This is a genomic window from Paenibacillus sp. FSL R10-2771 (assembly GCF_038000205.1).
Taxonomy (GTDB): domain Bacteria; phylum Bacillota; class Bacilli; order Paenibacillales; family Paenibacillaceae; genus Paenibacillus_AQ; species Paenibacillus_AQ phytohabitans.
On record NZ_JBBOBM010000001.1, the window covers coordinates 1,326,445 to 1,441,787 of the forward strand.

General features: G+C 45.5%; 88 protein-coding genes and 1 pseudogene (2 of these 89 only partly in view). 47 read left to right on the top strand and 42 right to left on the bottom strand.

The annotated features are described in order from the left end of the window. From NSU14_RS05730 to NSU14_RS05825, 20 genes are all read right to left on the bottom strand, one after another. A protein-coding gene (locus NSU14_RS05730; RefSeq protein ID WP_336101952.1) for a secretion protein F crosses the window boundary here: on the bottom strand, nucleotides 1-850 show its 5' portion. 23 nt of this gene lie to the left of the window's left edge; only the first 850 of its 873 coding nucleotides appear in the window; its start codon is at nucleotides 848-850; the stop codon falls past the left edge of the window. A gap of 19 nt (nucleotides 851-869) precedes the next feature. Beyond that, nucleotides 870-1,616 carry a JAB domain-containing protein gene (locus tag NSU14_RS05735; RefSeq protein WP_336101953.1) on the bottom strand — a complete coding sequence of 249 codons (747 nt, stop codon included), beginning with the start codon at nucleotides 1,614-1,616 and terminating at the stop codon, nucleotides 870-872. Continuing rightward, nucleotides 1,616-1,825, bottom strand: a complete 210-nt coding sequence (locus NSU14_RS05740; protein WP_336101954.1) for a hypothetical protein — start codon at nucleotides 1,823-1,825, stop codon at nucleotides 1,616-1,618. Before NSU14_RS05740 ends, NSU14_RS05735 begins: the two co-directional genes overlap by 1 nt. Then, nucleotides 1,822-2,757, bottom strand: coding sequence for a type II secretion system F family protein (locus tag NSU14_RS05745; RefSeq protein ID WP_336101955.1), 936 nt, complete (start codon nucleotides 2,755-2,757; stop codon nucleotides 1,822-1,824). Before NSU14_RS05745 ends, NSU14_RS05740 begins: the two co-directional genes overlap by 4 nt. After that, nucleotides 2,754-4,094 (bottom strand): CpaF/VirB11 family protein, encoded by a 1,341-nt coding sequence (locus tag NSU14_RS05750; protein ID WP_094901587.1) that lies wholly within the window; start codon nucleotides 4,092-4,094, stop codon nucleotides 2,754-2,756. Before NSU14_RS05750 ends, NSU14_RS05745 begins: the two co-directional genes overlap by 4 nt. After that, the gene (locus NSU14_RS05755; protein ID WP_336101956.1) at nucleotides 4,091-4,942 is read right to left on the bottom strand and encodes a MinD/ParA family ATP-binding protein; all 852 of its coding nucleotides are present in this window, start codon (nucleotides 4,940-4,942) and stop codon (nucleotides 4,091-4,093) included. The genes NSU14_RS05750 and NSU14_RS05755 overlap by 4 nt, the downstream gene beginning before the upstream one ends. Continuing rightward, on the bottom strand, nucleotides 4,935-5,696 hold the full coding sequence (gene cpaB, locus NSU14_RS05760) for a Flp pilus assembly protein CpaB (RefSeq protein ID WP_336101957.1): 762 nt from the start codon (nucleotides 5,694-5,696) through the stop codon (nucleotides 4,935-4,937). Before cpaB ends, NSU14_RS05755 begins: the two co-directional genes overlap by 8 nt. Nucleotides 5,697-5,722: 26 nt before the next feature. Then, complete coding sequence (locus NSU14_RS05765; protein WP_336101958.1) at nucleotides 5,723-6,157, bottom strand: prepilin peptidase; 435 nt, start codon at nucleotides 6,155-6,157, stop codon at nucleotides 5,723-5,725. Further along, nucleotides 6,154-6,486, bottom strand: a complete 333-nt coding sequence (locus tag NSU14_RS05770) for a hypothetical protein (RefSeq protein ID WP_336101959.1) — start codon at nucleotides 6,484-6,486, stop codon at nucleotides 6,154-6,156. Before NSU14_RS05770 ends, NSU14_RS05765 begins: the two co-directional genes overlap by 4 nt. Nucleotides 6,487-6,532: 46 nt before the next feature. Continuing rightward, nucleotides 6,533-6,742, bottom strand: a complete 210-nt coding sequence (locus NSU14_RS05775) for a mercury transporter (RefSeq protein WP_336101960.1) — start codon at nucleotides 6,740-6,742, stop codon at nucleotides 6,533-6,535. Between the two features lie 3 nt (nucleotides 6,743-6,745). After that, nucleotides 6,746-7,582, bottom strand: coding sequence for a conjugal transfer protein TrbL family protein (locus NSU14_RS05780; RefSeq protein ID WP_336101961.1), 837 nt, complete (start codon nucleotides 7,580-7,582; stop codon nucleotides 6,746-6,748). Between the two features lie 61 nt (nucleotides 7,583-7,643). Next, nucleotides 7,644-7,874, bottom strand: a complete 231-nt coding sequence (locus tag NSU14_RS05785; RefSeq protein ID WP_094901599.1) for a DUF6133 family protein — start codon at nucleotides 7,872-7,874, stop codon at nucleotides 7,644-7,646. Nucleotides 7,875-7,944: 70 nt separating this feature from the next. Further along, nucleotides 7,945-8,250, bottom strand: a complete 306-nt coding sequence (locus tag NSU14_RS05790) for an Mbov_0395 family pilin-like conjugal transfer protein (RefSeq protein WP_340943414.1) — start codon at nucleotides 8,248-8,250, stop codon at nucleotides 7,945-7,947. Nucleotides 8,251-8,288: 38 nt separating this feature from the next. Further along, a complete protein-coding gene (locus NSU14_RS05795; protein WP_336101963.1) occupies nucleotides 8,289-9,881 on the bottom strand; it encodes a VirD4-like conjugal transfer protein, CD1115 family in 1,593 nt (530 codons plus the stop codon). Further along, entirely contained in the window at nucleotides 9,862-10,323 is a 462-nt protein-coding gene (locus NSU14_RS05800; protein ID WP_340943417.1) for a hypothetical protein, read from the bottom strand. Before NSU14_RS05800 ends, NSU14_RS05795 begins: the two co-directional genes overlap by 20 nt. 20 nt (nucleotides 10,324-10,343) lie before the next feature. Continuing rightward, entirely contained in the window at nucleotides 10,344-11,201 is an 858-nt protein-coding gene (locus NSU14_RS05805) for a hypothetical protein (protein WP_336101965.1), read from the bottom strand. A 24-nt stretch (nucleotides 11,202-11,225) separates the two neighbouring features. Continuing rightward, complete coding sequence (locus tag NSU14_RS05810) at nucleotides 11,226-11,933, bottom strand: hypothetical protein (RefSeq protein ID WP_336101966.1); 708 nt, start codon at nucleotides 11,931-11,933, stop codon at nucleotides 11,226-11,228. Nucleotides 11,934-11,964: 31 nt separating this feature from the next. Beyond that, nucleotides 11,965-12,615: a hypothetical protein gene (locus tag NSU14_RS05815; RefSeq protein ID WP_336101967.1), complete on the bottom strand. Its 651-nt coding sequence runs from the start codon at nucleotides 12,613-12,615 to the stop codon at nucleotides 11,965-11,967. Between the two features lie 245 nt (nucleotides 12,616-12,860). Continuing rightward, nucleotides 12,861-14,147 (bottom strand): MobP3 family relaxase, encoded by a 1,287-nt coding sequence (gene mobP3, locus NSU14_RS05820; protein ID WP_340943419.1) that lies wholly within the window; start codon nucleotides 14,145-14,147, stop codon nucleotides 12,861-12,863. Next, on the bottom strand, nucleotides 14,089-14,682 hold the full coding sequence (locus tag NSU14_RS05825; RefSeq protein WP_336101969.1) for a hypothetical protein: 594 nt from the start codon (nucleotides 14,680-14,682) through the stop codon (nucleotides 14,089-14,091). Before NSU14_RS05825 ends, mobP3 begins: the two co-directional genes overlap by 59 nt. Nucleotides 14,683-14,943: 261 nt before the next feature. On the opposite strand from NSU14_RS05825, the gene NSU14_RS05830 reads away from it, so the two are divergent. The 4 genes from NSU14_RS05830 (at nucleotide 14,944) to NSU14_RS05845 (ending at nucleotide 20,495) form a co-directional block, all read left to right on the top strand. After that, the gene (locus tag NSU14_RS05830) at nucleotides 14,944-16,410 is read left to right on the top strand and encodes a Shedu anti-phage system protein SduA domain-containing protein (RefSeq protein ID WP_336101970.1); all 1,467 of its coding nucleotides are present in this window, start codon (nucleotides 14,944-14,946) and stop codon (nucleotides 16,408-16,410) included. Nucleotides 16,411-16,642: 232 nt separating this feature from the next. Beyond that, nucleotides 16,643-17,689, top strand: coding sequence for a hypothetical protein (locus NSU14_RS05835; RefSeq protein WP_340943423.1), 1,047 nt, complete (start codon nucleotides 16,643-16,645; stop codon nucleotides 17,687-17,689). Between the two features lie 464 nt (nucleotides 17,690-18,153). Continuing rightward, entirely contained in the window at nucleotides 18,154-19,347 is a 1,194-nt protein-coding gene (locus tag NSU14_RS05840) for a hypothetical protein (protein ID WP_340943425.1), read from the top strand. 65 nt (nucleotides 19,348-19,412) lie between these two features. Further along, nucleotides 19,413-20,495, top strand: a complete 1,083-nt coding sequence (locus tag NSU14_RS05845) for a DUF5677 domain-containing protein (protein ID WP_336101973.1) — start codon at nucleotides 19,413-19,415, stop codon at nucleotides 20,493-20,495. A 65-nt stretch (nucleotides 20,496-20,560) separates the two neighbouring features. Here the strand turns inward: NSU14_RS05845 and NSU14_RS05850 are convergent, their stop codons facing one another. From NSU14_RS05850 to NSU14_RS05875, 5 genes are all read right to left on the bottom strand, one after another. Then, complete coding sequence (locus NSU14_RS05850; RefSeq protein ID WP_438825784.1) at nucleotides 20,561-26,779, bottom strand: SNF2-related protein; 6,219 nt, start codon at nucleotides 26,777-26,779, stop codon at nucleotides 20,561-20,563. 44 nt (nucleotides 26,780-26,823) lie between these two features. Beyond that, nucleotides 26,824-27,279, bottom strand: a complete 456-nt coding sequence (locus tag NSU14_RS05860; RefSeq protein WP_336101975.1) for a DUF6075 family protein — start codon at nucleotides 27,277-27,279, stop codon at nucleotides 26,824-26,826. Beyond that, nucleotides 27,263-28,330 (bottom strand): ParB N-terminal domain-containing protein, encoded by a 1,068-nt coding sequence (locus NSU14_RS05865; RefSeq protein ID WP_336101998.1) that lies wholly within the window; start codon nucleotides 28,328-28,330, stop codon nucleotides 27,263-27,265. Before NSU14_RS05865 ends, NSU14_RS05860 begins: the two co-directional genes overlap by 17 nt. Beyond that, nucleotides 28,323-29,117, bottom strand: coding sequence for a ParA family protein (locus NSU14_RS05870; protein WP_336101976.1), 795 nt, complete (start codon nucleotides 29,115-29,117; stop codon nucleotides 28,323-28,325). Before NSU14_RS05870 ends, NSU14_RS05865 begins: the two co-directional genes overlap by 8 nt. Before the next feature lie 555 nt (nucleotides 29,118-29,672). After that, nucleotides 29,673-30,710 carry a LacI family DNA-binding transcriptional regulator gene (locus tag NSU14_RS05875; RefSeq protein ID WP_042139124.1) on the bottom strand — a complete coding sequence of 346 codons (1,038 nt, stop codon included), beginning with the start codon at nucleotides 30,708-30,710 and terminating at the stop codon, nucleotides 29,673-29,675. A 633-nt stretch (nucleotides 30,711-31,343) separates the two neighbouring features. On the opposite strand from NSU14_RS05875, the gene NSU14_RS05880 reads away from it, so the two are divergent. Next, complete coding sequence (locus tag NSU14_RS05880) at nucleotides 31,344-32,894, top strand: glycoside hydrolase family 32 protein (RefSeq protein ID WP_231575198.1); 1,551 nt, start codon at nucleotides 31,344-31,346, stop codon at nucleotides 32,892-32,894. Further along, a complete protein-coding gene (locus NSU14_RS05885; protein ID WP_042139122.1) occupies nucleotides 32,875-33,768 on the top strand; it encodes an ROK family protein in 894 nt (297 codons plus the stop codon). Before NSU14_RS05880 ends, NSU14_RS05885 begins: the two co-directional genes overlap by 20 nt. Before the next feature lie 818 nt (nucleotides 33,769-34,586). Here NSU14_RS05885 and NSU14_RS05890 read toward each other — a convergent pair. Both NSU14_RS05890 and NSU14_RS05895 read right to left on the bottom strand, forming a co-directional pair. Beyond that, nucleotides 34,587-35,018, bottom strand: coding sequence for a hypothetical protein (locus NSU14_RS05890; RefSeq protein ID WP_340943435.1), 432 nt, complete (start codon nucleotides 35,016-35,018; stop codon nucleotides 34,587-34,589). Next, complete coding sequence (locus NSU14_RS05895; RefSeq protein ID WP_042139120.1) at nucleotides 35,019-35,849, bottom strand: helix-turn-helix transcriptional regulator; 831 nt, start codon at nucleotides 35,847-35,849, stop codon at nucleotides 35,019-35,021. Nucleotides 35,850-35,986: 137 nt separating this feature from the next. Between NSU14_RS05895 and NSU14_RS05900 the strand changes: the two genes are divergently transcribed. After that, nucleotides 35,987-37,579 (top strand): GH35 family beta-galactosidase, encoded by a 1,593-nt coding sequence (locus tag NSU14_RS05900; RefSeq protein WP_340943437.1) that lies wholly within the window; start codon nucleotides 35,987-35,989, stop codon nucleotides 37,577-37,579. A 59-nt stretch (nucleotides 37,580-37,638) separates the two neighbouring features. After that, nucleotides 37,639-39,477: a beta-glucoside-specific PTS transporter subunit IIABC gene (locus NSU14_RS05905; RefSeq protein WP_336101984.1), complete on the top strand. Its 1,839-nt coding sequence runs from the start codon at nucleotides 37,639-37,641 to the stop codon at nucleotides 39,475-39,477. Between the two features lie 268 nt (nucleotides 39,478-39,745). Here the strand turns inward: NSU14_RS05905 and NSU14_RS05910 are convergent, their stop codons facing one another. Next, nucleotides 39,746-39,931 (bottom strand): tyrosine-type recombinase/integrase, encoded by a 186-nt coding sequence (locus NSU14_RS05910; RefSeq protein WP_081970124.1) that lies wholly within the window; start codon nucleotides 39,929-39,931, stop codon nucleotides 39,746-39,748. Between the two features lie 454 nt (nucleotides 39,932-40,385). Between NSU14_RS05910 and NSU14_RS05915 the strand changes: the two genes are divergently transcribed. The 20 genes from NSU14_RS05915 to NSU14_RS06010 all read left to right on the top strand — a co-directional run bounded on the left by NSU14_RS05915 (nucleotide 40,386) and on the right by NSU14_RS06010 (nucleotide 77,091). Continuing rightward, entirely contained in the window at nucleotides 40,386-41,963 is a 1,578-nt protein-coding gene (locus tag NSU14_RS05915) for a hypothetical protein (RefSeq protein WP_340943439.1), read from the top strand. A 23-nt stretch (nucleotides 41,964-41,986) separates the two neighbouring features. Further along, the gene (locus tag NSU14_RS05920; RefSeq protein ID WP_340943441.1) at nucleotides 41,987-43,096 is read left to right on the top strand and encodes a hypothetical protein; all 1,110 of its coding nucleotides are present in this window, start codon (nucleotides 41,987-41,989) and stop codon (nucleotides 43,094-43,096) included. Beyond that, nucleotides 43,086-44,351 carry a diaminopimelate decarboxylase gene (gene lysA / locus NSU14_RS05925; RefSeq protein ID WP_340943443.1) on the top strand — a complete coding sequence of 422 codons (1,266 nt, stop codon included), beginning with the start codon at nucleotides 43,086-43,088 and terminating at the stop codon, nucleotides 44,349-44,351. The genes NSU14_RS05920 and lysA overlap by 11 nt, the downstream gene beginning before the upstream one ends. Before the next feature lie 20 nt (nucleotides 44,352-44,371). Further along, nucleotides 44,372-44,614 carry an acyl carrier protein gene (locus tag NSU14_RS05930; RefSeq protein ID WP_340943446.1) on the top strand — a complete coding sequence of 81 codons (243 nt, stop codon included), beginning with the start codon at nucleotides 44,372-44,374 and terminating at the stop codon, nucleotides 44,612-44,614. Further along, nucleotides 44,611-45,858 (top strand): ATP-grasp domain-containing protein, encoded by a 1,248-nt coding sequence (locus tag NSU14_RS05935; protein ID WP_340943448.1) that lies wholly within the window; start codon nucleotides 44,611-44,613, stop codon nucleotides 45,856-45,858. The genes NSU14_RS05930 and NSU14_RS05935 overlap by 4 nt, the downstream gene beginning before the upstream one ends. A gap of 28 nt (nucleotides 45,859-45,886) precedes the next feature. Next, nucleotides 45,887-47,671, top strand: coding sequence for a non-ribosomal peptide synthetase (locus NSU14_RS05940; protein WP_340943450.1), 1,785 nt, complete (start codon nucleotides 45,887-45,889; stop codon nucleotides 47,669-47,671). Further along, nucleotides 47,668-48,900 (top strand): MFS transporter, encoded by a 1,233-nt coding sequence (locus NSU14_RS05945; RefSeq protein WP_445669998.1) that lies wholly within the window; start codon nucleotides 47,668-47,670, stop codon nucleotides 48,898-48,900. Before NSU14_RS05940 ends, NSU14_RS05945 begins: the two co-directional genes overlap by 4 nt. Nucleotides 48,901-48,939: 39 nt before the next feature. After that, on the top strand, nucleotides 48,940-51,195 hold the full coding sequence (locus NSU14_RS05950; RefSeq protein ID WP_340943455.1) for a GH32 C-terminal domain-containing protein: 2,256 nt from the start codon (nucleotides 48,940-48,942) through the stop codon (nucleotides 51,193-51,195). Nucleotides 51,196-51,494: 299 nt separating this feature from the next. Next, on the top strand, nucleotides 51,495-52,499 hold the full coding sequence (locus NSU14_RS05955; RefSeq protein ID WP_042141479.1) for a LacI family DNA-binding transcriptional regulator: 1,005 nt from the start codon (nucleotides 51,495-51,497) through the stop codon (nucleotides 52,497-52,499). Between the two features lie 273 nt (nucleotides 52,500-52,772). Further along, nucleotides 52,773-57,299 carry a GH32 C-terminal domain-containing protein gene (locus NSU14_RS05960; RefSeq protein WP_340948896.1) on the top strand — a complete coding sequence of 1,509 codons (4,527 nt, stop codon included), beginning with the start codon at nucleotides 52,773-52,775 and terminating at the stop codon, nucleotides 57,297-57,299. A 231-nt stretch (nucleotides 57,300-57,530) separates the two neighbouring features. Beyond that, a complete protein-coding gene (locus NSU14_RS05965) occupies nucleotides 57,531-58,499 on the top strand; it encodes a LacI family DNA-binding transcriptional regulator (RefSeq protein WP_042139107.1) in 969 nt (322 codons plus the stop codon). A gap of 229 nt (nucleotides 58,500-58,728) precedes the next feature. Beyond that, nucleotides 58,729-59,682 (top strand): ABC transporter permease, encoded by a 954-nt coding sequence (locus tag NSU14_RS05970; protein WP_371916269.1) that lies wholly within the window; start codon nucleotides 58,729-58,731, stop codon nucleotides 59,680-59,682. A gap of 13 nt (nucleotides 59,683-59,695) precedes the next feature. Continuing rightward, nucleotides 59,696-60,592, top strand: coding sequence for a carbohydrate ABC transporter permease (locus tag NSU14_RS05975; protein ID WP_042139105.1), 897 nt, complete (start codon nucleotides 59,696-59,698; stop codon nucleotides 60,590-60,592). Between the two features lie 106 nt (nucleotides 60,593-60,698). Beyond that, on the top strand, nucleotides 60,699-62,327 hold the full coding sequence (locus NSU14_RS05980; RefSeq protein ID WP_042139104.1) for an ABC transporter substrate-binding protein: 1,629 nt from the start codon (nucleotides 60,699-60,701) through the stop codon (nucleotides 62,325-62,327). A 28-nt stretch (nucleotides 62,328-62,355) separates the two neighbouring features. After that, complete coding sequence (locus NSU14_RS05985) at nucleotides 62,356-64,824, top strand: PfkB family carbohydrate kinase (RefSeq protein ID WP_340943460.1); 2,469 nt, start codon at nucleotides 62,356-62,358, stop codon at nucleotides 64,822-64,824. Continuing rightward, a complete protein-coding gene (locus tag NSU14_RS05990; RefSeq protein WP_042139102.1) occupies nucleotides 64,821-67,097 on the top strand; it encodes a GH32 C-terminal domain-containing protein in 2,277 nt (758 codons plus the stop codon). The genes NSU14_RS05985 and NSU14_RS05990 overlap by 4 nt, the downstream gene beginning before the upstream one ends. 197 nt (nucleotides 67,098-67,294) lie before the next feature. Then, entirely contained in the window at nucleotides 67,295-73,618 is a 6,324-nt protein-coding gene (locus NSU14_RS05995) for a GH32 C-terminal domain-containing protein (protein ID WP_340943463.1), read from the top strand. A 112-nt stretch (nucleotides 73,619-73,730) separates the two neighbouring features. Continuing rightward, a complete protein-coding gene (locus NSU14_RS06000) occupies nucleotides 73,731-75,152 on the top strand; it encodes a glycoside hydrolase family 32 protein (RefSeq protein ID WP_340943466.1) in 1,422 nt (473 codons plus the stop codon). Between the two features lie 332 nt (nucleotides 75,153-75,484). Beyond that, the gene (gene nfsA, locus NSU14_RS06005; protein WP_336101992.1) at nucleotides 75,485-76,225 is read left to right on the top strand and encodes an oxygen-insensitive NADPH nitroreductase; all 741 of its coding nucleotides are present in this window, start codon (nucleotides 75,485-75,487) and stop codon (nucleotides 76,223-76,225) included. Nucleotides 76,226-76,362: 137 nt separating this feature from the next. After that, the gene (locus NSU14_RS06010) at nucleotides 76,363-77,091 is read left to right on the top strand and encodes an NADPH-dependent F420 reductase (RefSeq protein ID WP_340943471.1); all 729 of its coding nucleotides are present in this window, start codon (nucleotides 76,363-76,365) and stop codon (nucleotides 77,089-77,091) included. A gap of 126 nt (nucleotides 77,092-77,217) precedes the next feature. On the opposite strand, the gene NSU14_RS06015 is transcribed toward NSU14_RS06010, so the two are convergent. Further along, entirely contained in the window at nucleotides 77,218-78,201 is a 984-nt protein-coding gene (locus NSU14_RS06015) for an NADP-dependent oxidoreductase (RefSeq protein WP_340943474.1), read from the bottom strand. Nucleotides 78,202-78,342: 141 nt separating this feature from the next. On the opposite strand from NSU14_RS06015, the gene NSU14_RS06020 reads away from it, so the two are divergent. After that, nucleotides 78,343-78,951 (top strand): TetR/AcrR family transcriptional regulator, encoded by a 609-nt coding sequence (locus tag NSU14_RS06020; protein ID WP_340943476.1) that lies wholly within the window; start codon nucleotides 78,343-78,345, stop codon nucleotides 78,949-78,951. Between the two features lie 211 nt (nucleotides 78,952-79,162). Here the strand turns inward: NSU14_RS06020 and NSU14_RS06025 are convergent, their stop codons facing one another. From NSU14_RS06025 to NSU14_RS06060, 8 genes and pseudogenes are all read right to left on the bottom strand, one after another. Next, nucleotides 79,163-80,539, bottom strand: coding sequence for an LLM class flavin-dependent oxidoreductase (locus NSU14_RS06025; protein ID WP_340943478.1), 1,377 nt, complete (start codon nucleotides 80,537-80,539; stop codon nucleotides 79,163-79,165). 42 nt (nucleotides 80,540-80,581) lie between these two features. Next, the gene (locus NSU14_RS06030) at nucleotides 80,582-81,577 is read right to left on the bottom strand and encodes an ABC transporter ATP-binding protein (RefSeq protein WP_340943480.1); all 996 of its coding nucleotides are present in this window, start codon (nucleotides 81,575-81,577) and stop codon (nucleotides 80,582-80,584) included. A 3-nt stretch (nucleotides 81,578-81,580) separates the two neighbouring features. Next, entirely contained in the window at nucleotides 81,581-82,618 is a 1,038-nt protein-coding gene (locus NSU14_RS06035) for an ABC transporter ATP-binding protein (protein ID WP_256703861.1), read from the bottom strand. Nucleotides 82,619-82,660: 42 nt separating this feature from the next. Next, nucleotides 82,661-83,536 (bottom strand): annotated as a pseudogene (locus tag NSU14_RS06040) (ABC transporter permease); the annotation flags it as partial. A 25-nt stretch (nucleotides 83,537-83,561) separates the two neighbouring features. Next, nucleotides 83,562-84,506 (bottom strand): ABC transporter permease, encoded by a 945-nt coding sequence (locus NSU14_RS06045; protein ID WP_156118690.1) that lies wholly within the window; start codon nucleotides 84,504-84,506, stop codon nucleotides 83,562-83,564. Nucleotides 84,507-84,588: 82 nt separating this feature from the next. After that, nucleotides 84,589-86,193 carry an ABC transporter substrate-binding protein gene (locus NSU14_RS06050; RefSeq protein ID WP_042139094.1) on the bottom strand — a complete coding sequence of 535 codons (1,605 nt, stop codon included), beginning with the start codon at nucleotides 86,191-86,193 and terminating at the stop codon, nucleotides 84,589-84,591. A gap of 159 nt (nucleotides 86,194-86,352) precedes the next feature. Continuing rightward, complete coding sequence (locus NSU14_RS06055; protein ID WP_076243826.1) at nucleotides 86,353-87,543, bottom strand: amidohydrolase; 1,191 nt, start codon at nucleotides 87,541-87,543, stop codon at nucleotides 86,353-86,355. A gap of 36 nt (nucleotides 87,544-87,579) precedes the next feature. Next, on the bottom strand, nucleotides 87,580-88,266 hold the full coding sequence (locus NSU14_RS06060) for a carboxymuconolactone decarboxylase family protein (RefSeq protein WP_340943487.1): 687 nt from the start codon (nucleotides 88,264-88,266) through the stop codon (nucleotides 87,580-87,582). A gap of 167 nt (nucleotides 88,267-88,433) precedes the next feature. Between NSU14_RS06060 and NSU14_RS06065 the strand changes: the two genes are divergently transcribed. The 5 genes from NSU14_RS06065 to NSU14_RS06085 all read left to right on the top strand — a co-directional run bounded on the left by NSU14_RS06065 (nucleotide 88,434) and on the right by NSU14_RS06085 (nucleotide 92,447). Next, a complete protein-coding gene (locus NSU14_RS06065; RefSeq protein WP_042139092.1) occupies nucleotides 88,434-89,315 on the top strand; it encodes a LysR family transcriptional regulator in 882 nt (293 codons plus the stop codon). Between the two features lie 201 nt (nucleotides 89,316-89,516). Next, nucleotides 89,517-90,878, top strand: coding sequence for an LLM class flavin-dependent oxidoreductase (locus NSU14_RS06070; RefSeq protein ID WP_256703847.1), 1,362 nt, complete (start codon nucleotides 89,517-89,519; stop codon nucleotides 90,876-90,878). 288 nt (nucleotides 90,879-91,166) lie between these two features. Then, nucleotides 91,167-91,547, top strand: a complete 381-nt coding sequence (locus NSU14_RS06075; protein WP_081970112.1) for a carbohydrate kinase family protein — start codon at nucleotides 91,167-91,169, stop codon at nucleotides 91,545-91,547. A 299-nt stretch (nucleotides 91,548-91,846) separates the two neighbouring features. Next, nucleotides 91,847-92,251: an SDR family NAD(P)-dependent oxidoreductase gene (locus NSU14_RS06080; RefSeq protein WP_256703860.1), complete on the top strand. Its 405-nt coding sequence runs from the start codon at nucleotides 91,847-91,849 to the stop codon at nucleotides 92,249-92,251. Further along, complete coding sequence (locus NSU14_RS06085; protein WP_052422002.1) at nucleotides 92,235-92,447, top strand: hypothetical protein; 213 nt, start codon at nucleotides 92,235-92,237, stop codon at nucleotides 92,445-92,447. Before NSU14_RS06080 ends, NSU14_RS06085 begins: the two co-directional genes overlap by 17 nt. Before the next feature lie 63 nt (nucleotides 92,448-92,510). On the opposite strand, the gene NSU14_RS06090 is transcribed toward NSU14_RS06085, so the two are convergent. Beyond that, the gene (locus NSU14_RS06090; RefSeq protein ID WP_042139089.1) at nucleotides 92,511-93,680 is read right to left on the bottom strand and encodes an MFS transporter; all 1,170 of its coding nucleotides are present in this window, start codon (nucleotides 93,678-93,680) and stop codon (nucleotides 92,511-92,513) included. Between the two features lie 416 nt (nucleotides 93,681-94,096). Here NSU14_RS06090 and NSU14_RS06095 point away from each other — a divergent pair, with 416 nt between their 5' ends. Continuing rightward, entirely contained in the window at nucleotides 94,097-94,189 is a 93-nt protein-coding gene (locus NSU14_RS06095) for a hypothetical protein (RefSeq protein ID WP_340948900.1), read from the top strand. On the opposite strand, the gene NSU14_RS06100 is transcribed toward NSU14_RS06095, so the two are convergent. Continuing rightward, entirely contained in the window at nucleotides 94,182-95,243 is a 1,062-nt protein-coding gene (locus tag NSU14_RS06100) for a sugar phosphate isomerase/epimerase family protein (protein WP_197074272.1), read from the bottom strand. The genes NSU14_RS06095 and NSU14_RS06100 overlap by 8 nt on opposite strands. Before the next feature lie 114 nt (nucleotides 95,244-95,357). Between NSU14_RS06100 and NSU14_RS06105 the strand changes: the two genes are divergently transcribed. Beyond that, the gene (locus tag NSU14_RS06105; RefSeq protein ID WP_052422001.1) at nucleotides 95,358-95,924 is read left to right on the top strand and encodes a TetR/AcrR family transcriptional regulator; all 567 of its coding nucleotides are present in this window, start codon (nucleotides 95,358-95,360) and stop codon (nucleotides 95,922-95,924) included. A gap of 390 nt (nucleotides 95,925-96,314) precedes the next feature. On the opposite strand, the gene NSU14_RS06110 is transcribed toward NSU14_RS06105, so the two are convergent. Together NSU14_RS06110 and NSU14_RS06115 are read right to left on the bottom strand one after the other, a co-directional pair. Beyond that, on the bottom strand, nucleotides 96,315-96,842 hold the full coding sequence (locus NSU14_RS06110; RefSeq protein WP_042139088.1) for a PadR family transcriptional regulator: 528 nt from the start codon (nucleotides 96,840-96,842) through the stop codon (nucleotides 96,315-96,317). A gap of 66 nt (nucleotides 96,843-96,908) precedes the next feature. After that, entirely contained in the window at nucleotides 96,909-98,060 is a 1,152-nt protein-coding gene (locus tag NSU14_RS06115) for a YhgE/Pip domain-containing protein (RefSeq protein WP_042139283.1), read from the bottom strand. A 254-nt stretch (nucleotides 98,061-98,314) separates the two neighbouring features. On the opposite strand from NSU14_RS06115, the gene NSU14_RS06120 reads away from it, so the two are divergent. Together NSU14_RS06120 and NSU14_RS06125 are read left to right on the top strand one after the other, a co-directional pair. Next, the gene (locus NSU14_RS06120) at nucleotides 98,315-98,776 is read left to right on the top strand and encodes a MarR family winged helix-turn-helix transcriptional regulator (protein ID WP_042139086.1); all 462 of its coding nucleotides are present in this window, start codon (nucleotides 98,315-98,317) and stop codon (nucleotides 98,774-98,776) included. Nucleotides 98,777-98,837: 61 nt separating this feature from the next. Further along, complete coding sequence (locus NSU14_RS06125) at nucleotides 98,838-99,785, top strand: oxidoreductase (RefSeq protein WP_042139085.1); 948 nt, start codon at nucleotides 98,838-98,840, stop codon at nucleotides 99,783-99,785. A gap of 124 nt (nucleotides 99,786-99,909) precedes the next feature. Here the strand turns inward: NSU14_RS06125 and NSU14_RS06130 are convergent, their stop codons facing one another. Further along, complete coding sequence (locus tag NSU14_RS06130) at nucleotides 99,910-101,559, bottom strand: S-layer homology domain-containing protein (RefSeq protein WP_042139084.1); 1,650 nt, start codon at nucleotides 101,557-101,559, stop codon at nucleotides 99,910-99,912. A gap of 414 nt (nucleotides 101,560-101,973) precedes the next feature. Here NSU14_RS06130 and licT point away from each other — a divergent pair, with 414 nt between their 5' ends. The 9 genes from licT to NSU14_RS06175 all read left to right on the top strand — a co-directional run. Then, the gene (licT, locus tag NSU14_RS06135) at nucleotides 101,974-102,810 is read left to right on the top strand and encodes a BglG family transcription antiterminator LicT (protein ID WP_039298791.1); all 837 of its coding nucleotides are present in this window, start codon (nucleotides 101,974-101,976) and stop codon (nucleotides 102,808-102,810) included. Between the two features lie 151 nt (nucleotides 102,811-102,961). Further along, nucleotides 102,962-104,848 (top strand): beta-glucoside-specific PTS transporter subunit IIABC, encoded by a 1,887-nt coding sequence (locus NSU14_RS06140; RefSeq protein ID WP_042139081.1) that lies wholly within the window; start codon nucleotides 102,962-102,964, stop codon nucleotides 104,846-104,848. 28 nt (nucleotides 104,849-104,876) lie between these two features. Beyond that, nucleotides 104,877-106,289: a 6-phospho-beta-glucosidase gene (gene ascB / locus NSU14_RS06145; RefSeq protein WP_039298797.1), complete on the top strand. Its 1,413-nt coding sequence runs from the start codon at nucleotides 104,877-104,879 to the stop codon at nucleotides 106,287-106,289. A gap of 215 nt (nucleotides 106,290-106,504) precedes the next feature. Continuing rightward, nucleotides 106,505-108,355, top strand: a complete 1,851-nt coding sequence (locus tag NSU14_RS06150) for a sensor histidine kinase (protein ID WP_231575196.1) — start codon at nucleotides 106,505-106,507, stop codon at nucleotides 108,353-108,355. After that, nucleotides 108,352-109,935 (top strand): helix-turn-helix domain-containing protein, encoded by a 1,584-nt coding sequence (locus NSU14_RS06155; protein WP_042139079.1) that lies wholly within the window; start codon nucleotides 108,352-108,354, stop codon nucleotides 109,933-109,935. The genes NSU14_RS06150 and NSU14_RS06155 overlap by 4 nt, the downstream gene beginning before the upstream one ends. Nucleotides 109,936-110,236: 301 nt before the next feature. Further along, nucleotides 110,237-111,829, top strand: coding sequence for an ABC transporter substrate-binding protein (locus tag NSU14_RS06160; RefSeq protein ID WP_042139078.1), 1,593 nt, complete (start codon nucleotides 110,237-110,239; stop codon nucleotides 111,827-111,829). 126 nt (nucleotides 111,830-111,955) lie between these two features. Continuing rightward, nucleotides 111,956-113,704 carry a family 43 glycosylhydrolase gene (locus NSU14_RS06165; RefSeq protein WP_256703846.1) on the top strand — a complete coding sequence of 583 codons (1,749 nt, stop codon included), beginning with the start codon at nucleotides 111,956-111,958 and terminating at the stop codon, nucleotides 113,702-113,704. 155 nt (nucleotides 113,705-113,859) lie between these two features. Next, nucleotides 113,860-114,765 (top strand): ABC transporter permease, encoded by a 906-nt coding sequence (locus NSU14_RS06170; RefSeq protein ID WP_042139076.1) that lies wholly within the window; start codon nucleotides 113,860-113,862, stop codon nucleotides 114,763-114,765. 2 nt (nucleotides 114,766-114,767) lie between these two features. Continuing rightward, nucleotides 114,768-115,343 carry the 5' portion of a carbohydrate ABC transporter permease gene (locus NSU14_RS06175; protein WP_042139075.1) on the top strand. Its footprint extends 294 nt past the window's final position, so the window shows 576 of its 870 coding nt (coding positions 1-576); it begins with the start codon at nucleotides 114,768-114,770; its stop codon lies beyond the right edge, outside the window.

Below are 115,343 nucleotides of genomic sequence, written 5' to 3' on the forward strand. Positions count from 1 at the left end.
TCATAATTTCCATGCCCAGAATGACTACATACATCAACATGAAGCAGACCAGCATCCAAAGAGAATATTTTCGGATTTTCCCAGGTCGTTTCATGGCTGTGAGTTTAAGGCGTTGGATTTCCATGAGTTTGAAATCATGGGCAAGCATATCGAAGTAAACTGAACCTTGATCACCGCGCATAACGGCAAGTAACCCGCGCACTACATCAGACAGCATGGAGCTTCCCAATCGTGCCTCCAGCCGTAAAAGAGCTGTTTCCTGATTGCCACTCTTCATGTCTGCTACGGTCATATTCAGTTCGTGTTCTAAGCTGCCGCCAGCATGTCTACTGTAAACCTCCAGTAAGCGGAGTACATCGCGGGATGCCTTAAGTTCCTGGGCAATGGTGGCAACAAAACGGGGAAGCTCCACTTCGATTTGCTCCCGTTTCTTGCGCACGACTTCGTCTGCCTGCCGTGATTCCTTGAAAAAAACAGCAATTGCGAGAAACATAAATACCGGAAACAATAGGGGTAGTAGTGGAAGAATGAAGAATCCTGCACAAAAGATTAATCCAGCCTTTACAATTGCCCCGGCTAAATAAGCCTCAGGGGTGAGTGATATCCCCGCTGAACGCAAGGTCGCCGCCGTTTTTCGCTTGTAGTAATCGCCGAGTTTTAACTTGCCGGCTAGCCAAGTAGATAAACGAAAAATGACGCTTTGCAAAATGGAGCCTTTAGCCTTCCCAATTCTGGCAACCAGAAGAGTTGCGCGAGTAGAAGCTAAAGTGTGGAGTTTTATCCATTCTGCGACAATAAAATAAGACCCAACTGCCATAAGGAATTGGAAGCCAATTAGTATGCCGGTCATAAGTGAGAGGTAACCTCCTTTATCTTTCCCATTCGTCATTAGCTTGCTTCTCGAGCGCAGAACAAGGAAGGAGCTCGACAGAATAGGGAGTATTTAATTCCCGAGCCTGATGCCTTTGACTACTATAACTCGGTGTACTTTCTGCAACACGCGGCATTTGTCCAAGATTGGCAAGCGAGGCGAAGGTTGTTCCTGCAATGATAATATGATCAAGAACCTGGATATGAAGGGGAGAGAAAATCGAGACTAGATTCTTGGTGAGCATGATATCTTCGGGTGAAGGTGTAGAAATTCCACTTGGATGATTATGGGCCAGAATGATCGAAGAACAGTCAGCATTCAAAGCGGCCTTCAGGATGTTCCGGGGATAGACTTGTGCTTCGCTTACACTTCCTTCGGAAATCACCTTTGTTTCTATGATTTGATTTTTGCGGTCCAAAAAAGCCACCATAAAACGCTCCCGATCTTTTAAGCCGGCCAGATGGATGGAGAAATAGCGATTTGCTATTTCAGGTGACGAGATCACTTGTTTGGCGTTTTCTTCTTCCCACTGCAAAAAACGATGAGAACGAAGGAACGCATTCAGTAGCTCAACCTTACGAATTTGCGCGCTTGTTAATTCCAAGGAGTACGGGTGCTCCAAAGCGTTCAGCAAGTTATTTGCAGATCCATATTGCTGTAATTTATCAAGCGGAATGCCGGTCAACCGTGAGAGCGATTGGATATAATCCGTAATCAATTGATCATCCAATGGATTTAAGGCCATCAGGTAGGCTCCTTTAGGTTCTTCAATACCTCGCTGACAAAATGCAATTTGGTATAAAGTTCATCAGAGAATTCCCACTCTTTCAGCCGCATCCAGAATTCGCTCGTCCCATGCTGATCGAGTAGGTGAGCAATCTCCTCCTGCTCCTGAGGAGTTGTCTCTAGCAATTCACTCAACCAATAGGCAGTTTCGATAGCTCCGTCCTTCATCGCTTATACTCCAAAGGCCGTGTTAACCGGATGACTGCCGCAAACCCAATAAAGAGTGTCACGCCACAAAGAGCCAGCACCATTTGTCCCGGCAAGCTATCCGTTAGGCTGTGGAACCAATCCCGATTGAGAAAGTAGAGCAAAGGAATGTTTCCCAGCATGAGCAGCGCCATCGTTAAAAATTCTTTCAATGGCTCGTACAGTTGATAATCCAGCTCAGTAGAGACCACACGCATATCCGAAAGCTTGGCGACAATTGGCATTAGCGTGGACTTGAGTGTGCGATCCTCCTGGCAAGCGATCAGCGCAGCGCACCACTCCTGAAAGACGCTGTCATTAATTCGGTCCTGCAGCTGAAGAAGCGCTAAGCGCAAATTGGAGTGAATCAGTTTGGATTCGGCTAGAAATGCCTGAAAGACATCGGTTACCGGCGGATTAAGGTACGGCAGATTCTCTTCGACCGCTACCAGTATGTTCTCACTACGCAGATATGAGGTAGTGATAATAGAGAGGGAGGTTTCTAACTCGGCATGAAGCCGTTTCTTATAGAAGGTGGAGGTGAAAATGACCATCCATACCGGACAGAGGGCGAGCCCTCCAGCTAGTACCGGTGCCAGCCAGCCGTTGTGAAGCATCATTCCCAAGATAGCCCCTAGAATAGCCAAGGCTAGAGAGCTTACGGCCATGATACCAATTTTATTTGCTTGCCCGGTTTGCTGAAGAATAGCCTTCGCTTCTTGGATAGCAGCGCGCCACCCTTTGAGCTTTTTTGGGTGTTGAGCCAATCGGACGCGTTTACCGAGGGAAAGCTGTCGCGAGGATAAATGTGTGAGGGTGTGCGATAATTCCTCTCGTAGCACCCGCGGAGATAGATCCAGTAGCAATAGGCAGCCAGCAGATAAAACGACGAAAGAAACTAAAAACAAAATCATGCTGCTCCTCCTTCCAGAAGTGTAGTAAGCCGAGACAATGGCATTCCGTTTTCTAAAAGCCTCTTTTGCAGTTCAGGAGAAATATCACGGACCTTTTCATATCCGCCCTCCACCACAATTTTTCCGCTAATTTCCCTGATGGAATGAACGGCATAGCGAAATAGGGGAGCGATTTCCCGTTGTCCATTTGGCAGGATGCGGCATTCCGTAATCTCCATGATCCGCCGAGAATTATCTTCCAGCTTCTTGACGAATAACACCAGCGGAAACGCCTCTGTCACCAAGTTGTACAGCGTAGCGTCGTTCATTTCGTACTTCTGGGTGCAAAGTGTGACCATACGGTAATAGGTGGATAAACAAGAATTAGCATGGGTAGTCGTAATGACGGTATGCCCAGTTCGGGCTGCTTCCTGAGCAGCGAACGCCTCTGCTGATTTCATTTCACCCACACAAATCACATCCGGATTGGCAGTTAAGGCAAACTCCAGTAGTCTTTCCTGGTCAATATGCTGCCGTGGATCTTCGCTGGAGCGGGTAACGGTGTGTACAACATTATTGAGGACCAGTCCGTGTTCATCCTGGACGACCAAATCAAATTCACGAGTCTCATTTTCAATCGTGAATATCCGCTTCTCAAAGGGGATGGTGGAGAGAAGCCAGCTCATCAAGGTGGTTTTGCCGCTGCCTGTAGCGCCCGTCACACACATAGACAAGCCGTAACGCAAGCAAAGACTCAGAAAATCGAGCATTTCGGCAGTCGCCGTGCCATTGACGACGAAATCTTCCCGGGCTAGTTTCTGTGGATTAATGATCCGAATCGAGGCGGCAATGCCTTTTTCTTTATCCGTAATCGGTGGTCCGAATACCGTGATACGGATGTTATTGGCAAGATGTCCGCGTACTATCGGTTGTGAATAATCTAAAATCATTCCAGATTGATGCAGCAGCCGCCGGACGATATCAATGGCATGTTCTGGCGATGAGAACTGTTCCTCAGCCGGAATGATTCGGCCATCCGTGTAGCTGATTTTGACATCGTTATAGCCATTGATGTTGATCTCTTCAACGTCTTTGGAGTACAGGTAGCGGGTGAGGAAGGAATACTCAACCATTTCGGCATACAGACGGTTGACCAGTTCATCAAAGGATAGTCCTGGCACGTGTAGGCGATGGTCGGTTAGATATTGACTCATATAGGCGATAAGCTGCTGTTTCTGCTCTTCAGGTTTTCGGCTAATCAACGTTGCGTATTTTCCGGAAAGATAGCTCTGAACCTCTTGCAGCACATCGGTAAACGATTTGGACTCGGTAGAGAAAAAATGAGCAGCATGATTCAAGAACGGTCACCTCGTTTCATTCGTGAGAAACGATTCAACGCGTTTTTGAAATAGGAAAGGGGGTGGCCGGAAGAATCTGTTCGTTTAGGCGGAGTGGCTGCTGATTTGGCTGGCAATAGGTGGTCGATTAATGAATGAATGCCTTGGAGGTAGGCAGCAGCCTCTTTGCCAGAACAATCCTCCAATAATTGAGCCGCAGCTACTTGCTGTTCAATCTGCAGAAGGTAGGGCAGCGTTATGTCGATACCACCAAAGATCTGAGTATATTCGTTGCTGTCCTGCTCGGGTTTTACCTTGGATAACACTGAAACAACACTGGAACGGCGAAAGCGGTGGTCGGTCAGAAGAGGCATATAGGAAGCGAAAAACATCAGGCTCTTCAGATCACAACTGTGGATGCGTACCACATGATCGGCTAACTCCAGCGCAATAACGGATAAAAGATCGGCTGAAAGATAACTCGAGCAATCTACAATGACCACATCTGCCAAATGACGAGCAAGGGTCAGCAAGTCTAAGGCACGCTCACGGCTGTAGGTTGCATAGCTGAAGGAGGTATCTCCTTTTTTGTATCCCAGAAGTGCAATATGCGGAGAGACATCCAGCGGCAAAGCATAGTGTAAAATATCGTCCTGGCTTAAAGCTGGCAAGCTAAGTAGTTCTCCCAAAGAAGCATGATTGGCGCTTCCCTTTGGTGCAATCGTGGCCGCAGAGGGGCAAAGCGCATCACTGCAAAGCAAAAGCACGTTCTGTTTTCGATTGGCAAAGGCTTGAGCCAGCTTTACTGCTGTCACCGTCTTTCCGCTGCTTGGGCTGCCCCATACGGCAATCAACTTTTTTTCATTCATGACCGCTCTCCTCCTTCGGAGCAGAACTTGCTGCGAAATAATTATCCTGTTTATCAGTGAACGTTTTGGCAGTAGCTGCATCTCCGCGATAGACCAAAGCCACATGAATTTTGCTCTTGTTTTCCAGGTCGGCCAAGAGGGATGCTTGCTGCGGAAGAACTAACAACGTTAAGGTTGACGGCAGTGCTTGTTCTTCTCCATCCGAATTCGTTGATGCATTCTCCAGTGATTGGGCCTCAGCACCGCTGCTCGTTGTAACTCCCAGCACCTCTACATATTGCAATTCCGGCGGGGCAGTCGTGGTACGCAGTTCACCATAGTCGGAAGCAATCAGAGTTACAATGTCACCGGATTGCAGTTTTCCGGATAAACCGGCAGCTAAGCTTTTGATCGAAATCGAAATGGCTTGTTTGGTTCCATTCAAGCGGCTTACATAGGCGTCCAGCGGCACCGCAGACAATTTCCCGGGAAGGAGATAATCCCCTTTGAGCATATCGACAGTTGCGTAATGGCCGATTACATTGTCCGGTGACGACAGTACATCGGCCGGTAAATGATATGCCCCAACTTGTACCGTCTCTATATCTTCCCGGGCAATTGCGGTTCCTTTGGTCACATTTTTAACCAAACGAACAATACTGGTTTGTTCACTGCTTTTTTGGTTTAACAGAGGAGCAATCCCCAAAGTCAAAATGAGCGAGAGGATAATACAAAGAAAGCCTACAGTCGAACGTTTTGGAAAAAGGTTTTTCAATTGAGTGACCTCCTAGAAATGAACAGTTACTGAGCGAGATGAGCCAGTATAACGACCACCACACCGCCAGCAGATAAAAAGGGAGCAAGCGGTAAGGCCGTATATTTGGCGATGTGGAATCCATGACGAAGGGCAATAGCAGTCGCAAAAATTAGCACGAATCCCAAGCCGAATAGGCTTTGTAGCGTCCCATATAGAGGGCCGAATACAAAGCCGCAAGCTGCCATCAGTTTGATATCGCCGCCGCCAATCTTACCTTTTGAACCTATGGCACCAATCCAATAGGGAAGTCCGGTACACAGTAGTCCAAGGATGGAGAAGAACGGGGAGAAGTGGAGTAAACCTACGAGGAAGATTGCAAGGGGGATAGCATTCGGGATTTGTTTCGTTTTCAGGTCGCAAATACTTGCCCAGAGCAAAAGAGGAAAGAGCAGCCATGTATGAAGGGAAATACTGCTCATATCGAAGTGGTATCCCATTCTGGCAGAGCACGGTAAGGGTAATACTTCTGGCTTTTCTTGTAGGCAACCATAAAGCGAAGTTGATCCAGTACAGAGAGGTTATGCCGATCTTTGGTTGTCATCATCACAGAGGCAGCAACACCACTGAGGAAGGTGACGACGGCAAAGGGGACACTGCCTTTCAGGAGCCAGATCATAAGGGCAAGAAAAAAGGCTCCGAAGGAGCCAATAAAGGTTTGAATCAGTTGTGATTTACCGAAGCCTGGAAACCATTCGCTTTGCGGTTTGACACCCATAGGGATATATAATGTTTGAGATTCCTCATTCAAGGTGGATGCCCCTTTCTTTGTGCGTATAAGCGCCTCAAGTGTCAAGCTACTGATAGTAATGCAGCATGATCTCCTTGATCTGCCAAATACTTTCCGCGAGTACATAGAAGATGACGACATTGCGAGCACGCTTCTTATATTTGCTTGCTTCCTCATCTGCTCCGGAAAGCCGGACCATGGTATAGATGAAGCGAAATACACAGCCCACTCGGATGAGCAAGATGCAGGCTTGGGCTAATTCCTCCAGGGTTACCATCGGCTAACCTGCCTTGCCCAGTTTGCGCGCCATGCCTACGAGCTTGATACTGTGATAGACATTGTTAACCACGCCTCCATTGCCTCCGGTTGTAATCAAGAAGTCGGAGAGGAAGCGAGGGGTCCGGATCGCCAGCATCATGCAGGCCATACCCCAAAACACATGATTCTGTAACATTAATCCGACGCCCAGTTTTGCTAAAGAAATCTGAATGACGACTGCCAGCATAGATTGTATAAATTTTTGAGCATACGCGCGGAATACGCCTTTGTCGTTGTCCAGTAGACCGACGCAGGCCAGCGGGATGCCAACACGTAAGATAAACATTTCGAGTCCTCGCATCAAGAACTGGAAGTATAGAATAAAGAAGCACACCACGAAGATAAGGCCAAAGACAGCAGTAACCAATCCGGCAGATTCCAGAGCATTGACCCACATCTGCCAATCGTAATTAGTGGATTGACCGATTGCTCCCAGCAGTTGATTGGATAAGTCTTCGACAATTTGACCGAGCCAGGTGTAGATAGTGGGGAAGCAGATCGCAACAGCCATGGAGCGAAAAAAGTTGGTGAGCAGAAAAAGAGGTTCTTCATCAGGATCGCCATCAGTCCATAACACGTATATTTCGAAGCCTTTTTTCAGGAATTTGAGGATCATTAAGGCTACACCGAACGAGAACACAATGTCGTAAAGATTTTCAAGCAGATTCGCACCGGTGGTTAACGTCATGTATTTCTCGGCGTAAAGTGAAATTGGGATGATGTCTTTCAGCAGAGAGTCGATATAGACCAAGGAACCATTCAAAAGCGCAATGACTAGCAGCAAAATGATTTTATCCAAGCTTCATGCCTCCTTCCTGCAGGAGACGGCGCTAAGGCCGCTCCCGCAAAAGGTAGTGGGATTAGCCTTTGTAGTTGAACATATCCTTGATGCGTTGTGTCAGGGTTGGAAGAATCGTGCCATTAAATAGCACATACAGGCCGGCCAGCAGCAAGGCTCCGATGACAACGGCAATCAGAATTTTGATCCCGGTATCTACGTAACCTTCTCCGCGACGATTGCGCAGGGTTTGTTTTGCCAGCGCTGCAGTATCTATGCTTTTTTCCTTTGCTGCCTTCAACCATTTTTTCATTATTCATAACCTCCAGAAATATAGTGTGGTATGGAAAACAAAAAGAGCCTGTCCAGGGGACACGCCCGAATTACTTGTAATAGCCGATAATGACATTGAGAGTGGCTGAACCAAGCACGGCTCCAATACAAGAAACGATGGCCACGATAATCCGATTGTTCCACTTCTTCGTGTCCATCTCGTCCGCAGCAGAGCGACGAATACAGAAGTAAATGATAAGTAAGCCAGCGACTACGGGGGCAAGGATCATCAACCAAGTCGTGACATCTCCGATCAACTTCTCCGTACCGGTTACTAGCTTACTGCCTTTGATATCTCCAGAAGCATAAGCAGGTTGGGAGTTTATGATCAGTACCCAACTGAAAAGAATAGGCATACTAAGCATAAGACGATAAGTGGTTCTCTTGATCATTTCTACTCGTCGAAGGGCGGAGGCATGAATCCGCCGGAAGAGGTTGTTGTTTGCTGACGTTGCTCGGCGAGTTGTCTTGCGATGTCTTTTTGATAATAAATCCAGATGTTCCAAAGCTTCACCTCATCTCTCGTGTTGGTCAGAATGGGGCGGCGCTGCTCTCGTTCTTCGCGGACTCGTCGGTTATGTTCCTTGTCACCTAGTCCCATCATGGCGTTGAATGCCCATTGACTGAGATCCGGAGAATACATCATGGCGGGATGGGACCGAGAAAGGACGATTTGATAAGGCCGCGACACCCGGCGCACTTCGTCAACGGTTAGGAGCTTGCGCTCTAGTAAATTCAGGCTGTGCGAAGTGCTGGGAGTGGAATACTTACCGTGTGATGCCGAAAGCTGGTAGCTGGAAGTGGTGTATGTCCCCAGCTTTTCACTAATTTCGCGCAAGGTCTCCAGGTCGTCGGCCTGGAGATAAATCCAGGTTTGGCAGTTGCTCTTGATCGTGCCGGCGACATGATCGTCGTATTTTTCCTTGAGCTGCTCAAAGCTCTGAACAAACAAGTTAAAACGCATTCCGCGACCACCGCCGACCGTGAGCTTGTTGGTAAAGTCGGCTATCGGTGTAAAGTTCCCAAATTCATCTAAAATGAAGTTGACTCGTCGCTCCAATCTCCCGCCGCGAATATCTGCCTGCGTAGTGAGGAGTTCATAGAGCTGAGAAACCATCAGGGTAGCGACGGGATAGAAGGTGGTCTTTTCATCCGGAAGAATAATAAAAAGCGCCTGTTTCTTCCGGCCAAGATCAGTCAGAGAAAAGTCGCTTTTGTGAGTAATCGCATAAATAGACTTGGATGTGAAAAGCCTTAGGGTCGTAAGTGCTGAAGTATAAAAGCTACCCTTGGTGCGAGAAGGCGCAATGTCGGAAATACTGAGCAGGGCACGGGCCGGATGATTCTGCGGCAGGCGTTTAAGGTATTCCTGCATCGGAGTCTTGTTGCCGATCTGCCGGTTCATCTCTGCCAAAAACCAGTACACATTGGTAAGGTTCTGATATTCCGGGCGCTTGATGTTGTCCCAAACTACACTGAGTATAGAAGAAGCAATAACCGACATTTCTCCGTTCGTCCAGATTTTTTCTCCTTGAGATTTGCCCACCAACACCTGGGTCATATCCCAAGCTAGCATTTCCGCCTGTTCCTGGTCATCGGCCAGTGCAGCATCGATGATAGGTTGTAGTAGATTATAGTGATGGCTTTTTTCGGGATGCCGGAAATCCAGTGTCCAGACGGTGTATCCCAGCTTCTCCAGCAGCACATGGCTAAAATGAAATAATTCCGCTTTCGGATCGCTGATGACCATGGATTCTCCAGCTAGTCCTAAGAGGCCGATGGACTGCAATACAACGGTACGCGATTTCCCGCTGCGGGTAGCTCCTACGCATAGGGAATGCACATCATCCCCGATATAGAAGAGACGCTCTCGGTTACCTTCACGCTGCATGCCCAGTACAATGCCACCAGAAGATATAGGTGGAGAAGTAGGGGGATCATTCCTTCTCGTTATTCTGGGAATTCCTTTAGGATGAAGGAGGCTCATTTGCGTCTCCTTCCTTCTTCAGTTGATCTAGAAAGGTCAGATCCTCATACCCAGTCGCGATTAACTTCTCCAGGAAAGGATGCTGCAAATCCAGCGTCTCATTGTCGAACAGACGCAGGAGTTCCTCGTCCCGCATCCAGCGTGCGGAACCATGTTGATGTTGTCCAGTAGGCAAGGGCGTTTTAATTCCAGGAGCCACTTGCTTCAGCTCACTTTGATAGGGCTGGTTGTTGAAGACAAAAAACAAGGTAGCCAGTACAATAACCAGGCCTTGAAAGCAGAAGAATAAGAGTAGGTGAGGTTTGCTACTTAGTAGGCTGTCGAGACTGTGGCTCAGAGAAGGGAAGGCTAGCGAGGAAGTATAGCCCGATAGAAGGTTATGCAAGGCGGTGCTGAAAAACAGACTACAGATTGTTCCGAGTAGGACAATTAGTAGTGCCAATCCAAGCCTAGGCTTTGTTTTCACCACTCCATCCCATCGCTTGGCTCGTAGAAGGCATCTGTAGATTCATGAGTCTGCATGGTGTGGAACTCTTGACCTTGCGCCGGATAGCTGGAAGGTGATAGAGGAAGGTCTTCGTTGCTTTGTTCAGCTGCTTCATCCAACTGAGCCTGCAGGAAAAGGGAGCTTGGCGCAGGGCGATCATGGATATGACCCCATTCTTCAGTGTGCAGGTTATGCACGCCGACATAGGCTGGGTGATCGTCGCAGAGGGTGTGGAGTAAGCTGTCCTCGTTTATGACTTTGGCTAAGACACCGGGGTGAGAGGCGGACAATTCGTAAATGGGGATAGCGCAGTCGTTTAAGGGGAAAAAACAATAGGCTCCGTGACCGGCAGCATGCATCAGGGCCATATCGGACAATACCTGTTCTGCGATCATCTGATGGACGGCAAGCTGCATCCCTTGTGGCCGTTCAACCAGAAAAACACCGTTATCCCAGGTTTGTTGTTGAGGGTATGCTTGACCCTGATCGTCTTGTGGCGGAGGAAAATCACCAAAATATTCGGGAGCAAAGTAATGGCCGTCTGGGACGAGCTGTTCTGGATCTTCGGCTACTGATTGTAATTCCGGATGCGTTATCGCACCTTGCTTAGCTAGCTCATACGTAGGAACAATGCTTTTCACATCATCAAAATATACATGGCCATCGCGTTCTTTTCCCAATTGTAACGCGTTTTCGCTGAGCGCTTTTTTTGCATACTCAGCATCAAGGACAATCCCTTGGTCGCGCTCGGCTTGCAGCGCGTAGATATGCAGGCCGATCTCCATGCAAGTTAGAATTGTTCCCCATATAGAGGTTTGTGGTTGGGGCATCAAGAGCCATCTCCTTTTTGTAAATGATTAACGGGATAGTTCGGCGACATCCAGAGATCCTGGATCACCGTCCAGATCATGGGCAAATTCAGCATCGTAATCGAGGTGAATATCCCGTTCTTTAAGAGCGGGAATCAGGTCTTCGAGCCGGTCAATCAGAATCTGCACTTGCTCAAACTGTTCCATGTTCTTGTCATTTGGCGTAATCAAAAATTTGACCATTTCATCGTGAATGAGTGTTAATTCAGTTTCACTGAATAGTTTGCGAGCATCTACCAGACCACTGCGTGTAGCGAAGCTTTCCGTGGCTTCATCGCGATTATAAAAATACTGCCGCTGAACGGGTGTTTGATTGTCCGGTGATAAGCGATAGGTAGAAAATACATAATCAAACAAAGGATGATGCTTGCAGGCCAGCACGACATCGCCATGCTCGCAGAGTTTATAGACGCAGTTAACGATCTTCTCACTTTTGTCGGTATAAGGCTTTTCCGTACAAATGCCAAGCTGGAGGGCGGTTTTTCGGGCCAAGTCGTGAATGCTACTCATCAGGCGATCCGGTACGGTAACGAAGGGGTTACGTTCAATTTGGTCGGCGCGAGTATAAAACGCTATGAGCTGGTCCTTTTGGTGAAAATCAGCAAGATAGTCTGCAGAAGTGGACCGGCGGACTTCGATTCCTTGTTCCATAAGGGCAGCGAAGTACGCCTTATAGAACTCGTTCTTGCTTTTCAATGAGTCTCACTCCTTAAAGAGATAGGTATCATTAGTATTCCTGCTCCATTTCAATCTCAGCTACCAACGATGGCTCATTACTTGGTGTTAGCATAGAATCCACTCGATGCAGTAGATTGTCTAAACCCTCCTGCTCTTTTAATTGGAGTGCAGAGTCTTGCATCCCTCGAAACAAAAGAGTATCTCGAATTACTGCTAGTTCGTCCAACTGAAAGAGAATAGAACGGTCGGCGAGCCCGCTGCGGTATAAGAAGTCGGCTTTGGCGGCAGCGTAATGATTTTCATGAAAATAATGTCCGAATGAAACAGCGTTATTGTTGTACGTGTACTGCCAGCTAGCAAAAGTGAATTGACCATCTCCATCATAGCGGGCCGCGAGAACGATGCCGTTGTACTCAATCAATTTCCGGTATTTGCTAACAGAATCAATATGCATAACAGGAGCTTCTTGATAAGCTCGCTCCATTTCCCAGACTTGGTTAACAATCGTTGAAACTGGTAGGGAGTCTTCCTTATCGCAAAGAGTGGAGTAGATAATAAACCCATCTTCTTGAACATACGCGACGGGGGTATCGTCTTTAACGACGAGCAAAACTTCATCGAGAACAGGAGGGGTTGTATGAAGTCCTACTTTTTCTAGCTCATAACGCAGGACATCAAGTAAGCGATCATTGATTTCCATGAGGCTTTTCTTTCTGTGGAGGATCTTTAGGTTCAGTCAATGATTTCATCGGTTCTGAACTCTTCATGGGCCTTGCTGGGCAATGGGGTGTTTTTTTCATTAGTTTCTCAAAGGATTGCAGTCGTCCATTAGTAAATAACATAAAAGGCTCCTTTCAATACATAAGTTATCCGCAGATTATTCACAGGCTGAGCACTGATTGGGCACAAAAAATACGCTCTTGGAGCGTATCTGTACGAAGATGTTTAACGATCCATTCCTTTGTCCTTTTGTCGCAGGATCCATTCCTTTTTTGCCTGTTTGGACCATTCTCCGCCGAAGACAACCTTGACCTTATCTTCGAAATCGAGTTGCGCCTGCATGGAGATTTGCTCCATGGCCGACAGCAACTCCAAGATCAACTGCTCCGTCCAAGTTCGATAGCGTTCGAGCTGGTGAATACCTACATCTGAAGCTTGTTCAAGCTTAATGATTGTTCGAACCGTAGAGAGAATACTATTGGCAATACGCTTCTCTGCTTCTGCTTGATACTTGCTGCTTTGTTTGGTGAGATGAGCAGGGTCAGAGGAATAGAGCTTAGCAACCTCCATCTTAGCTTTGACATACGTCTCCACCATTTTCGTTAAATACGGGTTTTGCTGCAGCAGATCCTGGACGAATTCATCTATGTGAGATTTTGCTTCAGGGGTCAGCAGCTGGTAAGCTAAGCGGCCATGGTTGGGTAATGCTTGGCGGAGTTCAAACAGGCGAGGCGCAAGTTGATCCACAGCTTGGGTGTTGGTCAGATTATGTTTGGGGAGACGAAGCAATGAACGCAATGAATCTTCATCTTCATGCTCAAACCGTTGTTGAAGTGCTCGAAAAGATTGTGGATTTAAGGATTTCATGTGAGCTTCAAATTGCTCTAGAATGGCATCAGTGATGTTTGTGATTCCTGTTTTAGCCAAGTCTCGTTCGGCGCAAAACTCCTTGATCTTGAAAGCGAAGGTATCCTTAATAAGCTGTTTGCGGATACGATTGGGGATTTCAGGGTGAGTGAAGTTCTTCATGATCGCCTGCTCTTTATCCCAGAACACGATATGAAGATGGGGATGATCCTTTTCGTTATGGAAGGCGGCGGCCCAACACAGGTTTTCTGTTTTGATTCGGTTGTGCGCGGCGAGTGTAGCAATGTGTTGCTCAATATATTGTTGCCAAGCTTCAAAATCATTAAGTCCCAGCACCATTGCCGTTTCTGTACGAAGTGAAATGACACTACGGTACATGTTCTTGCCTTGCTTGGAAATATCTCTGGCGATGCGGGCGACTTCTTGCCAAGACTGGAAAATGTCTATACTTCCAGGTTTCATTTTGCCAAAGAGTCCGTGAGGCAAGTACTCATGACGAACGGCTCCGGGGCGGGTGGCAATATAGCCGATGTGTACATAATTACTTACTGCCGTTTTAGGGCGATTAGGGTGGAAAAAGCGTTGTTTATAGATCAGGGCTGAAATCTTCTGCACCTCCGTGTAGTTTGGCAAGATTCTGCTCAAACGCGTCGCCAGAAAGGAAGAGCTGTTCGGCATCCGTCAGTTTCATTTTCGTATATTCTACAGCTAACTGACGAGCCTTCTTCTCAATCTCTCGGAAGGTTGTATAACGATTCGTATCAATGAGGTCAGCAATGATGGCAATAGTGGAATAGTACGCAGCGGCAGACATAATGAGGTCTTTACTGGCAAGGCCGGCTAAGCGGTTACTGAGCCCACCAATAGCAATGTTGATTTCTTGCCGGATAATTGTCGTGATAAAATCAATCTCCTGCGTGTAGGACTCAATAGACATGCCTTTCTGAATGAATGCCCGCACAATATCTGCCATGCTAAGATGTTTGGAGGCTGCATATTTTTTCAGAGTGTCATACTGCTTTTGGGGAAGCTTGACGGTAATCTGTACCGTTTTTTCAGATTGAGCCAATAGGGGCACCTCGCTTTGAGCTTCCTTGGACGACATTCGATAGCCGGGAGAAAACAACAAGAAATGTCGGTGGAAGCTCTGCTTCCACGCGGTTTCTTCGCCAAATGACATTTGGCTATTCCTGCCTTTAGATCACTTCCAAGAGGCCAAGGGAGGGCCTCTTGGAGCGTGAAAAAACCAAAAGTATTTCCAAAGAGAAGAAGAATAGTAATTATACAAGATCAATCCTCCATTCTTTTAATGAAAACAGCCATCACATTTTTAATTAAATGTGATGGCTGTTTACTGATAGCAGGGATAATTAAAATAGTGTAGAAAATATCTTAATGACTATTCAAAACTTTACTTAATTCAAAGGTAGTGAAATAAAGTATGAGAAATCTTAATCTTGATAAAGTAATCTCTAAAGAGATACCGGTAAATTACTATTCGGAAACGAAATTATTACTACCTCATCAATCAGATGCTGTGAAAGATGTGCAAAAGTCAATTGGTGTGGGAAAAAAGAAAATTTTATTATCTATGCCCCCCGGATCAGGAAAGACTATTATTTCCTTAGTGTTGGCAAAATTATTTATGCTCGAGAGTGATGCGAAAATTTTATTTTTAAACTATTTCAGGGTTTTACAAGAGCAACTTGAGCATGAACTGTCTATTCCTTATTACAATCAATATTCTGTTGCAGGTAAAGATGAGAATTGGCAAAATAAGCGAATTGTTTTAGCCACGTATCATCAAGTTTTACATAGACCTCTGATAAGAAAAACAGACTTTGATATCATAATTTGTCTTGATTCAGAAAAATTTTCTATTGAGAAAACTATGAGAGACCACAATGGATATGTTATCGGATTTACCGATGGATCCCAAAGGGTAGATACTAATCCTAAAAATCAACTTATTGCAGATGTAGCTTTTTCCTATTCAATAAAGGATATAACATTAGCTTGGGATTTTATAAGGCCAGATAATTCATTTTCCTTTTTTGAAGAAATCCATTCAAAGTTAGGCATTATTAATGAAACCTTATCTATTAAGTCAACTGATGTATCAGATATTAAAGGTATCCTAGACTCATTAAATTCTATTAATGATGTTCTTAAGAATCATCAGGAATTGTTTAGTGAATTTATTAAGAAGAATATTAAGGTTTCAGATATTACAACCCTTGCATATAAGAAAGCGCAATTAAATTTTTTTTCGAAATTATTATATGACGAAGTTTTCTTTAATGAGCAAAAGGTAGTTCATAGCAATTCTTCTGAAAGAGTTTGGCAGAATTATTTTGAGAATAATACATGGATTTTTGGTTATGGATTGAATTTTTTCTTTGGTTCACCATTAGAAAATAAAAAATTTGAGCAAGTAATTTCAGGTCATACATTTTCTAGTTCTGGAAAACGAATTGATGCTTTGATGAAGACAATGGGAAGTATCAATTCGATGTGCTTTGTCGAAATTAAGACTCATGTAACTCCACTTCTTGAAAATGAACCATATAGAAATGAGGCATGGGCCATTTCAAGAGAGTTATCTGGTGCAATTGCACAAATTCAAAATTATAAGTATAATGCCATCAAAAATATATCAAGTAAGATAGAGATTAAGACCAAGGAGGGTATTCCTACTGGGGAAATTATATACAATTATAACCCTAAAGCAATCCTTCTAATCGGAAATTTGGCCCAGTTTACTTCTTTATATGGGGTAAATGAATCGCAGCTTGCATCTTTTGAATTATTTAGAAGAAATATCGAAGGGATAGAAATCATTACATTTGATGAATTATATGAAAGAGCTAAGTTTATTTTGGAGGATGTTTCCTTTGATGGCAATTGATAACCGCTGATCAAGCAAATATGAATGTTTGAGCTATAAAGAGAGCATTCATTGTATTCCTCCTGCTATTCTTTAAGCTTATTATTGAAAGATTAACTCTGCACTTTTGACACTTTATATTGTCCAAAATAAATAAAGTTCTAGACTGACGAGGCTGCATTAAGCTAAGGAACAGGTTACTATCAATTCCTGAAGAAATAATAGAATGATTATAGAAACTTGTTTCGAAATTATGTGGAAAGTAGTAACATTTGAGAGAAAGGGTGTTTACATGCGATTAAGGTGGTCTATTCCAATCGAATTATATATATTAAGTAATGACGAAGTTCAAACATGCTATAAAATAAAATTTGAATATAAAGGTATGGAAAGTGTTGTGGAATTTATAAGTGAATTTTCGGGTCAAAAGATCCAAAATGACAAAACAAGTTTTAACTATTACAAAACAAAATATATACAATTCACGATTGAAGATAAACCTGATTCGGATAATGTCTCTCAACTAATCGAGGACAGGAAAAAATTAACAAAAACGATGTTCAAATTGACGAATAGGGTCATTAAAAATCTGAGGGTTCATGGACTAATTCCGTACCTTCATGAACTTGTTCTTATGGATGAGAATTACTATGATTTTTTATTTGACTCGTTAAACCCTACATTCTCATCTGACAATATAAATTGGAAAAACGTCAGTGACTTCCGAATATCTATTCTAAACAATTTAAGCAGATATCCCAATGATTTAGTGAAAAGAGAAAGTAATTATTCATTCAGCATGGATTATGGACGTTGGGAAAAAGTGCGAGAGCAAATAATTGCTGATAATCCAATACCAACAGAACTAGACCTTTACTTAAATTCAATTGAACACTTAAGAAGTAAGAATTATCGACTCTCTGTTCTTGAATCAGTTATTGGATTAGAAGTTGCATTAACAGGATTTCTTAGAGAATACCTAAAAAATCGAAAGAAATTTACCAAGAAAAAAATTGAAGAATTTTTAAAACCAGAGTTTGGCCTCTCTGCTCGATTATCCGGATTGCTTGACTTAACAATTAACCCGAAAAGTCTTGAGCAAGTTAATTTGGAAACTGTGAAAAATGTAGTCAATTGGAGAAATAAAATTGTACATTCCATTGGACAAATTCCAGAAGGGGTCTCTGAGCAACAAATTGAAGATGGTATTGAACAAGTCCTAATGTTATTAATAATCCTTCACAATAAGAAAAATATAGTTCATGATTTCCCGGATACGACAATTTCACCGTTAGTTTAACTACAAAGAGAGGGCAGGCCAACTATGTCTAGAGGACTCTTTTCCTTTAACATTCTCCAGTGAAAATTTTTTGGTTTATAGACTAATACAGTTTATGGAATAGTGTCCTGCTCCAGATCAGGGAGTTTGTCTCACGGATTGAGCTAACGGGAAGTTTTACTTGAATAACTGCGGCGATCGAAGACTTTATTTAGCAGGTCTTGTTCTGCCGCTGTTTTTTTGTTGGACCAATATAGAACTTATTTCTAAGAAGTTGGAGATTTTTTAATTCGAAAACGTTGTTAAATCCCCGAAGTTAGACTAATTTTTTAAAAAAAGAACACTGATAGTGAATTAATTAATATGGTATGGAAATTGAAAGAAGTTACTCAGATTCATGATTTTTTTATGCTATAATTTGGGTGATGATGTAAAGATGCGGATATGGAGTGGTTAGATTGCTGAGATACCCACTAAAGAAGGATATGGATGACCATTACATAAATAAGTTTGAAGAAGTCATGACAAGGGAATGGATTCGAGATCAAACGCGTCAAATGTACTATAGAAACTTATTTAAAGAGGCAGGTGCATTTTTTGATATTCTACACCCTATCATGCAGCATTATGTGAGTATATGGACGTCAGTAAGAAAAGCGGAAGCTCTTGGTGAGTCTATAATAAGAATGGGTTCCGGAAATCATGAATTGATGAATCTAGGAAGAAACTTACTAGAATTAGATGGGTTATACGATTTGAAGCTATATCGCTCTAGATTACAAGAAAAACAATTATACAATGATGCATGCTGGGAATTAGAAGTTGCACAGGCATTAAAATATAACGGATTTCAAGTCCAATTTAATGATGAGTCAAAAATACGATATGATTTTACTGCTGAATGTTTGGGGACAACATTTGCTGTGGAATGTAAGAATAAACAAATCCAAGATAAAACTTTCGTAGCTAATTCAGCATTTGCCTATCTACTTGGTTCAAGAACTATTGATAAGTTAACGAAACACGGCTATGCAGTAGATCTAAAAGTGACAGTAAAAGAGACCGCAGTATTTGAAGACTATAAACGCGTAATGTTGGCTATTAACAACATGCTTCGAGAAGGAAATTCACAAACTCGAGTAGGCCATCAGTATACTATTGAAGTAATTAAAGACTTCCGTCATCTCCCGACTCCAAAGGCTTTAGAGGCCATTCCAAATATACACTGTTGTATAACGGGTGAAGAACGCTTAAAGTCAGAACTTAACAAAGTGTACACCGAAAGAGAACGCGGAACATCTTTTCAGAATAGAATGTTTTTTAGTATTCCTGAAGAAAGAGCGGAAGTAAAAAACTTGCAGGATTTAATTAAGAAAGCGAATAGGCAAGTTGGTGAAAATCCTGGTTGCTTATTTTTACAAGTGCCTTACAGTGATTTTTCAATGTGTAAAGAAGAGATAAGCAAATTTGTTTATCGGAATGGTTACAGTAATATTCACCTCGTAAAAATAGTTGCATTAAAAAGCTCAAATCACGGGATGGGTGTAAAAATTGATCGTCTAGAAGATTTTGTAATCAATTCAAAAGCTCGTAATCCAATACCCTCTATACTATTAGAGCGTTTAACCGACCATTTATTTTTTTCTAAGTTTTTGAATGATATTATCTGGCCCACGTAATCCAAAGATTTAGTCTTAGATTTTAGGTTTATTGTAGAAACCTTAAAAAAACGAGAGGTGAAAATATGAAATTAGATAGCCCGATTAATGATTTTTACAACGAGATTCTTAACCTTATCCCCCCAGAAGTTGATAAAGAAAATTTAACGATCGATGTCCAAGATATAGTTGAAAAAACGCTTAATGAAACTACCCCGATACTACTTAATTCATTAAGGAAACAACAAGGTGAAATGTTAGAAGAGCACAGATTGATAAGGGCAGAATTTGAAGCTCGATTAAGTCGAAGATGGTTAAAACCACTTGCTCTTTTTGAATCTTTGATAGTAGTTTCACTAGAAAGTTGTGAAGAATTGTACCAAGAGCTTTCTGAAGAGATGGAAACAAATATGAAATTCAAGGTGTTAGTCAGATTACATGCACGCGCTTGTCAAATCTCATATGAGGTATTGGCTCTTGTAAGAAGTGGTTTTGCTGATGGAGCGATGGCAAGGTGGCGAACTTTGCATGAACTTTCAGTACTGGCTTTTTTCATTTCACAAAATGATACTGAAACTGCTCAAATGTATTTGGATTATGAAATTATTGAACAATACTATGAGATGCAGGAGTACATTAAATATGCCCCAAAACTTGGTTACAGTGAACTAACTGAGGAAGACGCCTTAGAGATCATCAATAAGAGAGAGGGGGTAATTAGGAAATACGGAGCGGATTTTGATAAACCATTTGGATGGACAATGAAAGTGCTCAATAAGAAAGATAGAAATTTTAAGGGTTTAGAAGAAAATATTGAGTTAGATCATCTGAGACCTTATTACAAATTAGCGTGCAATTATATCCATCTAGGTCCTAAAGCTAGTTCATTTTCATTAGGGATAATTGAAGGAAGTAAAGTAATATCAGCTGGTGCAACAAATTATGGACTAGCTAACCCTGCGCAGAATGCTTGTTTATCATTGACTCAGATAACTACATGTTTCTTAACCCTGTATCCAACTTATGAAAGGCTAATGACATGTAAGGTTATGGAGACATTTATGGAGGAAGCTTGTCAATTCTTTGTAGAAATACAAGAAGAAATTGAATTCGAAGAGGATCATTATCTTGATGAATTAGAATTTGTGAGGGATGAGAACAACTATTAATGATTAGGTAGTTCGATCATTTGCATAGGGCGGTGTCATAAAGGGGTTGCCGTCTTCTTGAACTGTTAAATTTCCCTTTCAGTAAATGTTTCCCTGACCTTATTATTCGGTTCACACATTTCAGAATCTTTATTTTCAAAGAGTTGTTCTTGTCCCTGTAATTCCTTAAATTCCAATGTCGAATTAATCTCCGATTGACGCGCCACAAGCTGTTGTAGCTGGTTTTCAGATTCAAAGGGCTTACCGATTTCTTTCTTCGCTGATTCAAGCTGTCGAAGGGCATTCTCTTGTTGTTCTTCAGTAATACTAATTTTTATGGGGATCTTTTCAACAAGGTTCTCTAGTCTTGAAATATTTCCTATGGAGGATTCCCCCATTTCGGCCGAATAGCTTGCTGCGCTTTGAAGATGAATATTAACATGGTCGAAAGACGATCGTGAAAGAAGAAGGTCAAACCCGCGGAACTCACCTACCTTTGCAGCCTGATGTTCCAGTTCCATCACTTTGGACAACAACATCAAAACTTCTCCTGCTTGTGAACGTTCGGTGTACTCCTTGCCATCCAATACAATGGAGAACTCCGCTTGCACATGTTGTTCAGCTAACTTCCAGTCTGCTCTGTAGTGCTCTACCTTTTCAGAGCAAGAAGCAATGACTTGCGGAAAGTGGTGCTGAATTTGGCATTCTAAAGTTGCTTGCTCGTTCTGCCAATTATTTTTAAGCAGCTTAAGCCGAATCACCTCATTGTCCACTTCCATTTTTTCCGCCAACATAGGATTACCGACAGCAACGGCTTTTACCTCAGCTGCTGAAAGAACTGTTTCATCAGCATCCTGACATGACCGGGATATGCTCTTGCCAGTCATAACCTGAGAAATGTATCGAAGCTTCTGCTCCTGTATTTGCCACAAATAAGAGTCAAAAGTCCCTTTGGTTACATAGCGGAAGATCCGTACCACTTCATTATTATTACCCTGCCGTAAGATGCGGCCGTCTCGTTGAGTGATGTCAGAAGGACGCCATGGACAATCTAGATGGTGAGCGGCGATGAGGCGGGTTTGCACATTGGTCCCCGTTCCCATTTTTTGCGTAGAGCCTAACAGCATACGTACTTCGCCGCGGCGCACTTGCTCAAACAGGGCTTCACGCGCCGCATCTGTATTTACATCATGAATAAAAGCAATCTCCTTCTCAGGAACACCTCGTAAAATTAACTGAGCCTTGATTTCATCATAGACATTGAATTGCCCTGACTTCGGTGTACCACTATCACTGAATATGACTTGGGTTGATTGCTCATTCTGGGTTTCTTTCCAAATCTCAAATACCTGTTCTATACAACGGTTAAGCTTGGATTCTGAATCCACTGGTGCATCCGCATGAACCAATCGGGGATCAATAGACATTAACTTTGCTTCATGGGTCAGCTTGAGCATATTATCCTCGCTAGCATCCACATCATTATTTCGAATTTTTTCTGCACGTTCTACGAATTCTTCCATCATCTGTTGCTGAAATGAGGAGCATTCACTAATCACAATGGTTGCTTTGTCGCCCTCTAGTTTCGGAGTAGGTAGCTGCAGCATGTCAGCAGTTTGAATGTCGGCTACCAGTCGAAACATGCTCATCAGTTCAGGTAAATTATGAAACTTGGCAAAACGTGATTTCATCCGATAGCCGCTACCTTCTGGTGTGATCTCAAGGGAGGAGACGACCTCGCCAAAGGTGGCTGCCCAGTTGTCAAAGAAATCCAAACCTAGTTTCTGAAGTAAGCGTGGCTGAAGATATCGTTGCATCACATACATCTCAGACATACTGTTGCTGATGGGAGTACCCGTGGCGAACACAACACCGCGACCTTGATTCATCTCCTGGAGGTACTGGCATTTGAGTAGCATATCTGTTGCTCGCTGGCTGCTGGATTTTCCGATTCCGGCTACATTGCGCATCTTAGTAAAGGTAAAGCAGTTCTTATAGGCATGAGCTTCATCGACAAAGAGCATATCTACACCGAGTTGTTCAAAGGTGAGGAGATCATCTTTTTTGCTTTCATTAACTAACCGTTCCAGCCTTGATTTTAAATTGTTCTCGAAAATAACCATTTGCTTAATGCTCCAGTTATCACCTTTCTCCATTTTCATTTGATTAATCATCTGGGATACATTGCGAATTTCATTTTCCAGGAGCTGCTCTTGCCGTTCCCGCGAGATGGGGATTTTCTCAAATTGACTGTGACCAATGATGATTGCATCATAATCGCCCATAGCAATTCGAGAAACGAAGCGCTGGCGGTTGGCGGTTGCAAAGTCTGTCTTGGTGGTCACCAGAATATTGGCAGCGGGGAAAAAGCGTAGTAACTCATTAGCCCATTGCTCGGTCAAGTGATTCGGGACACAGTATAGAGGCTTATGAATGGCCCCGATGCGTTTTAGATACATTCCTGCAGCAATCATTGCAGCGGTTTTCCCGGCTCCAACTTCATGGGCCATCAAGGCTGTACCAGAGTAAATAATACGAGCCGCCACATCCTTTTGATGTTTGCGTAGACTCATATCCTCATTCATACCTTGAAATATCAAATGATCACCGTCAAACGTGCGAGGACGAATGGTATTGAATTTATCATTATAGATTGCAAGCACGACTTCTGCGCGTTCGGTATCGCGGAATAGCCAGGAAGAGAATGCTTCCCGCATCTGTTGTTGCTTAGCCCTGGCGATCATCGTTTCTTTGGCGTTAATGACATATTTGACCTGTTCGATGCCGTTTGCGTCCAAATAAGTGAGGGGATCGCGTATCGTAATGCTTTGCAGATTCAGGCTGCTTTCGTAAATTTCGTAGGCATTGGCACGTCGGGTTCCGAATGTCTGATTTACTTTAATGGAGTCACGTTCCAAGGATTTGCCAAATATACGCCAAGTATTGGTGAACTCTAAGTACTCCACATTAACAGTCTGCATGGTCTGCAGATACTGTGCCGTTCCAAATGTTTCATACATAAAGTCTCGATAGTAGCGCACGGGAATCCACGGACTTCCGATCCGAAAATCAATGTCACCTGGCAACAAGGGAGGGGGTTGCACTCGTGTGAGTGCAACAACGTTACGACGAAACAAATCCGGATAATCCCGAGCCTTGAGCACAGCATACGCGAGTTTGTCCTTTACGTTCCCCGAGAGGTATTCTTCGTCCAATTCCCAGCCTTCCTCGGCGTCGCCGGTATACTTCTGCGGGTTTAAATATATACGCTCTCCTAATGCTTCTTTAATTTCTAAAGTTGTTTTATTACAAAGATGAGCGATATAAGGAAGGTCTACTCGGAGACGATGATTTAAGCAAATCTGAAGAGCCTCCAATGGATCTTCAGTTTGTTCGGGTAGAGCATTGACTCGAATCGTGGGACGGGAAAAAATTGCTGCCTTTGTCCAGGATTTCTCTGAGGTCAAATCTTCAATGGAGCGCAGTAGCGGTAGTTGATCATCATCGGCAAAAGCGGAAGTATTTGCTCGTTCATTAATAAAGCCATGCTGTTTAACAAAATGATCATAGACCCGATTCAATTGTTCCTGGGCATTTTCCAATTCGAAGGGGGAATAACCTTGATCGCGACATTGAATTTCAATGACCTCGAGCAACGCCTCTCGAATGTTACATAGTCCCTGAATTCGCTCTGCCTTTTTGCCTTTAATGTCTTGCGCTAGTAGGACGCCGTTCTCACAGTAATAAATTCGCCCATTCTCTGCGACAAAAGTGAAATTTTTAGTGCCTGGTTGAGCTTGCTGAATGGAGTATACTTCTTCTTCGAAAAATTGAGAGGCTTCGAAGTTGACCCTCTGTGCCTTTCGCTCAGGTAGAGCGGGGAAGTTCGCATGTAGAAATCCTAGTGCTTCTTCTAGAGCAGGAATCAAGTCTTGATCTTCATGGGGAATACAGGCACTGATGCGCTCTGCACCATACATGCCCCTGTCCCACGTCATCTCTCCAAGCACCATATGTGGATGCGAGAGGTAGTAGCGATTAAGTGGTATCCCGTCAACGGTTTCACCAACCTCAGTCCACTCTGGCATCTCTTCTTTGGAAAGATACAGCGGCTGTTCTCGCTTTTGAAGAAATACAATATCCGTGGTTACTGAAGTTCCAGCTAAAGACTGAAAAGTAGTGTTAGGCAGGCGTACCATGCCGATTAATTCCGCTTGTGCCGCCATGACCTGCCGCACGGATGAATCTTGTTTGTCCATTGTTCCCTTGCTGACGAAGTAAGCTATTATACCTCCGGGTTTAAGTAAATCCAGAGAGCGGATAAAAAAGTAATCGTGGATATAGTAGCTACTGGTATATCGCCGATCATGGATACGAACGTTGTGAAATGGAACATTGGATATAGCAGCATCAAATTGCATGTCACGCCAATCAACGGTCTCAAATCCTTGAAGAGAAATCGTTGCTTGCGGATAGAGCTGCCGGGCTATACGTCCGGTAAGAGAATCGAGTTCTACGCCATGAAGCCCGGCCTGATCCCATTCTGCAGGTAATATTGAGAAAAAATTTCCGGTTCCCATAGAGGGATCAAGTAATCTGCGTCCTGTTCCGTTGTTGAGGCCGAAGCGTTTTAAGGTATCGTAGATGGGGGCGATAACAGCCTGCTCCGTATAAAAGGCTGTAATCGTGGAATTTCGCGCCGCCGCATATTCAGATTCGTCTAGAAGCTGCTTGAGTTCTTGATATTCATTCTCCCAGCCTGAGACACTCGGATGAAATACATTGGCTAATCCTCCCCAGCCCACGTAGCTGGCTAAGGTCTGTTGTTGTTCAGGGGTTGCCTGCTGTTGGGTCTTTTCTAAGTGTTTAAGCAGCCGGATGGCTTCCACATTCCGCTTATATTTGCTTTTTGGGCCTGATACATAGGGAGAGTGATCGGGTTGAAACCGATAATTAACGGTGGGCGAAGGGAGAGAGGTGGACTTCGATTCTTTTTGGATTGCTTCAACTAGCCGCGTGTTTTCTTGCTTGGATTCTTGAGGTAGTGTTATCTGCTGATCTTCAGGAGCGATGGCTACAGTAGGGTCTAGTGCAACAAAATCAAATAATGTCCATTCTGATTCTGCAGGAGGAAAAGGAGCACCGCCGGGAATAAAAAAAGAACCGCTACTTTGCGGTTCGGAAGGTTGGGGAGGAGTCGTACGAGCTTGCGTTATCTCGGTTTCAGAACGATGTCGTTCAGGACCAATTCTTCTGCCGTCGATTTGAGCTGGTTCAGGTGTTGTGTCCGTTTCAGAGTATCGTCGGTCTGTGGCATCGGGCGAACGCGGAGCAACCGGTCGGTTAGTTGTTCCATTCGTTCCAGCGCTTCGTGCTCCACGTTCTGTATCGTCGCCATCAGTGTGCCTTGCATCAATAGGATCTGGAACCTTTGCGGGTGATGATCCCGAAGATAATTCATTGTCATCCGGCCGTATTTTCCCAGGGGTTGAGTTTCGGTCGTTAAATTCAAGTTGGGATACTGTAGACCATCGATTTCGCGATACGACAGGTTCAGGCTGTTCGAATTGTTCATTTTGCAAACTCCTTTCTGCTTCCATAATTTTAATGTACCGAGCAATATCTCCTAGAAGACTGCGGGCTAGAACATTGATTTGGTTTCCTAATCTAGCGACTAATGGGATCGTTCCATAATGAGTAATGGTGGTAAAGTCTACATTGTCAGGTTCAGGTAAGTGGCAACGCTGATGAATAAGATAGCGAGTACTGTCCTCAATTAAATCTCCGATATGTCGTTCCAGACCCTGCAGAGGGACCGTTCCTAAAAAATGATCCTTGATATCGAATTCGATGTCTTGCATCCAATCATCCCCTGAAGCAAGAACAGCTGAATGCGTCATCTGAGAAATGGCCTCGGGTAAACTTAACGTATCGTAAGAAGTAAGTCTCCCGGCTAGTTCCCCTGAGTCCACTTTATTCAAATTCCAAAGCGGCGGAGGATTCCTGCCGGTCGTCTGTGATACATCAAACAGATAAGTTAAGATAGGGCTATTCCCTGATGCAAAATCGCAAACTGCGACACTCTTTTCACCTTTGCGAACATATCTACCCAATTGATTCCACAAAGATAAGGGAGCCAGCATGGATGCATTTGGGCGTTGGGCATAGATAAGCAAAGTGTTATCAAAGGAGTATTTATAGATAGATGCTGCAAATTCTAGATAATCGCGCCAAGCTTCTGCACTGTGAGTAATGTCTGCAATAGCAGATGAGTAAAGATGGCGCAATTGATTCATGCGGTTCATGGCGGGCTCTCCTTTCTTTGAATTTGAGATAGGGAAGAGTAGAGTCAGACTTCCTGTTCATAAAAGCCCAGCATGTCCTTAGCATCCAACAGGGAGAACGGGAGAGAGTACTGATCAAGGGAGTGAGTGTACTCTTCAAATCGCAACTTAATGGATTCAAAAAAGTAGGGCATCAGGTTTGTATCAAATAAGAAGTATGGACTATAATTCCGCGGGCGGTCGGAATAAAGTTCACTGTCACCGTTGAAGCCGTTGAATAAATTAAAAGCCAATCGGGTGATTTTCAAGGTTGTGCCGGTTTGCCAGCCTGCTTGTAACCCTTCCAGCCGGATGCAGCTTTCTTGATGATCGTAAAGGTCTGTAATGTGCTGACGTGTTTGTGGGGATAAGCCCAAAGTATAGAACAATGCTTTATGGTACGGATCATGCGGTATGTTGGTCATTCGCAGATTACCTTCATAAAATTGTTCATGCTCGATATCTTTAAAGTTCGTGCTCATGTTCGTCGGCCTCCTTATCATTTTGGGCTGAAGCGTACTGCTTTTGATGGGTAAAATACATCTCCAAAGCCTTGTCGATAATCGCCTCGACCTCGGATGCTTTACTTTGGCTGGAAAAATATTTGGCATACACTTTGTGCTTCAATTTGAACGGTGGCGGTAGCGTTTGGCCCCGAGGCTTTCGGATAGCTTCACCAGATAGAATTTTATTGGCATGATCGGTGTTGAGCTTGCCAGAGTAACTTTGCAAAAGCTCGGATTTTTTCATGTCTACTTTAAACCCGTTGTCCGCCAAGACTTGATTGACTATAGTCTGTTCATCATCTGCCAAATAAGACAAATGGACGGCGCAGCGTAATGGCAACTCCCCGGTATCAACTCTCTGTTTTAATTCGGGAGTTAGCTTATCAATCCGCAGCAGCCGCGAGACTGAGTTTTTAGATAACCCGTATTCCTCAGCTACTTTATCCCGGCTTGTTGGCCTCTGCCCCATTGGGGCAGAGGTTTCGTTTTCCTTGTTATACTGAGGGTTTTCCAGCTTCTTTAACTCATCGATTATGTCGTTACGCTTCCCTTGTGAGAACATTTCGGAATGCCGTAAAGATAAAACCTTGGCTTTTTCAGAAGGCAACATTTCGCTAAAGGAGCGCTGAAGAACGTTAGTCTCCACCACATACAAAAGGGCTTCTTCGTTGGATAACTTTTCTTTAATGATGGATGGAAGCAGTTCTAATCCAATAAGCAGTGCAGCGTTCATTCGATTGTGCCCCGACAACATTTCGTATTCGTGACCTGTTTCATCCGGTTCGATCCGGCGGATAATAACCGGTACAAGTATGCCGTTGGTTGAAATGCTGTCCACCATATCTGCTAATCGCTCTCCTTCATACAGATGGAAGGGGTGGTCCTTAAAGAACCTAATCTTATTTACAGGGATAGATTGAATATCTCCTTTTAAGGAAAGCGGCTCTTCTTCATGGTTTGATTGCTCCGAAAGTTTCAGCAATTCATCAATGCTCCCCAATTTAGGAGTGATCCGTGGCTTAGGCATGTTCAAGTTGCAGCAACTCCTTTGCCAAGTTTTGATAAGCTGCTGTTACCTTGGATTTAGGTTGATATGTCATTAAGCTTTGACTATAAAAGTTGGCTTCTCCGACTTTGACCGAAAGCGGGATTTGGGATGAAAAAATACGGATGATTCCTCCGTAGTAATCCTGAACCAGCTTGAAGGCATCCTTGTACAAAATAGTGCGGGGATCGCACATGGTCATCAAGATCCCTTTTATGGTAATCCGCGGATTGATTCGTTTTTTCACTTTCACAATAATATTTAGGAGTTGGGTAAGCCCGGTGGCAGACCAAAGCTGCGGATTGACGGGAATTAAAACACTGTCGCTGGCAGCAAGGGCGTTTATCGTTAGTAGACCAAGAGAGGGATTTGTGTCTATAATGATATAGTCATATCTTTGCTTCATGGATTCCAGCAATGTGGTGAGAGTCTTTTCACCACCCATTTCATCTCTTAAATTAATCTCAGCAACAGATAATTCAATGTTGCTTGGGATGAGGTCTATATTGCCATGATTATGAATGTATTCTTCGGGAGCCGGCAGTGGTTCGTCGCTCATGAGGGCGTTCATAATATTGAACATTGAAAACTTAAGCTGATCTGGATTCTCGATTCCAAAGCACATGCTCAGATTGCCTTGTGGGTCGAAATCAACCAGCAGCACTTTTTTATCTTCATGGGACAAGGCGCACGCCAGATTGTAGGCGGTGGTAGTCTTGCCTGTGCCACCTTTCTGATTGGCAATGGTAATAACGGTAGTTTGTGTCATTGTAGAAACCTCCCCGGAGGTTTGCTCCGAACATATTGTCAATGGTAGGGAGCGGGCTGGTTCTCTCATTTTTCTCTCCGAGTTCTCTCTTAGTTCTCTCCAAAGGCTAAATTTGCTCTTTCTGTTGCTTGTTGCCGGAAACCCTTGTGGCTCTAAGGAAAACACGAAAAACCGTAAAAACCCTTGATTCTACAAGGTTTTTTGCGGATTGTAGGTTCCCTTATATTCCACTGCAGGGTGTTAAAGTCCAAATGACTTCTGGGACTTAAAATCCTGCGGTACGTGAGTACCGTACGGGTTCGACCCCCGTCCTCGGCACTACAACAACAAGGGTTTCAGCTCATTAGAGCTGGAACCCTTGTTTGTTTTACAAACCAAAGATCGTGGAACAACAGGTTCCTCGCCGTAATTAGCAAAGAATATGTCTTGAAATGACCTGCTTTCCTTATTAAAAATGGTTATTTACAGCAAAAACCAAGGAACCCTTTCAGCATAGCGTTTGCTGAAAGGGTTCCTTGGTTTAAGCTTCCGACACGTTCAATACTCCTCAACTGCCTACTCCACATGACCCGTCGATTGACGGAAAACCGGCATCGTCTTAACATGCGTAACCAGTGGAGGTCTGCCGGGATTTTCGATTTTGGAAAGGAGCATCTCGGCGGCAAGGAAGCCCATTTCGGATCGGTGGATATGAACGGTGGTCAAGTGGGGTTCGACGATTCGTGACTCCGGGGAATTATCGAATCCGCAGACCCTAACCTCACCAGGAATTTGAATATTTAGGTCCTTTAAGATACGAATGACATTAATAGCGATGAAGTCATTGGCGCATACGAACGCGGGTGGAAGATTAGTCATGCTTGCTAGTCGCTGCTTAAGCCACTTATAGTCATCGATATGCCGGTCGTCTTCGAGAATGCAGAAGGATTCATCAAGATCAATCCGGGCGGCATACATGGCTTTGGTGAACCCGTCCCAACGCTCGTTGAAGCTCATGCAATGGCGGGAATCGCCGATAAACCCGATCTCCGTAATTCCTTCATCAATGAGCTTCTTCGTTAGACTGAAAGTACTGTGAATGTTCTCCATCAGCAGTAGATCTGCCTTCATCTCAGAAAACGTCAGTTCTGCTGAAGCGTCAATGAATAAGGTCGGGATCCCGAATGACGTAATAAACTCCGAGTAGCTCTTGTCGAACAATTCGATACAGACAATGCCATCTACTTTACTTTTGTCGAAATTGACAGGAAGAGCCGACGAATCGAGTTCATTCTCTCGAACGATATGTATCGACAAATTAAAGCCTTCGGAGCTGATTTTTTGTTCGAGGCCGCTTAGCAGTGATGTGCCAAAATGTGAATTGTTCGGCATATTTGCTGTAAGCAGGGCAATATTACCGGTTCTTTTTGCAGGTGTGACTTCTTGTTCGAACAAGGCGAACTGCTTGTAATTCATATCGATAGCTTTCCTAACCACTTTGCTGCGTGTCTCATCCGGTATAGAGGGATTATTATTTAATGCTTTGGATACCGTATTCCTAGAAAGTCCAAGCGAATCGGCTATATCTTGAATGGTTACTTTTTCTTTGTTCAAAGATAATGGCTCCTTTAGCAGAAGTAATGCGTTCTCGACCAAAATAATCGTAGTACAAATTAATGTAATTGTCAACTTAATTGTTACAAATGAACAATTGGATTAAAAGTAAAAAGAAAGATTAATAAGGTTTTTATTTTGTGCAAAAGTAAACAAATGAACAAGAGGAATGGACGGTGTTCATTCACTTTGTTATGGATTTTTCGTAAGAGAAAACTATCATTTCGTTGTTGAAAGCTGAAAAATCAATGAATAATCGTTATTAAAATGAAATTGTGTTTTTGTTGGTGTGCATATGTTTACTTTTATAGTCATAAAAATTCTTGACGAAGTAATCGTGATGTTGTAAGTTAAATTTATTAAGCCGTTGGCAGTACTTAATGGAAGCACTTACTTTCGTGCAATAAGTATCCAAAATCACATTTATTTTTTACAAATGAGTATTAAAGGAAGGAGACCTTGCAACAAACTTCTGGAATCACACAAAATAAAAGACCGGAAGCCCGGAATCGTACAGGACTTATGGAGAAACTTACATTATAATGCATACCGTCGGAGCGTGAGTTCATGCTGTAGCAGGCCATGCTCCGACTACTATTATTATTATTATTATTCTGGAGGAGTGGGAGAAACATGAATTATACAGAGAAGTTCCGTCCGCAGTATCATTATTCGCCACAAAAAAACTGGATGAATGATCCGAACGGACTGGTGTATTACGAGAATGAGTACCACCTCTTTTATCAGCACACTCCGTTCGCAAGCCAACCCGATTTCGGGAGAATGCATTGGGGGCATGCGGTAAGCTCCGATCTGGTCCATTGGGAGGAGCTTGAACCATCCTTGCCGCCAGGTGAGGACGGTGCAATTTTCTCTGGAAGCGCGATAGTCGATACACAGAACACAAGTGGTTTTTTTGATGAGGACGGGTCAGGGCTTGTGGCGATCTATACGAATAACGACAACAAGGTGCAACCAGGTAAGCCGCAGGTTCAAAGCATCGCCTACAGCAGAGACAAGGGACGGACTTGGACGAAATATGAAGGGAACCCGGTCTTGTTTCCGGAGACGACGCTTGATTTCCGCGATCCGAAGGTATTCTGGCATGAGGATACATCCAATTGGATTATGACTCTGGCTGTTCAAGACCGTGTGGAATTCTACACTTCTCCAAATTTGAAGGAATGGACATTTGCTAGTGCATTTGGCGCTGACGTCATCGGAACACATCGTGGCGTTTATGAATGTCCGGATCTATTCTCGCTTCATGTCGATGGTGATCCCAATCAGAAGAAGTGGGTGCTCATTCTAAGTGTGGGCGATTGTAATGGAGTGAACCCGAATGAGCCTGAACCACCGGCAGGGGGCTCCGGTATGATGTACTTCGTCGGTAGCTTCGATGGTAAGACATTTACACCGGACGAGCCTATTCTTTCGATTCATGATGTGAAATGGATTGATTTCGGGTCTGATTTCTATGCAGCCGTCACCTGGAGCGATATACCGGAAGGAGACGGACGTAAACTCTGGATCGGTTGGATGAACAACTGGCGGTATGCCGGGACGCTTCCGACTGACAAGTGGCGGGGAAATGCATCCATTCCACGAGAGTTGAAGTTGAGAACCTATCGGGAAGGCCTTCGTCTGGTGCAAGAACCGGTAGAAGAATTGAGAAGGATAGGTTCACCGCTTATGGCTCTGGAGAATGTAACCTTGGTTCCGGATACGAATCCGCTGGCTGACATCACTATTGATAAAGCGGAATTGATCGCGGAATTCGAAATTGGAACCGCAACGGAGTTCGGAATGAAGGTTAGAAAGTCTGCAGATGAAGAAACGGTGGTCGGGTACGATACCCTAAACATGGAGTTGTTTGTCGATCGCACGAAATCAGGCACTACGAATTTCCATCCGGACTTCGCAGCTAAGCACCAGGCACCGCTGCTGCCTGTTGATAACCGTGTACGCATGTCAATCTTCATGGATTGGTCGTCGATTGAAGTGTTCGGTGGTGAGGGTACAGCGGTCATCTCGGACATGATTTTCCCCGCTTCCGCAAGCAACGGACTTGAGCTTTACACGGTAGGCGGAAACGCAAAGCTGGTGTCGCTTCAAATCAATGAGCTGGGAAGCATATGGAGAGATGAGATCAAGGAGGAAGCACATGCGTATCGGGGCAATTGAAGCAGGCGGAACAAAGTTTGTATGTGGTGTCGGGAATGAATTAGGGGAGATTGAGGATCGGGTTCATTTTCCAACGCGGCGACCCGAAGAGACGATGGAGAATGTCATCGCCTACTTCCGGGATAAGAGAGTCGATAGCATAGGGATCGGATCGTTTGGTCCGATCGACCTCGAACACTCCAGTCCGACTTACGGTTATGTGACGACAACGCCAAAACCTGGCTGGTCCGGATATAATTTCGTGGGTACGCTAAAATCGGTCTTCGATGTTCCGGTCGGTTGGGATACGGACGTCAATGCTGCCGCGTTGGGCGAAGCCACATGGGGTGCAGCACAAGGATTGAACAGTTGTGTCTACTATACGATCGGGACTGGCGTAGGAGTCGGCGTTTATACCGAAGGTAACCTGGTACATGGACTTGTTCATCCAGAGGGTGGACATATCCTCACAAGGCGGCATCCGAACGATGATTTTGGTGGCAATTGTCCCTATCATGGCGATTGTCTGGAAGGAATGGCGGCAGGCCCGGCGCTGGAAGCAAGGTGGAAGGCTAAGGGCGATACACTGCCGGAAGACCACCCGGCATGGGAGATGGAGGCGTTCTACATTGCGCAGGCCATATCGAATGTCATCCTGACGTTATCCCCTAAGAAAGTCATTCTCGGCGGGGGCGTGATGAAGCAAGTCCAGTTATTCCCGATGATCCGAGCGCAGGTGGGCAGCATTCTCAATGGATACGTGAGTGCCAAGCCTATTGTATCGGATATCGAACATTATATTGTCGCCCCTATGCTCGGCGATAATGCCGGCTTGTGTGGGGCATTAGCACTTGGGATAAGAGCGTTAGGATCACACACAACGGTACAAAAATAAGCGGGAGTTTAGAGTATTTAAAGGCTCAATCCCAAAGTCAGTACATTCGATCAAACCAAGCAATAATTAGAAATCCATTATCAAAGGTCATTTCACACAACGTGTGCATAGATAGTAGTGCGCACGTTGTTTCGATTAAAAATTCTTTGTTACGGAGTTAAGAATCAGATTGATGGACAATACATAACTTCTGTCAACGGTAATGCATCTTTTAATGAAAGGAAGCATTTATAACATGACAGACTAGAGCTTATTGAAAGCGGATTAAAGCTATACGACAGAATATCCAATAAACGATATAGAATTCAAATACAATGAAAAGAAGATCGATGAGGTCAATGAACGGCTGCTCTGAATGCGGACGGAAATGAAGAAACCAAATATAATTAAAGGATGGGAGCATTTATCAATGAAAATGGATGATGATAAATTACATCGGTATTATTTGGAACTAAATGGTCCAAATTCCAGAGAATAGAACTCCTCTCCAACATGCATTCACACCCTATTGGCATCAAGGGATTATGTAAAAAAGAAATTTGATGTTTTTGATGAAATTCAGGTATGTAATATTGGGATTGGAACTGGAGGTTGGGACGACTACCTTGGATATTGGCTTAAGGGAGGCCTTCGATATTGTAACCCTAATTGGGTCCGCAATTAATGAAACCGGGGACTTCGAGAAATGCTTGGATTCATGCTTTTGTTTAATTAAGCCTGGAGGACATTTGATGTTTATGGCAGGTTTAAAATATACGCCCTTTGAAATGTTGGAAGAATATATAAGTCATACTAAATATCAAATTATGCAAAACGATTTATACGAAGCCTTTCCTGAATATCCGTTTTTCATCAGCAAAATCAGAAAATAATATATGGAGAAAGACCATTTTCTGCTTCGTTATTAATTGTATTCTATCTGGTTTTTGTAAGTGACGGCAGCGAAGCGAAGCACCAACGATGCCGTGACATAATTTTACGAAAAAAAAAGCACCAGGATGAAGAACAACGCCAACCATTTCATTCTTTATAAAAACATTCCTCAAGCGCCTATTCGGCGCTTTTTCTTTGTAGGAGCTGTCATCATTTCGCTCACTTTCGTCTGTCTTCATATAAAAAGCAGGCAAACACTTAGAAATAACTCTAAGCGTTTGCCTGCTTTCCTGCATGAATTTTAACAGATCATAACCGGCATGCGGAGCAGCGAAATAAGAATAATAAAAGGCGATTTTTAAAGAGACATTTCTCATTTAAGATTGCTTGTATATATTCCGGTAAACTTGCGGGGAGGTTTCGATAGCTTCTCTAAAGACCTTAATAAAATAACTAGTGCTTGAAAATCCAACATTCTCCGCTATTTCATAGATAGGTAAGTCAGTGGCAACCAAAAGGTTCTTTGCGGCTGATATCCTGCTCATTTTAATATACTCATTTGGTTTCATCCCCATAATTTTCTGAAAAAGCCGTATGAAATAATACAGACTGTATCCAGATAGTTCCGCCATATGTTCCGAAGTCCAATGGAAACCAGGTTTGTCGTGAATTTTATCTGCTATTCCGTGAATAACTTCTTTTTGATCAAGGGTATTGTTCTGTTTTAGCGACTCCGAATTTTTTAACAGAAATAACAACAGCTCGTAGACCAGTGCCGACAGGTGTGGTTCATTACCTGTTCTGAACGTGTCCATTAATTCAAACATTGATGAGAATATCCGTTGTACTTGTTGAATGCCTGCGAATCTAAAGATTGTTGTGCTATCGAGTTTCCACATGGATAGTAGCGGATCCACAGCATTGAAATGCACAAAACAAATTTCCCAAGGATCGTCTTCATCAGTTCCGTATTGTTGCTCCGCTCGCGGAGGATACAAAAACCCACACCCTCCAGTTAATTCAAGTCGCTCTCCTTCATGAATAACAAATCCCTTCCCCCTAAGCACGAGATGAAGGTTATATTGAGCCAAAAAACCACTTTCCCGGTTCTCGCGATGGGTGGGGAATTCGTAATAATGCCCAATGACTACCGGATACATCAAATGATGTTTGAACGTAGGTGGTGGAATAAAAACATTTCTTTTCATAAGGGGCCTCTTTCGCAATTTTTTTATATATTATAAAGCAAAGATGTATTATTTACAATTAATTAAAGAGTGAATAGAATGAGTATATGAAATGTATTTAGCAAATAATTTTTATTTAATAAAAACAGGAGGATTGTATGACGCATATAAACAACAATGGAATGCCTCGTCTGGATAAGTGTGGCGACGCTTACAGACTGATCGTTAACGAAAGACCCTTTATATCCCTGGCTGGAGAAGTTCACAATTCAAGCTCGTCCAGTCTCGAATATATGAACAAAAATGTCTGGGAGCGCCTAGTTTATTTTAATTGTAACACTGCTGTGATACCGGTTAGTTGGGAGCTCATCGAGCCGTTAGAAGGAACATTTGATTTCACACTGGTTCAAGGTTTAATTGAAGGCGCCAGGAAACATAATCTGAAGCTTGTTTTCATTTGGTTCGGAATGTGGAAGAACTCTCATTCGACGTATGTGCCAGCTTGGGTCAAGCGCGACACACTCCGCTTTCCAAGGGTTCAGTCGGCGAATGGAAAAAAATTGCCGATTGTATCTTGTCATTCCGAAGAGGCACTCCAAGCCGACAGTAAAGCTTTTGCCGAATTAATGCGGTTCATACGTCAAATTGACAGTACGGAACAAACGGTAATCATGATCCAAGTAGAAAATGAAGTTGGATTTCTCGGTACAGCACGTGATTGTTCGCCTCAGGCAGACAAATTGTTTGAAGAAAACGTGCCTGCTGAGTTGATTCAGTATCTTAAGGATCACGCCGAGCATTTAAATGCTTTCCTTAAAAAGCATTGGGACAGCGAGGGGACTGATCTGCTTGGGTGGACACAGCTTTTTGGATCTGCTGCTGAGGAAATCTTCACTGCTTGGCATATGTCCCGTTTTATTGATCAGGTTGCTGCGGCAGGAAAGGCAGAATATCATCTTCCAATGTTCGTCAATGTATGGCTGAAGCAATACGAAGAGCAGGATCCGGGGCAATACCCTACCGGAGGGCCAAACCAGAATGTAATCGATATTTGGAAGGCCGGTGGCCCGCATATCGATATTATCGCTCCGGACATATATCTTAACGAGTTTGCACAAGTCTGTGAAATCTATGACCGCCCTGACAATCCATTATTTATACCTGAGACACGCCGGGATAGTGTAACAGCAGCAAACGTCTTTTATGCTATTGGGGAGCATCAGGCGTTGGGATATACACCTTTTGGTATTGAAACAATGGATAACGGAGTTGATCCATGGAGCGCGGGATTTTTACCCCCAAATCATTTTATGGTCATGGAGAGCACTGGAGTGGGGCCGTTATTGTCTAAGAGTTATGAATTACTGCATCATATGACGCCGGTGATTACACAGTATTACGGTACCCGGCAAATGCGGGGTATCCTGCAGGATACAGCCTATCCGTCAGCGGTTCACCTTGGTGGATACCGTTTTCAACTGCGGTTTAAGAACCGTTTGAACAGTGAATCTGCACCAGCTGGCGGTTTAATTATCGCGGTTTCTGATCATGATTACATCATTGCGGGGCATGGATTTTCCGTGGAATTTACATCCATGGAGCCGGGAAAGAGTGCAGAATTTATCTCTATCGATGAGGGCTGGTATGAAGACGGAAACTGGGTACCTGGAAGAAGACTTAATGGTGATGAATATCGCGTATCTTTAGGCAGCGAGCCACAAGTGTTAAAAGTATCTTTGTATTGTCATTGAGAAATTTACGCCGCGCCCTCCCGGGCGCGTTTTATAAGATCGTTTAAGGAGAGGTTAAAATGGACAAAAAAGCGTTAGCCAGTCACATTGTTGAAAAAGTTGGTGGTGAAAATAATGTAATTGACCTTACCCACTGTGCAACTCGTCTTCGTTTTCGCTTGAAAGATGAAAAAAACACGAAAAAAGAAGAAATTAAAAAGTTGCAAGGAATTATGAGCGTTGTCGAAAGCGGAGGTGAGTTCCAGGTCGTGGTTGGCAGCCATGTCGAAGAGGTCTATAAGGAGATTATGGAAAATACGTCAATCGGACGGAGCGGTCAAGAATCTACTGAGAATACGAAAACGAAAACGAGATCCTTGGATGGTTTATTTAATTTGATTTCAGGAACCTTTACTCCGCTGCTGCCGGTGATCGTTGGATCCGGTATGCTAAAAGCGCTTATTATCATTTTGACCAAGCTAGGATGGTTAACGGAACAAGATGGCGCCTATGCAATTTTAAGCGCTGCAGGAAACGCTGTCTTTTACTTCTTGCCTATACTTGTAGCTGTAACCCTTGCGATTAAACTGAAAGCCAATCCTTATGTGGCTGCGGCCATCGGTGCAGCTTTAATGGAACCGAATTTTACGGCACTAAGCCAAGCTGGTGACCGGAGCGACTTCTTCGGAATTCCTGTCATTCTAGTGACATATTCTTCACAGGTTTTTCCGGTCTTTATCTCGATTTTTGTTTTCGCTTATCTTGAACGTTGGCTGAAGAAGGTTATTCACAAAAATCTCAGTTTGTTTTTAGTCCCAATGTTGTCTATCGGTATCTTAGTACCAGTCACTGCACTTGTTTTTGGGCCGTTTGGTGTATACGTAGGTGATGGTATTGCTTCTGTTATCACCTTCTTGATGAATACAAGTGGACTGCTAAGTGGTGCAGTCATTGGTGCAGGCTTTACATTTATGGTTGTCTTGGGTTTACATTGGGGGCTATTCCCAATTGTTCTTGCAAACATTGCTGCAAACGGTTACGATAACATGTTGGCGATGTCAGCTGCAGCGAATATGGCACAAATCGGTCTTGCCATTGGAGTTTATTTGAAGACGAAAAACCGCGATCTGAAACAAACTGCAGGACCCGCTGCACTTTCGGGCATTTTAGCTGGTGTAACGGAACCAATTGTGTACGGGATAATGCTCCGGTACAAGCGAACCGTACCATATATCATTATCGCTGGCGCTGTAGGGGGTGCGATCAATGGATTCTTTGGCGCTCGTATGCATGGTTTCGTGCTGACCAACATTTTCGCTTTATCTGCATTTTCTCCAATCATTCCAATCGTCATCTCGTTCCTTATTACAATTATATTGGCAGCAGCGCTAGTATTGGTTTTCGGATATGAGAAAAGCGAAAAGCTTCAGGATAACCAAGAAGTCCTTTCTGAAGTGAAAACAGCAGAACCGATGCTTAGCCCACTCAATGGGAACATCTTATCTTTATCTAAAGTACCTGATGAGGCTTTTGCATCGGAAGCAATGGGTAAGGGAATTGCTATTCAACCAACTGAGGGGAAACTGTACTCACCCGTAACAGGTGTTGTCAGCCGATTGTTTCCTACACTGCACGCCGTTTTGATTACAACAGAGTCCGGAGCTGAGTTGCTAATTCATGTAGGTTTGAATACGGTCAAGTTGAAGGGGCTGCATTTTAAAGCCGCTGTGCAAGAACAGGCGAAAGTGGCTTCAGGTGACTTATTGTTAGAATTTGATATTAACGCCATTGAAGAGGCTGGGTATTCAGTTATCACTCCGATTGTAGTTACGAATTCTGGTGACTTTAGCGAAATAAAAGTCTTAAAGGAAGAGGGGCATATTGACAAAGGAACACCAGTGCTTTTCGTTCGCCGCTAGAACATTCATAACAGAGAGGTTTGATATATGAGTCTTCAATTTCCAGAAGGATTCTTGTGGGGAGGTGCGGTTGCCGCCTATAAAGAGGACACCTTCAATGATCATGCTCCAAGTGGAGGGTTTATAAGGGTTTTTTCGAAAAATCTTGGTTTTTGAAACAGCTTGGGAGAGAACTTTTTAACGAGTTCTCTCCTTTTTCCGGAGGAGAGAACGAGGAGGAGATCGCATGACTCTCATGAAATATGGAGGGCAGTGCGATCTTTTTTAGTTAAAAGACCAAAACACCACTCATTGTTGATGCTGAAGATACTTTGGAACTGTATTCCAAGTGAGAATAAATGTTGGCTGTTGTAGAATAGTTGCTGTATCCCAGCCATTCCTGAATTACTTTCATACTGACTCCATTAGCGAGTAAGAGGCTTGCACAACTATGACGCAGATCGTGATAGCGAATGTGACGTAAACCATTTTTTTAAGAGATCTAGTTAAGTTTTGTGTGATAAAGCCCGGTTAACTCGTTGTCCCAACTTGTCCAGCTAGATATACTTCTCGTAATCAGTGCAGTAGTATTTACCACATATGGCTTTAATGAGAGCTTGAAGCTCACGAATACGCAGCAGTAATTCCTCGAAGGCTGGTACAAGACGCAAAACCATAATAAACTCCAATTCAGCAGTTGCTTACATAAGAAAAGGAAGCTGAGTAACTTCTTCGCACAAAATAATGGTATACTTCGCACTTGGGAAAATCAAGGAGGTATCGGCGTATAGAAATTCAATTTCCTAATTTTTGAAAATTTTTAATAGACTTTATTAAATGATCTATTTATAATAAAAAACGTCGAGACATATAAACGTTTACGTAATCGTTTGCTTGAACCAATTTATTAGTAGAAAGGTCAGATGCTATTGATTCTTTCCGTGCCGTTCCAACGAAACGATAATCTGGATTGTCTGGAAAACTCTTATGCTTCTATTGGCAGATACTACGGAAGGGGCTACGAATGCGCTCTGGCAAATTCTTGGTCTTTCCGGTACGAGCGTCATCCTGGCCAATCTATCGGAGAGTGCCTTCAAACCGAGAATAATTTCAGCTTTTCCATGCTTGAGCAATACCATGGTGTGCGTGCTCACGTTCATTCGTGCCCCATAAACGATGCAGTAACTTTGCTTCAGGAGGAGCTTCGTGCTGGAAAACCGTCGGTTATAGAGTTGAAATCTAGCTGTATACCTTGGGATACGAATTACACTCGCCATGAAACTCCCTATGAACACGCTATCATTGCAACAGGCTGGGATTCCTTGACTCAAAGCTTTATTTGCACAGACAGTTGGTATGGATGTGAGAGGGAGAAGATATCAGTTAAAGAATGGGTCGGGGAGCGTATTCCGGTTACGACCTTTATGATTAGCGGAAAAGAAGCTGTTCCGGATGTTCGTGATTTGCTCAACAAATCGCTCAACCACTTTGAGAGGGGAAGTGGAGAAAACCATCCTTTTTCAGCTATGAAAAAATTAGCCGAGGATATTCGCAGTTTGGATTTGAAAGCAGAATTTAACGGTTATCGTCCGTTGCTGCCACCCTATGGTCCGCCTATCTCTAATCATCTTTATACGATAAGCAACAATCGGAAGAAATTCAGCGTATATCTTGGCTACTTGTCTGAACAAGAATGGCATGGTAGAAACGCGCTTAAAGAAATTGCAAGTGATTTCAAAGTTTTGGCTGAAAAATGGAAAATAATAACTGGCGTGTTCTATAAAGCTTTTTTCACTGGTGCGGAAGAATCTGGTCTGTTGAAACGCATCAGCCTGAAAGTGCAAGAGACTGCCGATCTGGAAGAGCGATTATACAATCTGATTACAGGAGTGCTTCAGTACGCTCCAGACGTTACACGGCAAAAGCCTCAGCAGAGACCAACTCTCAATAATTGTGAAACGTTCGAACTGGCACCGTGGTTCAATAATACAGCATTCGGCTCCATAATCGGCGGCCATCAGGCAGATTTTACGGGTACCGGAGATTTTTTTTTGAGCGAAGACATACCGGGTGATAGATGTATCCAAGCGGGAGTAGTGGAATTTTTATTTCCGGAAGCAGACGGGTTTAAGCCCGACAACATCTCCTGTCGCGGACAAATGATTCCTGTTCATTTTGAAAAGCCAATCGTGGGTTTTTTGTCAATTCTGGGGTGCGGAGAGTGGGGATGTCCTTTTGAAAGCTTAATCGTTCATTACGAGGATATGGATTCTGAACAGATTTCCGTTAAAGTTACCGACTGGGAAGCGACAAAACCGATGTTCGGCGAGTCCTCTATTTATTCAGGCCGTTGCGCTAAAAACGAAAATGGTGTTATCCAGCCACTTAATCATAAGGTATTCATTTATGATTACCATTTCAAATTGACCAAACTTAAGAAAATTCAGTACATCGAACTGCCGGATTGTTCGAATTTGCATCTATTCGCTCTTTCAGCAGGCTATTAACTCTTTTAAAGGAAGTTAAGAAGATGAGAAAAATACTGCCGCTACATTTATCTACAGGTATAACTAATGATTGCTGGCATGTCTATCGGCTTGCCCCTTTAATGACGAAAGAGCATTTCAAGCCATGGTTTATGGAAAGGTTTATTGAACTTGAAATGGGTTTTAGTCTCGGCGCTCCGATTGATCAATTCTGGGTCCAATACTACCGACTGGAATATTACGATATGAATTGGTTTTACGGTCGTATGCTGGATACAGTTACGGTGATGCCCGGTAAAGGCGAGTTTTGTTCGTTTACAAAGGATGCTATCGACAGAAACAACTATGTGTTGATCGCCTGCGATCATTTTTATCTGAAGCAAACGCCGTATTATCTGAGAGAACATGTGATCCATGAGTTTTTGATATGCGGTTATGACAGCTTGCGCCGCGTATGGCACGTACTGATTCTGCTTAATGATAATTGGTCGATACTCGAGATTCCTTTTGAACAGCTGGAAACCAGCTTTGAGTTTGCCCTTAAGCAGGTTCGGGATGATCGCAAAGCTTATAGATGGCTGGGAAGATTTGAAATGCCTTATACTCTTATTCGTTTAAAATCACCATCTGCACAGCCTGTGCGCTTATACAAAATCTATGAATCGATAGAAAACAGTCTAGTTGGTGCAGAGAGGAAAATCAAGGAAAGAACACTGGCCGGAGGAGAACTCCAGTGTCTGGAATGGACTGGGATTTCTATTTATAAAGGGTTTGTCGAACTTGCCCGGACGATTCTTTACGAGCATCCATCCTTATTGATGGACAAGCATATCCTTCTCGGTATGAAAAAATTTGTTGAGAATAAAAGCGGTTTCTTGATTCGGCTTCGTTATTTGCAGAACCTAACTCTTATTGAGACGAACGATCGTTTGCTTGAACAAGCGGCTTTGGTAGTCGATTACCTGAACGAGGCCTACTTCTGGATGTCGAAATATAATTTTTCAGGCTTGAAACATCATCTGGATCGTATGATTGAGATGCTGCTTAGGGCAGAAGCTTTAGATGTCCAAGTGCTGCAAGAAGCGCTTGAAGTGGTGGGAATCGGACTGGATTCACAATTTGGGGAAACGGCAGGTTCATTATATGAGGGTTGAGGATTGCAAAATTGCAAAATGGGCGCAGGAGCTTGGTACGCCTCTTTATTTATACGACGAAGAAGTCCTACACGATCGTTACCATCAATTGAGGATGTCTTTACATCCATCCGTAGATATTGGACTTTCACTGAAAGCGAACAACAACATAAGTTTGGCTGCGCGGCTTCGCAGGTGGGGGAGCTGCGTTGAGGTTGCCTCTATGGGAGAACTGCATTTGGCGCGTTTGGCTGGATTTCCGCCGGAGCGGATCATTTTCTCCGGTCCGGGAAAGACGACAGAAGAGCTCGAAAATGCCTTGGAATACGGAATTTATTGCATCAATGCAGAATCGTTTGACGAGGTTGATCGGATCGCAGCGCTGGCAGCGGAGAGGAAGTTTACCGCCGGCATTGGAATTCGGATCAATCCCAATATGAGTATTGTGAATACGGCGATTCGAATGGGAGGCCTACCCAGACAGTTTGGGATTGATGAATCTTCGCTTACTGCAATGGTCAAGAAGCTTAAATGCATGCCTAACATTAGCTTCAAGGGTATTCATATATACTCAGGAACCCAAATTTTAGACAGCAATCAGATCATCAAAGCATTTAATTATACAATAAACCTTGCTAAGGAATTACAGATAGAGCACGGTTTGGACTTCGAGTTCATTGATCTGGGAGGAGGATTTGGAGTTCCCTACTTCTCACATGAGAAAGAATTGGACATTGAGCATGTCTGCAGAGAAACAAATAAATTGGTAGCGGAGTACCTCCAAAATTCTCCCAAAACACGTTTTATGATTGAAACCGGACGGTTTCTGCTTGCAGAGTCAGGAGCTTATGTAGCGCGTGTGTTGTACGTAAAGGAATCTAAGGGCGAAAAGTTCCTCATCCTCGACGGCGGAATGCACCATCATGTCAGCTCAACCTTCAGAGGAAGGACTATGAGAAACAACTTTCCGGTCCGGCTCGTGAGAAGTAATGGTACCCCTGCACAAGGAAACCTGGAAAGAGTAAACCTTGTCGGACCTCTATGTACACCGGAGGATTGCTTGGCTAAGGATATCGAATTGCCAGAAGCTAACGCAGGGGATTATATTATGCTGTTGAAGTCAGGCGCGTACGGATTGTCTTATAGTCCCTTGCAATTTTTAGGCCATCCTACACCCCTAGAGGCATTAGTGGCTAATGGAAAACTTTCTGTCATCCGAGAGCGGGGGGATGTCTCAGATCTGCTTCGCCATCAATATTTACCGAAGGATATATAAGGGAGCGATATATTGTGGACGTGAAATTAGAAGAAAACATTACAGCAATTGTGGGCAGTTTGTTGAAAATTACTGAAGTCGTTGATCCAGATGCGGATCTTGCATCAATAGGCCTCGACTCTATGAGCGCTGTCGGCTTAGTTGTTGAATTGGAAGCGATATTTAATATTGCATTCGAAGATGAGGAACTATTATTGAAGCACTTTGACACGGTCAGAAAAATAGTTGCTAAGGTGGAAGAAAAGAGAGCGCTTGCAGAATGAAGTCGCCATTCAGCATATTTCGTTTTCACGAAGAGCAGAAGGATGTGCACTGGCTCTATAACATTAATCAGGAGCAGGAATGGAACGACAGCCGCGTGTTTCCATCTATGCAGGATCATAGTCAGATGGAGTTGGTCATTCAACAGGAGCAACAGATGATTTTCTTGTCGAGGCGCGACGACACCCTCTTGTTTCGCCATAATCCGGATGAACGTTTCATCTCATATCTGGAAGGGCACGGCATTGAGATTCCCGTGATTCGCCAAATCAGCGGCACCAGTTCACTACCTTGGTCTGACATGCGATATGGGAGAGAGTCGTTACTTGTTCCCTATATTGTAAATGAGGCTATCTGCGCGGAAGCATACCGTAATGATATTAGCATATATGGTTCCGATCCTTTGCTGGTCAAGCATATTAACGACAAATTCCAGACGAGGCGTTTAGCTGCAGAAATTGGTTTTAACTTGACTAAAGGGGATTTTTGTACAAGCGAGGAGGAATTAATTCAGAAATACCGCATGCTGCGAAAGCAAGGATTTGAGAAAACGGTATTGAAGGTCCCGTTCGGATCGTCTGGCAAAGGAATGCGGATCATCAAAGATGAAACCTCATTCACCCATATGCTCCAATTTATTGGAAGGCGCAGGAAAGATTTTGAGCTTTTGCTGGAAGGGTGGCATCCGATAAAAAGATCAATGAACTGCCAGCTTTTGATTGAAGCTGGACATGTCACATTACTGGGCATAACTGAGCAGAAAATAGATGAGTACGGTATTTATTTGGGGAGCGATTATGCACCAATCTACGAAAACGCTGTGCTGGAGAGCTATACTGACAGCATGCTGAAGCTGGGAAACCATCTGATGGAAATGGGTTATTCGGGCATTGCCGGTGTTGACTCCATCATAGACGATAAAGACGAACTCATTCCTGTAATCGAGATCAATGCAAGGTTCACCCAAGTGACGTACTTGTTGCCTCTGGTTTGGAGGCTTCGGCAACAGCATCGCTATACTATAAGTCGTTTCATCCGCGGGGAAAGCACGGTAACTTACGGGTTCGATGAGATTTGCGCAGCCATGACCCGAATTGCAAGCCGCGATTCCTTTCTGATTTACAATTTTTCCAAAACCGCTGATGCAAACAAAACCGTTTACCGCATTTTCTTTTTAGTATACGGTAATGACCTTGAAACGGTCGAACGGACAATGAACGGATTGGAGCGATTTTCGTTCTCTTAAGACTATACGGATATAGGGAGAGAAAACCTTGGAGAAATGTTTACACGAGTTTTTTGAAGAGCAGGCGCTCAGAACGCCAGAGTCAGTCGCTTTAATTGATGAGGAACAAGAGCTTACCTATGGGGAATTAAACAATAGAGCCAATAAAGTTGCCGTTCTCCTTCGGGACAAAGGCATCGGGCCGGAAGACGTCGTTGCCATTTATATGGAGCGCTCCATAGAGGCGATTGTTTGTATCCTTGGCATACTGAAATCTGGAGGTGCTTATTTGCCCGTTGACAAGGCAATCCCGGAGGAAAGGGCAATCTTCATGATTCGGGATAGTGGTGCAAGTATTGTAATGGCGAATTTGTCTTCCAGTATAGTATTGAACCAGTTACGCGGAACGCTGGGAATTCTTATGACGGATTCAATCGATTGGTCCTCAGAAGAAATGCAGTCAAGGGTTTTATGCAAACCTGGAAATTTAGCATACGTTATTTATACGTCTGGGTCTACGGGGAAGCCGAAGGGCGTGATGATCGAGCATAGGGCTATTTCCAACACGATAGCCTGGAGAAAAGAATATTACAAGCTCAACGAATCAGATTACGTTCTTCAGTTTGCATCGCTATCTTTCGACAGCTCTGTGGAAGACCTATTCACGGGGCTGGCATCCGGAGCAGTCTTGGTTCTTCTCCGGCAGAGCATGAGGAACGATCTGCATTATGTCCGGAACGTATTGACAAGTCGCCAGATTACTCACTTGCTTGTGGTACCCAGCTTATACAAGGTACTGTTGGATGAATGCCCGGATGCTGTACAAAGCTTGAAGAAGGTGACAGTTGCAGGAGAAGGTTTTTCCAGGTCGCTTGTGAAGAAGCATTATCAAGTTGTGCCTCAAGCCGATCTATTCAATGAATACGGGCCTACGGAAAATAGCGTATGTACAACGGTATACAAATTTAGCGGTTCGGATAATGAAGTGAAAATAGGTCTTCCCATCCCTAACGTCGAGGTACATATCGTCACTGATACTATGGAACCTTGTCCTACAGGCTACGAAGGAGAACTCTTGGTGTCCGGAGCAGGCTTGGCCCGAGGTTATTTGCATCAGGCTGAACTGACAGCACAAAAATTTATCAGGCATCCGGCGTACCCAGGGAAAAGGCTTTATCGAACGGGTGATCTTGTGAATGTTGATATAGACGGCCAGCTTGTTTATCTGGGCCGAATCGATAGGCAGGTAAAGTTGAGAGGGCATCGGGTCGAATTAGGTGAAATTGAGTACCAACTAACACAAGTGAGTGGTGTGTACGATGCGGTGGCGAACCTCGTTCATATCCGGGAAAAACCCTCACTGTGTGTGTACTACGTTTCTGACGGGACTATTGATGAAGGGGCAATTCATTCGCATCTATCCAGTACATTACCCGAGTATATGGTCCCTGCATTTCTGATAAGGATCGAGCGGATCCCCCTAACATTCAATGGTAAAACGGACTTCGCTGCGCTCCCGAATCCCATTCAGCTAGCAGACAAAGACAATACAATGTACCTTGAAGCAGGTAGTCAGCCCGTTGCTAACCGAATTTTTGAAATTCTTAATGAAATACAGGATCAAGGCGCTGGATATTCAGAGCATACGGTAGGCAGGGGTGCCTTGGCCGAGTTAGGACTCGATTCGCTTGATTTCATGCGTCTTTTAGTCAGAGTCGAGACCGAGTTCGGACTTGAAATAGAAAGCGCAGATTGGGAAAAAATGAAATCCTCGACGGTAGGACAGTTTTCCGAGTATGTGGCCAATCGTAGTCTCGGTAGGGTGAACTTATGAAGACAGGGATAGGCAAGCTGCTGCGAAATCGATTTATGATTGGGATTTTGTTATCAATAACTTTTTTGCAGCTTGGGATTTGGGTCAGAAACTTTGCGGTTTTGATGTTTGTTATGGAGAAGACGAATGGAAGCGCATTAGCCGTATCCTTAATATCTGTTGCTGAATTTGCGCCTATATTTATTTTTTCCTTTATAGGAGGCGTATGGGCAGACCGATGGAAACCCAAAAAAACGATGGTCTGGTGCGATATAGGCAGTGCGATTTCGGTTGCGTTTGTTCTGCTGGCCTTGCTGCTTGGTACATGGAAGGTCATTTTTTTAGCAACGCTGGTCTCATCAATTTTGTCACAATTCTCTCAGCCATCGAGTATGAAATTGTTTAAGAAGCATGTGCCGGAGGATCAACTTCAATCTGGAATGTCCATGTTCCAGTCTGTGATTGCTGTCTTTACGTTACTCGGACCGGTACTGGGAACGCTATGTTATTATCAATTCGGCATATCGGTTTCTATCGGTCTGGTTTCAGTTTGTTTCCTTCTATCGGCTACGGTCTTATCTTTGCTGCCAGCAGACGTTAATATCGACAATATGAAACATTCGAATAGCATCAGGACTGAAATGGCTCAAGGCTTGCATTATATTAAGGATAGACAAATATTACTTATATTAGGAACGTGCTTTTGTTTTACCGGACTTGGCATCGGGTTTATCCAGCCTTTGGGCATCTTTCTCATTACGGATAGACTCGGATTGCCGAAGGAATATTTACAGTGGATGCTCTCTTTGAACGGTATGGGAATGATTCTCGGAGGAGCCTTAACGGTAGTGTTGAGCAAATTCATGCAGGCCCGCTCTCTACTTGCTGTCGGTTTGGCGGTCAATGCGCTGTGTATGGTGATTTCAGGTCTATCGACGTTTATGTGGCTTACACTCTTAGCTCAATTTTTCATAGGTATGGTTACACCTGGCTTTCAGGTAGCGGTTCAAACTTTGATATTGAAAAATACAGAGCAAGCTTATATCGGTCGAGTAAATGGCCTACTGTCTCCTCTCTTTATGGGTTCGATGCTGATAACGATGAGCATGTCAGGATGGCTTAAGGATCAGTTGTCAGTTATGGTGATGTACCTGTTAGCCGGTGCATTTTTTGGAGTTGGACTTTTGATTACTGCACCTTTGTTCCGGAAGACAACCTTGGCAGAGGCGAAAGGGATGAATATCCTCTAAGGTGTCCTCTACGAATATACAGTGAAGGGAATTTTGCGGATGGAAAACAAACAAGGATTAATCAGCCATTGGTCTTTTGACGAAGCAAGTGGAAAGGAAGCGTTAGATCACGTTACCGGAATCAGTGATAAGATTGAGTATGTGTTAAACGAAGCGCGCTATAACGATTCGCATGACCCTCAGAGGAGAAAAGGAATCAGCGGAAATGCGCTGATGTTTGACGGTTATTCCAATTGGATCGCTCGTCCGGCGGAGAAAATGGTTATCCTGCAGGACGCTCTTACCATAGAGGCATGGGTGGCGCCCCGTACTTATGAAAGAGGCATAGAATCAAGGCTTTCGCCCATCGTTAATCAACATGACCGCGAGAAGAATGAAGGGTTTATCTTGGGAATCTTACGTTATGGACAATGGTCTATGCAAGTAGGATTAAATAATGAATGGGTTGAGATTTGGGCGGATGGACATGAACTTCCCCTGAATCAATGGTCTCATATTGTTGCAACCTTTGACAGCAGGAATGCCGTGATGAAGCTATATCTGAATGGTGAAGAGGTAGCGACCAAATCAATTGTTGCTAACACCATAATTACACCATGCAACAGGGATTTAATGATTGCCAAGAATAACAAGGGCTTCCTATTAGGCGATACACCATATGTGCTCAACATGTACAGTGGCATGATTGACGAATTGAAAATGTACAATAGAGCTCTTGCGGCAGAGGAAGTGAGACAGTCTTACCAGGAATATGTGACTCCTTACGGAGGTGCGATTCCAGCGATTCCGTACGATGATATTAAACTGGACCGCTGCTTGCTTGCCAACGACAGGCACCGTCCGCAATACCATCTCAGTCCACCGCAGCATTGGATGAATGAGCCGCACGCACCTATCTATTTTAATGGGCAATATCATTTGTTCTATCAGCATGATCCGCATGGGCCATATTTGCATACTATCCATTGGGGACATTGGGTTAGCAATGACTTGGCGCATTGGCGGGATCTTCCATGGGCACTTGCTCCGGAGGAGAATGGCCTGGACCCAGATGGCGTTTGGTCTGGGAGTTCCGCTTATGACGAGAACGGTGTTCCGGCGCTGTTCTATACTGCCGGTGACGACAGCGCCACTCCGAACCAACGGGTAGGGCTGGCGCGAAGTACTTTTATAAAAGACGGTGATAACGATCTGGTCCGTTGGGAGAAACACCCCGTTCCTGTCATCGTTCAAGAGAAAGGACAGGGCTATTATGGCGACTTCCGAGATCCTTTCGTCTGGAAAGACGGAGACACTTGGTATTTGCTGATCGGTTCAGGCACCGACGGCCAGGGTGGATCGCTACTCGCTTATACGTCAAAGGACATGATTCAATGGAAGTACAAAGGCCCCTTTTATATAAGCGATCCTAAGAAATACCCATTTCTCGGTAGTATGTGGGAATTGCCTGTATTTCTTCCGCTTGGTCAGGACAAAACTGGAATAGAAAAACATATTTTGCTTATTAGCCCTCTGGGACCTGAAGCAGACGTTGAAGTTTTTTACTGGATAGGTACTTTCAATAAAGTTGCCATGCGATTTACTCCAGATCATGAAGAACCGCAGTTGATCGATCTGGGTGATTTCCATTTCACGGGTCCTAGCGGTATGGTTGATCCAAAGACGGGACGTAAGCTCATATTTACCATTGCCCAGGGAGTCAGAACTTCAGAGATTAATTATTATTCCGGATATGCCCACAATGCAGGAATCCCCCTTAGCATCTTCCTTCGCGAGGAGGGGCGGCTTGGAATAATGCCTATCGAAGAACTGGAACTGCTTCGCAGAAGACAACTCATATTAATTGAAGATAAACCATTAGACGAAGCCAATAATCTATTAAAAGATATCAAAGGCGATATGCTGGAGATACGGGTAGAATTAGAGGCGGGAACGTGCACACAGTTGGGAATAAAACTTCGCCGCTCCCCCGGTGGTGAAGAAGAAACGTTACTCTATTATGACAGGAAGGAAGCGGCTTTGATCGTGGACAGAAACAAATCATCGCTTGACCCATTGGCTGATTGGGATAGAGGTGTTCAAGGCGGAACTCTGGAGCTGGACGGCGAGAATCTGAAGCTGCAAATTTATTTGGACCGTTCTATGGTAGAGGCTTACGCCAACGAATTGAAAAGCTTGACGACTCGCGTTTATCCGAGCCGTAAGGATGCTCTTGGTATACAGATCTGGGGCGCCGGTACCCTAACGGTAAAATCGCTGGAGGTCTGGGAAATGAAACCTGCGTTTGAGAGCTAGACACTTTAAGGGCTGAATTTTACAAGCTTACAACAATCCTAGAATAGAAACTGCGGCAGCAAGGGGCAAGAAAATACAGTTTGATTTATTTCTCTTACAGTAGACAGTTGAAATATATCTGCTACTGTAAGGGGACTTTTTCAAGACTTATCGAAAAATCACTCGAGGGTCATAATATTTGACAAAACCTTGTAGTGAAAATATATTATATAGTAAGTAATCGTTTACTTCAATGACGCTAAGGAATTACGATTGAAGTATCGGGATGCTTAATGCGAAATAAGATAGGTGTAATTCAGATGACTGAGAAAAAGAATGTCAGCATTAAAGATGTAGCTCTCAGGGCTAATGTATCCACGGCTACGGTTTCACACGTCATTAACGGGACACGCTTTGTGTCCAATGAGACGAAACAAAAGGTGCATTTTGCAATGAATGAGTTGAACTTCCGAATCAATTCGGTAGCTCGATCATTACGCAGCCGCAGGTCGTATATTATCGCATTTCTTGCTCCACTCCTTGCTTCTGAAACTTCAAATTTTTATTTCATGTCCGTAGCAGCCGGAGTTCAAAGCGTATTGAAACAAAGGGGCTATCATCTTATCTTGAGTGATTCCAGTGACAATATTGAAGTGGAAGACAAAGAGATCGGTATGTTTGATTCACAAATGATTGACGGACTGATTCTAGCTCCAGCCAGTAGAGAATGCGATTACGAAAAATTGTTTGGTGATTATCCTGTAGTTTATATTGATAGGGTCCCTGATCATTGTGAAAGAGATTCCGTACTTATTGACAACAAGATTGCAAGTATGAACGCAATACAAAAGATTCTAGACAAAGGGCACCAAAGAATTGCCTTTTTATCCGGTCCACTTTCAGTAACGACAACGATTGAACGGTATGAAGGTTATTCTGAAACACTAATAAACGCAGGTCTGGAACTGGATGATTCATTGATTTGTTTTGACGATGTGAGTTTTGAGAATGGGTATAGCAAGGTGGGGGATTTGTTAGAGAAGAATCCAACAGCAATTTTTATAACGGATAATGTGATGGCAATGGGAGCAATGGCGTATTTGCAAGAACATTCAATTCGTATACCGGACGAGTTGGCCGTTGTTGGATTCGATGATGTTCAATGGACCAAAGTCACTCATCCTCCGTTAACCGTTATTCAACAACCGTCATTTCAACTTGGTGTGAAAACAGCTGAGGTCATACTGCAGAGAATTGAAGATGACACTTTAGTAAAGAAAGAACATCGCTTAAAAGCGAATTTAATAGTCAGACAATCGCTCTGACTTTTTTTATAAGTTAAGTAAACGATTACGCAAACGATTTCTTTATTTCTAATATTTTGTAAGCGGTATCATTATATTTATTTGCTTGAATCCAAGCTGAGAGGTGGTGATGCCTGCCGCATTGTATTTATAGATTTACAGTGCCTTAAGGGAGGGGATTCAAAGTAAATTGCCAAGTATGAAGAAGAATGAATGAGAAAATAAGGAGGTAATTATGTGGGGAAAAATGTAAAATTAATTAGGATATTGGTTATTGTGCTTGCCGCTTTGTTAATGATGCCATATGGGATCACTATACCAAAAGCCGAAGCTGCAACTTCTAAAATTGCAGAATGGAGCTTTAATGAAGGAAGCGGGAAAACGACAAAAGAAAACATCAGCAATTCAAATGATTCTATTAATTATATTTTCAATAATGCGGTTTACAAACCTTCCAATGACCCGTTATGGCGTAATGACGGGATATCTGACAAAGCCCTGCTATTTGACGGGTACTCGAATTGGGTGACACACTCACCGATCACCACTCCTTCTCAGAGTATGACGATTGAAGCCTGGGTTGCTCCCAGAGCCTATGAATGGGGTGACAATGGTACTCTCTCAGCAATCGTTAATCAGCACGATAAACCAGGTAAACAAGGTTTTGTCCTTGGAATGTTCCGGCATGGAACCTGGTCTTTTCAAATTGGCTCGGGTGGGCAATGGTATGAGGTTTGGTCTTATGAACCTCTACCCAGATATGAATGGTCTCATCTCGTAGCTACTGTTGACGGAGCTGCGGGTACTATGAAGTTGTTCCTTAACGGTCGTCAAGTGGGTAAGAGCAGTATTCCTGCAAATTCCACAATCACATCGTCAGGGAATCAGCTATTCATCGGAAAAAACAACCAAAGCACTCAACTTGCTGTATTTCCTTTGCATATGTTTAACGGACTCATTGATGAAGTGAAAATATACAACGGAGCCTTTACAAATGCTGAAGCGGAAAACTCCTATCAGAGCTACATGTCAGCCCTTGGAGGAAACCTGCCGACACCAAACCTTAGTTTTGACAGAAATGTCTACGATGGAGACCGCTATCGCCCTATTTATCATGCTATTGCACCAGGGCATTGGATGAATGAACCCCACGCACCGCTATATTATAATGGACAATACCATTTATTCTATCAGAATAACCAGCATGGACCCTATTGGCATAATATACAGTGGGGCCACTGGGTCAGCGAAGACATGGTACACTGGAGAAACTTGCAGCCTGCCTTGTCACCTGAATTGTTCCAGGTAGATCCCGATGGTGACTGGAGTGGAAGCGCAGTTATTGATGATGCAGGGAATCCTACTCTTTTCTTCACTGCCGGCAATGATTCAAGAGCGTACCTTAACAGCAACCAGAACGTAGGAGTTGCCCGTAGTACGGTTCAGACGGATGGCGATAACGATTTGAAGAAATGGGTAAAAGAGCCGAAGCTGGCTGTTGCCCAGCAATACGGGAAATTCGGAGAATTCAGAGACCCGTATGTGTTCAAAGAGGGTTCAACCTGGTTTATGCTGGTAGGAACGGGTTATGATGGGCAGGGTGGATCTGCAGCAGTCTATTCCACAACAGACTCTAATCTGATGAATTGGACCTATCGCGGCCCAATCTATCAAACCAATCCGTCAACATATCCGGAGTTAGGCGGCGTATGGGAAATGCCGGTTATGATGTCTCTGGGAAACGGCAAGCATTTATTGGCTATTAGCCCGGTCGGAAGCGGAGCGAATGTGGAGGTGTATTATTGGATTGGTACTTGGAATGCTTCTACGGCGAAGTTCACACCTGATGATCCCAAGCCTCAATTAATGGATTTTGGAGATTTTCATTTTACAGGTCCAAGCGGTTTTAAAGATCCGCAGTCAGGACGTAATATTATGTTCACCATTGCTCAAGGGGAAAGGAACTCTCAGGAAGAGTCCGATGCAGGTTGGGCACATAATGCCGGTCTGCCGGTAGAACTTTCGCTTCGCCCGGATGGCAAATTGGGGATTAATCCCATCTCCGAGCTGCAGTCCTTAAGAGGCCAGCAACTTGTAAATATTACAACAGATACGAGTTTTGCTTCAGCCAATGCTGCCCTTTCTTCCATTCAAAGCGATACGGTGGAGATTGAAATGGAATTGAGCCGCGGTTCTGCTGATAGTGTAGGAATCAAAGTTCGAAAATCTCCTAACAACGAAGAAGAGACATTAATTTATTACAAAAACAGCACTAAAGAATATGGTGTCGACCGAACAAAGACGATTGCCGGTCAAAATAAGGGTATCCAAAAAGGTACTATAGATATCGGCAGTGAGAATGTCAAACTACACGTATATTTGGATAAATCCATGGTTGAATCTTACTTGAATGGACTTAAATCTATTACTACGCGTACTTATTCTACCAGAGCGGATGCCAAAGGTCTTCAATTGTGGGGAGATGCAAACACCAGCTCAATCGTTGTTAAGTCACTTAAGGTTTGGGCAATGAATTCTGCATATAACCCAGTGGCAGTCAGTGGTGTGAGCTTGAGTCCTGCAAATCTGGAGGTAGCCGTAGGCGGCAAAAAAACGCTTAATGCTACAATTGCACCGGCAAACGCTACGAACAAAGATGTAATATGGACTTCCAGCAACACCTCAGTCGCGCCGGTAGTTAACGGAGTGGTTACTGGTAAATCCGTCGGGACTGCAACCATTACGGCCCAAACAAGAGACGGCGCCAAAACAGCTTCACGCTTAGTTACTGTTATTGCGGCGCCAGCCGGGAAAATTTCAAACAGCGGCTTTGAAAACGGTAACTTAGAGGGTTGGATCATAGAAAGCGGTACAGCCTTTACTAATGCGGGGGTTACAAATGCAGCGGTATTCGGAAACAACCAACCGTATAATCATGAGGGTAATTACCACCTATCCGGGCAATTAAGCGGTGGGAATGCTGCCACCGGAGTATTAAAGTCTAAGGAGTTTACACTCGGAGGCAACGGCCAGGTTAGCTTCCTGATCGGTGGAGGGTCTGATATTGATAAATTATATGTGTCCTTTGTACGTGCTTCAGACGGGAAAGAGCTCTTCAGGTCAAGCGGACCGGGAAGCTATTGGAACTGGCCGAGCACCAAGGGCGTTACGGAAGGGTACACCAAGAGATACTGGGATGCTACCCAATATATAGGTACATCCATGTATATCAAAATAGTCGATGAACGAACGGATGAGTGGGGCCATATTAATATTGATGATTTTAATGTCCCGGTTCAAGGTGGAACTGTTGATGCAGAAGCACCGACAGCACCTAAGAACCTTGCAGCGACCGGGACCACATCGAATTCCATATCCCTTAGCTGGACGGCATCCACAGATAACGTGGGGGTAACCGGCTACGTAATTTATCGGAATGGAGTTCAGGCAGGGACGAGTACGACAGCCGCTTTTACAGATAGCGGGCTGGAAGCAGCTACGGCTTATCTCTATACGGTCAAAGCAAAGGATGAGGCGGGAAATCTCTCCGCAGCAAGCAACAGCGTGACAGCAACCACCCAGGCTGCGGTGGTAACTGGCAGTTTGACAAACCATGACTTTGAGAGCGGTAACCTTAACGGCTGGACAATTGTAAGTGGTAATGCGTTCAGCGATGCGGATGTTGCGGAGGATACGAGCTGGGGATGGGGAGGACCGTTTAATCAAAGTGGCAAGTACCATCTTTGGGGGTTCAAGGATGGGGGAGATTCTCAGGTAGGTGTACTGAAGTCTGCTACATTTACCCTCGGTGGCAGCGGTTCTATCGATTTTCTGATCGGCGGAGGGAATGATATCAATCATTTATATGTCGCTTTGGTTCGGGCATCGGACGGCACTGAATTGATAAAAGCGACAGGCAACAGCAATGAGGCTTATAGTCGTGTTACTTGGAATGCCGCTGCTTATATTGGAAAAGAATGCTATATCAAGATTGTCGACAGTGCTACTGGAGGTTTCGGCCATATCAATGTGGACGATGTGAACGTTCCGGTCAGCAGTGGAGCTGCTGACACCGAAGCTCCGTCAGCTCCGAAGAATCTGGCAGCAACCGGCACAACTAAGGATTCTGTATCCCTGGGTTGGACGATTTCAACAGATAATATAGGAGTAACTGGATACTTGGTTTACCGGAATGGAGTACAGGTAGCTACTAGTACAACAGCAACTTATACAGATAGCGGACTGACAACCAATACACCCTATGTCTATACGGTCAAAGCAAAGGATGCTGCGGGAAATATCTCGGCAGCAAGCAACAGTGTCACAGCAACCACCCAAGCTGCACAGGCGACTGGCAGTTTGACTAACCATGACTTTGAGAGCGGTAACCTTAACGGCTGGACAATTGTAAGTGGTAATGCGTTCAGTGATGCCGATGTTGCAGCGGATACGAACTGGGGATGGGGAGGGCCCTTTAATCAAAGTGGTGCGTATCATCTCTGGGGGTTTAAGGATGGCGGCGATTCTCAGGTAGGGGTGCTGAAATCTGTGTCATTTACCCTTGGCGGTAATGGAACGATTGATTTTCTGATCGGCGGAGGGAACGATATCAATAATTTATACATTGCTTTGGTCCGGGCGTCGGATGGCACTGAGCTGCTAAAAGCGACAGGCAATAGCGATGAGGCTTATAGCCGCATTACTTGGGAGGCTGCTTCTTTTGTAGGGACTGATTGCTATATTAAAATTGTCGACAATGCTACTGGAGGTTTCGGCCATATTAATGTGGATGATGTGAACGTGCCGGTACTTGTGAATTAGAATTAAAAAAGCAGCTCATGGGTTAATTTCTATGCAACGATAAACTACTAGAGTTTTTAACGTGTAAGGGTGTTCCATAAGCAGATATATTAAACAGAACACATCTTCGGTTATTGGAGATGTGTTCTGTTCTGTATGAAGTTCACCAAATTGGAAACGTTTCAAAATAAATATTGAAACGTTTCCAATTTGGTGCTATTATAATTTTCATAGAGAGTTTGGGGGTGTTAAATGACAAGTATTAAAGATGTAGCTAACTTAGCCGGCGTTGCTGTAGGTACCGTGTCCAGAGTCATTAATAACTCCGGCGCTGTAAAACCCAAGACACGTAAAAAAGTAGAGGAAGCCATACAAGAACTGAATTATTTTCCTAATGAAGTGGCCCGGAATTTCAAGATGCAAAAATCCAAGATGGTAGCGTTGCTGCTCCCGAGCATCTGGAACCCATTCTTCTCAGAATTGGCTTATTACATTGAGGATGAACTGGACCGGGAAGGCTTCAAGCTTATGCTGTGCAACAGCGGTGGCAAACCTGAGAAGGAGCTGTATTATCTGGATATGCTCCGGCAGAACAAAGTGGCTGGTATTGTTGGCATAACTTATAACGATATCGAGAATAATGTCAGCAATGACATTCCTATTGTGAGCATTGACCGGCACTTCAACAAGAAGATCACCTGTGTAACATCGGATAATTATGAAGGTGGCCGATTGGCGTTAAGGGAGCTTGTGAAAGCGGGAGCCCGGAAACCGGCTTTTATGGGAAGTGTCACTTCCGTATTCAGCGAAACCATGAACCGGAGGCAAGGATTCATTCATGAGGCTGAGGCTTTAGGAATCGATTATGTAATCTACGAAAAGCCGGATCCCATCGTGGATAAGAATGCCTATATTAACGAGTTCATCAACAAGCATGGCGATGTTGATGGCATTTTTGCCATTACTGATATGTTGGCTGCCCACTATATAGACAGCGCACGCAGGCAGGGGATTCGTATTCCAGAAGATGTGAAGGTTATCGGTTATGACGGGATTCAGGATAATCCCTATTTTCATCCGATCTTATCAACGATCCGGCAGCCGGTAGAAGAGATGGCACGGATGACAATCAGACTTCTCTATAACAAGATTGAAGGCTTACCTTTAGAAAGCCAAGTGTATCGCATACCTGTTATATTCAAGCAAGGAGAAACAACATGATCCATGAGGATCGGAAAACTTCAGCGCATCCTGTGTAATTATCTACAAACTGATGTTTTTCAAGATAAATTGGAAACGTTTCAAAACGACAATGTAAATTTTATTTAAGATTAGACAACGAATAACATCACACATCCGGTTAATCCGGGCTACAGGTCTTCCAAACGATGTTTTTCAAGATAAATTGGAAACGTTTCAAATATGATTACTTTTTTTGAAAGGGAGAATAATCGTGAATTCTACAACCAGCGGGGTGGATCATTCCATCATCAAACCAAAACGCAAAACATGGAGCAGGTTCAAACGAGACTACGAACTGTATCTGTTTTTATTGCCGATCATTATTCTTTACCTCGTTTTTAAGTATTATCCGATGTACGGGGTGCAAATTGCTTTTAAGGACTTCTCACCAAGTCAAGGGATCTGGGGTAGTGAATGGGTAGGCTTTCAGCACTTTAAAGATTTTTTCAATTCCTATAACTTCTGGACTATCATCACGAATACGCTCTCACTTAGTTTCCTTTCGTTGTTGTTTGGTTTCCCGGCTCCAATCATCATCGCCATTATGTTGAATCAGATGCTGGGTAAGACATACAAGAAATTTGTACAGACCGTGATTTATGCTCCGCACTTTATTTCTACCGTTGTGCTGGTCGGTATGCTAAATGTTTTTCTGTCTCCAAATAGTGGGATTGTAAATCACTTCATCACCTGGCTCGGTGGAGATCCCATTCTGTTTATGGCCGATGCAGGCTGGTTCCGTCCTCTGTATATTTTATCTGGGATATGGCAGGAGACAGGCTTCGCCACCATTATTTACCTTGCTGCCCTGGCCGGTGTTAATCCTGAACTTCATGAGGCGGCCATTGTGGATGGAGCGAGCAAATGGAAGCGCGTTTGGTATGTGGATATCCCAAGCATTTTACCGACAATTGTTATCCTGCTGATCCTGGCACTAGGCAATATAATGAGCATCGGTTTTGAGAAAGCGTTCCTGATGCAGAGTGATTTAAATTATGCCACTTCCAATATCATTCCTACCTATGTGTATGAAATGGGGATTCAGAAGGCTCAATATAGCTTTTCTACAGCGGTCGGCCTGTTCAATTCCCTTATTAATATTATTTTGATCTTCACAGTTAACAGGATTGCCAAAAAAATGACAGAAACCAGTTTGTGGTAAGGGGGAGTTTAGTTTGAACCAATTAACAAAGAGAAAGAGCAGTGGGGATGTATGGTTTGACATTATCAACTACATTTTGTTGACCATCATTATGTTGCTTATATTATACCCGTTGTATTTTGTTCTGGTAGCATCATTCAGTGACCCCAATTATATCTACTCGGGTGAGGTCTGGCTGTTCCCGAAAGGCTTTACTCTGGATGGTTATGAGCGAATCTTCAGTGATTCCTCCATATGGATCGGATATGGGAATTCAATACTTTATGCAACAGTAGGAACGTTAATTGGAGTAGCTGTGACGGTATTCGCTGCTTATCCGTTAGCTCGTAAGGATCTGGCTGGAAAGTCTATAATTATGTGGTTTTTGCTGGTCACGATGTTCTTTAGCGGGGGGCTAATCCCAACCTACTTGCTGATCAAGGATCTTCACATGCTGAATTCGATGTGGGCACTGGTCATTCCCGGGGCTGGCGGAGTATTCAACGTCATCATCGTAAGAACCTTCTTTCAGTCCTCCATACCAGATGAGATGTGGGAAGCGGCTTCCATTGACGGATGCTCCAACACCAGATTTTTCTGGAGTATCGTACTGCCTTTATCCAAATCCATTCTAGCAGTAATGGTACTGTACCATGTGGTCGGATTCTGGAACGGATTCTTCGACGCATTGATTTACCTGAATGATGGGAACAAATATCCATTACAATTAGTGCTTCGCAACATCCTTGTTCAGAATCAGGTCAGTTCGGGCATGATGATCGATGTGGAATCTTATGCAGCCAAGATGCGCGTTACAGAACTGATTAAATATGGTGTCATCATGGTATCCAGTCTGCCGTTGCTGATTTTGTATCCGTTCCTGCAGAAGTACTTTGTTAAAGGCGTGATGATCGGCTCAATTAAGGGATAATACAGGGCAGGGTCTTGAAAGGGGGGATGTCCGAAATCGGATGAAGCTTAACGAAAACATTATATGATTAACGCTTGTAAACAAAATAAGGGGAGGTTATGTACTAATGAAATCTGTATTCAAAGGTGCGGGAATTGTAATGTTGGCTGGTGCGTTCGCAATAAGCGGATGCTCAGGAAATGGTAACGGGGCAAACAATCAAGCAGGTAATAATCAGAATCAGGAGACGAATTTCAATCAAACGGGTCTTCCGATTGTTAACAAAACAGTGTCTTTAAGGATGGTGTCTCCGAAAGCCTCATTGGCACCGGAGTTCTCAGAAATGGAAATTTTTAAACGTCTGGAAAAGGAAACTAACGTTAAAATTAACTGGGAAAATATTCCTGACACGGATTATACAGAAAAGAAAAATCTGCTGCTCGCGAGCGGCGATTTACCCGATGCCTTTTATACAGCCGGATTCACTGATTACGAGTTAATTAATTATGGTAAAGATGGAACGCTTATTCCGCTTGAGGATTTAATTGATCAGTATGCGCCTAATTTGAAAGCGCTTCTGGAACGACGCCCTGATATCAAATCCTCGATTACAGCACCAGATGGACATATCTATGGGCTGCCATCCTTTGAAGAGAATAACCTGGGGACCAATCCATTCTTCCACGTCATCAATAAAGCCTGGCTTGATAAGCTGGGACTGAAGGTACCACAGACATTGGATGAATATACAGAAGCTCTGCTGGCCTTCAAAACACAGGATCCGAATGGTAATGGGAAGCAGGATGAAATTCCGCTAAGCTTCAGACACATGCAATGGTGCTCGGATATTGCCGGATTGTTCGCCGCTTTCGGACTTCCGGATAACCTGGAGCATCGGATTGTCCGTGACGGCAAGGTAATTTTCACAGCTACACAGCCTGAATACAAGGAAGCTCTGAATTATTTCCATGAAAAATGGTATAAACAGGGACTGATCGATCCTGAGTCCTTCACTCAGGATGATGCACAGTATCTGGCCAAAGGTAAAACAACGGATGAGACACTGGGATCTTATGTCTGGTGGGAAGTTGAAGAAGTTGTCGGAACCGAGCGGGCCAAGGATTATGTTTTACTGTCCCCGTTGAAAGGACCGAATGGTGATCAAAGTATTGGTCGTTCCAATGGCGGAGGCCCGGGACGCGGATCTTTTGTAATCACTAAAGCGAACAGCAATCCCGAAATCACTATGCGTTGGGTAGATCAGCAATTTGAGCCCTACATGACTGCTCAAATTCACTGGGGCCCACTGGATGTCGTCTACAAGAAGGATGAAACCGGGAAATTGGTGAACTTGCCACTTCCTGAAGGAACCTCTGCAGGTGAATTCCGTCAACAAGTTGCTCCTGGATCGGGCGCACCTGGTGTCATTACATTTGATGAATTCGGAAAAATTGTAGATATGGAGCCTCGTGCTCAGCAGCGTGCTAAGGATTTGGAGCAATACTACAATCCTTATATGGAAAAGGAAAACTATCCGAGTATCTTCTTTGAGCCAGAGGAATTGGATAAAATCAATAAAATTGAGCCTGAACTGATTAAGTATGTAAATACCCAAAGAGGAAGATTCATTGTGGACGGCGGTGCGGATGAGGCTTGGGACAACTATCTTAAGACGCTGGACAAGATGGGCCTGAATGAACTTATGGAGATCTATCAAAAGGGATTGGATCGTTATAATGCAAATCTAAAAAAATAAATATATAGAAGTTAGGTGGGGAGAAACTGTGCTTGATGTTATCGCTATAGGCGAAGTATTGATAGATTTTACACCAGCAGGCCGTTCAACTGGGGGAAAAGAACAGTTTGAATGCAACCCAGGAGGCGCTCCGGCTAACGTAGCTGCAGCATTGTCCCGCCTGGGCGCCAAATCGGCACTGATCAGCAAAGTTGGGGAAGATCAATTCGGTTCATTACTGTATAGCGCGCTGCTTGACAACGGTGTTGATGTAGCCGGCGTTTCAGTTACGAATGAAGCAAGTACAACGCTGGCTTTTGTACATCTGGATGACCAAGGTGACAGATCCTTCAGTTTCTTCCGGAAACCGGGAGCAGACACCTTTCTGCGCTCGGAGGATATCCCATTAGAAAGGATCAAAGCCTGTCAGGCGCTACATTTTGGTTCGTTGTCCATGACCCATGAACCTGCCCGTACGGCAACCCGAACGGCAGTCCGCAAGGCCAAGGAAGCAGGGGTGCTGCTCTCATTCGATCCGAATATCCGGTTTGCATTATGGGAGAGTAAGGAGGAAGCCAGACAGAATATTCTTTGGGGTATGAATTATGCCGATATCCTGAAAATCTCGGAAGAAGAGCTTGCTTTTGTAACAGGCAACAGCGATCTTGAAAAAGGCGCACAAGAGCTCCAGCAGCAATATGACATCGGACTCCTCGTCGTCACTTTAGCGGAAAAGGGCTGCTATTACCGGTTGGCTAGTCTGGATGGTTATGTGCCGGGCTTTAAGGTAAAGGCTATCGATACGACTGGAGCAGGCGATGCTTTTCTAGGCTGTTTGTTATACAGACTTCTGGAGAGCGGAAGTTCTCTGCAGGATCTGACCAGCCAACAAATCACCAGCATGCTGACTTTTGCTAATGCCGGCGGAGCGTTAGTTACAACACGGAAAGGGGCTCTTGGGTCTATGCCTACGACAGAAGAAATTAACCAGATGATAGAGTCCAGTAAAGAGAGTAATGCCGATCGCTTCAGACCGGGCTTTCATTTCTCACCTCCTTCCAATTGGGCGAATGATCCAAACGGATTAGTCTACTTTGAGGGAAGCTATCATCTATTCTATCAATATCATCCTTACAGTAGTAAATGGGGACCCATGCACTGGGGGCATGCTATTAGTGAAGACCTGGTTCACTGGGTACACGCACCTGTGGCTCTATTCCCGGATGAGCATGGGGCCATATTTTCTGGCTGCTGTGTAGTGGATTGGAATAATAGCAGCGGTTTATTCGAAGATTCGCATGGACTCGTTGCCATCTTTACCCATGCAGATACCCATCCGGAGACGGGGCAGCCGCGCCAGCGGCAGAGCCTGGCTTACAGCAGTGATAAAGGAGTAACCTGGGAGAAATACGCGGGTAATCCAGTGCTTTCCGAGGAGGGGATAGTGGACTTCCGGGACCCTAAGGTGTTCTGGCATCCGCAAAGTAAGCGGTGGATTATGGTGATTGTCGCTGGAGATCATGCCCTGTTCTACGCATCCGAGAATTTACGTGAATGGTCGCTGACTGGTGAATTCGGCAGAGAAGAAGGGTCACATGACGGTGTCTGGGAATGCCCTGACTTGTTTCAATTACCGGTGGATGATACCGGGCGTTCGAAATGGGTGCTGATCATCAGCATCGGAGATAATCCCAATTGTCCAGAAGGATCGCGTACGCAATATTTTATTGGAGAGTTCGATGGAAAGACGTTCATCAATGACAATCCTGCAGATCATATACTGTGGTTGGACTATGGAAGAGATAATTATGCGGGAGTTACCTGGTCCGATATTCCGGAGCAGGATGGACGCCGCGTAATCATCGGATGGATGAGTAACTGGAAATATGCTAACGAGACACCTACCGGCTCCTGGAGAGGGGCAATGACTTTGCCCCGCACCTTGTCCTTGACCAGTAAGGATGGAAGTATCGTGCTGTGCCAAATGCCTGTCCGGGAAATAGAACAGCTGCGTAATGAATCAATGAGCTGGAACAATGTCACGGTTACGTCGGAGACTCCTTTTATACAGCAGATGAAGAGTGAACTGATAGAGATTGAAGTAGAGATTAATATCCAATCCGGGAATGAGGTATCTATCCATCTGCAATCTGGCGGACAGAGCGGAATTATAATCGGATATGATCCTGCTAAGGAATGGCTGTTCACCGACCGTTCCAAAAGCGGTCAGACTGATTTCCACCCGGCATTCGCAAGCCGTCACGGTGCCAGCTTGGCCGCTACGAATGGGAAGCTTAATCTGCACATCTGGCTGGATCGTAATGCAGTTGAAGTTTATGCGGATAATGGCCTGGTGGTGCTGACCGATCAGATTTTCCCGGACGCTCCAATTGAGAATATTCAGGTAAGCACAGGAGCAGGACAGGTTGTCCTGAATTCGCTTCAAATCCATACGCTGAAGTCCATTCAAATTCCGAGTGTTAGAACACGGCAGACTTCAGGGAGGAATGAGGCATGAGCAGCCAAGCTGGCAACCGGGGACTAATGAGGTATTGGGCCTTTGATGAGGGAACCGGAGCAAGTGCTCTGGAGAGCGTAACCGGAACTCTGCATGATGTACACTACGTATTTAACAATGCGGAGTTTACCGACCCTTGTACTCCGCCGTGGAGACAGGGAGTGTTGGGAAATGGCCTCTTCTTCGATGGTTACTCAACATATATCGCCCATCCTGTCCACGGGGAAGAGCATAACGGAGAGCCGGAATTTCTATCAGCTCTCAGCATTGGGGTTTGGGTTGCCCCGCGGACGTATGAATGGGGATATGAAAGCAAGCTCGCAGCTATCGTGAACCAGCACAATATGGATACTAAACAGGGCTTCCTGCTTGGCATGTTCCGTCACGGCTCCTGGTCCTTCCAAATCGGACTTGAGGGAGGAGAGTGGGCAGAGATCTGGTCTCCGGACGGCTGTGAATTGCCGAAGAATGAGTGGTCTTATCTAAATGCTGTATTCAATGGCGACGATGGGGAAATGAAGCTGTTTCTCAACGGTAGAGTAATCGCTTCGTCTGCTGTGCCCCGCGGTTCCCGTATAGCCGCAGCGGACACGGATCTGCTTATTGGCAAGAACAATCACAGCAGTAAGCTTATCGAAGTGTTCAACCTTCATATGTTCGGCGGGATCATGGATGAGTTGAAGATTTATAACCGGGCCTTGAGCAATGAGGAGGCTGCCGCTTCTTATCAGGAAGTGTTGGATTCCGCACATGGAGGCGTCCGGCCGCAGTTGAACTATGAAGACATCAAGCTGGATCGTACACCTCTGCTGACGGACCGGCACAGACCGCAGTATCATGTCAGCCCGCCGGCACATTGGATGAACGAGCCTCATGCGCCAATATATTTTGAAGGGCAGTATCATTTGTTCTATCAGCACAACCCGCAAGGACCGTACTTTCACCATATCCATTGGGGACATTGGGTAAGTGAAGATCTGGTACATTGGCGTGATCTTCCCGTGGCCCTGTCACCAGAGAAGGATCAGCTTGCACCGGACGGAATCTGGTCGGGAAGCGCGGCCTATGACGCGGACGGACTTCCTGCCTTGTTCTTTACAGCAGGTAATGACAGTGCTTCGCCGAATCAGAGTGTGGCGCTTGCCCGTAGCACTTACCCGCAGGATGGAGACCCGGAGCTGATAACGTGGATTAAACATCCGGAGCCGCTTATCGTTCAGAAGCAGGGAATGGGCGCATTCGGGGACTTCCGTGATCCGTTCGTATGGAAGGATGAAGAGGGCTGGTATGCCCTGGTCGGGTCGGGAATTGAAGGTGAAGGCGGGGCAGCGCTGGCATTTGCCTCAGAGGATATGCTGAATTGGACATACAAGGGCCCATTCTTTGAAGCGGATATTCAGAAGTTTCCTTATCTCGGGCCCATCTGGGAGCTTCCTGTACTACTTCCCTTAGGCACTGACAAGCAGGGGGACAACAAGCATCTACTGCTGGTTAGTCCTGTGGGAAAAGGTGCCGATGTTGAGGTCTTCTATTGGATCGGGCAGCTTGATCAGGATAAGCTTTCCTTTATCCCGGATCAGGAAGAACCGCAATTGATAGATGTCGGTGATTTTCATTTCACCGGTCCGAGCGGTATGGTGGATCCGAAGACCGGCCGGAATATTGTCTTTACAATTGCTCAGGGCGACCGTACATCCGAAATGGAATACAAATCGGGTTGGGCGCATAACGGAGGTTTGCCATTAAGCGTGTATTTAAGAGATGACGGGCGATTGGGCATCGAGCCGATTCAGGAGCTGCAATCGCTGCGGGGCGAGAAACGGTTATCGATCTGGGACAAGTCATTGGCTGAAGCTAATGTCCTGCTGGGGGATGTACAAGGCGACATGCTTGAGATTCAACTGGAATTGGAACCGGGCAATGCCGGACAACTCGGAATCAAGGTCCGGTGTACACCGGATGGAGAAGAAGAAACCCTGCTGTATTACGATTTCAATGAAGCTAAGCTCCTGGTCGACCGCACGAAAACAACACTGCATCCGGGTGAAAAGTGTAGGGGGATTCAAGGGGGCAAGCTGGAATTGTTAGGAGAGAATCTGAAGCTGCATATCTATGTGGACCGCTCCATGGTCGAAGCGTATGCCAACGGGTTGAAAAGCCTGACGACCCGGGTATATCCAAGCCGTAAGGATGCATTAGGGCTTGAGCTCTGGGGAGACGGTAAGCCATTGGTGAAGTCTATGGAAATATGGGATATGCAATCTATATGGTAACGTGAGCGCCTAGGCGCTCCTTACTATACCCGATGGGTAATGTAACTAACACTTAAACCACTTAGCACTCCTCTTGATGGAAGCGCTTCATTCACGCCTCTCTTACTTCATGACTATGCATCCTTGTATACGGAGAGTCATTTCAAAATTACGTATGAATGATTTCATGAATAAGAAATGATGAAGGAGGCTCGTTGATGAGAGAAGTCAAAAGAAACAAAGCATGGATCTCCAGAATGGTTGCAGGGGTGATGGTTCTTCAGCTTGTAGCTCCCGGAATCTCGGCTGCAGCCGAAGCTGGAGTGGGTACCCGGGAGGCGTTCACCCCTAAGGCTGACACAGGATTATCGGTTACGGATGCGGTCTATCCTATTCCTAAGGCTGACGAGGGGTTGTCAGTTACGGATACAGTCTACCAAATCCAGAATCCGGGATTTGAAACCGGGGATATGATGGGCTGGACAGTTGTCAATGGTGAAGCGTTCGGTCCGGACAGTGTATCGGACGAAACCACTTGGTGGGCGGAACAAATCCCGTACAATCAGGAAGGTGCTTATCATCTAAACGGCTGGAAGAATGATGAGGCTGCGACCGGCGTGCTTCGTTCCAGCACTTTCGAGCTGGGCGGCAGCGGCTGGGTCAGCTTCAAGCTAGGTGGCGCGAAAAATCCAAACACAGCCTATGTAAATATCGTGGAAGCCCAGACAGGTCAAGTGATTGCCCGGTACGGCAATAGCGCTTTCGCGGACGTTGGTTTCCCGAATCCCTCACAGGGCCTGCGGCTTGCCAATATGGAGCAATATAAGGCAGATCTTTCCGAATATCTAGGCAAGAAGCTGTATGTGGAGATCGTCGATAATGCAACTGCGGACTGGGGAGTGGTATTTGCGGATGCGTTCTTCATGTACCATGAATCCGAGCCTGCGGAAGGCATTGTTGCCACGGATATTAAGCCGGATATTGAATTAACCAGTCCCTATGAAGTCGATAATCCAGGTTTTGAAACCGGGGATATGTCAGGCTGGACGGTTGTCAGAGGACAAGCGTTCGGTCAGGACAGTGTATCGGACGAAGCCACCTGGTGGGCGGAACAAATTCCGTACAACCAGGAAGGGGACTTTCATTTAAACGGCTGGAAGCATGACGAGGCTGCGACCGGTGTGCTTCGTTCCAGTACCTTCGAGCTGAGCGGCAGCGGCTGGATCAGCTTCAAGCTTGGCGGTGCCAAAAATCCAAACAAGGCCTATATAAATGTCGTGGAGGCTGAATCGGGACAAGTGATTGCCCGGTATGGCAATAGCGCCTTCGCTGACGTGGGTTTCCCAAATCCCGCACAGGGCTTACGGCTTGCCAATATGGAGCAATATAAGGCGGATCTTTCCGGATATTTGGGCAAAAAGCTGTATGTGGAGATCGTCGACAACGCAACCGCGGATTGGGGTGTGATCTTTGCGGATGCTTTCTTCATGTACCATGAAGCTGAGCCGGCTGAAGGAATTGCCGCCACGGATATCAAGCCGGATTTCAAACGCTATCAAATTGAGAATCCCAGCTTTGAAACCGGGAACTTAACAGGCTGGACGGTTGAAGAAGGAGAAGCGTTTGGTCCGAACAGCGTGTCGGATGAAACCACCTTTTGGGTTGAACAAATCCCGTATAACCAGGAAGGCACTTATCATTTAAACGGGTTGAAGTATAACGAGACTGCGACAGGTAAGCTTCGTTCCAGTACGTTCGAGCTGGGCGGAACAGGCTGGATTACCTTCAGACTGGGCGGAGGCAAGCATACGGATCAAGTGTACGTGAACGTCATTAATGCCGATACAGGGGACATGATCGCCAGGTACGGCAACACCGAATTTAACGAGTCCGGATTCCCGGATCCGGCACAGGGCCTGAGACTCGCGAATATGGAGCAATATAAAGCTGATCTCTCCAAGTACATCGGGAAGAAGCTGTATGTGGAGATCGTCGATAATGGGTACGCAGATTGGGGAGTAATCTTTGCGGACGCCTTTCACACCTTCAATGAACTGGTACCTGAAGAAGGAGTGATGGCAGATAATATAATGCCGAACGAAATCCGGAATCCCGGGTTTGAAACCGGGAATTTAGAGAGCTGGACCGCCCAGGACAACGCTTTTCAAGTGAGCAATGATGCCCAGGCTGGTAAAGAAGGTAACTATTATGCCAAATCCTCCTTGGAAGGACAGGGCTCGATTACCTCTAGTACCTTCACACTTCAGGGAACCGGGACTATTAACTTTACGGTAGTAGACATCGTCCATCCGGAGGATGCCTACGTTGCATTATATGATGCCGGCACTAACACGCTGCTTGAGAAGACCGGGAACGTCAGTGCGAATGAGCAGATATCCTGGAAAATGCAGAAGCACTACAATAAGAGGCTTTATATCAAGGTTATCGATCAATCCAATCAAGCCCGTATTTCCGTTGACGCTTTTCGAGCGAATAATACGGGAACCATTTTCTACATGAGCCTTGATGAAGGCGCAGGAAAAAAGGCGCTTGAGGAAGTAAGCAATCTTGAGCATGATGTAAACTATGTATTTAATGACGCCAGATACATGGACTCCAAAGATCCAAGATGGACTCCGCGCGGAGTAAAAGGCGGGGCCTTGCTATTCGATGGATACTCAAATGATATTGAGATCGACGCAAAGGATACCGTTCCTGTAAGTGACGCGTTAACGCTTGAAGCCTGGGTTGCCCCGCGCAGCTACGAGTGGGGAGACGGAAACAAGCTGTCTGCTATAGTGAACCAGTCCGATCAGGATAAGACGGAAGGATTCGCTTTGGGGATGTACCGCCACGGCACATGGTCGATGCAGGTTGGGATCGGCGGACAGTGGATTCAGGTATGGGTCAAGGACCATCCGCTCGAAAAATACAAATGGAATTACGTTGCAGCTACGTTCGACAAAAAGGACGGAATTATTAAATTATATCTAAATGGTCAGGAAGTAGCTTCTCAGGCAACTCCTGTTAATGTTCCGGTTACACCTTCTACGGAAAAGCTGATTATCGGAAAAAACAATAGATCTGCAGAGTTTGCAGGGTTGTTCTCCTACAATATGTTCAGCGGACTTATCGATGAAGTGAAACTGCAGAACAAAGCGCTTACGGGGCAGGAGATCCTTGCTGAATATGAGAAGGTGAAGGCGCTTCACGGCGGGATGGTTCCAGAAATTCCGAATGGTGACATTGACGAGGATCCTAGTGTATTTGACGGTGATCAGCACCGTCCACAGTACCATGCGATGCCTCCGCAAAACTGGATGAATGAAGCGCATGCACCAATTTATTATAACGGCCAGTATCATTTATTTTATCAGCATAACCCGCAAGGTCCGTTCTGGCATCAAATCCACTGGGGACATTGGGTGAGTGACGATATGGTGCATTGGAAAAATGTGAGGCCGGCACTTGCGCCGGAAGCGGGTACTCTTGACCCGGATGGTGCATGGTCTGGCAGCGCAGCTTATGACCGTGACGGCAATCCTGTGCTTTTCTATACTGCCGGCAATGACGCTTTGTCACCCAATCAAAGAACAGGCCTGGCGACGCCGGCAGATCTGTCAGACCCTAATTTGGAGCAATGGGTGAAATATCCTGAGCCGGTGACAGAGCAGAACGGAAACGGCATCCATAATGAGTTCCGCGACCCTTTTGTATGGTATGACCAAGAGACAGATAAGTGGTATCAGCTGGTGACATCCGGCCTTCAAGATTTCAGCAGCGGTACAGCTCTGGTGTATGTGTCTGACGATATGTACAACTGGGAGTATAAGGGGCCTTTATACGTTAGTGACAGAAATCTTTATCCGGAGCTCGGTACGGTATGGGAACTGCCAGTATTATTGCCGCTGGGTGAGGATAGTACAGGACAACAAAAATACATTTTCATGGTTAATCCCCATGAGAAGCCGGAGCAGGTTCCTCCAGCTGATGATGTGCTAAGAGATGTTGAAGTCTTTTACTGGATTGGAACCTGGGATAGAGATAACTTCAAGTTTATACCTGATCAGGACGCACCCACCAAAATGGATGTGGGAGACGGATATTTAACCGCCGAGAGCGGGATGGTTACACCTGACGGAAGAACGGTCGTATACTCCATGGTGCAAAATGTAAGAACGCCGCAGGCTGAATATCAGGCTGGATGGGCTCATAATCTGGCACTGCCCGTTTCCCTGAGCCTGGATGAACACGATGAACTTCGCATTGAGCCCATTGAAGAATTGCAGAGTCTCCGGGGAGATAAGGTAGTTGATTTCACGGACGAAAATTTGGCTGCCGCCAATCAATTAATCCATAATGTCAAAGGTGACATGCTGGAGATTGTGATGGAAATTGATCCGGGTGAAGCCCAGAAATTCGGTCTCAAAGTGCGTCGCTCCGATAACGGCCAGGAGGAAACACTGATTTACTATGACAAGACGAACGGGACCTTCAATGTGGACCGGACCAAGAGCAGCATTGATCCGGATGTACGCGTAGACGGGATTCAAGGCGGGGCCGTGGATCTGGACGGAGAGAATCTGAAGCTGCATATTTTCCTTGACCGTTCGGTTGTTGAAGCCTTTGCCAATGATAAGAAAAAGCTGACAACCAGAGTCTATGTAGGCCGATACGATTCTTTGGGCTTACAGGTTTGGGCTGACAACGATATTACAGTCAAGTCCATGGAAGTATGGAATATGAATGCATTGACGGGTGAACCGGCTGCTCCGGTCGATGTGCCTGACAACTGGGACAATTCGGTGTATACCGATATTACGGAGCTGCCTAACCATGATTTTGCTACAGGCGACTTAACAGGCTGGATTCCAGAAGGAGACGCCTTCCAGGATGTTCATGTGACCGATGCCAAGTTCTTCTGGGATACGATCTACTTCAATCCATCGCATAAAATTCCGGGCGGCTATCATTTATGGGGCTTCAACGAAGAAGCCGGAGGTGACAGCTTAACGGGAACGCTGAAATCACAGAATTTCGTGCTTGGCGGGAACGGCAAGCTCAATTTCCTGGTTAGCGGCGGGCGTGATATCGATAAGCTGTATGTTGCGCTAGTCCGGGCATCGGACGGCAAAGAGCTGTTTAAAGAGACTGCCACGAATTATGAGGAGTATCAGCGTAAGATCTGGGATGCTTCGCAGTATATCGGCGAGGAGCTCTATATTAAGGTAGTTGACCAATCCACAGGCGGTTTCGGACATATTAATGTCGATGATTTCAATGTACCGGTTAAGATGCAGAATGGGGTGAATCCGACTGACCCGACTGATCCAACCGACCCAACTGACCCAACTGACCCTGCCGGTCCACCTGACCCAACCGGTCCAAGTGAACCAGCCAACCCGACTGACACAGCCGTTCCAAGCAGTCCTCCGGGTAAACCGGTGGTTCCGGCAAGCAAGCCGGAGAGTCAGAATAGCCTGTTATTCGAGTTGGGAAAAGGTGAGCGACAGGTACTATTCCCTGCGACTCTGGCAGCCAATGACGGTAAGAATGCGCTGAAGATCAAGCATGCAGATGTGGAGATTGAAGTTCCCGCAGAAGTATTGAAGGATTTACAGGCAATGGTTACGGGCAGTGAGCTTGGGCAGGCGAAGATCTCTTTTGAAATGGAACCTTTAACTTCAGAGCAGAGCAAAGAGCGGGTTGGGCAAATTGGACAAAGAAATCAGGCAGCCATTTCAGTGGCTGGAGAGATCTACGAATTCAAATTGTCTATTGTAAAGCCCGACGGAACGAAGCTGACGCTTGAGAAGTTCTCCAAACCCATCACAATCAGATTGGTCGCACAGGGGGATTCCCGCCAAGATATAACGGGCATTTATTACATCCCAGATGACGGCAGTCTGGAATATATGGGTGGAACCTATGCGGACGGTAAATGGACGGCAAAGGTGAGTCATTTCAGCAAGTATGCCGTCCTTACTTATGATAAATCCTTTGAAGATGTGACTGCCTCCTATTGGGCCTATGACGTAATTAAAAGAATGGCTGCAAAGCAAATTGTCCTGGGTGTAAGTGAGACGGAATTCGCACCGAAGCAAAAGGTGAGCAGAGCGGAGTTCGCTTCCCTGATCACCCGGGCACTTGGAATAACAGGGACGAGCTTAACCGCATTCAAGGATGTAGAACCTGAGCATTGGTATGCTTCTTCTATTGCCGCAGCATACGAAGCGGGGATTGTAACGGGAAGAAGGACAGATACTTTTGCACCTGAGGAAACGATAAGCCGTGAAGAAATGGCATCCATGATCTACAAGGCGTATCTGTTCCATACAGGACAGAATCCTGTCTTCGGTCAAAGGAGTAGTTTCAATGATGCCGGTACGATTAGTGCATGGGCTGCAGATGCAGTGGCTGCCTCACAGGAACTCGGATTAGTTACCGGGCGCGGCAACCAGTTATTCATGCCACATGAAACGGTAAATCGTGCGGAAAGCGCGCAAATCATCTCGCTGTTGCTGGATAAAGTCAATAAATAATGGCTAAGGGAAAGCCGGGGAGGCAAGGTGATGTCCGCCTTCGCCATGACTCCGGCTTTCTCTACGGTTATACCGAGTATCATCATACTCAAGAAGGATGGAGGAATTATTAATGAAAGAATTTTTTTATCGTCCGGACAACGCTTGGGTAGGGGATGTCATCCCTTATTATGAAGACGGAGAGTTTAAGCTATTTTATCTGCACGGGTGGAGAGACAACTACCGGGAAGGTCTCGATCATGGCTGGCATTTGCTTGGCACGAAAGATTTCGTGAACTATAGGGAAGATGGAGCTTGCAAAATTGAAGGCGGGACCGGCCATATTCTCAAAGTGGATGATGTCTATCATATGTTTTACTGTATCTTTCCAGAAGGGAAGCAGTTCGCCTGCCATGCGATCAGCAAGGATATGAAAACATGGGAGCCGATTCCCGAAGATACTTTTGGTCCGGACGGCGAAATTTATGAGCTGGCGGACTGGCGTGATCCCTTTGTATTCTGGAATGAAGAAGAAGGCCAATACTGGATGCTGATCGCTGCCCTGGCGAAGGGACCGACGAGCCGGAAAGGCTGCACCGGTCTGCTGTCGTCCAAGGATCTCAAGCATTGGGAGTACCGGGAGCCGCTGTATGCACCGAACCTGCATGTAGGCGCACATGAGTGCCCGGACTTGTTCCGGATGGGAGACTGGTGGTACCTGATCTATTCTTCCTATACAGGGCGTTTCGGCACCTTTTACCGGATGAGCCGTTCCTTGAACGGACCGTGGATTACTCCGCAGGAAGAAGCCTTTGATGGACGGGCCTATTATGCCGCCAAGTCGGTATCCGATGGGCAGAAACGTTATCTGTTCGGCTGGAATCCGACGAAGGATGACGATCTGTTCGGCTGGAACCCGCCCAAAGCTACAGGCAAAGACTATGACACCTGGGATTGGGGCGGCAATATGATTGTTCATGAGATTATACAACGCCAAGACGGAACGCTGGGCGTGAACGTCCCCGAAAGCGTTGATTCTGCTTTTGCCAAGCAGGTGCCTGTGGACTTCCATGGAGTCGCCGGAGACTGGTCGATCACGGACGATGTGCTGCTCTGTGAATCTCCTTATGCTTTTGCAGGTTGTATCACACAGGAGGAGTTGCCCGATCAGTGCAAGATTTCTACAGCCGTTCGTTTCTCGGGGGCGACCCAGGGGCTGGGGTTCATGCTTCGGGCCGGAGAAAGTCTTGATTTTGCCTACTATATCACGCTGGAGCCCCAGCGCAGCCGAATTACCTTCCGTGGGCCAATTATGCAATCTGAAGAGGGAGGTAAAACCTTCCCTTATGATGTGGAGCTGGAACGTCCGCTGAAGCTGCTGCCGGAACAGGAATATGAGCTGAAGGTGTTTATAGACGGCACGATTTGCGAAATTTATGTCGGCGGGGACGTGGCGATGAGTGCCAGAATGTACGACATTCAGCAAGGAAAGCTTGCCGTATTCGTTAGCCAGGGTACAGCAGAGTTTAAAAAGGTCAAGATAGAAACTCTCTAAGAGCTTTCGGAATAAGAAAATATTATACAAAGTCTATTTGGTTACATAGGGCGCCCTGGCGCCCTTTACCCCTTAGTTAAGAATGTGGAGCCGGCGCTTGCGTTCGACTATGAGACAGAAGGGCAGCTTTTATCCTTCATTGCATACCCTCATGATATCGCTCCTACTCTAAAGGTACAAATAGATGTACTAGGTTCATTTATATTGCCTTCTTTGCAAATGGATCACTTGAGCTTATGATGGTTTCAAGGCTGATAACCAACTATAAGCATTGTTATATAATTAGCAAGCTAATGATTATTGTAACATAATCCCTAAAGGAGACCAATTAAATGAATACTACGCTTGAACTGCTACACAATCATACCTCCGTTCGTTCTTATACCCGTCAACCCCTGACAGATGAACAACGGGATGCAATCTTTAAGGCGGCGAATCAGACTTCATCTTTCAGCCTTCTGCAGGCTGTTTCCATCATTAGAATCACCGATCCGGATCTGCGTAAAAAGGTGATGCAGCTCTGTGTCAATCAGCCTTATATTGAAGAAGCGGCTGAGTTTTGGATTTTCTGCTCTGACTTCAACCGGAATCATCAAATTGCCCCGGATGTTGATATTGAGTATACTGAATTTCTTCTGATCGGTTCACTGGACGCCGGGCTGATGGCGCAAAATGCCTTAACCGCAGCAGAATCCATGGGACTTGGCGGCGTATTTATAGGCGGGGTTAAAGCTAATATCAAAGAGTTAACGGAACTATTGAACCTACCTAAGTATGTGATTCCATTGGTGGGACTATGTATCGGTGTCCCGGCTGGAGATAAGCCTGCACTGAAGCCTCGTTTGCCTCAATCCATGGTTTTATTTGAAAACCAGTATCAGCCACCCGATAGAGAGCAATTAGCAGTTTACGATGAAACCATGTTGAAATATTATGAAGGCCGTCCTGTTAAAGCTCCGTTTACCGTGAAAAAAGTAAAAGGATGGAGTGAGCACATCCAGGATCATCTCCAAAGAAGTATTCTGCCTGATATGCTGGAATACTTAAATAAGCAAGGATATGCCAATAAGTAAAAGGCCATCAAGTGATGTGGCGCCTGCTTTTAAGATAGCTTTTTAAGCAGATGGAGAGGAGCTTCTTGTAAGTTCTACTCGCGAATTTACTTAGCAGGCTAAATAGAATCATGAACGAATACTTGGGAGGAATCAAAATGAAGTTTGGAATTATAGGTGCAGGGCCAATCGGGTCAAACATCTCTAGGAAATTAGTTGAGAATGGGCATGATGTGAAGATTGCAGATGCTCGCGGGCTTGAACATTTGGAAGGTAAAAAACTTACAGGAACATCGGTGAGTGTCGAAGAGGTAATTACAAATATTGATGTTCTAATCATATCGATCCCTTTCCACGCACTGCCTGGCATTCGTAAAGTTGTAGATAAAGCTGGAGAGGGAGTTGTTGTGGTTGACACTTCAAATTATTATCCGCAAATAAGCGGTATAATTGAAGAAATTGAGATCGGGATGGTTGAAAGTGTCTGGGTTTCAAATCAATTAGGCAGACCCATTATTAAAGCCTTCAACAATTTATTAGCCTATACTTTAGAACATGGCGGAACTCCAGAGGGCAGTAGTGGACGTATTGCTACAGCGGTTGCCGGTAATGATCTGCAGCAAAAGCAAAAAGTTATGAGTATAGTAAATGAACTTGGCTTTGATCCGGTAGATAGTGGTTCTATAAATGAATCATGGAGACAGCAGCCAGGAACTCCGGCATACTGCACAGAACTAACCAAAGAGGAATTATCCTCTGCATTAAAAAAAGCAAATAAACAAAAAGCTCCATTCCTAAGGGACAAAGTGATTGAGAACCTGTCAACAGCTGCAGGAAGATATTCACATGAAGATATTGTTAATTTAAACAGAGAAATATATAGTTGAATTAAGTATTCCAATAGCAGCTCCGTTTGCCCTCCGTCCCCGGCATTAGTATAACAAGGGTGTCAGCTCATTTTGAGCTGGGACCCTTGTTTGTTTTTAAGTGCTTTGGCTAACATGTTGTTTTGTTTATGGCGTATCTTTTTGTAAAGATTCGTTGTTGACAATCACTAACTTCCCCCGGAACTTCCCGGTTTCATAATGATCATGTGCTTCGGATATTCCTTGTACAGTAAACGGGAAAATTTCATCCACATGGACTTTAAGCTTATTCTCGCGGACCTGCCGGATAATGGAGGCCAGATCACTTCGGCTAGGCTCGATATAGGCAAACTTGGCTTCGATGCCGCGAGTCTTAGGGTGAGCAGCGATCGACGGGTCTACGAGAGAAATTAGCCTGCCGTTGTCCCGCAGAATCCGGATGTTCTTCTGTTCGGTTGCTCCTATTCCTGTATCTGAATCTATAGCTGCGTCTCTCACCATATCCAGCACGACATCTACTGTACCGGCTGCTTCTGCAAAATCAGCCGTCGTGTAGTCAATGACTTCGTCTGCCCCAAGGTTCAGCACGAATTCGTGATTATACGCTCGGGCTGTGGCAATGACGTAGGCGCCGTGTTGTTTGGCCATTTGAACGGCCAGATGTCCCACGCCGCCTGCGCCTGCATGAATCAGAATCCGCTGGCCGGATTCCAGCTTGCCATACTGGAATAAGGATTGCCAGGCCGACAGAGCAGAGGCCGGCAGGGCGGCAGCTTCCTGGAAGGGAAGCCCGGGCGGAAGGACAACGGCTGAGTTCTCTTCCAGAGCTACGAGGTCTGCGTAACCGCCGCCCAATCTGGAGAGTCCCATGACGCGGTCACCAACTTTAAGCTGTGACACATTCCTTCCTATTTTCCTCACTATTCCGGCTACTTCAACGCCCAGCACATGCGGGAACGGGACCTGCATCACCTGCTTGAATGCGCCTGAGCGGACCAGCTGGTCTGCGGAGCTTGCAGTTGTGGCATACACCTCGATAAGCACCTGGGTATCGGTAATGGCGGGGGAAGTGAGAGCCATTTGGGTGAACACTCCGGGATTTCCGTAATTTTGGATAACAATAGCATTCATGACAGAAGCCTCCGATCTCTATGTTTGAACATCTGTTGATTTACGAATAGACGTTCAATATAATGATCGTACCAATGCTGTGTGGCTGCATCAATTGCTGAAATTCCTGAATCCGTTCAGTACTGTACAGAATCGGGAGAAATGTTCAATCAAGAGAACGGGGCCAAGAAGGAGCTGCTTATGGACAGACGGATACGTAAATCGCGGGAAGCTATTATCGAGGCCTTTATCCTGCTGATTGCAGAGAAGAACTTTGAACAAATCACGATAAACGAAATTGCTGAGCGGGCCGATGTAAGCCGGGGCACCGTTTATTTGCATTATACCGACAAATACGATCTGCTGGATCAGTGCATCAGAACCCATTTTGTCCAGTTGATTGACAGCTGCCTGCCATGCGGCGAGCAGGCGCTTTTTCCTACAGAGGCAGCTCTGCTCTACACGTTCCAGTACCTGGATCAGCATGCTTCCTTCTATGCCGCGGCACTGGCCAACAAAGGGGTTCCTGCATTCAGAAACCGTCTGCAGGCCGTACTGCTGCGGGGGTTCGACAAACAGATGGATATGAGCGGGATTAACCGGAAGATGAATAAGGGAATACTGGTGCAATTTCTGGCGGTGGCGATGACCGGTATGATTGAACAGCTGGTTACCCGGGCTACCCCGTATTCCGCAGCAGAGCTGGCAGAACAAGTGTGGGCGCTGATGGAACGCAATCAGATGGTGCCGCAGCCACAGCCAACAGTTTGATCATGAACGGTCAGAACTCAGGTCTTCCGTGTAAGACAATCAGAGGGAACAAGGTCTCTGTTCATAGGGATAGAATAATCGAGCCGGAGGGGCATAGGCCTCTCCGGCTCGATTTATGCATGTGTAAGCTCGCTCCAACACCGGGAAGCAGGGCATAATCGCCTCAGCACTTACAGATCCGGGTCATCTTCTACCTCAATAATCTTATAGCTTATTCCTGCGTTAGCCGCGACGGATCACGGAACTCAGCACCCGGATGGTGATCGGGCAGGCGGGAGGCACCTTTTCCGAATAGACGCTCCCTGAAGGTACCTTCCTCATATTCCTCTTTAAAAATACCCCGGCGCTGCAATACCGGGACTACCAGCTCGATGAAGTCCTCATAGGAAGCAGGCAGAATGTAAGGCTCCAGATTGAAGCCGTCGAGGTCTGTCTCTTCGATCCAGTATTGCATTTTGTCGGCTACTTCTTCGGGCGTGCCAATCACCGTCAAGCCGCGGAAGCCTTTCTGCAGGAAGTCCTCCGCTACCTCACGGACCGTCTTTTTCGACTTACTGTGCTTGGTGAACCGGTCGGTATGGGTCTGACCCATCTCGGTGTGGATATTCTCGAAATAGGAATCGGGATCGAGCCGGGTCAGGTCGATACCTGTGACATTGGCATAGCTGGACAGCGTCGCTTCTGCACTCTGATAGGAGAGGTACTCCGCATGCTTGCGCTCGGCTTCCTCCCTGGTCCGCCCGACGACGACCGACAGGCCCGTGAATACTTTAACGGCCGAAGGGTCGCGGCCATATTCGGCAGCTCTGCGGCGGATGTCGCTGATCTGATCCCGCAGCACTTCAATGTTCGGCGCTTTCAGGAAGATACCCTCGGCATGCTTGGCAGCGAAGGCGCGGCCCCGGTTCGAGCTGCCCGCCTGAAAGATAACCGGTGTCCGCTGCGGGGAAGGCTCGGTCCCGTGATAGCCGGTAAGCTTGAAGTATTTGCCTTCATGAACGATTTTGTGCACTTTGGCCGGATCAGTGAATACACGGTTTTCGCGGTCGATCAGCACGGCATCATCCTCCCAGCTGCCCTCGAACAGCTTGTAGCTGAGGCTCATATATTCATCCGCCATATCATAACGCTCGTCATGGGGCAGGAACAGCTCCTCGCGCCCGAACAGGTCAGCAGCAGACTTGTTGCTGGTGGTCACGACATTCCAGCCAATCCGGCCGTTTGTAACATGGTCAAGCGAGGAGAAGCGCCGCGCATTCGAGTAGGGGGCTTCGTAGCTGGTCGAGGTCGTCATCGTGAATGCCAGATTCTTGGTAACCATGGCGAGTGCGGGAATAAGCATCATCGGGTCATTTCCGGGCAAGCCGGTTGCCTCCCGGAAGGCCATCTCCGTCCGCTGCTTCGGGTAGCCGTACGTATCGGCGAAGAACATGAAGTCGAACTTTCCTCTCTCGAGCAGCTGGGCGATGTTCTTCCAGTACTCGATCTTGCTGTAATGGACGCGCTGCTGGTCAGGATGTGCCCAGATTCCCTGGGTAAGATGGTTGACACTGTTGACCTCGAATACGCCGAGATGGATCTTTTTCATGTTAATTCCTGCCTTTCCGGATGATTGGGTTGGAGGATGGCTCTAAATCAAATGGCATGCGGCAAAATGTCCCTCGGATGCTTCCCTCTGGACCGGTGTCTCGGTGCGGCACCGGTCCATGGCGTACGGACAGCGGGTATGGAAGGCGCATCCGGAGGGCGGGTCCAGCGGTGAAGGAAGGTCGCCCTCCAGAATGATGCGCTGGCGCCGTGCTGCCGGGTCCGGTACGGGAACAGCCGAGAGCAGGACTTGTGTGTATGGATGAAGCGGGTTCGCGAACAGGCTGTCCGTATCCGCCTCTTCAACCAGCTTGCCAAGGTACATAATTCCGATGCGGTCGGAGATGTGCCGGACGACAGCAATGTCATGGGCGATGAACAGATAAGTGAGCTTCAGCTCGGCCTGCAGCCGGCGCATCAGGTTAATGATCTGCGATTGGATAATGACATCGAGTGCGGATACGGGCTCGTCACAGATGACGATCCGCGGATTAAGGATGAGCGCGCGGGCAAGTCCAATCCGCTGCCGCTGTCCGCCGGACAGCTCGTGGGGCAGCCGGTAATAGTGCTCCATCTGCAAGCCAACGGTGTGGAGCATCTCCATCGCATGCAGGGTCCGCTCTTTTGGCGTACCGATGCGGTGAATGGCCAGTGCCTCCTCCAGTGCCTGGCCGATCATCTGCCGGGGATTCAGAGAGGAGAAGGGGTCCTGGAACACCATCTGCAGCTCACGGCGGTAGTTCTGAAACGCTTTGCGCGGCTGCTTGAACAGATCGACCCCTTGATAGAACGCTTCTCCGTCTGTAGGCTCTGTCAATCGGAGCAGCGACTTGCCCAGCGTGCTCTTGCCGCAGCCGGATTCCCCGACCAGTCCGTACGTCTCTCCTTCCCGGAGGTCAAAGGAGACACCGTCGACAGCCTTGACGACGGACTGGCGGAAGCCTGCCTGATTGGCGGCGGAATAATATTTCTTCAGGCCGTTGACCCGCATAAGAGGCTCGACCGCTATTTCCCTGTGTTTTATCGTTGTCGTTATCATCTGTCAGACCTCCATTCCACTCAGCTTACCGGCATGCCAGCATCTGACCAGGGTATCGCCGCCCGGCAGCGCGGCAAGCTCAGGCATAACGGTCCGGCACTTGTCGTCCGCATAGGAGCAGCGCGGCGCGAACCGGCAGCCTTGCGGAATCTGATCAAGGGAGGGGACACTTCCCGGAACGGCAGCCAGCTCTTGTGAGCGGTCTCCGTCCAGACGGGGAACCGATTGCATCAGCCCGATCGTGTAAGGATGAAGAGGCTTCTCGAACAGGGTACGGACGTCGCCGCTCTCGACCACCTGGCCAAGGTACATGACGACGACCCGGCTGCATGCTTCGGCCACGACGCCTAGGTCATGTGTGATGAGCATGACGCTCATGCCCATCCTGCGGTTAAGGTCTAAGATCAGCTCCAGAATCTGCGCTTGAATGGTTACGTCCAGTGCAGTCGTCGGCTCATCGGCAATGAGCAGCTGCGGCTCGCAGGCAAGAGCGATGGCAATCATAACGCGTTGGCGCATGCCGCCGGAGAGTTGATGGGGATATTCGCGTGCTCTCCGTTCGGGAGCAGGAATACCGGTTAGCCGCAGCAGCCCGATGGCCTTCGTCCAGGCTTCTTTTTTGCCAATGGGCCGGTGCAGCCGCAGCGTCTCGACGATCTGCTCTCCAATGGTGTGAACCGGATTCAGAGAGCTGAGCGGGTCCTGAAAGATCATAGAAATTTCATTGCCGCGGACACTGCGCATCTGTTTAGGGGTGAGCTTAAGCAGATCAATGCCGTTGTAGCGAATCTCCCCTTCGTATTCTGCGAGCCTTTTCTCGTCGAATAGCCGCAGTACGGACTGGGCAGTGGCGCTTTTGCCGCACCCGGATTCCCCAACGATTCCTACGACCTCTCCTTTGCCCACCTCGAACGATACCCCGTCCACTGCGGGTACCCGGCCGCGTTCCGTATGGAGCTGAGTCTTAAGCTCCCTAATCTGCAGAAGCGGCTCATCCGCCGCAGCGGAACCCGCTTGAAACGGAACGGGACGCTGTTTCAGCGGTTGGACCAAGCGTTTGGTCAACGAACGGCGGGCATGGGGATCGAGCAGATCCCGGAGGCCGTCGCCAAACAGGTTCATCGCGAGCACGACGAGGACAAGCGCAAGGCCGGGAAAGAGGGTCATCCATGACGAGTTGTAAATATACAGCTTGCCGTCCGACAGCAGGTTCCCGAGACTTGGCGTAGGAGCGGGAATGCCTGCACCAAGGAAGCTGAGCGCCGCCTCCACGATAATTGCCTCGGCAAAGATGAAGGAGCCTTGAACAATAAGCGTGGACAGGGTGCCGGGCAGAATATGCTTCCAGATAATCCGGTTGTGTGACGCGCCCAAGGTATGCATGGCTTCAATATAGGTCGTCTCCTTGGCAGTCAGCACCGAGGAACGGACGATCCGGGCAATGGAAGGGACGAAGACGATGATCAGGCAGAGGATCAGATTGCCGACGCTCGGCCCTAGCGCGGCCATCATTGCTATCGCCAGCAGCACGGCCGGAAAAGCGAATAGACCATCCATCACGCGCATCAGAATCTGATCCAGCCATTTGAAATAGCCGGCGTACAGGCCAATGACGAGACCGATTGCCGACGAACCAAGCGCGACCGCGAAGCCGACTTCGGCCGACATCCGCGTTCCGTATACGACACGCGTCAGCAGGTCGCGGCCAAAGTTGTCCGTACCGAACGGATATACGGCGCTTGGAGCCTTAAGACGGTTGACGACGTCGATGGCGTAGGGATCGCGGCTTGCGATCCAGGGCGCGAACAGCGAAACGGCAGCGACCAGTGCAATGAGCACACTGCCGGTAACAGCGGCCTTGTTGACCAAGAATCTCCGCACGAATAGTTTGCGGTTCTCCCGCTTCAGGCGGAGCCTGCGGGCAGCCAATTCATCCGCCTTTATGTCCAATAGGGGCATTAGCAATAGTTCTCCTTTCCCTCCGTTATTTGAGTCTGACCCTCGGATCGACGATCGTGCAGAGCAGATCCACGACGAGATTGACCATTACATAAGCGAAGGCGACGAACAGGATAACCCCTTGGATAACCGCGTAATCCCTTCGCTGTACCGAGTTGACAAGCAATTGTCCCATACCGGGGATATTAAAAATGGATTCAATGACGGCTGCTCCGGCAAGCAGAGCACCAAATGATCCGCCAATCACCGTCAATATCGGCAGCAGCGCGTTGCGCAGGACGTGACGGTATACGATGCCCTGCTCGCTGACGCCTTTGGCAAGCGCCGTTTTGACGAAGCCTTCGTTCAGCACTTCAAGCATCGAGGAGCGGGTAACTCTTGCCAGCAAGGCGGCCTGGACAATGCCGAGCGAGAGGGCCGGGAGGATCAGATACTTCAGGTGTGTAATCAGGCCGTCAGAGAGCGGCTTGTAACCGGACACGGGAAGCCACTTAAGTTGTACGGAAAAAAGCAGCACCGTGAACATGCTGAGTACGAACCCGGGAACCGTGATGCCAAACAGCGAAAATCCTGTCAACGCCTTGTCCGCAAGCTCGCCTCTTCTGGAGGCTGCACGAACACCGAAGGGAACCGCGATGACAATGGCGATAAGCTCTGCCAGCACGGCAAGCGAGAAGGTCGGGCCCAGATGCTCGGCAAGCGCTGTGCGGACCGGCTGCCTCATGAAGAAGGAGTCGCCAAGCTCGCCTTGCAGCGTATGTCCGATCCACCGCAGATATTGCGGGAGAAGAGGCAGGTTCAGACCCATTTGCTCCCGCAGCGCCTCAATCGTTTCCGGACTGGCGCCATCGCCAAGCATGACGGCAGCCGGATCACCGGGAATCAGATAGATGATGAGGAAGACGATCACGGACAGGACGAAGAGAACAGGAATCATGGCCAGCAGCCGTCTTGTGATGTAAAATGCCAAGAATGGCGCCTCCTTCCAGGCGGGTAATGAAGGACAAGGGCCGCATGCAATCCCTGGGGGATTCATGCGGCTCCTGTTTGCTTTATTTGGACAATTTCGTATTGGCCAGGTTTGGATAACCTGCCAGCGTGGTCAATCCTGTCAGCTTGTCACGTGTTGCGCTCTGGGAGTAGGTGTCACCGATCTTGACGGCGGCGAGATATTCCCACTCGTACTGCTGCAGCGCATCGTTGGCTGTCTTGATCTCCTCCGGTGTGGAGGCTGCGGTCAGCTGCTTGGTCAGCTCAGCGAGCTTAGCATCTTCAGCGAAGCCGTAGGTCGGATTCAGGTAGAGCAGCTGGGAAGGGGTGGACGGCATGGTGAACAGTCCAACATAGATGTCCCAGGCGTTCGGGTCAGCGCGTTTTTTCAGCAGGGTTGCGAAGTCGTTGATATCCAGCTTGGTCTTCACACCGATGGCTTCCAGTTCCTTCTGGAGGACGATTGTTGCGTTATAGAAGGAGCCGCCGAGCTCTTTGGTCGTAAGCAGGGTTACTTCCTGGCCGCTGTAGCCGGCTTCTTGAAGCAGCTGCTTCGCCTTATCCGGATTCTTCTGATTATAGTTCTCCTTGCCGGCTTCGCTGTACCAGGTCGTATTCTCCGGATACATGTAGCTCGGGTTAAGGCGGTACAAGTCCGGAGAATTCACTGTTCCAAGCAGAATCTCATCGGCGTCCAGCACGGCGGCTACCGCTTCGCGGTATTTGATGTTCGAGAACAGCGGAGACTTCTTATTGAACACCAGGTTGATATCCGATCCGAGGTTCTTGTTCACCGTCACACCTGCAAGGCCTTCAACCTGCGGCAGATTGTCTAGAGTAACATCAACGTAATCGTAAGTGCCCGCGAGGAACGAAGAGAAGCGTGTCGCGCTGTCTGTGACGATATCGAAATAGATATCCTGGAGATAGGCTTCTTTCTTGCCGGAGAGACCGGAAGCGGGGGTGTCGATGGATTGATAGTCATCGAACTTCGCAACATGTACGTACTGGTCCTGCTTCCATTCAACGAGCTTGAACGGGCCGGTACCGATGTATTCCTTCACGCCGTCCGGTCCGGCTGCCTCTACGATTTCCTTAGGCAAGATCGCGGCATTGTTAAGCACATGGCTTAATTGAGAGATAATGTCGTTGCGGGGCTCGCTCAGCGCAAGCTCGACGGTGTAATCATCTTTTATCGTAAACTCTGATTCTCCCAGCGAGGCTTGCGCACGGCCGGTCAGTGACTTCCAGCGGTTGAGGGAAGCGGTGACATCCTCCGCCTTCAGCTCTTTGCCGTTGTGGAACTTGACACCCTGACGCAGATGGAAGGTATACGTCTTGCCGTCCTCGCTCAGATCGTAGGATTCGGCCAGCATCGGAACCGGGTTGAAGTTGGCATCGAAGGCAAACAGCCCTTCAAAAATATTCAGCGTTACATAAACATTGGTATTAAGCGACAAGTGCGGATCCAGCGTCGGCACCTGCTGGGCGAGCGGGAAGCGCAGCTCTGAAGCCAGGTTCTCCGGGGCCGGCTCAGCCGTTCCGGGAGCGCTGGCATCCGCGCCTGAGGCTGCATTGTTATTGCCGTTGCCCGAAGAGCAGCCGTATACGGCGAGCAGCGAGACAAGCAGCAGTACTAGAATGGAATGGCGGTATAGCTTATTCATCTGGTTTCTCCCCTTAGTCTGGTGTCTAAACTTTATTAATCCAATTAGTATAATCGGATTTAATATATTAAAATTAAATATATATGATTTTATTAAAGATGTATATTGAATCCTTTTAATGGATGCGATCAATAAAACTAAAGTCTGAGGGGATTACGGCTAGGAATCCCAGTCCAGCAGCTTGTCCGCCGCCCGTACGAACAACCGGACACCGGTTTCCAGTGCGGATTCATCGAAAGTGAATTTCGGATGGTGATGGGGGTATACAATGCCTTTATCCGGATTGCCGGCGCCGATGTTGACGAACGTGCCGGGTACCTTCTGCTGATAGGCGGAGAAATCCTCACCGCTCATGCCTGGAGGTGTATGGATGACGGCATTCTGCCCGACCAGCTCACCCGCAGCTTCTTCAAGGATCCGGGTGAGCGCTTCATCGTTAACGACCGGCTCATAGCCGAGGACGTAATCGAATTCAAACTCAGCACCATGCGCCGCCGTAATGCCCTGCACAATGCGCAGTAATTGTTCATGCGCCTCCCGGCGGACCTGCTCTCCGAAGCTGCGGACAGTGCCTTTGAGAATGGCCGTGTCCGGTATAACATTGTGAGATGCTCCGGCAGTGAACTGAGTTACAGAGACAACTAACCGGTCCAGGGGATTCGTGTAGCGGGAGACAATATGCTGTACGTTCGCCACGATCTGGGCGCCGACCGCGATGGTGTCGACAGCCCGGTGCGGGAAGCCGGCATGGCCGCCGTAGCCTTTGATGAATATGGTGAAATTGTCTGGTGAAGCGGCCATATCGCCGTAGGCTATGCCAATCTGCCCGACCGGCAGCTGGGAGGCCAGGTGTTCGCCAAATACCCAATCTACACCGTCCATCACCCCCGCCTCAACCAGCTCAATGGCACCGCCCGGCGGCAGCTCCTCGGCATGCTGGAAGATGAAGCGGATCTCGCCGTGCAGCTTGTCCCGCCGCTCTGTAAGCAGCCGGGCCGCAGCCAGCAGCATGGCTGTATGGCCATCATGGCCACACGCGTGCATGACGCCCGGTTTGCCCGAAGCGAACTCGAACTCATTCTCCTCCAGAATCGGCAGGGCGTCCATATCTGCACGCAGAGCAAGAATCTTGCCCGGCTTGGCGCCGGTCAGCCGTGCGACGACGCTGGTCGGCGTCGGGTGGCTGAGCTCAAGGCCGCCGAAGCTTGCGAGAGTGTCAGTAACGAAGCGGGCGGTGTTCTCCTCCTGAAAGGAGAGCTCGGGATGGCGGTGGAGATGCCGCCGCCAGGCAACGAGCTGCTCCGCCAGACCCTCCGGCCATTCTTCGCGGTTATTCGTTTGCTCTGTCATAGGAACGACCCCTCTCTGTCCGGGTACGGACACTGCTTATTCTCTCTCATAGGCCTGCAGGGCGTTTACGCGGTGGGCCATTGCGGAGCCGGCTTTGAGCACGGTGGCCACAAGGGTTGTCTCGGCCAGCTCTTCTATGGTAATGCCTGCCTCCTTGGCGAGGCGGGTGAAGATTTCGATGGAATACGCGCTGCCTTCGACGAGCGCGGCTCCGACCGCAATCAGCAGCTTCTCTTTCTCCGGGATACTTCCGCCGCGCAGTGAAATCTGCAGGAATTCGTGGAACCCGTTGTAAAGGTCCCCGTTCACGTCCTCAAGCTTGTCAGCCAGTTCAATATTGGAGAGCGGGAAGAGATCGGCGTCCGTGCTGCCCTGGAACGCCTTCAGCGCGTTCGAAGCGTTGAAGAAGGCGGAGTGGGCTTTGACGGCAGCGGCGACAGTCACCGATTCGAAGATTTCTTCGAAAGTGGTTTGCTCGGATTTGGACTTGCCGATATGGGCTTCGATGCAGTAAGGGCATCCGGTGACATGCGATACGGCAACTGCAATCAGCTCCTTAGTCTTCACACTCAGCACTCCGGCTGCAAGAGCCTGCTTGTTGAATTCACCGAATGCCTTGAAGCCTTCGGGAGAGTATGCGAACAGCTTGGCGGAGAAACTCGGGGTGTGGCGGGTGTACAGGCTGTTGTTGCTTTCCGGAACTGAGCTGCTTGGGTTATTCATAATAGAGGCCTCACTTTTTATGATATTTTTTAATTCATTGTAATCCGCTTGGATTATTTAACGGCTTGTCTGCTATAATAGGGGAAAAGAAACGAGTTGTATAATTGAAATATATAAAGCTTCGGTTTATAAATAGTAAATCGTTGTGATTGGGAGGTGTGACGCGCTTGGAAATTCGACTTATCAAAACCTTTCAAACCATCGTGAAGCTTGGCAATTTTCAACGGGCGGCGGAGGCGCTGCAGTACTCACAGCCCACCATTACGATTCAGATCAAAAAACTGGAGGAAGAGCTTGGTGTCAAGCTGTTTGAGCGGGGCAAGACCATTACACTGACAACGGCGGGCCGCCTGTTCCATGAGAGAGCAGGGTCGCTGCTGCAGGAATACGATGATCTGAACGTAGCGCTGGCTGATTTCATTCAGGGGGAGACCGGCCTTATCCGTGTCGGCGCTTCTGAGCCGTCGGCCAGCAAACGCCTGCCGGACATCCTGGCATCCTTCACCCGGCAGAAGACGAAGGTGCAGACCAAGGTGACGATCGGTACAACGAGGGAGCTAGCCGGCATGCTGCTGGAGGACAGGCTTGACCTGGTCTTGTGCAACCAGCCAGAGCCGAACCTGGAGCTGGAGTTCTACCCGCTGCTCAAGGAGACCTTCAAGCTGATCGTGCCGGATGATCATCCGCTGGCCGGGCGGGAGGACCTTCATCTTAAAGACCTGAAGGATGAGAAATTCCTGTTCACCCCCGGCTCCTGCGCCTTCCGCATCCGGATTGAAGAGATGATTACCAAGCATATAGGCAAGCTGCGCCAGAGCAGTATAGAAGTAGCGGGCATTACCGTGATCAAATACTTCGTCCAATCGAAGCTGGGCATTGCGCTTGCGCCGGAAGTGGCGGTAATGCCGCCGATCCCGGGTACAGTGGTGAAGGATGTAGCCGATCTGATGGAGGGGCCTTCCCTTGGAATTCTGACCCGCCGTAATCAGGCTTCCATGAGCCGGATCAGCCAAGGGCTGGTAGAGGAGATCAAACGGATGTATGCCTGAAACAGCTTTGCCCCGGGCGGGTGCAATCCTTGCATTCGCCCGGGGCTTTTCTGCGAAAAGGGGCGGACTTTACTATTTCTAATTGCCGGATTCACTTCTTTCTATTGTACATTCGCCTTGGCATCGGATATCCTCTGTACTTATAGATATTCATATTCTATTAACAAACGGATCATAGAGCAGGAAGGAATGAGTTCTCAGGTGAAAAAAATCCATCTAGGCATCTTCGACATCAACACGCTGAATCAGATGACTCAGGGCTTGTGGGCACATCCGGATAATCAGTCCTACCGGTATAAGGAGCTGAATTTCTGGATTGAGCTGGCCCAGCTTCTGGAGCGGGGGTTGTTCGACTTCATGTTCTTTGCCGATTCATACGGCTATCCCAATCATAAGAGGGAGCTCACCTACCGGGAGGCGGTGTATGCGCCAGCCAACGACCCGATGCTCCTGATCCCCGCGCTGGCTGCGGCGACTAAACATCTGGCCTTCGTGACTACGGCATCTCCCGTGTATGAGCTGCCTTTCCCGAATGCCCGCCGGTTCTCGACACTGGATCATCTCACCAATGGCCGGATCGGCTGGAACGTGGTTGCCACGGGAGGGATCAGCGGGGCGGAGGCCTTCGGCCGAAGCGGTATTCTGCCGCACGACGAGCGCTATGAGCAGGCGGAGGAATTCATGGAAGTCAGCTACAAGCTGCTGGAGGGCAGCTGGGAAGATGATGCGGTTACCGGTGACAAGCTCAGCCGCCGCTATGCCGATTCTTCCAAGGTGCATATCGTCAAGCATGAAGGGCGTTACTTCCAGATGACCGCAGCCCACTCAAGCGAACCGTCGGTTCAGCGGACACCGGTTCTCTTCCAGGCGGGCAGCTCGGACCGTGGACGGGATTTCGCAGCCAAACATGCGGAAGGCGTCTTCCTCAAAGCCCCTACCGCCGAGGCACTGCGCGCACAAGTGCAGGATATCCGCCGGCGGGCAGCAGCCTATGGGAGAGGCCCGGAGCAGATCAAGATCTTCACCGGCTTGTCCGCCGTCGTCGGACGGACGAAGGAGGAGGCGCAGCGGAAGCTGGAATCCTACCGGAGTTATGCCAGCGAGGAAGCGGCACTGCTCACCTATGAGACCTCGACGGGCATCGACCTTACAGCCCTTGACCCTGATGCGCCGTTCACCAATTTGCAGACAGAGCAAGGCCGTACCCATACGGAAAGATACACGAAGCACAGCGGCTTCATTCCTACGGTGCAGGACGTCATCGACAACTTCTCGGCCAAGGAATTCCGGGGAATTACTGTGGCGGGCACAGCAGAAGAGATCGCGGACCAAATGCAGTATTGGGTGGAGGAGACGGGAGTGGACGGCTTCAACTTAGAACGTTACGTCCTGCCCGGAGGACACCGCGACTTCGTCGAGCAGGTTGTGCCTGTGCTGCAGCAGCGGGGGATATTCCGGGAGCGGTATGAGGAAACGACGCTCCGTGAGCGGCTGTTCGGAAAGGGAGCCACGCGCCTGGCGGGTGCACATCCGGGGGCAGCCTTCCGTAGGCTGGAGGAATAGAGCTTAGCATTGAACAAGAGCCATGATGGAGAGCCCGTCCGGTTATTTTAATACGGCAAACGGCTCTGCGTGAATTTCTATATACAGATATAAATGTTACTTGATTTGAATATCAGGCCCAGACCTTATAGGTTTGGGCTTTTTAAGAGTGACCAGATGTGTGTTGTTACGTTCCGTGTTGTGCCTGTGAATTGAAAAAAGAGCACGGTTTTTTTGAAGTATTGCTTAGGCAGAAACAATAGAATGGAATTATGACGAAAGGATAATGGAGTTTTAGGGGGAGAACAGGTGTTTAATCTCGGTCAGGCCATACCATTGGAAGATAGAGCGAACGATCTGATAACGGTGGGCGAACTGCTAGTTGATATGATCTCCAACGATTACGGCGGGGCTTTAGAAGGTGGCGGATATACCAGATATTTTGGCGGGTCGCCTTCCAATATTGCCATTAATGTCAAGAAGCTGGGCATCCGGTCGCAGGTTGCTTCGGCGGTGGGGAGAGACAGTCTCGGGACGTTTCTGGTAAATGAATTGCAAAGTGCAGGAATGAATACAAGCGGAGTCCAGCGGGTGGACGAATCTACCAGCATGGTAGTGATCACGAAGAGTAAGGAGACGCCCGTTATGCTTAACAGTTTTTCGTGCAGAACAATAGGGATCGACTTGTAATATTGTAGGATTTTATAACGATAAAAAAATCCGCGTGAATCATGGATTATTCCTTTCACTCTATCCTCTGATATAGGATAGGAAACAGAGGGGCCGATTAATGAGGTACCTTCAAATGTTTGATTGTTAAAAATACTAATAAGGATGAATTTTTCAAGAATGCCGACTTCTTAATTAATGGAAATTCATATGGCTTACTCGCATAGAAATTCAATTGCGCAAATAATTTTTGTTTTTGGTTCTCGTAAAGAGGATTAAAAAACGGATGATTTGAGGATTCATATACTATTTTTCCGTTTATCGGGGCGCTCCCGGAGCAAGTGATTGATCAGCATGGAAAAGTGGATGGAATCATAAATAATGCAGGTATTATTCATCCGTTTTTGAAAGTCAATGAATTGGAATACGATAAAATCAAGTTAGTTATGGATATCAATTTTTATGGGACACTTTATATGGTAAAATCATTTCTTCCTTATCTGTTGAAAAGACCAGTTGTGCATATTGCCAATGTATCCAGTATGGGAGGATTTCTTCCGGTCCCCGGTCAAACCATTTATGGCGCATCCAAGGCTGCTGTGAAACTTTTGACAGAGGGTCTTCGGGCTGAACTTAAAGATACAAATGTGAAAGTAACCCTTGTTTTTCCTGGAGGAGTAAGCACAAACAATTATGATAAATTCCGGATTGGATGTTGCAGATAATAAGGAGATAAGTAAGGAACAATTTTCCCGATTGTTAACGCCTAAAGAAGCTGCCAAAATTATTGTGAAAGGAATTGAAAATGACCAGATTCGAGTTTTGGCGGGCAAGGATTCCAAAATAATGGATAAACTCTATCGTTTGAGTCCTAGAAGAGCGTCAGATCTTATTGCTGATAAAATGAAGGATTTGATCTAGGAGAAGCTCAGCGTTCCCATTTACAGTGAAATGGAAAAGAGATTGCTACTTTAGTGCAATACTTTATATAAGCTTATGTTTGTAAACCCTATTAACCATTTCTGAAGATACAAACATGATGCTAAAAAGTAGAAGCAAGATAATGGGTACCATAAACATACCAAATTGGCTTGCAATAAACCCCATTAATAAAGGTATCAATGTAGAACCTGTATAAGCACTTGCCATTTCAAGTCCAATTACACTCGAAGAAGCTTTTTCCCCAAACCGTTCCGGTGTGGCATGAACAATACTCGGATAGATTGGCGCTCCACCTAGTCCCACAATGAGCAATGCTCCTGCAGCAACCCAATGTGGAACCGGTAAAATAAGAATTAGAAGTCCGACACAGCCAACTAACCCACCGTATCGTATCAGCCTTTTACTGGATAATTTAGTCGAAAGAAATCCGGAAAAAATACGCCCTATAATGATTCCAATATAAAATAGAGAAGAAAAGGCTGCTGCTGTGCCAGGAGTAATTCCTTTGCTTTCAATAAAAAAGGATGCCATCCATAGACCAGCGGCTGTTTCCGAACCATTGTAACAAAGCATGGAGACCATGGACATTCGCACACCCCTGATTCGTAAGGCTTCTCTGTTACTGATGAGTGTCTTCTCGTCTCCTTCTTCTATCTTACCGTTCTCAAAAACCTTCCATAAAGACAGCGATCCCAATAATATTAGTACTATGATAGTAAGTACTATCCCTATAGTAAGGTATCCCATGCGCCAGTTATTTCCATTATCCAGTGAAAATGACATTACAATAGGTCCCGTCATTGCTCCAATCCCCCAGAAACAATGCAACCAGCTCATATGCCTGGCCTTAAAATGTAGCGCTACATAGTTACTTAATGCTGCATCTACAGAACCAGCACCTAATCCCAAAGGAATCGCCAGAAGTATAAAGAATAAGAACTCGTTTGAGAAGTAAAATCCGAATAAGGAAATCGTTGTTAATAGAATGCTGAACAATGTTACCTTTCCAGTGCCAAGCCTATGCAACAATCTGCTTGCAAATAAACTGGATACAACCGTACAGAATGAAACCGTTAACGATATATAACCTGCCATTTCTGTTGTGGCACCAATATCAAGTTTCATAATAGACCATGCACTTCCAAGCAAGGCGTCAGGCAATCCGAGACCTATGAATGCCAGGTAAATAATAATCAGCAATAACGTAACCATCTCTAATCTCTCCTCAATTTGTATACACTTTGCAATAGCATTATAACAATATAAATCTATCTTAAATAGCAATAATAAATTAATAAATAACACTATTTTGATGTCCTCGTAAGGGTAAGAGCCTTTATCTAGGAGCAGCGAGCTTTGAATAGCAAGAACAAACGAGTCTGAAGACAGAGGGGTTCGTGGAGAAAGCAATTTCATGAAAATGGATGATTGACATTCTGGCGCGGCCGACTACAATAAGGTTATATTCCTTACACGGACTGTTACTGGGCGAACCAGGCATGACCGATTTCGATTACTCAACCTGTAATCGTTTTCGGTCATTTTTATTTTGCAGGGGGGTGAGTATGTATGAAGGTGATTAAGAAAGTGAACAACAACGTGGTGGCGGGCTGCTCATCGTGCCTATGATGCTGGCAGCGGTGATCAACACTGTGTTTCCGCAGTTCTTTCAGATAGGTGATCCCACAATGGCTCTATTACAATTTAAAATGGTTAGGTAGCATTATCTTTCTGTACTTCGTTCTCTTGGCCACCAAACTTTTCTTGCATGTATCCTGCACTAACCTGGATACTCTTGATTGGGTCGTTATCCACCCAATTTTTATGAGTTTCTAATATAACACCTTCTACTCCGTTTTTTATAGCAATTGCTGAGAGAGTATCCAGATCCATATTTCCATATCCTAATTCAGTAGCATTTTCTTTCAGAATGGGTGTCATATAGGGACCTGATTTGGTATGTCCGCGGTCATTGATATGCCATAATTTCATTCGGCTGCCCAGTTTTTCCATCAAAGCCGGAACATTAGCCCCGCCATCGGCCATCCAGTAACTATCAAACTCGAAATTAACATATGCAGGATCTGTTTTTTCAATAATAATGTCGTAAGCTGTTTTATCGGGGGTTACCTTTTGCAGTTCAACATTATGATTATGATATAAAAGATGTATCCCTTCTTCAGAAAGGGCTTTTCCTGCCTGGTTCAGACTTTGAACAAGTTCTTCCACGTCATCTAAACTACTATAATCAAATTTGTACATACCGGTAATAACTACTGTATCTGTACCGAATTTTTTCGCTTCAACGGCTATCGCTTTTGCATCCTTCTCAATGCTCCCCAGATTACTATGTAGGCTTACGACCTTCAGTCCGCTTTCCTTAATCAGCTTAGGCCAATCAAGCTTGCCGCCATTGCCAATAGGCATTCCTGAGAACTTTGTCATTAGTTTTACAAGAATGGAAGACTTGTGAATCATAAAATCATTTAATTCGATAGAATCATAACCTGCATTTTTAATATTAAGTAATGTTTGTAAAGCATTATCATAATTATTACTCATTGTTCCTATCATAATCTGTTGAACTGCAGTTGTTATATGCTGTGAATTATTCCGGCCCTTACTTTTTACAATATTGCTTTGCTCCGTTTTGTGTGATTTGACAATTTTATTAATGCGGATTTTTTCTTTGATTTCATACCCGGCAACAAGAATTATTATGAGACTAATACACGCAATGATTACTTTTAGTACCTTTTTTCTGTTTTTTTTCAATTTGTACATCTCCGTTTCATTGACTTATTTCATGAGTACTTTACAATAATATCAACATCTGTCTATTTTACAACCGACAGATTCTTCGGAAATGTCGAATACAATGGAGGCCTTATGTCAGAAAAAAATAATGTCAACCAGAGGGTGATGCTAACGAAACGCTTGGTTGGCGAAGCTTTATTAAAAATGTTAAAGACGCGTAATATTAATAAAATATCCATACGGGAACTATGCCAGGTTGCAGGAATTAATCGCACTACATTTTATAATCACTATGGAAGTCAATATGATGTGTTAAATGAAATCGCTGAGACATACATACAAAATACTTCATTTACTGTTATCAAAGATCTTGCAGCAGGTATAAATATCGATGAATGTCTGACTGGAATACTACAATACATAAAAGACAATCTTGAATTTATAAAACTTGTAATAGATATGGAGAATTATGATCTAATCTCCCGCATCACTATCTCACTGCCGCAGTTTGATCAAATGGTCATTAAACATTTACCGGAAAAATTGGATTTGAAGGAAAAGAAGGCAATTGCCTCGTATGTCCAGTATGGAACAGTAAGACTTCTTAAAGAATGGATTCTCACAGATTGTTTAGAGTCACCGGAAGAAGAAGTGAAATTAATTCTGAAAATGGCTGGAAGAACGATTGGTAACGGATAACCGCCTGCAATAATCAGAGCCATGCTGATTCTGAAGAGACAATCTACGAGATATTCCAAGGGATAGTTGACATGCCATGAATGAATCCCACAGATCTCCAGTTGTGGTGTTTGAATATATACAAAAATCTTCCAGATGGTTGGATATTCAGATATAGAGCATTTTTCAAGGATGTTCGAAAAGCTCGTGGGCTGCAAACCCAGAGATTTCAGGAAAAACAAACTAAGTGTTTGATTTGAAAATAAATGCCTGCGGGTTCAGCAGAATTGACATCAATTTTGCGCGGTACGCAATTGGACAAGAACTAAAGTATTTAGTTTTGTGTTTAAGGGCGTAACGCGCATTTTTTGTCTCACTGAACTAAGTTTGGAGTTGCTTTCTGCTGTATGCTCATCCTTTCACTTCTAGGAGCAGCTTGTGCAGCAAGGCAATATCATTTTGGACTGATTGATGGGCATGTTCTGAAATCAGCCGGACGGAGAATTTTTTAGAATCGGGAATGTTTGATAATTCAGAATCGCCATTTTCAATCAAAAGCTTTCTTCTATTCAGCCGTTCAATGGCATCTTCGATCAAATAAGCAAGCTTCCTGCTGTCAACCTTATCCAGAAAAAAGAGGGAGGAGTACAGGGAAGTGAAATTTGTTAAGTTTTGAAATGCGGAATAGATTTCTTCCACCAGTATTTCACGGCCCTTTTCTGTAATTCCATAGGTCGTTTTCTCGGGACGGTTGTCGGTCTGCTCAACCTTGATTTTTTGAATAAGTCCTTTTTTTAAAAGAACCTCAAAATTATAATAAAGGGTTCCATCGTTGATCGGAAATGAATTATCGAGAGGCTTTAGAACTTGCTTCTTCAGATCGTAAGGATGATGCTCCCCCTCGCTCAGGATACCAAGGATAAATATTTGAAGCGACATAAGACTCCTCCTAGAATATATATGAAAAGAGCCGTCTGCCGTAAAGGGCATTCGGCTCTTTCTATTTTACATGAAGAGCGGCTGAGGTGCATCACCGGGGCTTAATTTAGTGTACGGCTTGAAATGGTGGATTACAGTATTCAAAGCAAGCGCTGAAACCATGATAAGGCTAAGACCTAACAGCAGTACAGCAGAACGCCCTCCGCCGAATAGCAAATTGTAGTCCAACTGAACGGTATAAAACATTACGGAAATATGGCTAATGGCTTTATAAAATCCTGGCATCATAACCTGTGGCACCACCGATCCATTGGCGATGGTCTGAATCAGCAAGAACGGTAGATTTAGCATCATGCCTGCCTGTCCAAAGAGGAGGCAGAAAATGCTGGTGAACTGAATGGCTGCGAATAATTCGAGAGCGTGCAACAGCCACAAATGAACAAACGTACCAGCTCCATATCCGTGTATGGCGAAATAAATGCTAAGCCCGATCAAGGGGACGATAAGAGAAATTATAGCATTGGTACCTTGCAGCGAAAGGAAGGCTTTCCATTTTCCAAGCTTACCCTTTAATTGGTTCAATGCACCGATTGCCATCATGGAGTATATCATAGCCCCGACATAAGAGGACATCGTCAGAAACATTGGAGCCATTTGATTATGCATCCCGGCTGGCTGAGGATTGGAATCTATTACATTGGCCTGGACTTTGTTAACAATGCCTGCGGCCATCTCCTTGGCCTGCACCTCCGACATCTTCATATTTTGCAGTACACCTTCAATGCCGCTTGTTTGCAGCTGGGTACTGATTTTTTCTGTGATCTGCGTTACTACATTTTGTACTGTGCTGTTGGTGGTAGCTGGATTGGATTGGTTGATATAATAATCCAGTTGAACTTGCTGGTCCGGAGCAGAGAGCTTCTGTGTAAAATCCTGAGGGATGTGCATGATCAGATGAATGTCCCGGTCTTCAAGCTTTTGCTGAGCCGTCTTTAGATCGGTATCCGTCTGCACCTGAAACGGCAGCTCCTGCTCAAGCTGCTTCGCAAATTCCATCCCGTACTGCTTATCTTCATTTACAATTGCCACCGAGAGATTGCCGATGTTCTTCGGAACCGCACTATAACCGGAAGTGAAGACTCCGATCATAATGATTTGGTAAAAAATCATCATAAAAACACCACTCAGAATTGCCTTGTTTTTGAAAAATGATTTCATCGCTCACACCATCCATATACTTTATTTAGAATACTCTATTTAAAGTATATCTTTTCATGGATACTGTCAATAGTTTCGAGAAATAGTGGATTATATTAATATTGAAGAGGTTGTCATATTGTGAAGGGAAGCAGGCAGAATTGAAAATCCTATATTGAAAACAGAAGAGTTAAGTACTATACTGTAAACAACTAAACAGTTAACTTATTAACTTAAAGTGACTTGAACTGACAGTTAAAAGAAAGGAATAAAAAATGGATCAAAACTTAAAAACTCAATTCGTGCATTCGATATTTCAATTAAAGAGGCTACATGGAGCGGGACTCGGAATGGAAACGGGAGGGAACAAGAGTGACATTAACATGACAGAACTTGTTTTAATGAAAGGAATCGCCGACAATTCCACCGATTCCGAAAACAACATCGGTTTGCCCGACGTTCGGGGATACCTGTCAATCTCCAAAGCGGCAGTTTCCCAAATGCTGGGGACACTTGAGAAGAAAGGATATATAAACAGAGACTTAGACAAGAATAATCGTAGAAACCTTGTAGTTACTCTCACCCCCAAAGGACGTGAGATTCTAAAGAACAAGGATAACGAGTTTAACGATAGGCTTGATAAAATCATAACTCATCTCGGAGAAGACGATGTTAAACAAATGATAACGATTGTTAACCGTATGATAGAGTATACAAACAAACTTAATAACGAATAAGACAGGATGAATGAGAGAAGATATTCAAATAAGCAAAAGAAGGGGAAGAGGTTATGAATGCATGAAGAATAAAGAGCGTTGGACGATTTCCGATATTCCCTCCCAGAAAGGCCGCTTGATTCTTGTCACAGGTACAGGGGGGCTAGGTTATATAACCGCTTTAATTCTGGTCCGTGCAGGTGCGGAAGTTATTCTGGCAGGACGAAACAGAAGTAAGGGGGAGGCGGCAATCAAAGAAATTCAGTCAAATGTTGTTTCGGCAAATATACATTTTGAACAGCTTGATCTTGGCGATCTTGCCTCCATAGAAGCTTCCGTAAAACGGATACGCGATAAGTATCCAAGGCTGGATGTCCTTATTAATAATGCCGGAGTGATTATGAATCAGGAACGACAAGTTACAAAGGATGGCTTTGAATTGCAGTTTGGCACAAATTACCTTGGACATTTTGCGTTGACAGCTCATCTTATGCCGCTTTTACGAAAAGGACACAACCCTCGGGTTGTCAATGTCTGTGCCCTTGCCGCCAATAGTGCTGTAATTAATTTTGATGATCTGCAGTCAGAACTCCTTTATAAGCCCATGCCAGTATATGGTCAATCAAAACTGGCTAACTTGATTTTTTCACTTGAGCTTCATCGTCGTAGTATGGCTGAACGGTGGGGAGTTATGAGCATTGCCGTTCATCCGGGCTTATCTCGATCAGATTTGGTTGACAATGGAACAAGAGAAAAAAGCAAGATGCCGCTTGCGCTTCGTCTGTTTGGACCAATAATGTTACAGTCGGCTGAACAAGGGGCTTTGCCAACGCTTTTTGCAGCAACCTCCCCGGAGGCCGTCAGCGGACAGTATTATGGACCGGATGGAGTTAAAGAAACAAGGGGATTCCCAGCACCTGCCAAAATACCGGCTACTGCAAAAGATGTAAATACTGCCATACGATTATGGGAAATCTCCAAACAGTTGACGAATGTGGATTTCGAGAAGATATTATCGGGGATATCCTAAATAAAATCATGCCGGTTACTATTCTGCCAAGGATGCGAGCGCAGTATTATGCAGAAAAAGCGGCCGAGGAGGCCGCTTTATCATTTCTGTAATAGCGCTGCTCATCCAGACTGTATTTGGTTTGTTACATCCTACCAGTCAGCAGTTCCACAAATTTGGTTGCTTCCGCCCCGGTCACGGGCCGATTCGGTGCGAATTGGGTGGCGGAATCACCGTTCAGAATCCCCGCCGCAACGGAGCGCCCAATAGCTTCGGAAGCCCAATGCCCGTTTGGCACGTCTTTGAAGGCTACCGGGTTTGCTACAGAAGAAGCTTGTTTTTGGCCCGTAGTCCGCATAACATTATCAGCGATCATCGCAAGCTGCGCCCGCGTTACGGCCAAATCCGGGTTAAACAGGCCTGCACCGGTTCCTTTCATAATACCGGCCGTCTTATTTTGGCGAATAGCCAGATCCTCAGGCGAATTTACGGTATCCGTGTAAATATCTGTACCGATTACCTCGCTTAGCTTTAGCTGGTCAGCCAATAGCGCAGCCAACTCCGCGCGTGTCACTTGAGCATCCTGCAGTAAAGAGACCGATGTCGCAGCTGGCTTTTTCTGCTCAAATAACCATGCCAACATATTCTTATCATTAAATACGGGTATCCACGAACAGTGTCTGAAATCTCCGTAAAGCTGTTGAGAGGCTAGAAACGCATCATCATAAATAGTTAGCTTGGCCTGGTTGTTGCCTAAACCGGTCAATGCCTCGTAAGTCAGCGTACTCGTCCGGCTATCTGTGATCGGGTCATTTTGTGCATGTACGAGCCATACCGGTACATCCGTCAGGTCCTTCAGTTCCGATTTAAACTTATCTACGGATCCGGTGTAATCAGCTACGGCGTCTTTCGCCGCAACGATAATGGAGCCGGCGAACAGCTCCGGATACTGCGTCAGGAAACGAAGCGCACCGCCGCCGCCGCTGGACACCCCTACGACATAAATGCGGTTCGGGTCTACCTTGCCAGAAACGATAAGCTCCTTGATTAACTCCGCCTGTACCTCAAAGTAATCACGCATCAACGAAAGTTCTTCGGGATTGTTATAGATTTTCCACCCATAGTTTTCTGGGAATTGTACGGCCAGAACGGATGTATCGTAACCAGAATCTGTCCAGGCAACGGCGCCTTTGTTCTCGGTGAGTTGCTTGAGGTTGTCTGTTCCGACCTCTCCGCCGCCGTGCAGCCAAACGATCAGGGGTTGTGGGGCTGTAGATTCGGTCAGTTTAAGTCTGTAGTTCAACTTCTCTCCATTAGTTCCTGTAAACTCCCCAGCGACAAAATCATCGAATGTCCGTGTCTTCACTACCGTCACGGATTCCTTATTAAACGACAACTCGGGGTAACGTCCATTCGTCACGGCAAACGCTGACACCGGACCCCCGGAATATTTAAATGGCTTTACTTTAAGTGATAAAATATTATCCGCCCAACTCAGTTCAACCCCGTCATCCGCATAATCGTTTTGCACAGTCTCGTTATTCTCGTTAACAGGATAACCATCGAAGTTGCCGGTAATTACAAAGTCAGATGCTCTCAAATCGGCATATGAGCCTGCGCTGCTCACCTGCAAATCAAATGATTCAACCATCCTACCCGTATCGCCAATATAAGTATTTGCCGTAATTTGCATAGGTGAAGCCGCTTCGGCTTTCACAGACAGTCCACCGGTCAGTATGGTGCCAACCGCCAAAACAAACGATAACATCAGACCAGTACCTTTTCTCAATTGCATCCTACCTACCTCCAGTTATAAAGTTGTGTTATTTGTACACGAGTCGGATCAAGTCGCTTAAAATGAAAAAAACCTAACTCGAACCGACATAGGAAAAATCCATGTCTGATTCGATTTAGGTTTTGCCCGATTAAGCGGTTACAATCCACATCGTATCTACATACGAAATCATATATATGAACTTTTAAAAAGTCAACAAGTTATTTTTTAATATTTTCAAAATAAAAAAACATATTTTTACATTATCTTTCACTTGAAAACGTTCTCCACCTCTTATATAATAAAAATACAATTTATATTAGGGTTGTAACTGCATTGCAGGCAAAGCCTAAACCAATTCATGCTAGTTTAATTTTAGTTATGGATTCGTTTAGGCTTTTTTTGTCCGTAAAAAAATATAAAGTGGGCGAACTCATGAGGATAAAAAAAGTATTTAATAATAATGTTGCATTGGTTGAAGGACCAAATCGATCTGAGATCATTGTTATTGGAAAGGGACTAGCCTATCAGAAAACTCCAGGTGAAGATATAGATCCATTAAAAATAGAGAAGACTTTCGTGATGGAGACCAAAGAGTTATCTGAACGGCTATCTACATTACTGAGTGAGATTCCTCCAAAGCATCTGGAATTGACAGATCAAATTATTCGTTATGCAGCAAAGGATTTAAGCACGACCTTTAGTAATAATATCTACCTGGCTCTGACAGATCATATTAGCTACGCAATTACGCGCACCATACAGGGGTTGAGCCTTAAAAATGCACTGCTATGGGAGATACAGAAATTTTATCCGAAAGAATTTCATGCTGCAACGCATGCATTACATTTAATTGAAAAGGAAACTGGAATTAAACTGCCTGTAGATGAAGCTGGATTTATCGCAATGCATTTCGTGAATGGGCAGCAAGATGGTCAGGAAATGGAACAGACCTTGTTAGTTACCCAGATGGTTCAAGGAATTCTTAATATAGTAACACTTCACTATGGGATAGAGCTGGATGAGAATTCGTTAAATTACAGCCGCTTTGTGACCCACTTGAAATATTTTTCTTATCGCACCATGCGTCATGAATCGATTCCTTCTGAGGATGATGAACTTTACCAACAAGTCGTTACCAAATATCCTGAAGCTTTTGCCTGTAGTGAGAAGGTAAGATTCTATTTACGGGAAGAGTTTCAAGTTGAAACAACCGAAGGTGAAATGGTCTATTTTATGCTTCATATTAGGCGAGTGACCAGCAGAGATTAACCTATTACAATAAAGAACAGGGTTGTTACCATTAGTTGGGCAAAGCCTGGATACGTGATAAGTGTACTGTTTTTCAGTGTGCTTTATCACCTATTCAGGCTTTTTTATTTCATAAAACCAGCCAGAATGAGATCAAAAGGAGCGAGCACAAATGAAATACGAAAGATTAGCCAAAGATATCGTGCAAAATATCGGCGGAGAAGAGAATGTTAACAATCTTGTCCATTGTGCAACACGGTTAAGATTTAATCTCAAAGACAATCAGCTACCGGATAAGGAGAAGCTGAAAAGCTTAGCTGGGGTTTTGAGTGTCGTAGAAAGTGGCGGTCAATTCCAAGTGGTAATTGGAAATGACGTTGCTCACGTGTATCAAGAAATTATGAGAATCAGCAAATTAGGGGCAGGAAATTCTGCTTCCGCAGATGCAGATCAACCCAAGGAGAAGATCATGTCCAGAATTTTCGCAGTAATTTCTGGAAGTCTTTCTCCCCTATTGCCTGCAATGGCTGGAGCGGGGATACTTAAAGCTTTTTTAACCTTATTCACAAACTTTGAATGGCTATCTGCGGATAGTGGAACCTACCTCATTCTGGCAGCAGCAGCAAATGCCGTTTTCTATTTCTTGCCTATATTCTTGGGCATTTCTGCATCGTTCAAATTCGGGGCAAATCCATATGTAGGTGGAGTTATTGGTGCAGCTTTAATGGAACCGAACTTTACGGGATTATTGGCGAATGGAGACACCTCTTCTTTTCTTGGCATTCCTGTAGTCTTAATGGATTATTCATCAACGGTCTTTCCGGTATTCGTATCCATTTGGATTTTCTCTTATGTGGAGAAATACTTAAAGAAAATCATTCATAAAGAGCTCCAGACGTTCATGGTTCCGTTGTTGTCTTTAGTCATTCTTGTGCCGCTTGCTGCGATAGTCTTCGGTCCGTTTGGAGTATATCTCGGAAACGCGATCGCAGATGCTATCAATTACCTCATGGGAGTTAGCGGGCTGTTAACAGGTGCTGTAATTGGCGGGTTAATCTTCTTCCTAGTTGTGTTTGGGCTCCATTGGGGAATTATTCCGATCGTGCTGGCAAATCTTACGAATGGAACCGATCCAATCCTTGCGATGTGGGCAGCATCTAACTTTGCAATGGCAGGGGTGGCACTGGCTGTCTTCCTTAAATCCAAAGAAAAGACTTTGAAATCACTGGCTGGTTCCTCTACATTAAGTCTGTTGTTAGCCGGGGTCTCTGAGCCCACTGTTTATGGTATATTGCTGCGTTACAAGCGCACAATCCCCTATGTTATTATTGCCGGAGCTGTCGGCGGGGCAATTAATGGCGGTTTCAATACGTATGCTACAGCATTTGTCTTCCAGAATATTTTCTCGATCGGTGCATTTGAACCGGTGGGTTACTATTTAATCGGGATTGTCGCCGCTATGGGAATTGGTTTGATTCTAACGCTTCTTTTCGGGTACCAAGATAAAAAAACTGTTGCAGTGACTGAAGCAACTCCTGCTGTAGAAGTGAAGCCTATTCAACCGGAGGCAAGTGCCAATTCTTCTAATCATTCATCTGTCTTGAAGAAAGAGGTGCTTCTCAGCCCGTTAACAGGGGAAGTGAAATCCTTGACTGAAGTTCCCGATCCTGCTTTTGCAGAAGGTGCTATGGGAAAAGGAATAGCTATTGTTCCGAGTGTTGGCCAAGCCGTATCTCCAGTGAATGGAACCGTTGGTACCATTCTCAAATCAGGCCATGCTGTAATTCTACGGTCCGAGAATGGAGCAGAAATATTGATTCATATTGGAATCAACACCGTTCAATTAAAAGGGAAATATTTCACCCCTCGGGTTAAAGCAGGGGATCAGGTGCGAAAAGGGGATCTACTGATTGAATTTGAGCTTGAAAAGATCAGGGAAGCTGGTTACAATCCGATCACTCCAATCATTATCTCAAATACTGCTGAATACTTGGATGTAATTGAAACAACAAGCTCATCGGTTACAGCCCAAGATAAGTTGCTGACTCTTGTGGTCTAAGCAGAACTGGCTAGAAAGGAGACTCACTTTGAAATCCAACACAAACAGTTTTCCAGAAAATTTCTTATGGGGCGGCGCAGTAGCGGCCAACCAGGTAGAGGGCGCTTTTTTAGAGGATGGAAAAGGTTTGTCCACAGCAGATGTAATGCCACGTGGCATTACAGGGCCGATCATGGAGATTCCTGAAGGTGAATATCCTTCTCATGAAGCTATCGATTTTTACCACCGGTATAAAGAAGACATCGCAATGTTCGCAGAAATGGGCTTTCGCTGTTTTCGGACTTCAGTTGCATGGACACGTATTTTTCCAGAGGGAGATGAAGAGATTCCTAATGAAGAGGGCATCCGCTTCTATGAAGGCTTGATAGATGAGTTGCTCAAATACAATATAGAACCTGTCATTACGATCTCTCATTATGAAATGCCTTTAGGATTGGCCAAGAAGTATGGAGGTTGGAGAAGCCGTAAGACCATTGAATGCTATGAACGGTATGCCAAGGTTCTATTTGAGAGATTAAAAGGGAAAGTCAAGTATTGGATGACTTTTAATGAAATTAATATTCTGGCCCATTATCCGTTCACAGGTGGTGGAATTATCCTCCGGGAAGGAGAGAATAAGAAACAGGTTCAATATCAGGCGGCACACCATCAGTTCATAGCAAGTGCACTCGCCGTAAAGGCTTGTCATGAAATTATACCTGATGCCCAAATCGGCTGTATGTTGGCTTATATTCCCGCATATCCGTTGACGAGTGCACCGGAGGATGTCTTTGCCGCCCTGCAAGGTGAAAGGGAAATCCTGATGTTTGGCGATGTACAGGCCAGAGGAGGTTATCCATCCTATGCAGCGCAATTTTTCAAGGAGAATGAAGTGGTACTTGAAAAAGAACCCGGGGATGATCTTATTCTGAAAAGCTACCCTGTTGATTTTATTGGCTTCAGTTACTATATGAGCCGTGCTGTGAGTGCAGATCCGGAGGGGAAAGAGACTACAGCGGGTAATTTGTTCGGTGGTGTCAAAAATCCATATTTGCCTTCATCGCAATGGGGGTGGCAGATTGATCCGCTGGGTCTAAGAATTGCTCTTAATCTATTATATGACCGTTATCAGAAGCCGTTATTTATTGTAGAGAATGGTCTGGGTGCAGCAGACAATCTAGAAGCTGACGATACGATTAATGATGATTATCGGATCAATTATTTGCGGGAGCATCTCTTGGAGGTCTCGAAGGCTATTCAGGATGGTGTCGATTTAATCGGATACACCAGCTGGGGACCGATTGACTTGATCAGTGCATCTACCGGAGAAATGAAAAAGAGGTATGGTTACATTTATGTAGATAAAGACAATGATGGTAAAGGAACCCTTAGAAGAATAAAGAAGAAAAGCTTTGCCTGGTACAAGAAGGTAATTGCTTCTAACGGGTCTGACTTAGACTAAATATTTTACAGATAAAAGCCGTCCTTTCATTAAGGATGGCTTTTCTGTCGAGAAGAAATATATATAATGATACCCGCAACAGGCTCGGTTTTAGGCAAGAGCTATTCATTGTATGAAGAACAATCATTTAAATGACCTCGAAAAAAATTAAAAACGCCTCTTGATTTACAAAATCCTTATAGTATATTTTCTTGTATGATTAGAGAAACTTTTGAATGAAGGAAGGATTGGGTATGAATTGGAGTCGTTTTTATCGAAAATTTTTTTTGCGAATAAGAAATATAAAATTTCAAAATAAATTAATGCTTGGATATGTGTTGGTATGTGTAATTCCTCTCTTGTTTGTAAGCGCGTTCATATTTCGGCAAGCAGCAAAGGGTTTAGAAGATTCTTCCCAAGAATTTGCTTCGCTGTATACGTCACAAATAAGAACTACGTTGAATGAATTTATTAAAGAGTATGATGAGGTCACAAAGTCAGTATTGGTAGATAATGAGTTGATTTACAAGCTCGGTGAATCAAGCAGTTTGCCCTTGAGTGAGGTCGTTAATCAAAGGCTTGCTGTACAGCGGTTGCTGATGCGGGTTGCCTTGCTCAAATCAGAGATGGGAACCATTATGCTGATTGCTAGAGATGATGGCGTCTATCAGTATAGTACTTCAACGAATAAAGTGAACGAGAACTTATTGTTATCTCAGGAGTGGTACAAAAAGCTTCGTGATTCCAATGAAACCTTCTTTATTACTGGATTACATGATCGTTCCTACTACGAGGATAAAGGGGATGGGGCAGTTGTGACAGTAGGAAGGGTGCTGTTTAGCTCAGAAGGAGCATATGCAGGGATGCTGCTGATTGACATGGATCCGTTTACATTGCTGCAGCTCGATCATGAATTCATCCTTGCACGTGACAAGTATGGTATAAGCGTAGTTATAAGTAATCTCCAACAACAAATTGTATACCATTCCGATGCTGCCAGCGGGCGTTTGTCCTGGAAACAAGTGCTCGAATCAGGAAGCGATTATATCAAGGATAACGAAAGCAAAGATTACATTACGTTATTAGGAAGCACTTTACAAGGTGAGTTATCGATCAAAACTGAAATTCCTCGCTCAAGGTTGCTACAGAAAATTAATCAAATTAAAGTCATGACGGTTATCGTAATTCTAATGAGCTGTCTGATCATAACCCTCTTTTCACTTGGTTTAAGCTATACGATTACAAGGCCTATTAAGGCGCTCCGGAGAAGTATGAAGCAGGCGGAATTAGGGCAATATCTCCCTATTGAGAAAGAGCAGGCTCACGATGAAATTGGAAGTTTAGTGCACAGCTACAACAAAATGATTACGACCATCCGTACTTTAATTGAAGATGTTTACATCGGGGAGATCAAACAACGGCAAGCTAAATTTATTGCCCTCCAGAACCAAATTAATCCCCATATGCTCTACAATACCTTGGAATCAATTCGGATGAAGGCACTGGTAAAGGATGATGACGAGACTGCGGACATGATTAAAATTCTGGCGCGCATGTTCCGTCTGGCATTAGCCAAGGAAGGAAAACGCCATACAGTTAAACATGAGCTGGAATATACCGCGAATTATTTACAGCTTCAGAACATTCGGTTCGATAATTCATTCAAGATTGAATTTAAAATACCCGATGAGATGCTTGAATGTAGTATCATCCCCCTGGTATTTCAGCCAATAGTTGAAAATAGTATCAATCATGGATTTGAAAACTATAGTCAAAGAATGAATATTGTGATTGAGGGGCATTGGACGGAACGGGGAGAGATGTTATTCCGGATTACGGATAATGGGGCTGGAATGAGCCTTGATAAGCAATCCGAGCTTCAAGCTCTATTGGACGGGGCGGAATCGCACAAATACAAACTGGAAGATATGAATGAACCCGCGGAAAAAGGGCTGGGACTGCAAAATATCGCGGAACGCATAAAACTACATTATGGTGACCGGTATTATCTGACGATTGTTGCCGGAGTGAAGGACGGAACCACAATTGAAATATTGATTCCGAGAAACGGGAGGGATAGGATATGAGAATTGTTATAGTAGATGATGAGAGAGGCATTGTAGAGGGTCTTATAAAGATCATAGGCCGATATCTTCCGGACTGTAAGATTATCGGTACAGCATTTAACGGGCTAGAGGGTTTCGAAACAATACAAAGGCTGCGACCTGATATTGTAATAACGGATATTCGGATGCCCAAGGCTGATGGTCTCGAAATGATCAAGATGCTTGAAGAAGAGAATGTTCCGACCAAATTCATCCTACTAAGCGGGTATGCGGACTTTGAGTATGCCAGAAGAGGGATGAAGTTGGGAGTGCAGTTCTACATTAACAAGCCAGTTGAGGAGGAAGAATTACGTGACAGTGTAAATCAGGTCATGGAGACGATCCGTGCAGACAGGATCAGACTGCAGAGTGTGAACGAACTCAAACAAGAAATTAATAGCCGCATTCAAGAAGAGACTTTGCGAGACATTATCGATCTTGGAACTGACAATACAGAACTGATGGAAGATCTGTTGAGGAGCGCCCAAATTCCTACAACAGGTCTCTGGTTCAATTCGCTCATGCTTGAAATCGGCGGTAGCATCGATGCGCTCAAAGAACTTGGTTTTCAACCGCTCTTTCATCAGATAGATCTGGCTTTAACACACTTTCAAAAAGTGTACCGGTTTCGCTACTTCGGGTCGCAAATCGCTATCGTCATCGCCCATAACAGTAATATTCCTTACGGTAGACTGGTTCATGCGGTTCAAAGCCTGAAACAGGTAGTGTTACGTGAACTACAGTTGTCTATCAGCGTTGGTATTAGCACAACGAATAAGGGGGCAACAGGAATCTGCCGGTCTTTTGAAGAAGCGCGAAATGCCCTAAGCTACAAAGTCATTAAGGGAGGAGACGCTGTAATCTCCTATACTGAAATTATTAAAATAACGGGTCATAGCCATGCGGTTTCTGAAGAGACAATATCCAGACTGGAAGAAGCTCTGGATAACATGAATGAAGCGGAGTGTGTAGCAATTATCCATGAGATTTTCCGGGGAATGGTCGACGAGCCGTGGATGAATCCCGCAGATCTCCAGTTGTGGTGCTTGAACATACTTCTGTCAAGTATCCGAAAATTATCCTTTCAACAGCTCCAGCAGAATGAACGGGTCGGCCGACATATATTATCGTTGGAAGGCATTTCACGGTTTAAGACACTTGAATATTTGGAGGAATGGATGATCCAAGTCATCCAGGGAATTATCCATTTTAAGTTGGAGCATAATCTATCCCAGAAAAAAGATATCATTTCGGAAATAAAAGTTTATGTATCCAAACATTACAATGAACAGATCAGCCTGGCAGATTTGGCTGCTCGTTTTTTCATCAGCCCCTATTATTTAAGTCAGTTGTTCAAACGAAAGACAGGAGACAACTATTTGAATTTTTTGACACAGCTGCGGATAGATAAAGCAAAAGAGTTGTTGGAGAATACAGATTTGAAAGTGTATGAAATCTGCCAGATGGTTGGATACTCGGATACACAGCATTTTTCAAGGATGTTCGAAAAGCTAACAGGCAGCAAACCCAGAGATTTCAGGAAAAACACACTGAATAGATAAGTCATCACTTCCTTTAGCTCTAAGTTCAAACCAAACATTGAAATGCGCAAGCAACTAGTGCGGTACGCGATTGAACAAGAACTGAGAAATCCAGTTCTGTGTTTCGGCGGTACCGCGCGTTTTTTTATGTCTACTCCAGATTGAATAAAGAATTCAGGTTGCACTCATCTATATCTCAGCCAGAAAGCAGGATATTAAAAATGACTTGTTTAAACTTAAAAATGCCCAATTGAGCGTAGCTTTGGCTGGTTATATAGTTTAACTGTAAGCGGATTCAATAAAGTTATTAAGGGGGAAAAACATGAAAGTTAAAAAGATTGGTTTATTGTTGGCGGCAAGCGCTCTCGCGATTACTGCTGTAACCGGTTGCGGTGGTAACAAAAATAATTCCGAGGGAACCGCAACTGCTAATCCTAATCAAGGCCAAAATCAGACCGCTTCAGGAGATGAAATTGTCGACGTTGAAGTCTGGGGTACCAATATCGGTTATAAACCGATCACTAAAGGAAGCAAGTTGTACGAATTCTACAAAGAAAAGCTAGGCGTAGGTGTCATTCATCCATATGTAGAATGGAATGGTGGAACAAACTATCTTAATCAGCTGAATATGAAGATTGCTGCTAATGAAATGCCAGACCTATTCCTTCCACAGCAAGGTTTGGAAGATAGCTTGGCCAAAAACGGAGCGATTGCCGATTTGACAGAGTTGCTGCCGAAATATGCACCGAATGTGTGGAATGCCATACCGCAAGATATGTGGGATATAGTTAAGGCGAACGATCCTAACGGTCAAGGGAAAATATATTATATCCCTGGGGTGGTAGACTACGGAAGATATGCCAGCATGATTCGTCAGGATTGGCTCGACAAGCTGGATCTGCAAATGCCTACTACTCAAGAGGATTATGTAAAGGTGCTGGAGGCATTCCGGGACAAAGATCCAAACGGTAATGGACAGAAGGACGAAATCCCGACAGGAGGCCGGGAGCAGGTAAGATGGATGGACCAATTGTTCGCGATGTATGGTGTAGCAATGTTCGAAGGTTATCCGGACTGGGACATTTATGACGGTGAGCTAACTTACTCTGCGGTGAGTCCAAATATGAAGGCGGCTTTGGAATTCATTTCGAAGCTTTACCAGGAAGGATTAATAGACAAAGAGTCGCTACTGAACAGTAAGGACAAGTGGGACGGTAAGATCCATTCCAATAAGGTGGGAAATTACTTCCACTGGGTGGAATCTGGCTATTTACCTTTGGAAAATTTGTATAAGAATACAGGTGTAAAGGCTGAATTCACTGTATTGCCTGTACCTAAAGTAGAGGGGTATGAAGGTTTCTACACTTGGAAAAGATTCACTCCTCCAGCCTGGGTCGTTAAAAACAACAAGGATGAGAAAAAGCTGATGGCTACCCTGAAGCTTCTAAACAATATGTATGATGAAAAGGTATGGAAAGATTTGTATTTGGGTGTAGAAGGAATGCACTATACGATGAAAGATGGTCAAGCAACCAAACTCCCGGATGATAAGAGCACACAGGAGAATTTGATTCTTGACCCATACGCAAAAATATCCACACTTGATTTCATGATGGATCTCAACAAGAGTACAGCTTCAGAAGATAGAATGTGGGCAATTGATCAGGTTAACAAAAATATGTTAGAGGCCCAAAAATATGCCAAAGTCATTGCTGGAGACGGCATGCCAGCCAGTGTATATGACGACTATCCAGATATAAACAACCGTACGCTGTATGTAGAGTATGCTTCCAAAATTATTCTTGGCCAATATCCAATTAGCAAATTTGATGAGTTTGTAGAGAAATGGAACAAATCCGGCGGAGAAGAGGTTACTAAGCGTGCCAGAGAATGGTATGCAAAAGTAAAAAAATAAACGGATTAACGTATGAATCCGCTCGGCTTGGTTTTAGTCGGGCGGATTTATAATGAACCTTGTGAATTTAGGTACCAATACCAGAGTATAGGGAAGTGAAGATAAATGACTTATATTTGTAATCCGTTGAATATTGAATACAAATATCAGTTTGTTGATACAGCAGGAACTTTGGTTGCCTTCAGGGAAGCAGCAGACCCGACACTGGTGATATTTCATGGACAATACTATCTGTTTCCGTCGATGACAGCGGGATTTCTTACAAGCAGCAATCTGACTGACTGGACTCTCCATCCGCTTAAGGGGGTGCCGGTTTATGACTACGCTCCCGATGTGCGGGTAATCGGGGAGTACCTCTACTATTCCGCATCGAATAAATCAAGAAGCTGCTCCTTCTACAGGACCAAAGATCCAATCAACAGCAGTTTTGAAGAAATCCAAGGAATGTTCCCCTTCTGGGACCCCAATTTATTCTTGGATGTTGACGGTAGAGTATATTTTTACTGGGGCTGTTCTAACCAGACGCCTATTTATGGTGTAGAACTAAACCCTGAGACTATGATACCTATAGAACAACCAATAGCACTTATATATGGCAACAGCGATAGGATTGGATATGAAAGAAAAGGTGAAGATCATAATCTCCGATCACCAGAACAGATTGATGCTATCGTTCAAAAGTTCACCAGCATCAATCCAGGGGCTTCGGAAGAAATTATAAAAAAATTCAAAGGCTCTGTCGGAAACGATCCGTACATTGAGGGAGCTTGGATGGAGAGACATAACGGTAAATACTATCTTCAATATGCCAGCCCGGGAACGGAGCATAATATTTATTCAGACGGAGTCTACATATCCGATAACCCACTAGGCCCGTTCACACTGGCGAACAATAATCCATTCTCTTACAAGCCGGGCGGGTTTATACCGGGAGCCGGACACGGATCAACAATGAACGATAATCACGGGAATCTTTGGCACGCTTCATCTATGAGAATCAGTATGAGCCATATATTCGAAAGACGGTTAGGGCTGTGGCCGGCCGGTTTTGATCAGGACGGCGAATTATTCTGCAATCAGCGGTACGGAGACTGGCCGTACTCCATCGTGCAGTCTCTGATGAATCCATGGAGCAATCCGCAATGGATGTTACTCTCTTATGGGAAACCTGCTAGAGCTTCTTCATCGGAGAAAGGAAAAGAAGCTTCTAAGGCGACGAACGAAAATGTGCAGACGTGGTGGAAGGCACACTCTAATACTCCGGGAGAATGGCTTGAAGTCGACCTAGGATATGAATGTAGCGTGTATGCCGTACAAATTAATTTTGCAGATGATCAAATGCATGCAGACCTTCCTTCTGGAACATTGTTGCAGGGAGACCGACTAATAGATGAGCGTCAACATGTCACCAGATGGCTCCTGGAAGGCTCTGTGGATGGTTGTGAATATTTTGTAATTAAGGATAAAACGACAGTAAATACGGATTTGCCACATGATCTCATCGTGCAGGAGGAAGGGACAACAGCCAGATTCATCAAATGTACAGTCATGGAACTGCCGTTCAACCAGCCAGCCTGTATTTCCGGACTCAGAGTATTCGGAATTGGTAAAGGAGTATTGCCGAAGCAGGCAAGCGGAATCAAAACGCATTTGCTGGGCAAGCTGGACCTTTCAGTAAAGTGGAATAGGGATGAGACTGTGGGAAACAATGTGCTCTGGGGATTTGCACCGGACAAGTTATATCACAGCCATATGTTGTTCGACTGTAATCAAGTAACGATTAAAGCGCTAATTGAAGGTCAACCGGTATATGTTAGAGTCGATACATTTAATGAGAAAGGGATTACCGAAGGAGAAGTATACAAAGCGGTCTAGCATAGAAAAACCAGTAGGCATAGGATTGTATTTTTGTCCTATGATCCTAAAAATGACCGGGTAGGAACTTAAAAACGCCCGATTGAGCGATGGAACTACAAAATATATAGTTATATTGTAAACGAATTCAACAACGAAATATTGGGGGGGAAACTTTGAAATCTATTGCATCTCATCAAATGAAGGTATATTGGCCGCTCTATGTGATGGCAGTTCCAGGGATTATATTTCTCATCGTGTTCAAATTCATTCCGCTGGCCGGTGCTGTAATCGCATTCAAAGATTATTCTGTTTTCCAGGGATTTATCGATAGTCCTTGGGTAGGTCTCAAACATTTTAAAACTCTGCTTCACCATCCTGATTTCGCCAATGTTTTTAGCAACACACTGATGCTGGGATTTTTCAAGCTTGTAATCGTTTTCCCAGTGCCTGTTTTATTGGCAATGATGATCAACGAGATTCGAAAGTCCGCATTGAAGAAGGGAGTCCAGACTGCACTGTATATTCCGCACTTCTTGTCTTGGGTAATCGTGGGCGGTATTCTGTTCGATTTCTTTTCGTTAAGCGGAATGTTCAACATTATTCTTGGATGGTTCGGTGCTGAGCCTGTTCTAGCCATGCAGGAAAGTGCATACTTCAGACCTATTTACGTGCTGGCCTCCATATGGAAGGATGCGGGTTGGGGAACGGTGGTCTACATGGCCGCTATCAGTGCAATTGACCCTCAACTCTATGAATCAGCAATGATCGATGGTGCGTCCAGATTCAGACAGATCCGACATATTACATTCCCGATTTTGCTTCCTACTGTGCTTGTGCTGTTCTTGCTCGATATCGGAAACTTCTTGGATCTCGGCTTCGATCAGGTATTTAATTTACTGACTCCGATGACATACAATGTGGGCGATATTTTGGATACTTATGTGTTCCGGACGGGTGTTCAGCAGGGACAGTATAGTTTCGCAACTGCAGTTGGATTGTTTCAATCGGTAATTGGATTTATTATGGTTTACACCTTCAATAAGTTGTCTAACAAGATTTCAGATGGGGGGCTCTGGTAGATATGCTTGCATCAAAGGGAGAAAAAACATTCGTAGGAATCATTACAGGTCTGCTCATTCTGTTCTCTATCATAGCGCTCGTACCGCTTGTGTCCGTAATCGCTACTTCTTTAAGCTCTAAAAGTGCTGTAGACATGAATCTGGTCACATTGTGGCCGAAGGAATTTACTTTTGACTCATGGAAGTACATTATTGACCGTCCTGATTTATGGAGATCGTTCTTTTTGACGCTAAGTACTACTTTAATTGGGACCGTGCTGGCACTTCTAATGACGGCTCTGTTCGCTTACCCATTGTCGAAGCCGGAATTTCGCTGGGGCTCTGTCATCATGATGGCTGTTGTAATCGCAATGATTTTCAAGGCCCCCATAATACCCTATTTTTTGACGGTGCGTGGTATCGGTCTTTATGATAATCCACTGGTTCTGATTATACCGCATATTCTGAATCCATTTAATCTGATTATCATGAGAACCTTTTTTAAGCAATTTTCCAAGGAATTGGAGGAAGCGGCCTTTCTGGAAGGCTGTGGATATTTCCGGATGTTGTTCCAATTCGTACTTCCGCTATCAAAGGCT

Bases quoted from the DNA above. Each gene is read 5' to 3' on its own strand.
- NSU14_RS05735 (WP_336101953.1), bottom strand. From the start codon at position 1,616: ATGGCCTTAAATCCATTGGATGATCAATTGATTACGGATTATATCCAA.
- NSU14_RS05740 (WP_336101954.1), bottom strand. From the start codon at position 1,825: ATGAAGGACGGAGCTATCGAAACTGCCTATTGGTTGAGTGAATTGCTA.
- NSU14_RS05745 (WP_336101955.1), bottom strand. From the start codon at position 2,757: ATGATTTTGTTTTTAGTTTCTTTCGTCGTTTTATCTGCTGGCTGCCTA.
- NSU14_RS05755 (WP_336101956.1), bottom strand. From the start codon at position 4,942: ATGAATGAAAAAAAGTTGATTGCCGTATGGGGCAGCCCAAGCAGCGGA.
- NSU14_RS05765 (WP_336101958.1), bottom strand. From the start codon at position 6,157: ATGAGCAGTATTTCCCTTCATACATGGCTGCTCTTTCCTCTTTTGCTC.
- NSU14_RS05775 (WP_336101960.1), bottom strand. From the start codon at position 6,742: ATGGTAACCCTGGAGGAATTAGCCCAAGCCTGCATCTTGCTCATCCGA.
- NSU14_RS05785 (WP_094901599.1), bottom strand. From the start codon at position 7,874: ATGAAAAAATGGTTGAAGGCAGCAAAGGAAAAAAGCATAGATACTGCA.
- NSU14_RS05790 (WP_340943414.1), bottom strand. From the start codon at position 8,250: ATGCCTATTCTTTTCAGTTGGGTACTGATCATAAACTCCCAACCTGCT.
- NSU14_RS05795 (WP_336101963.1), bottom strand. From the start codon at position 9,881: ATGAGCCTCCTTCATCCTAAAGGAATTCCCAGAATAACGAGAAGGAAT.
- NSU14_RS05815 (WP_336101967.1), bottom strand. From the start codon at position 12,615: ATGGAAATCAATGATCGCTTACTTGATGTCCTGCGTTATGAGCTAGAA.
- NSU14_RS05825 (WP_336101969.1), bottom strand. From the start codon at position 14,682: ATGTCATTTGGCGAAGAAACCGCGTGGAAGCAGAGCTTCCACCGACAT.
- NSU14_RS05830 (WP_336101970.1), top strand. From the start codon at position 14,944: ATGAGAAATCTTAATCTTGATAAAGTAATCTCTAAAGAGATACCGGTA.
- NSU14_RS05835 (WP_340943423.1), top strand. From the start codon at position 16,643: ATGTGGAAAGTAGTAACATTTGAGAGAAAGGGTGTTTACATGCGATTA.
- NSU14_RS05840 (WP_340943425.1), top strand. From the start codon at position 18,154: ATGGATGACCATTACATAAATAAGTTTGAAGAAGTCATGACAAGGGAA.
- NSU14_RS05845 (WP_336101973.1), top strand. From the start codon at position 19,413: ATGAAATTAGATAGCCCGATTAATGATTTTTACAACGAGATTCTTAAC.
- NSU14_RS05850 (WP_438825784.1), bottom strand. From the start codon at position 26,779: ATGAACCGCATGAATCAATTGCGCCATCTTTACTCATCTGCTATTGCA.
- NSU14_RS05860 (WP_336101975.1), bottom strand. From the start codon at position 27,279: ATGAGCACGAACTTTAAAGATATCGAGCATGAACAATTTTATGAAGGT.
- NSU14_RS05865 (WP_336101998.1), bottom strand. From the start codon at position 28,330: ATGCCTAAGCCACGGATCACTCCTAAATTGGGGAGCATTGATGAATTG.
- NSU14_RS05870 (WP_336101976.1), bottom strand. From the start codon at position 29,117: ATGACACAAACTACCGTTATTACCATTGCCAATCAGAAAGGTGGCACA.
- NSU14_RS05880 (WP_231575198.1), top strand. From the start codon at position 31,344: ATGAATTATACAGAGAAGTTCCGTCCGCAGTATCATTATTCGCCACAA.
- NSU14_RS05885 (WP_042139122.1), top strand. From the start codon at position 32,875: ATGCGTATCGGGGCAATTGAAGCAGGCGGAACAAAGTTTGTATGTGGT.
- NSU14_RS05890 (WP_340943435.1), bottom strand. From the start codon at position 35,018: ATGAGAAATGTCTCTTTAAAAATCGCCTTTTATTATTCTTATTTCGCT.
- NSU14_RS05895 (WP_042139120.1), bottom strand. From the start codon at position 35,849: ATGAAAAGAAATGTTTTTATTCCACCACCTACGTTCAAACATCATTTG.
- NSU14_RS05900 (WP_340943437.1), top strand. From the start codon at position 35,987: ATGACGCATATAAACAACAATGGAATGCCTCGTCTGGATAAGTGTGGC.
- NSU14_RS05905 (WP_336101984.1), top strand. From the start codon at position 37,639: ATGGACAAAAAAGCGTTAGCCAGTCACATTGTTGAAAAAGTTGGTGGT.
- NSU14_RS05920 (WP_340943441.1), top strand. From the start codon at position 41,987: ATGAGAAAAATACTGCCGCTACATTTATCTACAGGTATAACTAATGAT.
- lysA (WP_340943443.1), top strand. From the start codon at position 43,086: ATGAGGGTTGAGGATTGCAAAATTGCAAAATGGGCGCAGGAGCTTGGT.
- NSU14_RS05935 (WP_340943448.1), top strand. From the start codon at position 44,611: ATGAAGTCGCCATTCAGCATATTTCGTTTTCACGAAGAGCAGAAGGAT.
- NSU14_RS05945 (WP_445669998.1), top strand. From the start codon at position 47,668: ATGAAGACAGGGATAGGCAAGCTGCTGCGAAATCGATTTATGATTGGG.
- NSU14_RS05950 (WP_340943455.1), top strand. From the start codon at position 48,940: ATGGAAAACAAACAAGGATTAATCAGCCATTGGTCTTTTGACGAAGCA.
- NSU14_RS05955 (WP_042141479.1), top strand. From the start codon at position 51,495: ATGACTGAGAAAAAGAATGTCAGCATTAAAGATGTAGCTCTCAGGGCT.
- NSU14_RS05960 (WP_340948896.1), top strand. From the start codon at position 52,773: ATGATGCCATATGGGATCACTATACCAAAAGCCGAAGCTGCAACTTCT.
- NSU14_RS05965 (WP_042139107.1), top strand. From the start codon at position 57,531: ATGACAAGTATTAAAGATGTAGCTAACTTAGCCGGCGTTGCTGTAGGT.
- NSU14_RS05980 (WP_042139104.1), top strand. From the start codon at position 60,699: ATGAAATCTGTATTCAAAGGTGCGGGAATTGTAATGTTGGCTGGTGCG.
- NSU14_RS05990 (WP_042139102.1), top strand. From the start codon at position 64,821: ATGAGCAGCCAAGCTGGCAACCGGGGACTAATGAGGTATTGGGCCTTT.
- NSU14_RS05995 (WP_340943463.1), top strand. From the start codon at position 67,295: ATGAGAGAAGTCAAAAGAAACAAAGCATGGATCTCCAGAATGGTTGCA.
- NSU14_RS06000 (WP_340943466.1), top strand. From the start codon at position 73,731: ATGAAAGAATTTTTTTATCGTCCGGACAACGCTTGGGTAGGGGATGTC.
- nfsA (WP_336101992.1), top strand. From the start codon at position 75,485: ATGAATACTACGCTTGAACTGCTACACAATCATACCTCCGTTCGTTCT.
- NSU14_RS06010 (WP_340943471.1), top strand. From the start codon at position 76,363: ATGAAGTTTGGAATTATAGGTGCAGGGCCAATCGGGTCAAACATCTCT.
- NSU14_RS06015 (WP_340943474.1), bottom strand. From the start codon at position 78,201: ATGAATGCTATTGTTATCCAAAATTACGGAAATCCCGGAGTGTTCACC.
- NSU14_RS06020 (WP_340943476.1), top strand. From the start codon at position 78,343: ATGTTCAATCAAGAGAACGGGGCCAAGAAGGAGCTGCTTATGGACAGA.
- NSU14_RS06025 (WP_340943478.1), bottom strand. From the start codon at position 80,539: ATGAAAAAGATCCATCTCGGCGTATTCGAGGTCAACAGTGTCAACCAT.
- NSU14_RS06030 (WP_340943480.1), bottom strand. From the start codon at position 81,577: ATGATAACGACAACGATAAAACACAGGGAAATAGCGGTCGAGCCTCTT.
- NSU14_RS06050 (WP_042139094.1), bottom strand. From the start codon at position 86,193: ATGAATAAGCTATACCGCCATTCCATTCTAGTACTGCTGCTTGTCTCG.
- NSU14_RS06055 (WP_076243826.1), bottom strand. From the start codon at position 87,543: ATGACAGAGCAAACGAATAACCGCGAAGAATGGCCGGAGGGTCTGGCG.
- NSU14_RS06060 (WP_340943487.1), bottom strand. From the start codon at position 88,266: ATGAATAACCCAAGCAGCTCAGTTCCGGAAAGCAACAACAGCCTGTAC.
- NSU14_RS06090 (WP_042139089.1), bottom strand. From the start codon at position 93,680: ATGGTTACGTTATTGCTGATTATTATTTACCTGGCATTCATAGGTCTC.
- NSU14_RS06095 (WP_340948900.1), top strand. From the start codon at position 94,097: ATGCTGGCAGCGGTGATCAACACTGTGTTTCCGCAGTTCTTTCAGATA.
- NSU14_RS06105 (WP_052422001.1), top strand. From the start codon at position 95,358: ATGTCAGAAAAAAATAATGTCAACCAGAGGGTGATGCTAACGAAACGC.
- NSU14_RS06110 (WP_042139088.1), bottom strand. From the start codon at position 96,842: ATGTCGCTTCAAATATTTATCCTTGGTATCCTGAGCGAGGGGGAGCAT.
- NSU14_RS06115 (WP_042139283.1), bottom strand. From the start codon at position 98,060: ATGAAATCATTTTTCAAAAACAAGGCAATTCTGAGTGGTGTTTTTATG.
- NSU14_RS06120 (WP_042139086.1), top strand. From the start codon at position 98,315: ATGGATCAAAACTTAAAAACTCAATTCGTGCATTCGATATTTCAATTA.
- NSU14_RS06125 (WP_042139085.1), top strand. From the start codon at position 98,838: ATGAAGAATAAAGAGCGTTGGACGATTTCCGATATTCCCTCCCAGAAA.
- NSU14_RS06130 (WP_042139084.1), bottom strand. From the start codon at position 101,559: ATGCAATTGAGAAAAGGTACTGGTCTGATGTTATCGTTTGTTTTGGCG.
- licT (WP_039298791.1), top strand. From the start codon at position 101,974: ATGAGGATAAAAAAAGTATTTAATAATAATGTTGCATTGGTTGAAGGA.
- NSU14_RS06140 (WP_042139081.1), top strand. From the start codon at position 102,962: ATGAAATACGAAAGATTAGCCAAAGATATCGTGCAAAATATCGGCGGA.
- NSU14_RS06150 (WP_231575196.1), top strand. From the start codon at position 106,505: ATGAAGGAAGGATTGGGTATGAATTGGAGTCGTTTTTATCGAAAATTT.
- NSU14_RS06155 (WP_042139079.1), top strand. From the start codon at position 108,352: ATGAGAATTGTTATAGTAGATGATGAGAGAGGCATTGTAGAGGGTCTT.
- NSU14_RS06160 (WP_042139078.1), top strand. From the start codon at position 110,237: ATGAAAGTTAAAAAGATTGGTTTATTGTTGGCGGCAAGCGCTCTCGCG.